General features: G+C 62.0%; 109 protein-coding genes (2 of these 109 only partly in view). 50 read left to right on the top strand and 59 right to left on the bottom strand.

The features are described from left to right. The 11 genes from mdcE to pilG form a co-directional block, all read right to left on the bottom strand. Positions 1-407, bottom strand: partial view of a biotin-independent malonate decarboxylase subunit gamma gene (gene mdcE / locus AC07NR_RS12350; RefSeq protein ID WP_495078649.1) — the 5' portion only. Its footprint begins 379 nt before the window's first position; the window shows 407 of its 786 coding nt (coding positions 1-407); it begins with the start codon at positions 405-407; its stop codon lies beyond the left edge, outside the window. Next, positions 404-1,255 (bottom strand): biotin-independent malonate decarboxylase subunit beta, encoded by an 852-nt coding sequence (locus AC07NR_RS12345; protein WP_248739947.1) that lies wholly within the window; start codon positions 1,253-1,255, stop codon positions 404-406. Before AC07NR_RS12345 ends, mdcE begins: the two co-directional genes overlap by 4 nt. After that, a complete protein-coding gene (locus AC07NR_RS12340; protein WP_003229075.1) occupies positions 1,248-1,547 on the bottom strand; it encodes a malonate decarboxylase subunit delta in 300 nt (99 codons plus the stop codon). The genes AC07NR_RS12345 and AC07NR_RS12340 overlap by 8 nt, the downstream gene beginning before the upstream one ends. Next, the gene (locus AC07NR_RS12335; RefSeq protein WP_495078648.1) at positions 1,547-2,419 is read right to left on the bottom strand and encodes a triphosphoribosyl-dephospho-CoA synthase; all 873 of its coding nucleotides are present in this window, start codon (positions 2,417-2,419) and stop codon (positions 1,547-1,549) included. Before AC07NR_RS12335 ends, AC07NR_RS12340 begins: the two co-directional genes overlap by 1 nt. Continuing rightward, complete coding sequence (gene mdcA / locus AC07NR_RS12330) at positions 2,419-4,089, bottom strand: malonate decarboxylase subunit alpha (RefSeq protein WP_495078647.1); 1,671 nt, start codon at positions 4,087-4,089, stop codon at positions 2,419-2,421. Before mdcA ends, AC07NR_RS12335 begins: the two co-directional genes overlap by 1 nt. A 99-nt stretch (positions 4,090-4,188) precedes the next feature. Further along, positions 4,189-4,656, bottom strand: coding sequence for a chemotaxis protein CheW (locus AC07NR_RS12325; RefSeq protein ID WP_096817632.1), 468 nt, complete (start codon positions 4,654-4,656; stop codon positions 4,189-4,191). Further along, positions 4,649-10,561 carry an Hpt domain-containing protein gene (locus tag AC07NR_RS12320; protein WP_495078646.1) on the bottom strand — a complete coding sequence of 1,971 codons (5,913 nt, stop codon included), beginning with the start codon at positions 10,559-10,561 and terminating at the stop codon, positions 4,649-4,651. Before AC07NR_RS12320 ends, AC07NR_RS12325 begins: the two co-directional genes overlap by 8 nt. A gap of 35 nt (positions 10,562-10,596) precedes the next feature. Continuing rightward, positions 10,597-12,657, bottom strand: a complete 2,061-nt coding sequence (locus AC07NR_RS12315; protein ID WP_495078645.1) for a methyl-accepting chemotaxis protein — start codon at positions 12,655-12,657, stop codon at positions 10,597-10,599. A 13-nt stretch (positions 12,658-12,670) separates the two neighbouring features. Further along, positions 12,671-13,210 (bottom strand): chemotaxis protein CheW, encoded by a 540-nt coding sequence (locus AC07NR_RS12310; RefSeq protein WP_085709084.1) that lies wholly within the window; start codon positions 13,208-13,210, stop codon positions 12,671-12,673. A gap of 10 nt (positions 13,211-13,220) precedes the next feature. Beyond that, positions 13,221-13,586: a twitching motility response regulator PilH gene (gene pilH, locus AC07NR_RS12305; protein ID WP_011336365.1), complete on the bottom strand. Its 366-nt coding sequence runs from the start codon at positions 13,584-13,586 to the stop codon at positions 13,221-13,223. Positions 13,587-13,647: 61 nt separating this feature from the next. Continuing rightward, complete coding sequence (pilG, locus tag AC07NR_RS12300) at positions 13,648-14,052, bottom strand: twitching motility response regulator PilG (RefSeq protein WP_085709083.1); 405 nt, start codon at positions 14,050-14,052, stop codon at positions 13,648-13,650. A gap of 225 nt (positions 14,053-14,277) precedes the next feature. On the opposite strand from pilG, the gene gshB reads away from it, so the two are divergent. The 8 genes from gshB (at position 14,278) to AC07NR_RS12260 (ending at position 21,502) form a co-directional block, all read left to right on the top strand. Then, complete coding sequence (gene gshB / locus AC07NR_RS12295) at positions 14,278-15,228, top strand: glutathione synthase (protein WP_495078644.1); 951 nt, start codon at positions 14,278-14,280, stop codon at positions 15,226-15,228. Between the two features lie 107 nt (positions 15,229-15,335). After that, positions 15,336-16,235: an energy transducer TonB gene (locus AC07NR_RS12290; protein WP_273539168.1), complete on the top strand. Its 900-nt coding sequence runs from the start codon at positions 15,336-15,338 to the stop codon at positions 16,233-16,235. Positions 16,236-16,294: 59 nt separating this feature from the next. After that, complete coding sequence (locus AC07NR_RS12285; protein ID WP_085709080.1) at positions 16,295-16,867, top strand: YqgE/AlgH family protein; 573 nt, start codon at positions 16,295-16,297, stop codon at positions 16,865-16,867. Continuing rightward, positions 16,867-17,304 carry a Holliday junction resolvase RuvX gene (ruvX, locus tag AC07NR_RS12280; RefSeq protein ID WP_085709079.1) on the top strand — a complete coding sequence of 146 codons (438 nt, stop codon included), beginning with the start codon at positions 16,867-16,869 and terminating at the stop codon, positions 17,302-17,304. The genes AC07NR_RS12285 and ruvX overlap by 1 nt, the downstream gene beginning before the upstream one ends. Positions 17,305-17,385: 81 nt before the next feature. Further along, on the top strand, positions 17,386-17,889 hold the full coding sequence (gene pyrR / locus AC07NR_RS12275) for a bifunctional pyr operon transcriptional regulator/uracil phosphoribosyltransferase PyrR (RefSeq protein ID WP_114886085.1): 504 nt from the start codon (positions 17,386-17,388) through the stop codon (positions 17,887-17,889). Between the two features lie 27 nt (positions 17,890-17,916). Further along, complete coding sequence (locus AC07NR_RS12270; RefSeq protein WP_025109148.1) at positions 17,917-18,921, top strand: aspartate carbamoyltransferase catalytic subunit; 1,005 nt, start codon at positions 17,917-17,919, stop codon at positions 18,919-18,921. Next, positions 18,918-20,189, top strand: coding sequence for a dihydroorotase (locus tag AC07NR_RS12265; protein ID WP_114886087.1), 1,272 nt, complete (start codon positions 18,918-18,920; stop codon positions 20,187-20,189). The genes AC07NR_RS12270 and AC07NR_RS12265 overlap by 4 nt, the downstream gene beginning before the upstream one ends. A gap of 326 nt (positions 20,190-20,515) precedes the next feature. Beyond that, positions 20,516-21,502: a lipid II-degrading bacteriocin gene (locus AC07NR_RS12260; protein ID WP_495078643.1), complete on the top strand. Its 987-nt coding sequence runs from the start codon at positions 20,516-20,518 to the stop codon at positions 21,500-21,502. A 522-nt stretch (positions 21,503-22,024) separates the two neighbouring features. On the opposite strand, the gene AC07NR_RS12255 is transcribed toward AC07NR_RS12260, so the two are convergent. Beyond that, positions 22,025-22,459 (bottom strand): NINE protein, encoded by a 435-nt coding sequence (locus tag AC07NR_RS12255; protein ID WP_085709075.1) that lies wholly within the window; start codon positions 22,457-22,459, stop codon positions 22,025-22,027. Between the two features lie 248 nt (positions 22,460-22,707). Here AC07NR_RS12255 and AC07NR_RS12250 point away from each other — a divergent pair, with 248 nt between their 5' ends. Next, positions 22,708-23,331 (top strand): C40 family peptidase, encoded by a 624-nt coding sequence (locus tag AC07NR_RS12250; RefSeq protein ID WP_085709074.1) that lies wholly within the window; start codon positions 22,708-22,710, stop codon positions 23,329-23,331. 51 nt (positions 23,332-23,382) lie between these two features. Here the strand turns inward: AC07NR_RS12250 and AC07NR_RS12245 are convergent, their stop codons facing one another. Next, a complete protein-coding gene (locus AC07NR_RS12245; protein ID WP_114886090.1) occupies positions 23,383-24,417 on the bottom strand; it encodes a type IV pilus twitching motility protein PilT in 1,035 nt (344 codons plus the stop codon). Between the two features lie 56 nt (positions 24,418-24,473). Here AC07NR_RS12245 and AC07NR_RS12240 point away from each other — a divergent pair, with 56 nt between their 5' ends. The 11 genes from AC07NR_RS12240 (at position 24,474) to AC07NR_RS12190 (ending at position 32,003) form a co-directional block, all read left to right on the top strand. Then, positions 24,474-25,160: a YggS family pyridoxal phosphate-dependent enzyme gene (locus tag AC07NR_RS12240; protein ID WP_495078642.1), complete on the top strand. Its 687-nt coding sequence runs from the start codon at positions 24,474-24,476 to the stop codon at positions 25,158-25,160. A gap of 23 nt (positions 25,161-25,183) precedes the next feature. Then, positions 25,184-26,002 carry a pyrroline-5-carboxylate reductase gene (proC, locus tag AC07NR_RS12235; protein WP_495078641.1) on the top strand — a complete coding sequence of 273 codons (819 nt, stop codon included), beginning with the start codon at positions 25,184-25,186 and terminating at the stop codon, positions 26,000-26,002. A gap of 10 nt (positions 26,003-26,012) precedes the next feature. Then, positions 26,013-26,603 carry a YggT family protein gene (locus AC07NR_RS12230; protein ID WP_085709070.1) on the top strand — a complete coding sequence of 197 codons (591 nt, stop codon included), beginning with the start codon at positions 26,013-26,015 and terminating at the stop codon, positions 26,601-26,603. Next, the gene (locus AC07NR_RS12225) at positions 26,600-26,890 is read left to right on the top strand and encodes a DUF167 domain-containing protein (RefSeq protein WP_495036054.1); all 291 of its coding nucleotides are present in this window, start codon (positions 26,600-26,602) and stop codon (positions 26,888-26,890) included. Before AC07NR_RS12230 ends, AC07NR_RS12225 begins: the two co-directional genes overlap by 4 nt. Before the next feature lie 178 nt (positions 26,891-27,068). After that, entirely contained in the window at positions 27,069-28,208 is a 1,140-nt protein-coding gene (gene metX / locus AC07NR_RS12220; protein ID WP_085731566.1) for a homoserine O-succinyltransferase MetX, read from the top strand. 7 nt (positions 28,209-28,215) lie between these two features. Further along, positions 28,216-28,836, top strand: a complete 621-nt coding sequence (metW, locus tag AC07NR_RS12215) for a methionine biosynthesis protein MetW (protein ID WP_085709067.1) — start codon at positions 28,216-28,218, stop codon at positions 28,834-28,836. 26 nt (positions 28,837-28,862) lie between these two features. Next, complete coding sequence (locus AC07NR_RS12210) at positions 28,863-29,297, top strand: DUF4426 domain-containing protein (RefSeq protein WP_085709066.1); 435 nt, start codon at positions 28,863-28,865, stop codon at positions 29,295-29,297. Next, positions 29,294-29,890, top strand: coding sequence for an RdgB/HAM1 family non-canonical purine NTP pyrophosphatase (gene rdgB, locus AC07NR_RS12205; RefSeq protein ID WP_085709065.1), 597 nt, complete (start codon positions 29,294-29,296; stop codon positions 29,888-29,890). The genes AC07NR_RS12210 and rdgB overlap by 4 nt, the downstream gene beginning before the upstream one ends. Beyond that, positions 29,887-31,092, top strand: a complete 1,206-nt coding sequence (hemW, locus tag AC07NR_RS12200) for a radical SAM family heme chaperone HemW (RefSeq protein ID WP_495078640.1) — start codon at positions 29,887-29,889, stop codon at positions 31,090-31,092. The genes rdgB and hemW overlap by 4 nt, the downstream gene beginning before the upstream one ends. Positions 31,093-31,112: 20 nt before the next feature. Next, the gene (locus AC07NR_RS12195; protein ID WP_085709063.1) at positions 31,113-31,436 is read left to right on the top strand and encodes a DUF3392 domain-containing protein; all 324 of its coding nucleotides are present in this window, start codon (positions 31,113-31,115) and stop codon (positions 31,434-31,436) included. Positions 31,437-31,454: 18 nt separating this feature from the next. Next, a complete protein-coding gene (locus AC07NR_RS12190) occupies positions 31,455-32,003 on the top strand; it encodes an RNA 2'-phosphotransferase (protein ID WP_423204487.1) in 549 nt (182 codons plus the stop codon). Positions 32,004-32,068: 65 nt separating this feature from the next. Here the strand turns inward: AC07NR_RS12190 and trmB are convergent, their stop codons facing one another. The 4 genes from trmB to AC07NR_RS12170 all read right to left on the bottom strand — a co-directional run bounded on the left by trmB (position 32,069) and on the right by AC07NR_RS12170 (position 34,312). Continuing rightward, positions 32,069-32,794, bottom strand: coding sequence for a tRNA (guanosine(46)-N7)-methyltransferase TrmB (gene trmB, locus AC07NR_RS12185; RefSeq protein ID WP_085646976.1), 726 nt, complete (start codon positions 32,792-32,794; stop codon positions 32,069-32,071). 9 nt (positions 32,795-32,803) lie between these two features. Then, complete coding sequence (locus AC07NR_RS12180; protein ID WP_007953385.1) at positions 32,804-33,598, bottom strand: thiazole synthase; 795 nt, start codon at positions 33,596-33,598, stop codon at positions 32,804-32,806. A 60-nt stretch (positions 33,599-33,658) separates the two neighbouring features. Continuing rightward, positions 33,659-33,859: a sulfur carrier protein ThiS gene (thiS, locus tag AC07NR_RS12175; protein WP_007953386.1), complete on the bottom strand. Its 201-nt coding sequence runs from the start codon at positions 33,857-33,859 to the stop codon at positions 33,659-33,661. Between the two features lie 72 nt (positions 33,860-33,931). Beyond that, positions 33,932-34,312: a DUF423 domain-containing protein gene (locus tag AC07NR_RS12170; RefSeq protein WP_119427533.1), complete on the bottom strand. Its 381-nt coding sequence runs from the start codon at positions 34,310-34,312 to the stop codon at positions 33,932-33,934. 74 nt (positions 34,313-34,386) lie between these two features. Between AC07NR_RS12170 and mtgA the strand changes: the two genes are divergently transcribed. Then, a complete protein-coding gene (gene mtgA, locus AC07NR_RS12165; protein WP_085709060.1) occupies positions 34,387-35,109 on the top strand; it encodes a monofunctional biosynthetic peptidoglycan transglycosylase in 723 nt (240 codons plus the stop codon). A 70-nt stretch (positions 35,110-35,179) separates the two neighbouring features. On the opposite strand, the gene rpoH is transcribed toward mtgA, so the two are convergent. The 4 genes from rpoH to ftsY all read right to left on the bottom strand — a co-directional run bounded on the left by rpoH (position 35,180) and on the right by ftsY (position 39,341). Next, positions 35,180-36,034: an RNA polymerase sigma factor RpoH gene (gene rpoH / locus AC07NR_RS12160; RefSeq protein WP_003229146.1), complete on the bottom strand. Its 855-nt coding sequence runs from the start codon at positions 36,032-36,034 to the stop codon at positions 35,180-35,182. A gap of 114 nt (positions 36,035-36,148) precedes the next feature. Next, complete coding sequence (ftsX, locus tag AC07NR_RS12155; RefSeq protein WP_248739927.1) at positions 36,149-37,174, bottom strand: permease-like cell division protein FtsX; 1,026 nt, start codon at positions 37,172-37,174, stop codon at positions 36,149-36,151. Further along, positions 37,171-37,842, bottom strand: coding sequence for a cell division ATP-binding protein FtsE (ftsE, locus tag AC07NR_RS12150; RefSeq protein WP_008065082.1), 672 nt, complete (start codon positions 37,840-37,842; stop codon positions 37,171-37,173). The genes ftsX and ftsE overlap by 4 nt, the downstream gene beginning before the upstream one ends. Further along, positions 37,839-39,341 carry a signal recognition particle-docking protein FtsY gene (gene ftsY, locus AC07NR_RS12145; RefSeq protein ID WP_495078639.1) on the bottom strand — a complete coding sequence of 501 codons (1,503 nt, stop codon included), beginning with the start codon at positions 39,339-39,341 and terminating at the stop codon, positions 37,839-37,841. The genes ftsE and ftsY overlap by 4 nt, the downstream gene beginning before the upstream one ends. A 345-nt stretch (positions 39,342-39,686) precedes the next feature. Here ftsY and AC07NR_RS12140 point away from each other — a divergent pair, with 345 nt between their 5' ends. The 5 genes from AC07NR_RS12140 (at position 39,687) to AC07NR_RS12120 (ending at position 45,027) form a co-directional block, all read left to right on the top strand. Further along, positions 39,687-41,042 (top strand): M16 family metallopeptidase, encoded by a 1,356-nt coding sequence (locus tag AC07NR_RS12140; RefSeq protein ID WP_114886107.1) that lies wholly within the window; start codon positions 39,687-39,689, stop codon positions 41,040-41,042. Continuing rightward, complete coding sequence (locus tag AC07NR_RS12135; RefSeq protein ID WP_495078638.1) at positions 41,035-42,522, top strand: M16 family metallopeptidase; 1,488 nt, start codon at positions 41,035-41,037, stop codon at positions 42,520-42,522. The genes AC07NR_RS12140 and AC07NR_RS12135 overlap by 8 nt, the downstream gene beginning before the upstream one ends. Next, complete coding sequence (gene rsmD / locus AC07NR_RS12130; RefSeq protein WP_114886109.1) at positions 42,522-43,130, top strand: 16S rRNA (guanine(966)-N(2))-methyltransferase RsmD; 609 nt, start codon at positions 42,522-42,524, stop codon at positions 43,128-43,130. Before AC07NR_RS12135 ends, rsmD begins: the two co-directional genes overlap by 1 nt. A gap of 63 nt (positions 43,131-43,193) precedes the next feature. Continuing rightward, entirely contained in the window at positions 43,194-44,192 is a 999-nt protein-coding gene (locus tag AC07NR_RS12125; RefSeq protein WP_495078637.1) for a hydrolase, read from the top strand. A gap of 4 nt (positions 44,193-44,196) precedes the next feature. Further along, on the top strand, positions 44,197-45,027 hold the full coding sequence (locus AC07NR_RS12120) for an AraC family transcriptional regulator (protein ID WP_248739921.1): 831 nt from the start codon (positions 44,197-44,199) through the stop codon (positions 45,025-45,027). A gap of 6 nt (positions 45,028-45,033) precedes the next feature. Here the strand turns inward: AC07NR_RS12120 and AC07NR_RS12115 are convergent, their stop codons facing one another. After that, a complete protein-coding gene (locus AC07NR_RS12115) occupies positions 45,034-45,888 on the bottom strand; it encodes a sulfurtransferase (protein ID WP_495078636.1) in 855 nt (284 codons plus the stop codon). A gap of 27 nt (positions 45,889-45,915) precedes the next feature. Further along, positions 45,916-46,587: a TetR/AcrR family transcriptional regulator gene (locus AC07NR_RS12110; RefSeq protein WP_248739919.1), complete on the bottom strand. Its 672-nt coding sequence runs from the start codon at positions 46,585-46,587 to the stop codon at positions 45,916-45,918. A gap of 146 nt (positions 46,588-46,733) precedes the next feature. Between AC07NR_RS12110 and AC07NR_RS12105 the strand changes: the two genes are divergently transcribed. The 5 genes from AC07NR_RS12105 (at position 46,734) to AC07NR_RS12085 (ending at position 51,320) form a co-directional block, all read left to right on the top strand. Then, positions 46,734-48,164 carry a coniferyl aldehyde dehydrogenase gene (locus AC07NR_RS12105; protein ID WP_248739918.1) on the top strand — a complete coding sequence of 477 codons (1,431 nt, stop codon included), beginning with the start codon at positions 46,734-46,736 and terminating at the stop codon, positions 48,162-48,164. A gap of 24 nt (positions 48,165-48,188) precedes the next feature. Further along, the gene (locus AC07NR_RS12100; protein ID WP_248739917.1) at positions 48,189-48,734 is read left to right on the top strand and encodes a twin-arginine translocation pathway signal protein; all 546 of its coding nucleotides are present in this window, start codon (positions 48,189-48,191) and stop codon (positions 48,732-48,734) included. A gap of 41 nt (positions 48,735-48,775) precedes the next feature. Then, positions 48,776-50,371, top strand: a complete 1,596-nt coding sequence (locus AC07NR_RS12095) for a GMC family oxidoreductase (RefSeq protein WP_495078635.1) — start codon at positions 48,776-48,778, stop codon at positions 50,369-50,371. Between the two features lie 115 nt (positions 50,372-50,486). Further along, on the top strand, positions 50,487-50,966 hold the full coding sequence (gene coaD / locus AC07NR_RS12090; RefSeq protein ID WP_003229157.1) for a pantetheine-phosphate adenylyltransferase: 480 nt from the start codon (positions 50,487-50,489) through the stop codon (positions 50,964-50,966). A 102-nt stretch (positions 50,967-51,068) separates the two neighbouring features. Next, the gene (locus AC07NR_RS12085; RefSeq protein ID WP_003195146.1) at positions 51,069-51,320 is read left to right on the top strand and encodes a YfhL family 4Fe-4S dicluster ferredoxin; all 252 of its coding nucleotides are present in this window, start codon (positions 51,069-51,071) and stop codon (positions 51,318-51,320) included. Positions 51,321-51,358: 38 nt separating this feature from the next. Here the strand turns inward: AC07NR_RS12085 and AC07NR_RS12080 are convergent, their stop codons facing one another. The 3 genes from AC07NR_RS12080 to AC07NR_RS12070 form a co-directional block, all read right to left on the bottom strand. After that, complete coding sequence (locus AC07NR_RS12080) at positions 51,359-51,682, bottom strand: multidrug transporter (RefSeq protein ID WP_085709047.1); 324 nt, start codon at positions 51,680-51,682, stop codon at positions 51,359-51,361. Between the two features lie 67 nt (positions 51,683-51,749). Further along, positions 51,750-52,562 carry a bifunctional DNA-formamidopyrimidine glycosylase/DNA-(apurinic or apyrimidinic site) lyase gene (gene mutM / locus AC07NR_RS12075; RefSeq protein WP_085709046.1) on the bottom strand — a complete coding sequence of 271 codons (813 nt, stop codon included), beginning with the start codon at positions 52,560-52,562 and terminating at the stop codon, positions 51,750-51,752. A gap of 27 nt (positions 52,563-52,589) precedes the next feature. Then, a complete protein-coding gene (locus AC07NR_RS12070; RefSeq protein WP_248740069.1) occupies positions 52,590-53,402 on the bottom strand; it encodes an HDOD domain-containing protein in 813 nt (270 codons plus the stop codon). A gap of 266 nt (positions 53,403-53,668) precedes the next feature. Here AC07NR_RS12070 and AC07NR_RS12065 point away from each other — a divergent pair, with 266 nt between their 5' ends. The 5 genes from AC07NR_RS12065 (at position 53,669) to ilvD (ending at position 60,659) form a co-directional block, all read left to right on the top strand. Continuing rightward, positions 53,669-54,865 (top strand): class I SAM-dependent rRNA methyltransferase, encoded by a 1,197-nt coding sequence (locus AC07NR_RS12065; RefSeq protein WP_085709044.1) that lies wholly within the window; start codon positions 53,669-53,671, stop codon positions 54,863-54,865. A 445-nt stretch (positions 54,866-55,310) separates the two neighbouring features. After that, on the top strand, positions 55,311-56,384 hold the full coding sequence (locus tag AC07NR_RS12060) for a SagB family peptide dehydrogenase (RefSeq protein WP_248739915.1): 1,074 nt from the start codon (positions 55,311-55,313) through the stop codon (positions 56,382-56,384). Next, a complete protein-coding gene (locus AC07NR_RS12055) occupies positions 56,381-57,337 on the top strand; it encodes a diiron oxygenase (RefSeq protein ID WP_495078634.1) in 957 nt (318 codons plus the stop codon). The genes AC07NR_RS12060 and AC07NR_RS12055 overlap by 4 nt, the downstream gene beginning before the upstream one ends. Then, positions 57,330-58,562 carry a multidrug effflux MFS transporter gene (locus AC07NR_RS12050; RefSeq protein WP_495078633.1) on the top strand — a complete coding sequence of 411 codons (1,233 nt, stop codon included), beginning with the start codon at positions 57,330-57,332 and terminating at the stop codon, positions 58,560-58,562. Before AC07NR_RS12055 ends, AC07NR_RS12050 begins: the two co-directional genes overlap by 8 nt. Positions 58,563-58,817: 255 nt before the next feature. Continuing rightward, a complete protein-coding gene (gene ilvD / locus AC07NR_RS12045; protein WP_064380052.1) occupies positions 58,818-60,659 on the top strand; it encodes a dihydroxy-acid dehydratase in 1,842 nt (613 codons plus the stop codon). Positions 60,660-60,720: 61 nt separating this feature from the next. Here ilvD and AC07NR_RS12040 read toward each other — a convergent pair whose 3' ends face one another. Next, positions 60,721-61,776 (bottom strand): HAD family hydrolase, encoded by a 1,056-nt coding sequence (locus AC07NR_RS12040; RefSeq protein ID WP_495078632.1) that lies wholly within the window; start codon positions 61,774-61,776, stop codon positions 60,721-60,723. Positions 61,777-62,017: 241 nt separating this feature from the next. Between AC07NR_RS12040 and AC07NR_RS12035 the strand changes: the two genes are divergently transcribed. Continuing rightward, positions 62,018-63,406 carry an L-cystine transporter gene (locus tag AC07NR_RS12035; protein ID WP_495078631.1) on the top strand — a complete coding sequence of 463 codons (1,389 nt, stop codon included), beginning with the start codon at positions 62,018-62,020 and terminating at the stop codon, positions 63,404-63,406. A 100-nt stretch (positions 63,407-63,506) separates the two neighbouring features. On the opposite strand, the gene AC07NR_RS12030 is transcribed toward AC07NR_RS12035, so the two are convergent. Further along, entirely contained in the window at positions 63,507-64,019 is a 513-nt protein-coding gene (locus AC07NR_RS12030; RefSeq protein ID WP_495078630.1) for a dihydrofolate reductase, read from the bottom strand. An 85-nt stretch (positions 64,020-64,104) separates the two neighbouring features. Here AC07NR_RS12030 and AC07NR_RS12025 point away from each other — a divergent pair, with 85 nt between their 5' ends. Together AC07NR_RS12025 and AC07NR_RS12020 are read left to right on the top strand one after the other, a co-directional pair. Then, positions 64,105-65,478, top strand: coding sequence for a DUF2868 domain-containing protein (locus AC07NR_RS12025; protein WP_495078629.1), 1,374 nt, complete (start codon positions 64,105-64,107; stop codon positions 65,476-65,478). Continuing rightward, complete coding sequence (locus AC07NR_RS12020; RefSeq protein ID WP_495078628.1) at positions 65,471-66,847, top strand: GTPase/DUF3482 domain-containing protein; 1,377 nt, start codon at positions 65,471-65,473, stop codon at positions 66,845-66,847. Before AC07NR_RS12025 ends, AC07NR_RS12020 begins: the two co-directional genes overlap by 8 nt. A gap of 9 nt (positions 66,848-66,856) precedes the next feature. Here the strand turns inward: AC07NR_RS12020 and AC07NR_RS12015 are convergent, their stop codons facing one another. The 7 genes from AC07NR_RS12015 to AC07NR_RS11985 all read right to left on the bottom strand — a co-directional run bounded on the left by AC07NR_RS12015 (position 66,857) and on the right by AC07NR_RS11985 (position 75,782). Beyond that, positions 66,857-67,414: a phosphonate degradation HD-domain oxygenase gene (locus AC07NR_RS12015; protein ID WP_495078627.1), complete on the bottom strand. Its 558-nt coding sequence runs from the start codon at positions 67,412-67,414 to the stop codon at positions 66,857-66,859. Next, positions 67,414-68,547 carry a TIGR03364 family FAD-dependent oxidoreductase gene (locus tag AC07NR_RS12010; protein ID WP_495078626.1) on the bottom strand — a complete coding sequence of 378 codons (1,134 nt, stop codon included), beginning with the start codon at positions 68,545-68,547 and terminating at the stop codon, positions 67,414-67,416. The genes AC07NR_RS12015 and AC07NR_RS12010 overlap by 1 nt, the downstream gene beginning before the upstream one ends. 128 nt (positions 68,548-68,675) lie before the next feature. Next, entirely contained in the window at positions 68,676-69,701 is a 1,026-nt protein-coding gene (locus AC07NR_RS12005; RefSeq protein ID WP_192552510.1) for a putative 2-aminoethylphosphonate ABC transporter substrate-binding protein, read from the bottom strand. 37 nt (positions 69,702-69,738) lie between these two features. Next, entirely contained in the window at positions 69,739-71,463 is a 1,725-nt protein-coding gene (locus tag AC07NR_RS12000; protein ID WP_495078625.1) for a putative 2-aminoethylphosphonate ABC transporter permease subunit, read from the bottom strand. Beyond that, complete coding sequence (locus tag AC07NR_RS11995; protein WP_085709030.1) at positions 71,463-72,539, bottom strand: putative 2-aminoethylphosphonate ABC transporter ATP-binding protein; 1,077 nt, start codon at positions 72,537-72,539, stop codon at positions 71,463-71,465. The genes AC07NR_RS12000 and AC07NR_RS11995 overlap by 1 nt, the downstream gene beginning before the upstream one ends. Before the next feature lie 107 nt (positions 72,540-72,646). Beyond that, positions 72,647-73,510: a LysR family transcriptional regulator gene (locus AC07NR_RS11990; protein WP_119427508.1), complete on the bottom strand. Its 864-nt coding sequence runs from the start codon at positions 73,508-73,510 to the stop codon at positions 72,647-72,649. 16 nt (positions 73,511-73,526) lie between these two features. Next, on the bottom strand, positions 73,527-75,782 hold the full coding sequence (locus AC07NR_RS11985) for a heavy metal translocating P-type ATPase (protein ID WP_495078624.1): 2,256 nt from the start codon (positions 75,780-75,782) through the stop codon (positions 73,527-73,529). An 84-nt stretch (positions 75,783-75,866) separates the two neighbouring features. Here AC07NR_RS11985 and cadR point away from each other — a divergent pair, with 84 nt between their 5' ends. After that, the gene (gene cadR / locus AC07NR_RS11980; RefSeq protein WP_064600182.1) at positions 75,867-76,316 is read left to right on the top strand and encodes a Cd(II)/Pb(II)-responsive transcriptional regulator; all 450 of its coding nucleotides are present in this window, start codon (positions 75,867-75,869) and stop codon (positions 76,314-76,316) included. Positions 76,317-76,375: 59 nt separating this feature from the next. On the opposite strand, the gene AC07NR_RS11975 is transcribed toward cadR, so the two are convergent. The 3 genes from AC07NR_RS11975 to AC07NR_RS11965 all read right to left on the bottom strand — a co-directional run bounded on the left by AC07NR_RS11975 (position 76,376) and on the right by AC07NR_RS11965 (position 79,092). Beyond that, positions 76,376-77,347 (bottom strand): thymidylate synthase, encoded by a 972-nt coding sequence (locus AC07NR_RS11975; RefSeq protein WP_011336420.1) that lies wholly within the window; start codon positions 77,345-77,347, stop codon positions 76,376-76,378. A gap of 50 nt (positions 77,348-77,397) precedes the next feature. After that, a complete protein-coding gene (gene lgt, locus AC07NR_RS11970) occupies positions 77,398-78,213 on the bottom strand; it encodes a prolipoprotein diacylglyceryl transferase (RefSeq protein WP_065258902.1) in 816 nt (271 codons plus the stop codon). A 96-nt stretch (positions 78,214-78,309) separates the two neighbouring features. Then, the gene (locus AC07NR_RS11965) at positions 78,310-79,092 is read right to left on the bottom strand and encodes a sulfite exporter TauE/SafE family protein (protein ID WP_134828427.1); all 783 of its coding nucleotides are present in this window, start codon (positions 79,090-79,092) and stop codon (positions 78,310-78,312) included. 130 nt (positions 79,093-79,222) lie between these two features. Between AC07NR_RS11965 and AC07NR_RS11960 the strand changes: the two genes are divergently transcribed. Next, a complete protein-coding gene (locus tag AC07NR_RS11960; protein ID WP_495078623.1) occupies positions 79,223-79,969 on the top strand; it encodes an NRDE family protein in 747 nt (248 codons plus the stop codon). Positions 79,970-80,000: 31 nt separating this feature from the next. Here AC07NR_RS11960 and ptsP read toward each other — a convergent pair whose 3' ends face one another. Beyond that, the gene (ptsP, locus tag AC07NR_RS11955; RefSeq protein WP_085709024.1) at positions 80,001-82,265 is read right to left on the bottom strand and encodes a phosphoenolpyruvate--protein phosphotransferase; all 2,265 of its coding nucleotides are present in this window, start codon (positions 82,263-82,265) and stop codon (positions 80,001-80,003) included. 22 nt (positions 82,266-82,287) lie between these two features. Further along, on the bottom strand, positions 82,288-82,767 hold the full coding sequence (locus AC07NR_RS11950) for an RNA pyrophosphohydrolase (protein WP_003229203.1): 480 nt from the start codon (positions 82,765-82,767) through the stop codon (positions 82,288-82,290). A gap of 143 nt (positions 82,768-82,910) precedes the next feature. Here AC07NR_RS11950 and AC07NR_RS11945 point away from each other — a divergent pair, with 143 nt between their 5' ends. Beyond that, positions 82,911-83,567: a histidinol-phosphatase gene (locus AC07NR_RS11945; RefSeq protein ID WP_085709023.1), complete on the top strand. Its 657-nt coding sequence runs from the start codon at positions 82,911-82,913 to the stop codon at positions 83,565-83,567. A gap of 22 nt (positions 83,568-83,589) precedes the next feature. Here AC07NR_RS11945 and AC07NR_RS11940 read toward each other — a convergent pair whose 3' ends face one another. Both AC07NR_RS11940 and ilvA read right to left on the bottom strand, forming a co-directional pair. Then, the gene (locus AC07NR_RS11940; RefSeq protein ID WP_119427503.1) at positions 83,590-84,015 is read right to left on the bottom strand and encodes a DUF2269 domain-containing protein; all 426 of its coding nucleotides are present in this window, start codon (positions 84,013-84,015) and stop codon (positions 83,590-83,592) included. Between the two features lie 39 nt (positions 84,016-84,054). After that, positions 84,055-85,569 (bottom strand): threonine ammonia-lyase, biosynthetic, encoded by a 1,515-nt coding sequence (gene ilvA / locus AC07NR_RS11935; protein ID WP_085709021.1) that lies wholly within the window; start codon positions 85,567-85,569, stop codon positions 84,055-84,057. A 146-nt stretch (positions 85,570-85,715) separates the two neighbouring features. On the opposite strand from ilvA, the gene rpiA reads away from it, so the two are divergent. After that, a complete protein-coding gene (gene rpiA, locus AC07NR_RS11930; protein WP_134828430.1) occupies positions 85,716-86,390 on the top strand; it encodes a ribose-5-phosphate isomerase RpiA in 675 nt (224 codons plus the stop codon). 54 nt (positions 86,391-86,444) lie between these two features. Here rpiA and AC07NR_RS11925 read toward each other — a convergent pair whose 3' ends face one another. From AC07NR_RS11925 to AC07NR_RS11910, 4 genes are all read right to left on the bottom strand, one after another. Continuing rightward, positions 86,445-87,362 carry an SdiA-regulated domain-containing protein gene (locus AC07NR_RS11925; protein ID WP_495078622.1) on the bottom strand — a complete coding sequence of 306 codons (918 nt, stop codon included), beginning with the start codon at positions 87,360-87,362 and terminating at the stop codon, positions 86,445-86,447. A 106-nt stretch (positions 87,363-87,468) separates the two neighbouring features. Beyond that, a complete protein-coding gene (locus AC07NR_RS11920) occupies positions 87,469-88,392 on the bottom strand; it encodes an SdiA-regulated domain-containing protein (protein WP_248739898.1) in 924 nt (307 codons plus the stop codon). Between the two features lie 264 nt (positions 88,393-88,656). Next, a complete protein-coding gene (locus AC07NR_RS11915) occupies positions 88,657-89,322 on the bottom strand; it encodes a fumarylacetoacetate hydrolase family protein (RefSeq protein ID WP_248742322.1) in 666 nt (221 codons plus the stop codon). A gap of 40 nt (positions 89,323-89,362) precedes the next feature. Next, the gene (locus AC07NR_RS11910; protein WP_248739897.1) at positions 89,363-90,757 is read right to left on the bottom strand and encodes an FAD-binding oxidoreductase; all 1,395 of its coding nucleotides are present in this window, start codon (positions 90,755-90,757) and stop codon (positions 89,363-89,365) included. A 206-nt stretch (positions 90,758-90,963) separates the two neighbouring features. Between AC07NR_RS11910 and serA the strand changes: the two genes are divergently transcribed. Further along, on the top strand, positions 90,964-92,193 hold the full coding sequence (serA, locus tag AC07NR_RS11905; RefSeq protein ID WP_085709015.1) for a phosphoglycerate dehydrogenase: 1,230 nt from the start codon (positions 90,964-90,966) through the stop codon (positions 92,191-92,193). Between the two features lie 63 nt (positions 92,194-92,256). On the opposite strand, the gene AC07NR_RS11900 is transcribed toward serA, so the two are convergent. Next, positions 92,257-92,682 carry a DUF4399 domain-containing protein gene (locus AC07NR_RS11900; RefSeq protein WP_085709014.1) on the bottom strand — a complete coding sequence of 142 codons (426 nt, stop codon included), beginning with the start codon at positions 92,680-92,682 and terminating at the stop codon, positions 92,257-92,259. Positions 92,683-92,816: 134 nt separating this feature from the next. Between AC07NR_RS11900 and AC07NR_RS11895 the strand changes: the two genes are divergently transcribed. Then, positions 92,817-93,401 (top strand): transporter substrate-binding domain-containing protein, encoded by a 585-nt coding sequence (locus tag AC07NR_RS11895; protein ID WP_495078621.1) that lies wholly within the window; start codon positions 92,817-92,819, stop codon positions 93,399-93,401. A gap of 6 nt (positions 93,402-93,407) precedes the next feature. Here the strand turns inward: AC07NR_RS11895 and AC07NR_RS11890 are convergent, their stop codons facing one another. Beyond that, a complete protein-coding gene (locus AC07NR_RS11890) occupies positions 93,408-93,893 on the bottom strand; it encodes a 2-thiouracil desulfurase family protein (protein ID WP_495078620.1) in 486 nt (161 codons plus the stop codon). Position 93,894: 1 nt separating this feature from the next. Continuing rightward, the gene (locus tag AC07NR_RS11885; protein ID WP_192552516.1) at positions 93,895-94,527 is read right to left on the bottom strand and encodes a 2OG-Fe(II) oxygenase; all 633 of its coding nucleotides are present in this window, start codon (positions 94,525-94,527) and stop codon (positions 93,895-93,897) included. 108 nt (positions 94,528-94,635) lie between these two features. Between AC07NR_RS11885 and AC07NR_RS11880 the strand changes: the two genes are divergently transcribed. Further along, complete coding sequence (locus tag AC07NR_RS11880; RefSeq protein ID WP_085731514.1) at positions 94,636-95,388, top strand: DUF2059 domain-containing protein; 753 nt, start codon at positions 94,636-94,638, stop codon at positions 95,386-95,388. Position 95,389: 1 nt separating this feature from the next. Here AC07NR_RS11880 and bipL read toward each other — a convergent pair whose 3' ends face one another. Beyond that, positions 95,390-96,340, bottom strand: coding sequence for a phospholipase BipL (bipL, locus tag AC07NR_RS11875; RefSeq protein WP_495078619.1), 951 nt, complete (start codon positions 96,338-96,340; stop codon positions 95,390-95,392). Between the two features lie 97 nt (positions 96,341-96,437). On the opposite strand from bipL, the gene AC07NR_RS11870 reads away from it, so the two are divergent. Together AC07NR_RS11870 and AC07NR_RS11865 are read left to right on the top strand one after the other, a co-directional pair. Next, positions 96,438-97,016, top strand: coding sequence for a DUF6436 domain-containing protein (locus AC07NR_RS11870; protein ID WP_114886176.1), 579 nt, complete (start codon positions 96,438-96,440; stop codon positions 97,014-97,016). A 102-nt stretch (positions 97,017-97,118) separates the two neighbouring features. After that, on the top strand, positions 97,119-99,530 hold the full coding sequence (locus tag AC07NR_RS11865) for a penicillin acylase family protein (RefSeq protein WP_423204503.1): 2,412 nt from the start codon (positions 97,119-97,121) through the stop codon (positions 99,528-99,530). Positions 99,531-99,537: 7 nt separating this feature from the next. Here the strand turns inward: AC07NR_RS11865 and AC07NR_RS11860 are convergent, their stop codons facing one another. Beyond that, the gene (locus AC07NR_RS11860; protein ID WP_305834387.1) at positions 99,538-100,503 is read right to left on the bottom strand and encodes a GlxA family transcriptional regulator; all 966 of its coding nucleotides are present in this window, start codon (positions 100,501-100,503) and stop codon (positions 99,538-99,540) included. Between the two features lie 191 nt (positions 100,504-100,694). On the opposite strand from AC07NR_RS11860, the gene AC07NR_RS11855 reads away from it, so the two are divergent. Then, the gene (locus AC07NR_RS11855; protein WP_495078618.1) at positions 100,695-101,336 is read left to right on the top strand and encodes an HD domain-containing protein; all 642 of its coding nucleotides are present in this window, start codon (positions 100,695-100,697) and stop codon (positions 101,334-101,336) included. Positions 101,337-101,394: 58 nt separating this feature from the next. Here the strand turns inward: AC07NR_RS11855 and AC07NR_RS11850 are convergent, their stop codons facing one another. The 8 genes from AC07NR_RS11850 to AC07NR_RS11815 all read right to left on the bottom strand — a co-directional run bounded on the left by AC07NR_RS11850 (position 101,395) and on the right by AC07NR_RS11815 (position 110,209). Continuing rightward, positions 101,395-102,285: an ABC transporter permease subunit gene (locus tag AC07NR_RS11850; protein WP_085709000.1), complete on the bottom strand. Its 891-nt coding sequence runs from the start codon at positions 102,283-102,285 to the stop codon at positions 101,395-101,397. Further along, positions 102,282-103,163: an ABC transporter permease subunit gene (locus AC07NR_RS11845; protein WP_170931574.1), complete on the bottom strand. Its 882-nt coding sequence runs from the start codon at positions 103,161-103,163 to the stop codon at positions 102,282-102,284. Before AC07NR_RS11845 ends, AC07NR_RS11850 begins: the two co-directional genes overlap by 4 nt. A gap of 35 nt (positions 103,164-103,198) precedes the next feature. Continuing rightward, positions 103,199-104,341 carry an ABC transporter ATP-binding protein gene (locus AC07NR_RS11840; protein WP_085708998.1) on the bottom strand — a complete coding sequence of 381 codons (1,143 nt, stop codon included), beginning with the start codon at positions 104,339-104,341 and terminating at the stop codon, positions 103,199-103,201. Positions 104,342-104,409: 68 nt separating this feature from the next. Then, the gene (locus tag AC07NR_RS11835; RefSeq protein ID WP_085708997.1) at positions 104,410-105,507 is read right to left on the bottom strand and encodes a polyamine ABC transporter substrate-binding protein; all 1,098 of its coding nucleotides are present in this window, start codon (positions 105,505-105,507) and stop codon (positions 104,410-104,412) included. Positions 105,508-105,694: 187 nt separating this feature from the next. Continuing rightward, positions 105,695-106,804 carry a polyamine ABC transporter substrate-binding protein gene (locus tag AC07NR_RS11830; RefSeq protein ID WP_085708996.1) on the bottom strand — a complete coding sequence of 370 codons (1,110 nt, stop codon included), beginning with the start codon at positions 106,802-106,804 and terminating at the stop codon, positions 105,695-105,697. Between the two features lie 171 nt (positions 106,805-106,975). Continuing rightward, positions 106,976-108,340 (bottom strand): aspartate aminotransferase family protein, encoded by a 1,365-nt coding sequence (locus tag AC07NR_RS11825; RefSeq protein WP_305834389.1) that lies wholly within the window; start codon positions 108,338-108,340, stop codon positions 106,976-106,978. A gap of 56 nt (positions 108,341-108,396) precedes the next feature. Next, positions 108,397-109,755, bottom strand: a complete 1,359-nt coding sequence (locus AC07NR_RS11820) for a glutamine synthetase family protein (RefSeq protein WP_305834390.1) — start codon at positions 109,753-109,755, stop codon at positions 108,397-108,399. 94 nt (positions 109,756-109,849) lie between these two features. Next, positions 109,850-110,209, bottom strand: a complete 360-nt coding sequence (locus tag AC07NR_RS11815; protein ID WP_495078617.1) for a gamma-glutamyl-gamma-aminobutyrate hydrolase family protein — start codon at positions 110,207-110,209, stop codon at positions 109,850-109,852. 278 nt (positions 110,210-110,487) lie between these two features. Here AC07NR_RS11815 and AC07NR_RS11810 point away from each other — a divergent pair, with 278 nt between their 5' ends. Next, positions 110,488-111,807 carry the 5' portion of a glutamine synthetase family protein gene (locus AC07NR_RS11810; RefSeq protein ID WP_085581012.1) on the top strand. It continues 57 nt past the right edge of the window, so the window shows 1,320 of its 1,377 coding nt (coding positions 1-1,320); its start codon is at positions 110,488-110,490; the stop codon falls past the right edge of the window.

The following is a 111,807-nucleotide window of genomic DNA, read 5'->3' as shown; positions in this document are numbered from 1 at the left end:
ATGGCCTTGCCCACCAGCAGCGCAATCACCGGATGCCCGGCCAGGCGAGCGCGGGCATAAGCGTCCGCCGCACCGGCCAGGGCCTGATGAATGCCGAGGGCTTCTTCGCGGCGACCATAGGCCTGGCTCGGCACATCGACGATGGCGATCAATGGGCGCTTTTGTGTTTTGTCACGGTCGGCGGTGATCGCATCATCCACAGCCTTGGCCAGGCCCCAGCCTTCGAGCAATCCGACTTCGCCGTTGCGAGCCCGAGGGAAACGGTTGTCCGGATCGGCGACCACGGCGATAAAACGCCCGAGTGCCCCGTCGGCGACCTTCAGCGAGGGCGGCAAACCTTCAACGGCATTCGCGCCAGCGCTCAGGGCGTTGAACCAGTTCAAACCGCGCACGGAATAACCGCTCATGAGCGCTCTCCTTGATACAGATCGCGAACCACCGAAGGCTCGATTTGCTTGTCAGTGTCCAGGCTCGTCAGCCGTTGCAGGAACCACTCGGCCCGCTGACTGCGCGGTTGCAGCGGCAAGCCCTGTTGCAACAACTCGCCGACCTGCTGGCGAATCTGCGCCACGTCATCGGCGACATAACGGTCCACCAGGCCACTGGCGAAACGTTGCTCGCCACCGGTCAGGCTCCAGATGAAAGGCCGGTCGCGGGAGTCGTATTCCTCGATCCCGGCTTCCTGCTCGATCACCTGCGGGCCGTTCAGGCCGAGGCGTGCTTCCTGGGTCACCAGCAAGTAGCTGCACAGGGCGGCGGCAATCGACATCCCGCCAAAGCAACCGACGCTGCCGGCCACCACACCAACCACCGGTTGGTACTGCTGCAAGTCGACAATTGCCGCGTGGATGTCAGCAATCGCAGCCAGCCCGAGGTTGGCTTCCTGCAAGCGCACACCGCCGGTTTCCAGCAGCAGGATGGCGCGGGTCGGAATGCCTTTGCGGTTGTCTTCGGCGGCCAGTTCCAGCGCGCCGGCGATTTTGGCGCCGCCGACTTCACCGAGACTGCCACCCTGAAACGCACCTTCAATCGCCGCGATCACCACCGGCAAACCGTCAAGGCTGCCCTTGGCGATCACCACGCCGTCATCGGCCTGCGGCACTACGCCCTGCCGTTCGAGCCACGGCGACATGACGCGTTGGAAGGGATCGAGCAGTTCGCGGAAGGTGCCGGCGTCGAGCAAGGCTTTTGCCCGCTGCCGTGCGCCGAGTTCGACGAACGAATGTTTGTGCAAAAGTGCCGAGGTGTCAGTCATGGCCGATCTCCTCGAAGCCTTGTTCCAGTCGCAGGCGCACCACGCCCGGCGTCGCGCCGAAATCATGGATATCGATGGCCATCGCCGGTGGCGTGGTGCCGTCGAACATCCGCGCAAACAGATGCTGCCAGCGCTGCTGCGCACCGTTGACCGAGGTCTGTACATTGATTGTCAGCTTGCCGGCCAGGCCTGGTTCGATCAGCACTTCCAGATCGCCCGAGCCGACACAGCCCACCAGCGCCCGACCGCGTGGCGGCTGCCCGGCGGGGAATTCAAAGGATAAGGTTTCCATCAAAACGCTCCCTGAAGGATGCCGTCGTGCTCGATCCGGTCGAGCAACAGCGTGGCGGCGAGCAAGTCGGCGGCGCCACCGGGCGAGGCATTCAATGCGATGAGTTGTTGATCCAGTTCGTGCAGGCGGCGGCGACCGGTGAGGCTGGCACTGCCCCCGGCATCGAGCACCGCCCGGGCGCCGTGTTGCATGGCGTGCAGGCCCGGTTCGCCGGCGCGGTACAGCACGCAGGTGTCGGCAAGGTCGGTCATGATTGCGAGCAAGGCATCGAGCCGGGCGTTCTGTTCGCCATGGCCGGCGGCGCGGCTGCGCTTGAGCTGCGGCAGTCCGCGCTGCACCACGGAGGGGAAGCCGAGCTGCGCTTCTTCCCGGGCACCGCGAGCGCCGTAGCGTTGCGCGACTTGCGCGCCGTGGCTCAGGGGGCGCGGCGCATAACGGTCATCGAGCAACGCCAGGCGTGCGGCGCGCAGAGCAACGGCGCCAGCGCTGGTGGTTTTCGTGTCCAGCGCAGCGGCCGTAACCAGCAGGCCCAACGCCCAGATCGCACCGCGATGGGTGTTCACGCCGTGGGTGGTGGCGAGCATCGCTTGCTCGCCTTCCCTTCCGATGCGGCCAATGGCTTCGCGCAGCGGCAAGCCGATCTCGCCAAACTCAAGCGCAGCCTCGGCCATTTCCTTGAACGCCGGCCACAACGCCAGCGCCGAGGCGTGCATCAATCCCAGGTGCAGGTCGGTGTGCGCACCGTTGCCACGGCGGTCGACCAGCGCCGGCTTCGGCGACAGGTCGGCTTCGTCGATCAGCGCATCTACGGCCAGATCCGCTAATCGGTCAGCCAAAGAAACAGGTTTCGCTTTCAGATTGAGTGCGTGCATTACCAGCTCCTGAACTTGGCGGGCGGGTTGTAGAGGCCGCCGGACCACTCGACCAGATCGGCCACGCTCTTCGCCGCGAGCAGTTCGCGGGTGGCGTCGGTGCGGCGGATGCCGAGGTCTTCGGGCAAGGCGATCAGGCCTTCGCGGCGCATGCGCTCGGTGTCTTTCGAGTTGTGGCGCAGGCCGATGGCGGTGACACCCGCAACGGCGGCGATCATCGCCTGACGCTCTTCCAGCGAACGCGCCTTGTACAGGTAGGCGATGCCCTCTTCGGTCAGCAGGTGGGTGACGTCGTCGCCGTAGATCATGATCGGCGCCAGCGGCATACCGCTTTTCTTCGCCACTTCCACCGCGTCGAGGGTTTCGACGAAGGTCGGTTTGCCGCCCTCCTGGAAGGTCTCGACCATTTGCACCACGAGCTTCTTGCCGCGTTCGAGCATCGGTTGCTGCGAATCGTCATGACGCATATCGAGCCATGCCGGGGTGCCGTGACGCCGGCCGCGCGGGTCGTGGCCCATGTTCGGCGCGCCGCCGAAACCGGCGAGGCGGCCACGGGTGACGGTGGAGGAATGGCCGTCGCCATCGACTTGCAGGGTCGCGCCGATGAACAGGTCCACCGCGTATTGCCCGGCCAGTTGGCAGAACATCCGGTTGGAACGCAGCGAGCCGTCACGGCCGGTGAAGAACACGTCAGGGCGGGCTGCGATGTAGTTCTCCATGCCCAGTTCGGTGCCGAAGCAATGCACGCTTTCGACCCAACCGCTTTCAATCGCCGGGATCAAAGTCGGGTGCGGGTTGAGCGTCCAGTTGCGGCAGATCTTGCCCTTGAGGCCGAGGGATTCGCCGTAGGTCGGCAGGATCAGTTCGATGGCCGCGGTGTTGAAACCGATGCCGTGGTTCAGCGACTGCACATTGTGTTTTTCGTAGATCCCGCGAATCGCCATCATCGCCATCAACACGTGCACAGGCTTGATGTGCCGAGGGTCACGGGTGAACAGCGGCTCGATGTAGAACGGCTTGTCCGCCACCACCACGAAATCCACCCACGATGCGGGAATGTCCACGCGGGGCAGTTCGCTGACGTCGTCCACCAGTTGATTGACCTGGACGATGACGATGCCATCGCTGAACGCCGCCGGTTCGATCAGCGCCGGGGTGTCTTCGGTACTCGGGCCGGTGTAGATGTTGCCGGCACGGTCGGCCATGAACCCGGCCGAGAGCACGACGTTGGGGATCAGGTCCACCACCAGCCGGGCGTAGAGTTCGATGTAGGTGTGGATTGCGCCGACTTCCAGCAGGCCGTCTTCGAGCAACTGGCTGATGCGCAGGCTCTGGGTGCCGGCAAAGGAGAAATCGAGCTTGCGGGCGATGCCGCGCTCGAACAGGTCCAGATGCTCGGAGCGGCCGACACTGGGCATGATCATGTGCAGGTCGTGGAGCTTCTCGGGATCAGCCTTGGCCAGCGCACGGGAAAGGAAATCCGCCTGCTTCTGGTTGTTGCCCTCCAGCACCACACGGTCGCCGGGCAGGATCAGCGCTTCGAGCGCCGCGACGATCCTGTCGGTGGGCAACACCACACCGTCGGCCAGCCCGCGCACCTTGTCGAGGCGCCGCTGCTTCTCGTCACGCCGCCGCGTCCAGCGCGAGTCGGGGGAAATTGTTGTTGTCATGCTCACTCCACGGGGTTCGCTGTCGTGGAGCTACCTTAGGAGTGTCGGGTGGGGGCATCAATCAAGCGCGGCGCGTAATCGTTACGCCTGGAGTAACGATTACGCCAAGCCTGCATCCACTAATAACTTCTCCAGCGCCAACAGATCCGGCACCTTCGCCACCTGTTCCCCCACCTGCACCGCCGCCTGCTCCAGCGCGCACAGCGGCACGTCGACATAACTCAACTGGCTGTCGAGCTTGTACGAGCGCGGAATCCCCTGCACCAGCAAGGCAATGAAACGCAGCGTCGGCAATCCGCCGAGGGCGTTGAGGATGACGATTCGGGCCCGTTCGCCGATGACGATCTTGTTGCCGCACGCCGACTCGAAACTCAGCAGCGGAATCTGCCGCTCGCGCCAGGTCACCCGGCCCAGATACCACGGCGGTGTATCGAGATCGAAGGCGCTGGACTGATAGTCGATCAGCTCGGCGACGGCGACGTTGGGCAGGATCAGGTTGCGATCGGCCAGCGGCAGCAACAGCCCGGTGAGCTGGCTGCTGCGCTGGTTATGACGCCGCTCATGCATGTTTTTTGCTCCACAGGGCAATGCTTTCGAGCAGCACCGATTCCTGGTACGGCTTGCCGAGGTAGTCGTTGACGCCGATGGCCATGGCGCGGTCGCGGTGTTTCTGGCCTGTGCGCGAAGTGATCATGATGATCGGCAGGTGTTGCAGGCGTTCATCGTGGCGCACCTGGGTCGCCACTTCGAAGCCGTCCATGCGCGGCATTTCGATGTCGAGCAGCATCAGGTCGGGCATGTGTTCTTCCAGCAGCAACATCGCATCGACCCCGTCCTTGGCGGTCAGTACGTTCATGCCGTGGCGTTCGAGCAGGCGGCTGGTGACCTTGCGCACGGTGACCGAGTCGTCGACCACCATCACCAGCAGCGGCTTCTGCGGCTCGCTCTCGATTTCGTGACCCGCCGGACGCTGCGGCAACCGCGCCTGCATCGCGCGGATCGGCGCCAGCAGATCGAGGATCAGCACCACCCGGCCATCGCCGAGGATCGTCGCCCCGGACACGCCCTGCACCGCCGCGAACTGCGGGCCAAGGCTCTTGACCACGATCTCGCGGGTGCCGGCCATGGCGTCGACCTGCACCGCGATGTGCCGGTCGTTGCACTGCACCAGCAGCACCGGCAGCGGCAGGCTCTGGCCGAGCAGTTTCGGCCGTGGCGCGGTTTTCAGCAGTTCGCCCAGATAACACAGCTCATAACGCTGGCCGCCGTACTCGTAGCGCGGCGGATCGTGACGGAAATGCCCGTCCAATTCATTCGGCAACACGCGGACGATGCCGTCGATGGTGTTTAGCGGAATCGCGTATTGATCCTCGCCGCACTGCACCATCAACGCGCGGTTGACCGACACGGTGAACGGCAGACGAATACGGAAATGCACGCCCTGCCCCGGCACCGAATCGATGCTCATGGTGCCGCCCAGTTGCCGCACTTCTTCGTGGACCACGTCCATGCCCACGCCGCGCCCGGAAATCTGGGTGATTTTCTCGGCGGTGGAGAAGCCCGGTTGCAGGATGAACTGCAACACTTCGCGGTCGCTGATTTCAGCGTTCGGTGCCAGCAAGCCGCGCTTGATCGCCTTGCGCCGCACGGCGTCCAGCGGCACCCCGGCGCCGTCGTCGCGGATGTCGAACACGATATCGCTGCCCTCACGGGACAGGTCGAGGCTGATCTGACCCTGAGCCGGTTTGCCGGCAGCGAGTCGCACATCGGCCGGCTCCAGACCATGGTCGACGGCGTTGCGCAACATGTGCTCCAGCGGCGCCGCCATGCGTTCGAGGACGTTGCGATCCATCTCGCCTTCAGCGTTGCCGACGGTGAACGCCACGTCCTTGTTCAGCTCTTCGGCCACCTGACGGACGATGCGTTTGAGTCGCGGCAACATGCGCTCGAACGGCACCATGCGCGTGCGCATCAGGCCTTCCTGCAATTCGGTGTTGATCCGGCCTTGCTGTTGCAGCAGGTTCTCGGCGTCGTGGGTGCGCCGGTCCAGGGTTTCCTTGAGGTCGAGCAGGTCGGAGGCGGATTCGAACAGGGCCCGGGACAACTGCTGCAACTGCGAATGGCGATCCATTTCCAGCGGATCGAATTCTTCGTAGCCCAGACGTTCGGCGTCCACTTGCTGACGGCTGAGAATCCGCCCCTGGGTTTCTGTGTCGAGCCGGCGCAACTGGTCGCGCATACGCTCGATGGTGGTTTCCATTTCGTTCAGCGCGGTCTGCGCATCGCTGACCTGTTGCTCGATACGCCCACGGAAAATCGAAGTTTCGCCCGCGAGGTTGACCAGCTCATCCAGCAGTTCGGCGGAGACCTTGACCATGTCCGCACCCGCCTCGGCAGCGGGTGCGGCGGGTTCGCTCTTCAAGGGCAACGGCAGTATCGGTGCAGGCGTTTCCACCGCCACCGGGTGGCTGAAATTCTGGATCGCGCCGATCAGTCGATCCGCCGGCGGGCATGGCTGGCCGGCGCGCACCGCATCGAGCATCTGCGCCAACCGGTCATGGCCGCGCTGCAACAGGGCAAACAGTTCGGCGCTGCTTTGCAGGGTGCCGGAGGACAGGCTTTCGTAGAGGTATTCGAGCTCATGGGCGAGGTCGCCGATGGGGCCGATTTCCACCATCCGCGCGCCGCCCTTGAGGGTGTGCAGATCGCGCAGCAGGGTTTCCACTTCCTGGCGGTTGCCGGGTTCGGCCTGCCAGCGTAGCAGCGCGGCACCGGAGTTTTCGATGATGTCGAAACCTTCTTCGAGGAAGATTTCCAGCAGCTCCGGGTCGTGTCCGGCGGCGTCATGGCTGGCGGCTTCGGGCGGCGTCTCGGAAGCGCCTGACTGGCCCTGACGGAACTGGCGGATCGCGTCGATCAGGTCCGGCGCCGGTTTCAGCGGCTGATGGTCATGCAGTTGATCGAGGTACAACGCCAGTCGTTCATGGCTTTGCAGCAACAGTCGGCCCAGTGCGTCGCTGTGGTTGTAGCGGCGATCCACCAGTCCTTCGTAGAGGTTTTCCAGCTCCTGGGCCAGGTCGCCGATCGCCTCGACCTCGGCCATCCGCGCACCGCCCTTGAGGGTGTGCAAGTCCCGTTGCAGCGACGACAGCGGCGCGCCGTTTTCCGGGTCGTTCAACCAGCGCTGCAAGGCTTGTCCGGCGCTGTCGAGAATGTCCACCGCCTCTTCGAGGAAGATCTCGACGATCTCGTCATCCGCGCCGATCCCGGTGCTTTTTTGCAGTTCGGCAGTGGCGCTGCCCAGCTCGGAAATGCTCAGAGTCCGACTGCCGTCGCTGCGGATCAGGCCCATGGCCGACGGGTCGAGGCCTTCGTCGAGCAGTTCGTGCAGCGCACGGATGCGCTGGGGTTGCGGGGTGATTTCCTGGCCGGCGGCCAGTTCGTCGAGCATGTTGATCAGCGCTTCGTGAGCCTGCTGCGCCTCATGGAAAAACCGCTCGCTGACTGCCAGGCTGCTTTCTTCCACCGCGCCATACAAGTCCAGCAAGGCTTCGCACAACACGTCCACCGGCAGCAGATCCGCCAGGTGCGCGGCCTCGCCAAGGGTCGTCAGTTCATCCAGCAGCGCACTGAGCTCCTGGCGCTCGCCGGGATGCTGCTGCCAGCGCTGCAAGAGGTTTTCGGCGTCGAGCAGGATGTCCATGCCCTGGGCCAGAAAGTTGTTGATCAGTTGCGGATCGCGCTTGACCCGCAGGGCACTGCTCGGTGCGTTGAGGATGGATTCCAGCCGCTCGCTCAGCAGGGTTTCGGTACGCTTGATCAGCGACTGCGCACCGACAATCGGCGCCAGCGGATCGTGCTTGAGCTGGCGCAGGCCGACGCGGAACAGGCCTTCGGCTTCCAGCAGCAATTCCACTTCGTCGAGGTCCAGCGCCAGTTGGTGGGCCTTGAACTCCCGGGCCAGTTTGTCCAGCGGCGCCGCCAGTTCGGCGATCGGCAATACGCCGGCCATCGACGCGCTGCCCTTGAGGGTGTGCAGCGCTCGCTGCAGTTCGTCGCTGGCCTGCAACGGCACGTGTTCGGCAGCCTGATCGAGGAAACGATTGAGGCTGGCGAGGTGGGTTTCGGCTTCGTTGCGGAAAATCTCCAGCAACAGCGGATCGAGCGCTGCGACGTCTTCCGCGTCTTCGGCCGGCAGCGGCGTGTCGCCCTTGGCCAATGCATGGGCCCGGGCCGCGAGGTGATCGACATCCTGGCGCTGACGCTGACCATTGATGGCGAATTCGGCGATCAGGTCCGGCAACAACAGCAGCGTATCGGCGAGCAATTGCTGCACCGCCGGCGCCGGTTCGACGCTGTGTTCCAGCACACGATTGAGCAGGTTTTCCACCGCCCAGGCCAGTTCGCCGAGCACCAGCGCACGGACCATGCGTCCGCTGCCTTTCAGGGTGTGAAAGGCCCGGCGCAGCTCACTGAGGGCTGCGCGGTCCTGCGGGTCGGCGGTCCAGCGCGGCAGGTAGTCGCGCAGCACATCGAGCACTTCCTCGGTCTCTTCGAGGAACACTTCACGCAACTCATCGTCCACCGGTTCTTCATCGGCGGGCGGCGGCAGCAAGCTGCCGGGCGTAGTCAGTGCCGGCGGGTTGACCGCCGACACAGGGCTGGCCAGCACATCGGCCAGCGACTGGGCGATTTGCGGATCATCGAGTTCCTGCAGGTCCTGCATGACCAGCGCTTCGCTGGGGCTGAGCACATCTTCGAGCACGGGCACATGCTGTCCACTGGGCGGCTCGTCAGGAAAGTAACCGAGACGGGCCAGACTTTTCTGCGCGACATCCAGCAATTGCTCGCTCGGTGCCTGCGGGTCATCGGTCAGGCGTTCGAGGTAATACTCGAGACTGGTGATGACGTCCGCGAGGTTATCCAGTTGCTGCCAGCCCGGCTCGTGGGGATCGAGCAGCAGATGCTCGCGAATAAAGCCGTTGCAGGCTTCCAGCAGGCTCGCCGCACGGGTCAACGGAATCATCGCCAGCGCGCCACGCACCTGGGTCAGCAGCGCCGGCAACGGTTGCAGTTGCTGGCGATCCCAGTCGGCGTCGATGTAGTCGACGATCATGTCCTTGGCCTGTTGCAGGCAGATGCGTGCTTCCTTGATCACGATCTGGTGGATCTGCGTCAGGTCGGTGGTGGGCAGGCGCGAGTCTTCCGGGCTCTCCGGTTCCACCGTGCCGACCATCCCGGCCAGCGTCGCTTCGACGTAGAGCAAGGCGCCGGCGACGTCCATCAGCGTGGCATCGTTCGGTTCGCGCTGGCCCTGAGCGAGGCTGAGCACCACCGCCAATTGATCGATGATGACCTTGCGCGGCTGGCCGAAACCGAGCACCGCGAGGGTGTCGGCGATCTGCCGCAGCGGCGCCAGCAGGCTGTCCAGATCCGAGGTGTGCTGGCGGTCGCTGCGCACGAACAGATCGAGGCGTTCCTTGACCCGCACCAGCTCTTCGCACAGCGCCGCGAGCACCGAGCGCATCGCATCGCGGTCGGGGCCGGCCAGGCGCGCGCGTTCTTCGTCGACCATCGCGCTGTCAGGCAACGCGTCGTCCAGGGAGTAGCGATCTTTCATGGTCAGCATCTGCCCGGTGGGATGTTCGGCTTTGGCAATATAGAACAGCAGGCTTTTGAACAGCTCGGGCGGCGGTGGCTGGTTGAGGCCGGCCATGCCTTGTTCGAGCAGGCGCTTGAGTTCCTTGTCGGCGTCCTTGAACAGGCTGCGCAGGGCCGGACTGTTGGCGATCCGCCCTTCGCGCATGCCCTCGACCAGCGCCGAGGCGACTTGCCACAACGGACTCAAGGGTGCATCGCCGCTCAAGGCTTCGAGACGGGTGAAGACTTTGCTCAGGTAACCGAGGTGCGTCTGATCGTCCTGTTCGCGGAGCAAGCCCACCAGCGCCATCTGCAACATTTGCCGCAACTTGCGCAGCACATTGGGTAAATCGGCCGGTTCCAGCAGGGCCAGCGCTTCCTGACTCAGCGGCGGCAACTCCGGCAATTGCGGGCTGAACAGGCTGGTCTCGGACAACAGACTTTCGCCCCGGGCGCTGCGCAGATCGTTGATCAGCGGCAGTACCACCAGCGGCAAGTCACGGCGAGCACTTTGCACGCGTTCGAGGTAGGTCGGCAGTTGGCCGAAGGCCTGCAACAGCAGGTGCAAGGCTTCGTCGCGGTGGCTGACGCGGTCGTTCTGCAGGGCTTCGACCAGATGTTCCATCTCTTCGGCGAGCAAGGCCGCGCCGTAGAACTCGACCATCTGCAGGCTGCCGTGGACCTGATGGATGCACGCCAGGCACTCGTCCAGCCCGGGCACCGACTGCGGATCGTCGAGCACGGCTTCGATGGCCTGATGCGCCTGCCTCAGCGTTTCGGCAATTTCGCCCTTGACCCATTCGAGGGCCACGTAGTCGTGCCGGTCGCCCATAACCACTCCGCTCGACATGATCTCGCCCGCAGGCCTCACGCCTTGCCCGTGGCGGGCGTTACCGCCGCCGGCAAGGTGAACCCGGACACCGAACGCCGCAACTGGCTGGCCATTTTCGTCAGGTTGCCGATGCTTTCGGCGGTGGCCGTGGAGCCGGACGAAGTCTGCGAGGTGATCTGCTGGATCACGTTCATCGTCAGGGAAATCTGCCCGGCCGAAGACGTCTGCTGCTGCGCCGCGTTGGAAATGCTCTGGATCAGCGCCGCGAGGGTCTTGGACACGCCTTCGATTTCTTCCAGGGCCACACCGGCATCCTGCGCCAGCCGCGCACCGCGCACCACTTCGGTGGTGGTCTGTTCCATGGAAATCACGGCTTCGTTGGTGTCGGTCTGGATCGCCCGCACCAGCGTCTCGATCTGCCGGGTCGCGGCGGACGAACGTTCGGCCAGCCGTTGCACTTCGTCGGCCACCACCGCAAAACCGCGCCCGGCGTCACCGGCCATCGACGCCTGAATCGCCGCGTTGAGCGCAAGGATGTTGGTCTGGTCGGCAATGTCGTCGATCAGGCTGACGATGTCGCCGATTTCCTGGGACGACTCGCCCAGGCGCTTGATGCGTTTGGCGGTGTCCTGGATCTGTTCGCGAATGTTGTCCATGCCGTGGATGGTGTTGTGCACCACCTCGTTGCCCTTGTTGGCGATTTCCACCGAACGCTCGGCCACCGCCGAGGATTCGGCAGCGTTGGCCGACACCTGGTCGATGGACTGGGCCATGTCGTTGATCGCCGTCGAGGCTTCGGAAATCTGCTGCGCCTGATGCTCCGACGCCTGGGCCAGGTGCATGGCGGTGGCCTGGGTTTCCTGCACCGCGGCGGCGACCTGGCCGGCGGTGAGGTTGATGGTCGCCACCAGGTCGCGCAACTGGTCGACGGAATAGTTGATCGAGTCGGCGATGGTCCCGGTGAAGTCTTCGGTCACCGAGGCGGTCACCGTCAGGTCGCCGTCGGCGAGGTCTTCGATTTCGTCCAGCAGACGCATGATCGCGTTCTGGTTGCGCTCGTTCTTCTCGGCGGTTTCCTGCAACTGCCGGTTGGTTTCCCGGACCATGACCATGCCGATCAGGATGATCGACGCCAGTGCCAGCAGGCCCAGCACGTAGCCGCCGATGGTATCGGTGCTGCGTCCGCCGGCGAGGTTCTCGAAACCGGTGGCCAGGTGCGAGGCTTCGTCGAGCAGGGTCTGCGACAGGCTGAAGATGTTGGTGGCGGACTCGCGGACCTTGAACAGCTCCGGCGAGGTTTCGAGGATTTCATCCACCGAACCGGAGACAAACTGGAACAACTCGGCAATTTCGCTCAGGCGCGCACGGGCATCACGGTCCTCGACCTGGCTGATCTTAAGGGTCGGGTTGCCTTGCAACATGCCGTTGAGCACCTGTCCGAAGCGCGTGGCGTCACGGCCGAAGGCATCGGCGGCCTGTTGCGAGTTTTCATCGCCGGAGAGCACGGTGTTGACCGCACCGAGAATCCGCTCGGCCAGCAGCGACTGACGCTGGGCCATCGCCACCTGCGCCGCCGGGGCGCCGCGTTGCAGGAGGATCTCGACGACTTTTTCGTATTCGATCTGCAACTGCGGCACGGTTTCGGCCAGGGTTGCGGCGACCTGATGCAGGGACAGCACGGTCTGTTCGCTGGACAGGATGGCGTCGGTGTTTTTCAGCAGGCGTTCCCAGTCCAACTGCACGGCGCGCATTTCCGGGCGCACGGTGGACGGTGCCGGCGGCAGGCCGGTGGCCGGGTCGCCCTTCTTCAGGTAACCCCAGCGCTGGGCGAAATCGTTGCGCGCATCGCTGAGCAACTTGAACGCGGCAGCCTTGCCGGCGGCGGCTTCGGTGGCGTTCTTGGCGATCCGCTGCGACAGCACTCGCAGCTCGCCGGCGTGACCGATGTACTGCTTGTCGTAGTTGGCCTGGGTGTTGAGGTAAGCGAAATTGGCGAACAGCAGCATGATGAACACGATCAGCGCGATGAACAGCACGATGATCTGCGAGCGGCTGCGCGAGCCTTCTGCGGGCTTGCTGGTTTTTGCTTTGATCATCGGTCCTCGCCTGTTAAACCGCGACGTGCATGAAACTCGGTGACTGCGCCAGCGCAAACAGGCTGAACACTCGCCAGTTCTGCTCGCGCCGGAAATAGCCTTTGACGAACTCGCCCTTGGAGCCTTGCCGTTTACGGATCGAGACGGGTTCGAAGCTGTCCTGCTCGAAGTGCTGCAAGCCGAAAACCTCATCGACCAGCACACCGGCAAACACGTCCTGATGCTCCACGACCAATACCCGCCGCTGCTTGCGCATCGGTGACAGCTCATGGCCGAAGAATCCGCACAGGTCCATGATCGGCAACAACCGCCCGCGCAGATTGGCCACGCCCTTGACCCAGGGCTTCACCCCCGGCATCTGGGTGAAACGCGGTTCGGGCAGCACTTCGCTGACCTCGCCCATCGGCGCGACGTACCAGTGCTCGCCGAGGCGAAAGCCGATGCCGCTCCAGCGATCCTGGCGCGCCGGTTGCGACGGCAGGTCCGCCGCCAGCAGGCGACAGCGCTGGTCGATCTGCCACAACAGTTCGAACGCGGTCAGCGACTCGCTCATGGCGGCGCGATCAACCGGCCAGCACGTTGTTCAGGGTCTTGATCAGCGTGTCTTCGTCGACCGGTTTGGTCAGGTAATCCCTGGCGCCCTGGCGGGTGCCCCAGACCTTGTCGGTTTCCTGATCCTTGGTGGTGATGATGATGACCGGGATGTGGCTGGTTTCAGCGTCCTTGGTCAGTTGGCGGGTCGCCTGGAAACCGTTGAGGCCGGGCATGACGATGTCCATCAGCACCGCGTCGGGTTTTTCCTGACGGGCCAGGGCCACGCCGTCGGCGCCGTTTTCGGCTTTCAACACTTCGTGGCCGTGCTTTTCCAGCATGCCGGTCAGTTTGTACATTTCGGTCGGCGAGTCATCGACGATCAGAATACGTGCCATGGTCTTCCCCATTTTTTCTTGTCGACACCGGGCCCGCTGGCCGAGCGTCACTGTGCGTGTCTTACTGCGGCAAATCAGCGGCAAAGCCCGGAACATGGGCCGCAATCGCGTCGAGCAGTTCTTCCTTGCTGAAAGGTTTGGTCAAAAATTGATCGGAACCGACAATCCGCCCCTTGGCCTTGTCGAACAGCCCGTCGCGGGACGACAGCATGATCACCGGCGTCGCCTTGAAGGCACTGTTGTTCTTGATTAAAGCGCAGGTCTGATAACCATCCAGACGCGGCATCATGATGTCGACAAAAATGATCCCGGGGTGGTTGTCGGCGATCTTCGCCAGGGCGTCGAAACCGTCGATCGCCGTGATGACTTCGCACCCTGCATTTTTCAACAGGGTCTCGGCAGTGCGACGAATCGTTTTCGAGTCGTCGATCACCATGACCTTCAAGGCGCTGGACTGCTGTTCCATAAGGGGGCTCTACCGTCGCCTTTGCGAATCAATTTGTCCGTTTTGCGATGCGTAATGGCCGGAAACCCTTGATGCTTAAGGGCCAGCACGATATGGCAGCCTTTTTAGCACAGTCTCCTGACGCAATCTATCGACGGGTTTTTCCTTGACCGAAAACCCGCCCGGAGCCACTCTGGCGGCACTTTTTTCATACCGATCCGGTAGCCAATTTTCGAGGAAAACCCAATGAGCGTTCGCGTCGGGATAGTCATGGACCCAATCGCCAGCATTTCCTATAAAAAGGATAGCTCGCTGGCCATGCTGCTGGCGGCGCAGAAGCGCGGCTGGGAACTGTTCTACATGGAACAGAAAGACCTTTATCAAGGTGAAGGTCAGGCACGGGCGCGGATGAAGCCGCTGAAAGTCTTCGCCAACCCGGAAAAATGGTTCGAACTGGGCGCCGAACAGGATTCCCTGCTCAGCGACCTGAACGTGATCCTGATGCGCAAGGATCCGCCATTCGACATGGAATTCGTCTACTCCACCTACCTGCTCGAACAGGCCGAATCCGCCGGCGTACTGGTGGTCAACAAGCCGCAGAGCCTGCGCGACTGCAACGAAAAGCTGTTTGCCACGCTGTTCCCGCAGTGCACGCCACCGACCGTGGTCAGCCGCCGCGCCGACGTGCTGCGTGAATTCGCCGCCAAGCATGGCGACGTGATCCTCAAGCCGCTGGACGGCATGGGCGGTACTTCGATCTTCCGTCACCGCATCGGCGACCCGAACCTGTCGGTGATTCTGGAAACCCTGACCGCCCTCGGCACCCAGCAGATCATGGGCCAGGCCTACCTGCCGGCTATCAAGGACGGCGACAAGCGCATCCTGATGATCGACGGCGAGCCGGTGGATTACTGCCTGGCGCGGATTCCGGCCCAAGGCGAAACCCGTGGCAACCTCGCGGCCGGCGGCCGTGGCGAAGCCCGTCCGCTGACCGACAAGGACCGCTGGATCGCCGCTCAGGTCGGCCCGACCTTGCGCGCGAAGGGCCTGCTGTTCGTCGGCCTCGACGTGATCGGTGAGCACCTGACCGAAATCAACGTCACCAGCCCGACCTGCATCCGCGAGATCGACAATGCCTTCGGCACCGACATCGGCGGAATGCTGATGGATGCCATCGAGAAAAAGCTGCAAGGTTGATGTGTGTCACATGCAGCCTGTCGCTTGATGCTTGAAGCCCAAGGCGTGAAACCAACATTGCGTTATCATGCGCGGCCTGTGAAAAACGCGATGTTGGTTTTCTTGTCATGACACTTCCGTCCGATCTGCCTGCTGAACTCGCCCATAAGGGCGTGCGCCCGGTCGATCGCCTCGGATTTACCCTGTTTCTTGCGGCGCTGATCCATCTGGCGCTGCTGCTCGGCGTGGGTTTCACCATGGTCGAGCCCAAGCAGATCAGCAAAACCCTGGAAATCACCCTCGCCACCTTCAAGAGCGAAACCAAGCCCAAGAAGGCCGATTTCCTCGCCCAGGAAAACCAGGAAGGCAGCGGCACCCTCGACAAGAAGGCGATCCCCAAGACCACCGAGGTCGCGCCGTTCCAGGACAATCAGGTCAAGAAAGTCACCCCGCCGCCGGCCGCCAAGCCGGAAGTGCAGGAAGCGGCGCCCAAGGCGGCCGTGACCACCGTCGCGCCGAAACCGAAAAAAGCGCCGACCAAGAAAGAAGAAGCCAAGACCGAGACCAAACCGACGGTCGATGCCCCGACTTTCGACAGCTCGCAGCTCTCCAGCGACATCGCCAGCCTCGAAGCCGAACTGGCCAACGAACAACAGCTGTACGCCAAGCGCCCGCGCATCCACCGCCTGAGCGCGGCCTCGACCATGCGCGACAAGGGCGCCTGGTACAAGGACGAATGGCGCAAGAAGGTCGAGCGCATCGGCAACCTCAATTACCCCGACGAAGCCCGTCGCCAACAGATCTACGGCAATCTGCGCCTGATGGTGTCGATCAACCGCGACGGCTCGCTGTATGAAGTGCTGGTGCTGGAATCCTCCGGCCAGCCGCTGCTGGATCAGGCGGCGCAGCGCATCGTGCGGCTGGCCGCGCCTTTCGCACCGTTTACCGGCGACCTGTCGGACATCGACCGACTGGAAATCATCCGCACCTGGAAATTCGCCCGGGGCGACCGGCTGTCCAGCAACTGAGCCGATCTTTTGACCGCTCCAGCTTGTCAGTTCGCCCCCCGAACGCCACACTACCGCACATGAAAAACGTCAGCCCCAGCTACCTCAAGCATCACTTCCTGATCGCCATGCCACACATGGCCGACCCGAACTTTGCCCACACCTTGACCTACATCGTCGAGCACACGGCCAATGGCGCAATGGGGCTGGTGGTCAACCGACCGCAAGAGCTGAATCTGGCCGACATCCTCGAGCAACTGCGCCCGGACATCGATCCGCCAGCGCTGTGCCAGCATGTGCCGATCTTCATCGGCGGCCCGGTACAGACCGATCGCGGTTTCGTGCTGCATCCGGCGGGCAAGACGTTCCAGGCCACTGTCGAGCTGGAGGGCGACCTTGCACTGTCCACCTCGCAAGACGTGCTGTTCGCCATCGCCGACGGCGTCGGCCCGGCGAAAAGCCTGATCACCCTCGGCTACGCCGGTTGGGAAGCCGGTCAACTGGAGGCTGAAATGGCCGACAACGCCTGGCTGACCTGCCCGTACGACGCCGACATCCTGTTCAACACCAGCAGCGAACTGCGCCTGGAAGCGGCGGCCAAGCACTTGGGGATCAACCTCAACCTGCTGACCAGCCAGGCAGGGCACGCCTGATGGCCCTGCGCCTGATCCTCGGCTTCGACTACGGCACCAAACAGATCGGCGTGGCGGTCGGCCAGGTGATTACCGGCCAGGCTCGCGAGCTGTGTACCCTGAAGGCGCAGAACGGCGTGCCGGACTGGAATCAGGTCGAAGCCCTGATAAAGGAATGGAAACCCGATGCCGTGGTGGTCGGCCTGCCGCTGAACATGGACGGCACGCCCAGCGAGATGTGCGCCCGCGCCGAGAAATTCGCCCGCCGCCTCAACGGCCGCTACAACCTGCCCTTCTATACCCACGACGAGCGCCTGACGACCTTCGAAGCCAAGGGCGAACGACTGGTGCGCGGCGGGCAGAAAGGCAGTTACCGCGACAACCCGGTGGACGCCATCGCCGCCGCCCTGCTGCTGCAGGGCTGGCTCGACGAAAACACCGCACTGTTTGAATCCTGACAAGCGCTACGGCGCTTTTCTTTTGGCTACAACCCGAGCCCCGGTTCGCGAGAACCGGCTCGACCCCGAGAAGGAGCAACCATGAGCCTGCCCAATCCCGCCGATCTGATCAGCCAGATGGCGACACGCCTCAAGGCGCACCTTGCCCAGCGTGGTATCAGCGAACCGCGTTACATCGGCATCCGCACCGGCGGTGTCTGGGTCGCCCAGGCCCTGCTCGAAGAGCTGGGCAGCGATGCGCCACTGGGCACGCTGGACGTTTCCTTCTACCGCGACGACTTCAGCCAGAACGGCCTGCACCCGCAAGTGCGCCCGTCCGCCCTGCCCTTCGAAATCGAAGGCCAGCATCTGGTGCTGATCGATGACGTACTGATGAGCGGCCGGACCATCCGCGCCGCCATGAACGAACTGTTCGACTACGGCCGCCCGGCCAGCGTGACGCTGGTCTGCCTGCTGGACCTGGACGCCGGCGAACTGCCGATCCGCCCGAACGTGGTCGGCGCGACGCTGTCGCTCGCCGCCCACGAGCGGGTCAAGCTGTCCGGTCCGGAGCTGGCCCTCGAACTGCAAGACCTTGCCCTTTAATCCGCCCTATTGAGAGTCCCCTTCGCGATGACGCCTCTAGATACCAAGCGCCCGCTGCAGCTCAATGATCAGGGCCAGCTGCGCCACTTCCTCTCGCTCGACGGCCTGCGCCGCGAGTTGCTGACGGAAATCCTCGACACCGCCGACTCGTTCCTCGAAGTCGGCGCACGAGCCGTGAAGAAGGTCCCGTTGCTGCGCGGCAAGACCGTGTGCAACGTGTTCTTCGAAAACTCCACCCGCACCCGCACCACCTTCGAACTGGCGGCCCAGCGACTGTCGGCGGACGTGATCACCCTGAACGTGTCGACCTCGTCGGCCAGCAAGGGCGAAACCCTGCTCGACACTCTGCGCAATCTCGAAGCCATGGCCGCCGACATGTTCGTCGTGCGCCACGGTGATTCGGGTGCCGCACACTTCATCGCCGAGCATGTCTGCCCGCAGGTGGCGATCATCAACGGCGGCGACGGCCGTCACGCCCACCCGACCCAGGGCATGCTCGACATGCTGACCATTCGTCGGCACAAGGGCAGCTTCGAGAATCTCTCGGTAGCCATTGTCGGCGACATCCTGCACTCGCGGGTGGCACGCTCGAACATGCTCGCCCTGAAGACCCTCGGTTGCCAGGACATCCGCGTGATCGCGCCGAAAACCCTGCTGCCGATCGGTATCGAGCAGTACGGCGTGAAGGTCTACACCGACATGACCGAAGGCCTGAAAGACGTCGACGTGGTGATCATGCTGCGCCTGCAACGCGAGCGCATGACCGGCGGCCTGCTGCCGAGCGAGGGCGAGTTCTACCGCCTGTTCGGCCTGACCACCGCGCGCCTGGCCGGCGCCAAGCCCGATTGCATCGTCATGCACCCGGGGCCGATCAACCGCGGCGTGGAGATCGAGTCGGCGGTGGCTGACGGCCCGCACTCGGTGATCCTCAATCAAGTTACCTACGGCATCGCGATCCGTATGGCCGTGCTGTCCATGGCCATGAGCGGACAAACAGCCCAGCGCCAATTCGAGCAGGAGAACGCCCAGTGAAGCTCAGCATTCTCGGCGCCCGCGTCATCGATCCAAGCAGCGGCCTGGATCAAATCACCGATATTCACGTTGAAGCCTGCAAGATCGTCGCCCTCGGCGCGGCACCGGCAGGTTTCACCGCCGTGGAAACCATCGACGCCCAAGGCCTTGTCGCCGCTCCGGGTCTCGTCGACCTGAACGTTGCCCTGCGCGAGCCGGGCTACAGCCGCAAAGGCACCATCGCCAGCGAAACCCGCGCTGCGGCGGCCGGTGGCGTGACCAGCCTGTGCTGCCCGCCGAAGACCAAACCGGTGCTCGACACCTCCGCCGTGGCCGAGCTGATCCTCGACCGCGCCCGCGAGGCCGGCAACACCAAAGTATTCCCGATCGGCGCCCTGAGCAAAGGCCTGGACGGCGAGCAACTGGCCGAGCTCGTTGCCTTACGCGACGCCGGTTGCGTGGCGTTCGGCAACGGTCTGGAGAGCTTTCGCAACACCCGCACCCTGTGCCGGGCGCTGGACTACGCGGCAACCTTCGACCTGACGGTGATTTTCAACTCGCAGGATCACGACCTCGCCGACGGCGGCCTGGCCCACGAAGGCGCCACCGCCAGCTTCCTCGGCCTGCCGGGTATCCCGGAAACCGCTGAAACCGTGGCCTTGGCCCGGGACCTGCTGCTGGTCGAGCAGACCGGCGTGCGCGCGCACTTCAGCCAGCTCACCAGCGCCCGTGGCGTAGCCCTGATTGCCCAGGCCCAGGCCCGTGGCTTGAAAGTCACGGCGGATGTCGCCCTGTATCAGCTGATCCTGACGGATGAAGCGCTGATCGACTTCAGCAGCCTGTATCACGTGCAACCACCGCTGCGCACCCGCGCGGATCGCGACGGTCTGCGTGAAGCAGTGAAGTCCGGGGTGGTTTCGGCGATTTCCAGCCATCACCAGCCCCATGAGCGCGATGCGAAACTGGCACCGTTCGGCGCAACCGAACCGGGCATCAGCAGCGTCGAACTGCTGCTGCCGCTGGCGATGACGCTGGTCGAGGACGGTCTGCTGGACCTGCCGACCCTGCTGGCACGCCTGAGCGCCGGCCCGGCCGAGGCCCTGCGCCTGCCGGCAGGCAAGCTGGCAGTGGGCGGCGCGGCGGATATCGTGCTGTTCGATCCGAAGGCTTCGACCGTGGCCGGCGAGAGCTGGCTGTCGAAGGGCGAGAACTGCCCGTTCCTCGGCCACAGCCTGCCGGGTGTGGTGCGTTACACGCTGGTGGATGGCCGGATCAGCCATCAGGCATGAAGACTGGAGGTAGCAGGCTGCAATGGCCTGCTACCTCTTTGACTTCATTGGATAGCGACAAACATCCGTATTGGAAAAGTTTCGCTCAAAGTCACTGTTCGCAACATCACATCTCCCTCACCCGACGCCTGCCGATAGATCTGCACCAAGTGGCGCAGGAAAGCGGCTACCCGCCATATAGAAATCTCCGACGCTTCACACCCGCCCTGTAAAAACAGCCTCGATACAATCAGAAACAGCCTACAAAGTTCTCATAGGTAACATCTACATAGAGTCATTAACATGAAACCGTCAGAAGGATAACTAATACCCACAAGGATGAGCACATGAAAAATGGACTTACGCTTCCCCCTATTATCACCAGAGGTACAACAGGAAACTCTGGCGGTTTTACAGTCGACTCCGGTTTCAGATGGGGAACCTATGCAACAGCAGATTGGCAGGGCGCAGGAGAGGCCATCATCACCCATGACGGTCAAACCTATTCACTGCCACTGAGCAATGGTCCCGCAATAACCTCAGCAGAAATGGATATGTTTCATGCCTGGCTTGAGATGAAATCCGGAATCAAAGCCTTCACCTATGAACTGCAAATGGTGAACAAGGCAATTAACAACGATGCTCTGGGTGGAGTCCGCGACCTTTGGAGGATCACGGAAAGCGATAACTTCTTATTGAACAGTTCCACCATTATCAGCCATGGATATTTCAAGAACAAAGTCATTAACTTCAGCTTGGCTGATTCATTTGCGGCACAGCAAAAACTAAGCCCCATAGAAGCACTGATCAAAGTCGCAGCGACGGCTCCGTACAACCTGAATTACGAAACGCTCACAACCGAGCTTTCCGGTGGTACCTTCAGCCCGATCAAAGCCTTCGCTCATTATCTATGGGGAAATGGTGAGAGGATGAGGGTCAACATCAACAACATTGGCCTGAACGTCAGAGCCAATGAACTGCCATTACTGGCAAGCTCTATTGCAAGCACTCGAGAAGCTGGTACTTATTACTTGTCCGACCCCAGGATTCCTTACGCTACCATCAATGACAGCAACGTCACCGGAGCTTATCTAGGAAGAATAACGATAAAGATGGAAGGAAACTTCACCAGAGACAACACAGGATCCTGGGTTTTTGATGGCGTTATCAGAGCTTATACTGACACTTACGACTTCGACGCAAGCAACAGATCAACTGCCCTTGAGTTGTTAACAATAGCAGGTAGAGTATTTTCCGGAACGCATTATGAGATCGACATTTTCGGCGACCATAAAATAAGGCTGAGCGGAACCGGGTTTAATCCTGCCCAGTAAGCTTCAGCATTCTTACAGACATCCGAACGATGGAGAGCGAATGGACAGGACCTGCAGATTATTGAGATATCTATACCCGATCGCTCTCGTACTTACATCTTGCGCAGGAGTGCTCGTACTAATAGAAAATCTCAAATCAGAAACTTATGACATAAGCCAGGATTCAATCGGCTTGCCCATTGGTGTGACGCTGATGATTTTCCTGACACTTGCAATAATGCACCTACTGCAGATTCTCCTATTAGGCTGGGCACACACCAATTCGCCCGGAGGTCTGTTACTGAAAATATCAGCCTACTTGACTGCAACACTATCGCTATTGATTCTGGTTGACAGGATTGTGTACTGGTCCACGCCCCATCACACCGTCATTGCAATATTTTATGGTGTCACTGCCCTTACGTTTGTCGCTTTCCAAATGCAAACCTTCGCACAATCGAAATAGCACAGATGCAAGACCGGAAGTCGAAGAGGCACCTGCCAGCGCACGAACTGCGCCGGCGGTTCTCCCCTCGCCATCACTTACTGAAAAGCGCCCCGCCCTTCGGCATTACGCACCGACACCTGATCATTCAGCGTCCAGAAGTCATACAGCACGCCCAGAAAGAACAACCCACCGGTCAGCAGGTACAGCAAACCTGTGATCCACTTGCCCTGATACATCCGGTGCACGCCGAACGCGCCGAGGAACGTCAGGAGAATCCACGCCACGTTGTATTCGATCGGCCCCGCCGCAAAGCGCAGGTCCGCTTCCCGGTCCATTGCCGGGATCAGGAACACGTCGATCAGCCAGCCAATTCCCAGCAGGCCGAAGGTGAAAAACCAGATCGTGCCGGTCACCGGCTTGCCGTAATAGAAGCGGTGCGACCCGGTAAAACCGAAGATCCACAACAGGTAACCGATCACCTTGCTATGGGTGTCCTTTTCCTTCACTTGGGGCAGTTGATAGCGGTTCATGAAGACCTCGATACACGCGATAGATAAATTTTCTTTAATTCTTTGTGACTTTTTTACATGTAGCCGACGTACGGCAAATGCTACCTTGTGGTCCATCAAAGCCTTATAGCACCTGACTTCTGTCCGACAATTGCGTCTATTTGCCGCTTGTTTGGTTCCGTTGCCCGCCTTTTGAATCGACCAACGGCCTCGGAAGGGACAAAAAAGCTGTTATAAAGTTGCGCGCTAACACATAAGAGCCCTGCCTAATGCGTCCATTTTTCAAGACATGGCTAACTATTTGCCTATTAATGCCACTGGCCGCCCACGCCACCAATCGTGAGCAACGTCTTCCCAACGTCAACGGTTTCACTCCCAAATCCCATGCCTCTGCTCCGTCGAACAAAGGCAAGCAAACGAAACACACCACGCTCGCCAGCAAAGGTCACGGCAAGCTGGTTCCACCGATGGCGAACAAGGAAAGCAGCAACGTCCTCAGTCGTGCGGTGAACGTCCTCGGTACACCTTACCGTTGGGGCGGCAGCAGCCCGAGTAAAGGCTTCGACTGCAGCGGTCTGGTGAAATACGCGTTCAACGACGCGACTTTCGACCTGCCGCGCACCTCGAATGCCATGGCCAGCGGCCACGGCGAGAAAGTCGAGCGCAAGGATCTCAAGCCTGGCGACTTGATTTTCTTCAACATCAAGAGCCGTCGGGTCAATCACGTTGCCATCTACCTGGGCAACGACCGCTTCATCCACGCACCGCGCCGTGGCAAAGCGGTGAGCATCGATACGCTGAACAAACCGTATTGGGAACAGCATTACGTGGTTGCCAAGCGTGTGCTGCCGAAAGAACCGGGCGGCAAGCAAATGCGCGTGGTTCAGCGCTGATCCTTGCGGATCACAAAAAACGCAGCCCTCGGGCTGCGTTTTTTTTCGAGACTAGAAATTGTCCGGCGTCCGCGCCTTCTCCCGCGCATGTTCGCGACTGATCAGGCCCTTGGTCACCAGATCCTTCAGGCACATGTCGAGTGTCTGCATCCCCAGCGACCCGCCGGTCTGGATCGCCGAATACATCTGCGCCACCTTGTCCTCGCGGATCAGGTTCCGGATCGCCGACGTGCCCAGCATGATCTCATGCGCTGCCACCCGTCCGCCGCCGATCTTCTTGATCAGCGTCTGCGACACCACGGCCAGCAACGACTCCGACAACATCGAGCGCACCATGGACTTCTCGTCCCCCGGGAACACGTCCACCACCCGGTCGATGGTCTTGGCCGCCGAGGTGGTGTGCAACGTGCCAAACACCAGGTGCCCGGTCTCGGCGGCGGTCAGTGCCAGGCGGATGGTTTCCAGGTCGCGCATCTCGCCCACCAGGATCACGTCCGGGTCTTCCCGCAGCGCTGAACGCAATGCCGTGGCAAAACTGCGGGTATCGCGATGGACTTCTCGCTGATTGATCAGGCATTTGCGCGATTCGTGGACGAATTCGATGGGGTCTTCGATGGTCAGGATGTGATGGTGGCGATGGGTGTTGAGGTAATCGATCATCGCCGCCAGGGTGGTGGACTTGCCGGAGCCAGTCGGCCCGGTCACCAGCACCAGCCCGCGCGGGGCGTCGGTGATCTTGCGAAAGACATCGCCCATGGCGAGGTCTTCCATGCTCAGCACTTTCGACGGGATGGTGCGGAACACGGCGCCGGCGCCACGGTTCTGGTTGAAGGCGTTGACCCGAAACCGCGCCACACCCGGCACTTCAAAGGAAAAGTCGGTTTCCAGATGTTTCTCGAACTCCACCCGCTGGGTGTCGTTCATGATGTCGTAGATCAGTTCGTGCACCTGTTTGTGATCCAGCGCCGGCAGATTGATCCGCCGCACATCGCCGTCCACACGGATCATCGGCGGCAGTCCGGCCGACAGGTGCAGGTCGGAAGCGCCCTGTTTGGCGCTGAAGGCCAGCAGTTCAGTGATATCCATAGCGTCCCTCAATTCCAGTAGAATGCCGCGAACCTTCAGACCGCTGGCGCCTCTTGATGTCCACGATAGCAGACAACATTCTCCAGGTTAGTTCGCGCATCCAGGCAGCGACCCAAGCTGCCAATCGCAGCGAAGACAGCGTCCAGCTGCTGGCCGTGAGCAAGACCAAACCCGCCCAAGCCCTGCGCGAAGCGTACGCCGCCGGCCTGCGCGACTTTGGCGAGAACTATCTGCAGGAAGCTTTGGGCAAACAGCTCGAACTGGCCGACCTGCCCTTGATCTGGCACTTCATCGGCCCCATTCAGTCGAACAAGACCCGCTCGATTGCCGAGCACTTCGCCTGGGTGCACTCCGTGGATCGCCTGAAAATCGCCCAACGCTTGTCCGAACAACGCCCGGCGGACCTGCCGCCACTGAACATCTGCATTCAGGTCAATGTCAGCGGTGAAGCCAGCAAGTCCGGCTGCACCCCGCAAGACCTGCCGGCCCTGGCCCAGGCCATCAGCGCCCTGCCCCGTTTGAAGTTGCGCGGGCTGATGGCGATTCCCGAGCCGTCCGAAGATCGCGCCGAGCAGGATGCCGCATTCGCCGCCGTCCAGAAATTGCAGGCCGGCCTCGATCTGCCGCTCGACACACTTTCCATGGGCATGAGCCACGACCTCGAGTCCGCCATTGCCCAGGGCGCCACCTGGGTCCGTATCGGTACGGCCCTGTTTGGCGCTCGCGACTACTCCCAATCTTGATGATTTCCAGATAAGGACCTGACATGAGCAACACGCGTATTGCCTTTATCGGTGCCGGCAACATGGCCGCCAGCCTGATCGGCGGCCTGCGGGCCAAGGGTCTGGAAGCTGCACACATCCGCGCCAGCGATCCGGGCGAAGAGACCCGCAACCGGGTCAGCGCCGAGCACGGCATCGAAACCTTCGCCGACAACGCCCAGGCCATCGACGGCGCCGACGTGGTGGTGCTGGCGGTCAAGCCGCAGGCCATGAAAGCCGTGTGCGAAGCGATTCGCCCGAGCCTGAAGCCGAATCAACTGGTGGTGTCCATCGCCGCCGGCATCACCTGCGCCAGCATGACGGCATGGCTTGGCGAGCAGCCGATCGTGCGCTGCATGCCCAACACCCCGGCGCTGCTGCGTCAGGGCGTGAGCGGTCTGTACGCCACCGGCGAAGTCAGCGCCGAACAGCGCCAGCAGGCTGAAGAGCTGCTGTCCGCCGTGGGCATCGCCCTGTGGCTGAACGAAGAGCAGCAACTGGACGCGGTCACCGCCGTCTCCGGTTCCGGCCCTGCGTACTTCTTCCTGCTGATCGAAGCCATGACCGCCGCCGGCGTCAAACTCGGCCTGCCGAAGGGAACCGCCGAACAACTGACCCTGCAAACCGCGCTGGGCGCCGCGCACATGGCGGTTTCCAGCGACGTCGACGCCGCCGAATTGCGCCGCCGTGTGACCTCGCCGGCCGGCACCACGGAAGCTGCAATCAAATCGTTCCAGGCCGGTGGCTTCGAAGCCCTGGTGGAAAAAGCACTCGGCGCCGCCGCGCACCGCTCGGCCGAGATGGCCGAACAACTGGGCAAATAAGGAGCCTTACATGATTGGATTGAACACCGCAGCGGTCTACGTGCTGCAAACCCTCGGCAGCCTGTACCTGCTGATCGTACTGCTGCGCTTCGTCCTGCAACTGGTACGGGCGAACTTCTACAACCCGCTGTGCCAGTTCGTGGTCAAGGCTACCCAGCCGCTGCTCAAGCCACTGCGCCGGATCATCCCGAGCCTGTTCGGCCTCGACATGTCCTCGCTGGTGCTGGCAATCCTCGTACAACTGGCACTGATGGCACTGACCCTGCTGCTGACCTACGGCACCACCGGCAACCCGTTGCAACTGTTCATCTGGTCGATCATCGGTGTGACCGCGCTGTTCCTGAAGATTTTCTTCTTCGCCCTGATCATCAGCGTGATCCTGTCGTGGGTCGCCCCGGGCAGCCACAATCCGGGTGCCGAACTGGTGAACCAGATCTGCGAACCGGCCCTGGCGCCGTTCCGTCGCTTCCTGCCGAGCATGGGCGGTCTGGACCTGTCGCCGATCTTCGCCTTCCTCGCGCTGAAGCTGATCGACATGCTGGTGATCAACAACCTCGCGGCGATGACGATGATGCCGGAAATCCTGCGCCTGTTGATGTGAGCTGGTTTCGTTGGGACGGTGACGACCTGATCCTCGAGTGTCACCTGCAACCGGCAGCCCGCAGCGATGACTTCGCCGGGCTGCACGGCGACCGCCTGAAGATCCGCCTGACCGCCCCGCCGGTGGAAGGCAAGGCCAATGCGTATCTGATGGGGTTTCTGGCCAAGGCTTTTGGGGTTTCCAAGAGTCAGGTCAGCCTGATCAGCGGTGAGTTGAATCGGCAGAAGCGTGTACGCATTCACGCCCCCAAAAAACTGCCGGATTTGCCGGGTTTGGTTTTACCTTGATCGTTCCCACGCTCTGCGTGGGAATGCATCCAGGGACGCTCCGCGTCCCCGCCGAAGCGGACGCGGAGTGTCCAATGAGGCGTTCCCACGCAGAGCGTGGGAACGAGCGCAGGTAGTTGCTTGCCGCTAACCCCACCGGTCTTTAGACTTACGCCTCATTTCAACGAGAGCAGGGTCGATGCCAGCTGCCTTTCCCCCCGATTCTGTTGGTCTGGTGACGCCGCAAACGGCGCACTTCAGCGAACCGCTGGCCCTGGCCTGCGGCCGTTCGCTGGCTGCTTATGACCTGATCTACGAAACCTACGGCACGCTGAACGCGCAAGCGAGCAACGCCGTGTTGATCTGCCACGCCTTGTCCGGCCACCACCACGCCGCCGGCTACCACAGCGTCGACGACCGCAAGCCCGGTTGGTGGGACAGCTGCATCGGCCCCGGCAAACCGATCGACACCAACAAGTTCTTCGTGGTCAGCCTGAACAACCTCGGCGGCTGTAACGGCTCCACCGGCCCGAGCAGCCTCAACCCGGACACCGGCAAGCCGTTCGGCGCCGATTTCCCGGTGCTGACCGTGGAAGACTGGGTGCACAGCCAGGCACGCCTCGCCGACCTGCTCGGCATCGGCCAGTGGGCCGCGGTGATCGGCGGCAGCCTCGGCGGCATGCAGGCGCTGCAATGGACCATCACCTATCCGGATCGCGTTCGCCACTGCCTGGCCATCGCCTCGGCCCCCAAGTTGTCGGCGCAGAACATCGCCTTCAACGAAGTGGCGCGCCAGGCGATTCTCACCGACCCGGAATTCCACGGCGGCTCGTTCCAGGAACAGGGCGTGATCCCCAAGCGCGGCCTCATGCTGGCGCGGATGGTCGGGCACATCACCTACCTGTCCGACGACTCCATGGGCGAGAAATTCGGCCGCGGCCTGAAGAGCGAAAAACTCAACTACGACTTCCACAGCGTCGAGTTCCAGGTCGAAAGCTACCTGCGCTATCAGGGCGAAGAGTTCTCCGGGCGCTTCGATGCCAACACTTATCTGTTGATGACCAAGGCGCTGGACTACTTCGATCCGGCGGCGAACTTCGACGATAACCTGGCGAAAACCTTCGAAGGTGCGAAAGCCAAGTTCTGCGTGATGTCGTTCACCACCGACTGGCGCTTCTCCCCGGCCCGCTCGCGGGAACTGGTGGACGCGCTGATGGCTGCACGCAAGGACGTCAGCTACCTGGAAATCGACGCGCCTCAGGGCCACGACGCCTTCCTGATTCCGATCCCGCGCTATTTGCAGGCGTTCGGCAATTACATGAACCGAATTACGGTGTGAACAAGCCATGAGAGCTGATCTGGAAATCATCCAGGAATGGATCCCCGCCGGCAGCCGCGTGCTCGACCTCGGTTGCGGTGACGGCGAGTTGCTGACCTGGCTGCGCGACCACAAGCAGGTCACCGGTTATGGCCTGGAAAACGACCCGGACAACATTGCCGAGTGCGTGGCCAAGGGCATCAACGTCATCGAGCAGGACCTGGACAAGGGTCTGGGCAACTTCGCCAGCAACAGCTTCGATGTGGTGGTGATGACCCAGGCCCTGCAGGCCGTGCACTACCCGGACAAGATCCTCGACGAAATGCTGCGGGTCGGTCGCCAGTGCATCATCACCTTCCCCAACTTCGGTCACTGGCGCTGCCGCTGGTATCTGGCAAGCAAGGGCCGGATGCCGGTGTCCGAGTTCCTGCCGTACACCTGGTACAACACGCCGAACATTCACTTCTGCACCTTCGAAGACTTTGAAGAACTTTGCCGCGAACGTGAGGCGAAGGTCATTGATCGGCTTGCCGTGGATCAACAGCACCGCCACGGGTGGGCCAGTAAGCTATGGCCTAATCTGTTAGGTGAGATCGGTATCTACCGCGTCAGCAGCCCGGGGCTGCAGGATCACAAAATCGCGGTCTGAACCACGACATTGCGAGGAGAACGAACATGGGACGCCTGATTACCACGCTGCTGGCCGCCTGCCTGAGCCTGTCGGCCATGGCAGCCGATGCCATCAAGAGCGAGCGCCAGGAAACCTTCGGCGACGTGACGGTGCACTACAACACCTTCAACTCGACCTACCTGCAACCGGACATCGCCAAGGCTGCCGAGCTGATCCGCAGCAAGAACCAGGGCGTGATCAATGTCTCGGTGATCAAGGACGGCAAGCCGTTGATCGCCAATGTCACTGGCACGGTGAAAGATCTGACCAGCCAGACCGTGACCCTGAATTTCCGTCAGGTCACCGAACAGGGCGCGATCTATTACATCGCCCAGTACCCGGTGGAACAGCAGGAAACCCGCACCTTCGAAATCAAGGTGCAGAACGGTGACAAGATCAACACCATCAATTTCAACCAAGAGCTTTTCCCCGGCGAATGATGAACCTCAAGCAACTCGTACTGGCCAGCCATAACGCCGGCAAACTCAAGGAACTCCAGGCCATGCTCGGCGAATCGGTGCAATTGCGCTCGATCGGCGAGTTCAGCAGCGTGGAGCCGGAAGAAACCGGTCTGTCGTTCGTCGAGAACGCGATCCTCAAGGCCCGCAACGCCGCGCGCATCTCCGGGCTGCCGGCGCTGGCCGACGATTCGGGGCTGGCGGTGGATTTCCTCGGCGGTGCGCCGGGTATCTATTCCGCGCGCTACGCCGACGGCAAGGGCGACGCGGCGAACAACGCCAAGCTGCTCGACGCCTTGAAGGATGTGCCTGAAGCCGAGCGCGGCGCACAGTTCGTCTGCGTGCTGGCGCTGGTGCGTCACGCCGACGATCCGCTGCCGATCCTCTGCGAAGGCCTGTGGCACGGGCGCATCCTGACCGCCGCCAGTGGCGAGCACGGTTTCGGCTACGACCCGCTGTTCTGGGTGCCGGAGCGTAACGTGTCCAGCGCCGAGCTGAGCCCGAGCGACAAGAACCAGATCAGCCACCGCGCCCGTGCAATGGATCTGCTGCGCCAGCGTCTGGGCTTGAAATGACCGATAGCTCCTCCGCGTCGTCGCTGATTATCGGCGGCGCCGCCTCTTCGCCTCGGGCGCCGTTGCCGACGCTGCCGCCCCTGGCGCTGTACATCCACATCCCGTGGTGTGTGCGCAAATGCCCTTATTGCGACTTCAACTCCCACACCGCCAGTCCCGTGCTGCCGGAGCAGGAATACGTCGATGCGCTGCTGGCCGACCTCGACCAGGATCTGCACGCGGTGTACGGCCGCGAGTTGAGTTCGATCTTCTTTGGCGGCGGTACGCCGAGCCTGTTCAGTGCCGAAGCTCTCGGTCGCTTGCTGGAAGGCGTGAAACAACGCATCCCGTTTACCGATGACATCGAAATCACCCTGGAAGCCAACCCCGGGACTTTCGAACAAGAGAAGTTCGTCGCCTACCGCAAACTGGGGATCAATCGCCTGTCGATCGGTATCCAGAGCTTCCAGCAGGAAAAGCTCAAGGCCCTCTGCCGCATCCACAACGGCGACGAAGCCATCCGCGCCGCCGGCATGGCGCGCCAGGCCGGATTCGATAACTTCAACCTCGACTTGATGCACGGCTTGCCGGACCAGTCGCTGGACGATGCCCTGAGCGATCTGCGCCAGGCCATCGAGCTGAAACCGACGCACATTTCCTGGTATCAGCTCACGCTGGAGCCGAACACCGTGTTCTGGAACCAGCCGCCGGTGCTGCCGGAAGACGACACGTTGTGGGACATTCAAGAGGCCGGACAGGCGCTGCTGGCCGAACACGGTTACGCGCAGTACGAAGTCTCGGCTTACGCCCAACCGGGTCGCCCGGCGCGGCATAACCTCAACTACTGGAGTTTCGGCGACTTCATCGGCATCGGTGCCGGCGCCCACGGCAAGCTCAGCCATCCGGACGGGCGCATCGTGCGCACCTGGAAGACGCGCTTGCCGAAGGACTACCTCAACCCGGCCAAAAGCTTCCAGGCCGGCGAGAAAGCCCTGACCAACGACGAGATGCCCTTCGAGTTCCTGATGAACGCCCTGCGCCTGACTGCCGGTGTCGAATCACGCCTGTATCCCGAGCGCACCGGCCTGCCGCTGGAAAGCCTCGATGAACACCGGCGCGAGGCCGAACAAAGCGGTCTGTTGCAGGTCGAACCGTCACGTCTGGCGGCCACCGAGCGCGGACAACTCTTTCTCAACGATTTGCTGCAGAAATTTCTGAGCTGAATGGCTCCCGGGGAAACCGCATGGATTTGATACTCGACCTGCTCGCCACTGTCTCCCGCTGGAGCCGCAGCAATCTCTCGGAAATCGCGCTGGCGCTGGTGGGCTGCCTGCTGGTGCTGTTCGGCGCCGACTTCAAAGGCTGGGTCGAGCAACGCCTGGGCAGCATCGCCGGCGCCCTGCGCGTCCCGCTGATGGCCCTGCTGTGCATGGTCGGCAGCGGCGCAGCGCTGATCTACGCCACACCGTGGGTGGTGAAGGGGCTGAGCCAGTTCAACAACTACAGTCTGGCGCCGGTGTTGTTGGTGGTGCTGGTTTTGATCGGCGTAGTCGCCGATCGCCGCTGAATACAGACAGGGAAGTTCATGAGCAAGAAACTGCTGGACGAAACAAGCAAATTTCTCAGCTTCGTGCTGCGTCATGAGCCACAGGCGATTGGCCTGACGCTGGACTCTGAAGGCTGGGCGAACATCGACGCCTTGATCGATGGCGCGGCACGGGACGGCAGAACGCTGGATCGCACGCTGATCGAAAACGTCGTGGCCAGCAGTGACAAGAAACGCTTTTCGATCTCTCCGGACGGTCAGTCGATTCGCGCCGTACAGGGCCACTCGACGAAAAGCGTGGAGCTGCAGTTCGAAGAAAAGCAGCCACCGGAAACGCTCTATCACGGCACCGCGACGCGCTTCATGGACTCGATCAACGAGCAGGGATTGATCCCGGGATCACGCCATCACGTGCATTTGTCCCAGGAAACCGCCACGGCTTCGGCGGTCGGGCAACGTTACGGAACGGTCGTGATTCTGCAGGTCGCCGCGCGGCAGATGCAGAAACAGGGTTTCAAGTTCTATCAAGCCGAGAATGGTGTCTGGCTGACAGAGCGGGTACCGGCCGAATTTCTTTCGACGATGTAATGACCGAGTACTGCTAAAACAACTGTGGGAGCCATTGGCTCCCACAGTTGTTTATTGCATAAGGCTTAAGCGAGTTTCTCGAACTTCAGATCCCAAACGCCATGCCCAAGTCGTTCGCCGCGGCGTTCGAACTTGGTGATCGGGCGCTCGGCCGGGCGCGGTACGCACTTGCCGTCTTCGGCGAGGTTGCGATAGCCCGGTGCGACGTTCATCACTTCCAGCATGTACTCCGCATACGGTTCCCAGTCGGTGGCCATGTGCAGAATGCCGCCAACCTTCAGCTTGCTGCGCACCAGTTCAGCGAAGGACGCCTGAACGATGCGGCGCTTGTGGTGACGGCTCTTGTGCCACGGGTCCGGGAAGAACAGCATCAGGCGATCGAGGCTGTTGTCGGCGATGCAGCGGTTGAGCACTTCGATCGCGTCGCAATCGTAGACCCGCAGGTTGGTCAGGCCCTGGGTCAGCACGCCATTGAGCAGCGCGCCGACACCCGGACGGTGAACCTCGACACCGATGAAATCCTGTTCCGGCGCAGCGGCTGCCATTTCCAGCAGCGAGTGGCCCATGCCGAAACCGATCTCCAGCGAACGCGGCGCGGAACGGCCGAACACCTGATCATAATCCACCGGCGCGTCGGCCAGCGGCAGGACGAACTTCGGCGCGCCCTGATCCAGGCCGCGCTGCTGGCCTTCGGTCATGCGCCCGGCGCGCATCACAAAACTCTTGATGCGGCGGTGTTGGCGCTCGTCGCCTTCTTCCGTCTGGATTGGCGTGTCGTTCGATTCAGTCATCAATAGCTCTTACTTGATCAGACCATCCAGCGGCGAAGAGGCGCTGGCATAGAGTTTTTTCGGCATGCGGCCGGCGAGGTAGGCCAGGCGGCCCGCGACGATCGCGTGTTTCATGGCTTCGGCCATCATGATCGGCTGCTGGGCGTGAGCGATGGCCGAGTTCATCAGCACGGCGTCACAGCCCAGTTCCATGGAGATGGTGGCGTCGGAAGCGGTGCCGACACCGGCATCCACCAGCACCGGGATCTTGGCTTCTTCGAGGATGATCTGCAGGTTGTACGGGTTGCAGATCCCCAGGCCCGAACCGATCAGGCCGGCCAGCGGCATCACCGCGATGCAGCCGATTTCCGCCAGTTGCCGGGCGATGATCGGGTCATCACTGGTGTAGACCATCACGTCGAAACCTTCCTTGACCAGCACTTCGGCGGCCTTGAGGGTTTCGATCACGTTGGGGAACAGGGTTTTCTGGTCGGCCAGCACTTCCAGCTTCACCAGGTTATGGCCATCGAGCAGTTCACGGGCCAGGCGGCAGGTGCGCACGGCTTCGACCGCGTCGTAGCAGCCGGCGGTGTTCGGCAGGAAGGTGTAGCGATCCGGCGACAGCACTTCGAGCAGGTTCGGCTCGCCTTCGATCTGGCCCAGGTTGGTGCGGCGCACCGCGAAGGTGACGATCTCGGCACCCGAGGCTTCGATGGCCAGGCGGGTTTCTTCCATGTCACGGTACTTGCCGGTACCGACCAGCAAACGCGACTGGTAAGTACGACCGGCCAGAACGAAAGGCTTGTCGCTACGAACGATGCTCATGGGAAATCCTCTGTTGGGGTGAGGGTCTTGCAGAATTCTCGGCCCATGCAGGCCTGGCGACTAGCCGCCGCCGATGGCGTGCACCACTTCGACGTTGTCACCATCGTTCAAAGTGGTGTCGGCATGCTGGCTGCGCGGGACGATATCCAGATTGAGTTCGACCGCGACGCGGCGTCCGGTCAGGTCCAGACGGGTCAGCAGGGCCGCAACGGTTTCACCGTCGGGCAGTTCAAAGGATTCACCGTTCAACTGAATGCGCATGCGCAACGCCGCCATCACTTTTTAGGGGGTGGCATTCTAGCCCGATCATGACCTAAAGGTCAGCACCAAGCGTCAAGCGGTTGGCTGCAGGCGCCAGGCGGCGAGTCCGAGGCACAGCCAACCGATCAGGAACGCCAGGCCGCCGAACGGAGTGATGATGCCGAGCTTGCCGATGCCGATGGTGGTCAGCAGGTACAGACTGCCGGAGAACAGCAGGATGCCGATGCTGAACGAGATGCCGGCCCAGGCGACCAGACGCCCCTGAAGCTGCGTGGCCAGCAGCGCCACGCCGAACAGCGCCAGCGCGTGCACCAGCTGATAGGTGACGCCGGTATGGAAGATCGCAAGGTACTCGGGGGTCAGGCGGTTTTTCAGGCCATGGGCGGCGAATGCGCCAAGGCCGACACCGGTAAAACCAAAGAAGGCAGCCAGCATCAGAAAGCTACGCAGCATGTAGAACTCCACTCAGACTCGATCGGCAGGGTCTGTATAATGGCCCGCTCAACCGGTTCGGCCAAGCCATCTCTATGCTGCGTTTATTTCTCCGTCGTTTCACGAAGGCCCTGCTCTGGTTCGCGGGCGGCAGCGTATTGCTGGTGTTGGTGTTTCGTTTCGTGCCGCCGCCGGGCACGGCGCTGATGGTCGAGCGCAAGATCGAATCCTGGGTCGACGGCGAGCCGATCGATCTGCAACGCACCTGGAAGCCGTGGGACGAGATCTCCGATGACCTGAAGGTGGCGGTGATTGCTGGCGAAGACCAGAAATTCCCCGAGCACTGGGGTTTTGACCTAAGTGCGATCAAGGCCGCACTGGCCCACAACGAACTCGGCGGCTCGATTCGCGGCGCCAGCACCTTGAGCCAGCAAGTGTCGAAGAACCTGTTTCTGTGGTCTGGCCGCAGTTATCTGCGTAAAGGTCTTGAGGCGTGGTTTACCGCACTGATCGAAGTGTTTTGGCCCAAGCAGCGGATACTTGAGGTGTACCTGAACAGTGTCGAATGGGATGACGGCGTGTTTGGTGCCGAAGCGGCGGCACGGCATCACTTTGGCGTAAGCGCCAAGTCTTTGTCCCGGCAGCAGGCGAGTTATCTGGCGGCTGTGCTGCCGAATCCCCGGGTCTGGAGTGCCAGTCACCCGACTTCCTATGTTTCGCGCCGCGCGGGATGGATTCGCCAGCAGATGAGCCAGCTGGGCGGCGACAGCTATCTGCTGACACTCGATGATTCACGCCGCGCGCCCTGGGCCCAATGACTTTTTGAAGCGCACACAAAAACGCCCCGATCATCACTGATCGGGGCGTTTTTTATTGCCGGATTACCGGTTACGCGGCAATCGACAACTTGAGCTTGTTCATCGCGCTCTTCTCGAGCTGACGGATCCGCTCGGCCGACACGTTGTACTTCTGCGCCAGGTCGTGCAGCGTGGCTTTCTCTTCTGCCAGCCAGCGCTGGTAGAGGATGTCGCGGCTGCGCTCGTCCAGCACTTCCAGCGCTTCGTGCAGGTTGTGATTGGAGTTGTCGCTCCAGTCGGCATCTTCCAGCTGACGCGCCGGGTCGTACCGGTGGTCTTCCAAATAGTTGGCCGGCGACTGGAAAGCACTGTCGTCGTCGGCTTCGGCAGCCGGGTCGAAGGCCATGTCATGGCCGGTCAGGCGACTTTCCATCTCACGCACTTCACGGGGCTCGACGCCGAGGCTTTCCGCCACACGGTGGACTTCCTCGTTGTTCAGCCAGGCCAAGCGTTTCTTCTGGCTGCGCAGGTTGAAGAACAGCTTGCGCTGGGCCTTGGTGGTCGCGACTTTCACGATCCGCCAGTTGCGCAGGATGAACTCGTGAATCTCGGCCTTGATCCAGTGCACCGCGAAGGACACCAGACGCACGCCCATTTCCGGGTTGAAACGCTTCACGGCCTTCATCAGGCCGACGTTGCCTTCCTGGATCAGGTCAGCCTGAGCCAGACCGTAGCCGGAATAGCTACGGGCAATGTGTACGACAAATCGCAGGTGGGCGAGCACCATCTGCCGAGCCGCCCCAAGATCCTGCTCATAGTAGAGACTCTCGGCCAGTTCACGCTCCTGCTCCGGCGTCAGCAATGGAATGCTGTTGACGGTGTGCACATAGGCTTCCAGGTTTGCGCCCGGAACCAATGCATACGCAGGTTGCAAAGAATTGGTCATACGAAAAAACCTCCGACTTACATACTCGCGCCTTTCGGCACTGCGAAAAATTGACCGGGAACTCAGGTACAAGTTCCCAAAAAACCGCAAGGTCAATCACGCGCAAAAAAGATTCTACTTCGGCGCCAGCTCCCTGAGATGACGTGCGACTGCAATCCATGCACCGATATAACCCAACAGCACCGCGCCAAGCAAGAGCGACAGACCGTCGGCAACTGGCACTCCAGCCAGTGCGAAATCACTGCCGTACAAGCCGGCCAGCCCGACCACCGCGTCGTTCAGCCAGTTCAGGCCGAACGCCAGCACACCCCAGGACAGCAGCCCCGCACCGAAGCCATACAACGCGCCCATATAAAGGAAGGGACGACGCACATAACTGTCGGTGCCGCCGACGAGTTTAATCACTTCTATCTCTGTGCGGCGGTTTTCAATATGAAGACGAATGGTATTGCCTATCACCAAAAGTAATGCGGAAACCAGCAACACCGTCAAACCGAAGACAAAACGGTCGCCGAGCTTGAGGATGGCAGCCAGACGCTCGACCCAGACTAGATCAAGTTGCGCCTGTTGTACCTTGGGCAGTTCGGAAAGTTTTTGTCTTAATGCTTCCAGGGTCGGCTTGTCGACCTCGTTCGGCGTCACCAGCACAACGCCCGGCAGCGGGTTTTCCGGCAGCTCGCGCAGTGCTTCGCCCAGTCCGGACTGCTGCTGGAATTCTTCCAGCGCCTGATCGCGACCGACATATTCAGCATCAGCGACGCCGGGCATGCCTTTGATCTGATCCCGCAGCTTCTCGCCCTGAGCCGAACTGGCGTCAAGCTCCAGATACAGCGAGATCTGCGCCGCACGCTGCCACGAACCGCCCAGACGCTCGACGTTGTTCAGCAACAACGACAGGCCCATCGGCAGGCTCAGTGCAACCGCCATCACCATGCAGGTGAAGAAGCTGCCGATCGGCTGCTTGCCGAGGCGACGCAGGCTGTCCAGCAGGCTGGCACGGTGGCTTTCGATCCAGGCGTGAAACAGTGTGGCGAAATCCGGACCATCGTCCTCGTCGTGTTTTTTCTTCTTCGGCGGCTGCGGATCGGCGGCTTTCGGGGCCACGCGCTCGGAAACCTTCGGACTACGTGTTGCACTCATTCGCCAGCCTCCCCGTCGCCGATCAATCGGCCGCGTTGCAGGGTCAGCATGCGATGGCGCATGCGCGCAATCAGGGCCAGGTCGTGACTGGCGATCAGCACGCTGGTGCCCAGACGGTTGATGTCTTCGAACACGCCCATGATCTCGGCCGCCAGACGCGGGTCGAGGTTACCGGTCGGTTCGTCCGCCAGCAGCAGGGCCGGACGGTGAACGATGGCGCGGGCGATACCGACGCGCTGTTGCTGACCGGTGGACAGGTCGCCGGGGTACAGATCGGTCTTGTCCGACAGCGCCACGCGCTCCAGCGCCGAATCGACGCGCTTGGCGATTTCCGCCTTGGACAGACCGAGGATCTGCAACGGCAGCGCGACGTTGTTGAACACCGTGCGATCGAACAGCAACTGGTGATTCTGGAACACCACACCGATCTGCCGACGCAGGAACGGAATCTGCGCATTGCTGATGGTGCTCAGGTCTTGCCCGGCCAGCAGCAGTTTGCCGCTGGTCGGACGCTCCATCGCCAGCAACAGGCGCAACAACGTGGATTTACCGGCACCGGAGTGGCCGGTGACAAATAGGAACTCGCCGCGACGGACTCGAAAGCTCAGCTCATGCAAGCCGACGTGACCGTTCGGGTAGCGCTTACCGACCTGTTCGAAACGAATCATGAACGCTCCCGCTCGGCAAACAGTGCCTGGACAAAGGGTTCGGCTTCAAAGGTACGCAGATCGTCGATGCCTTCACCGACGCCGATGTAGCGGATCGGCAGGCCGAATTGCTTGGCCAGGGCGAAAATCACCCCGCCCTTGGCGGTGCCGTCGAGCTTGGTCAGCGCCAGGCCGGTCAGTTCGACGGTCTGGTTGAATTGTTTGGCCTGGTTGATGGCGTTCTGACCGGTGCCGGCGTCGAGCACCAGCAGCACTTCGTGCGGCGCATCGGCGTCGAGCTTGCCGATGACCCGGCGAACCTTCTTCAGTTCTTCCATCAGGTTGTCTTTGGTGTGCAGGCGACCGGCGGTGTCGGCGATCAGCACATCGATGCCACGGGCCTTGGCGGCCTGCACGGCGTCGAAGATCACCGAAGCCGAGTCCGCGCCAGTGTGCTGGGCGATCACCGGAATCTTGTTGCGCTCGCCCCAGACCTGCAACTGCTCGACCGCCGCAGCGCGGAAGGTGTCACCGGCGGCGAGCATGACTTTCTTGCCTTCCAGTTGCAGCTTCTTCGCCAGCTTGCCGATGGTGGTGGTCTTGCCGGCGCCGTTGACGCCAACCACGAGGATCACGAACGGCTTGTTCTGCGAAGCAATCCTCAGCGGCTGCTCGACCGGTTTGAGCATCGCGGCCAGTTCGGCCTGCAGGGATTTGTACAGTGCGTCGGAATCGGCCAGCTCTTTGCGGGCGACCTTCTGGGTCAGACGCTGAATGATCACCGAAGTCGCCTCGACGCCGACGTCGGCGGTCAGCAGACGGGTTTCGAGGTCGTCGAGCAGATCGTCATCGATGGCTTTCTTGCCGAGGAACAGGCTGGCCATGCCCTCGCCGATGCTGGCGCTGGTCTTCGACAGGCCTTGCTTGAGGCGGGCGAAGAAGCCGGCCTTGGTTTCTTCGGTGCGCGGAGCCTCCACCGGAGTTTCGACGACCGCGACAGGCGCTGCGACGACCGGTGCAGGTGCAGGTGCAGGTGCAGGTGCAGGTGCAGGTGCAGGCTCGGGCGCAGTGACAATCGGTGCAACCGGCGCGGCGACCACAGGCTCGGGGATGACAGGAGCAGGTTCGACCACCGGCGCTTGAACAGGCTCGGGAGTGAATGCAACCGGTGCCGGAATCGGCGGTGTGACGTGCGGCGCAGCCTCTTCCACCAGCGCCACCGGCTCTTCCGCCACGGGCAAGGTCAGCCATGGCTGGGCAGCCGGGGTCAGTGGCAGCTCAGCGGCAGCCGGCGTTTCAGGCTCGACTTCGGCCACCGGTTGCAACACTGGCTCGGCAATCGGCAGCACAACCGGGGCCGGCGCTTCTTCTATTACCGGAGCGGGCGCCGGGGCTGGCTCAGGAATGGCAGTCGGCTGTTCGACGACGGGTTCCTGCGGCTTTTTGCGCAGCCATCCGAACAGGCTTTTCTTCTCGCCAGCCGCAGCTGGGGTCTTCTTGTCGTCGTTGGAACCAAACATGGAGGACGGCTATCTCACGGTAGCGACGCGCCACAGGGGCGCCCCGGCAAATAAATATTCGATGCAGAACAGACTGTGTTTCACCCAGCTTGTTCACGCGCAACATTTTGTCGAGGCGCCAAAAGCACCTCAAAGGTCTTTAAATACGAAGGACTGGAACGGCATCGTCGGCGAAAACGCAGAGTTTAGCTGACAAACTCAAAGCTTCTGCCGGTAACCCGTACAACCTATAGACCGATCAGTGGCCTGATAGGCGTGGCCGCCAGTAAAACGGATCAGTATCCTAGCACCTCCTCGCCCGCCTAGGCTAAGACCAAGCGGGCAGCCGAACAGGTTTAAAAACGAATGAATGCTCTAGCCCGCCGCGCCGCAGGCCTGCTGCTCAGCACAGTCTGCCTGCCCCTTTCGGCCCTGGCGGCCGACCCGCAACCGACCCACGAATTCACCCTCGACAACGGTCTGAAAGTCGTCGTACGCGAAGACCATCGCGCGCCAGTGGTGGTGTCGCAGGTCTGGTACAAGGTCGGTTCCAGCTACGAAACCCCGGGCCAGACCGGTCTGTCCCACGCCCTCGAGCACATGATGTTCAAGGGCAGCGAGAAAGTCGGCCCCGGCGAAGCCTCGCTGATCCTGCGCGACCTCGGCGCCGAAGAGAACGCCTTCACCAGCGATGACTTCACCGCCTACTACCAGGTGCTGGCCCGCGACCGACTGGGCGTGGCCTTCGAACTGGAAGCCGACCGCATGGCCAATCTGCGCCTGCCGGCCGACGAGTTCGCCAAGGAAATCGAAGTCATCAAGGAAGAGCGCCGCCTGCGCACCGATGACAAACCGATGTCCAAGGCCTACGAACGCTACAAGGCCATGGCCTACCCGGCCAGCGGCTACCACACGCCGACCATCGGCTGGATGGCCGACCTCGACCGGATGAAAGTCGAAGAGCTGCGCCACTGGTACCAATCCTGGTATGTGCCGAACAACGCCACGCTGGTGGTGGTCGGTGACGTGACCCCGGACGAGGTGAAAACCCTTGCCCAGCGCTACTTCGGGCCGATCCCGAAACGCGATGTGCCACCGGCGAAGCAGCCGCTGGAACTGGCCGAACCCGGCGAACGCCAGATCACCCTGCATGTGCAGACCCAACTGCCCAGCCTGATGCTGGGTTTCAACGTGCCGAGCCTGGCCACCGCCGAAGACAAACGCTCGATCAACGCCTTGCGCCTGATCTCGGCGCTGCTGGATGGCGGCTACAGCGGGCGCATCCCGACCCAACTGGAGCGCGGCGAAGAGCTGGTGTCCGGCGGTTCGTCGAGCTACGACGCCTACACTCGCGGCGACAGCCTGTTCACCCTGTCGGCCACGCCGAACACCCAGAAGAAAAAGACCATGGCCCAGGCTGAAGCCGGCCTGTGGAAACTGCTGGAACAGCTGAAAACCACCGCACCTTCCGCTGAAGAACTTGAGCGCGTGCGGGCGCAAGTCATCGCCGGCCTGGTTTTCGAACGCGATTCGATCACCAGCCAGGCCACCGCCATCGGCCAACTGGAGACCGTCGGCCTGTCGTGGAAATTGATGGACACAGAATTGGCCGATCTGGAAAGCGTCACCCCGCAAGACATCCAGAACGCCGCCAAGCTGTATTTCACCCGCGAACGTCTCAGCGTCGCCCACGTCCTGCCACTGGAGACGACTCATGAGTGAGCGCAAAACCCCACGCCTGTTGCTCGGTCTGATCGCCGTGGCAGTCATTGGCTCCGCCGCGCTGTATCTGGCGCCGAGCGACAACAGCAAGGCCAGCGAAGCGCTGGATAACGCCAAGTCCAGCCAGAAGCTGCAATCGCTGGCCGAGCTCGACGGCAAGGCCCCGGCCAGCCGCAAGCTCGACGTGCAGACCTGGAACACCGCCGAAGGCGCCAAAGTGCTGTTCGTCGAGGCTCGCGAATTGCCAATGTTCGACATGCGCCTGATCTTTTCCGCCGGCAGCAGCCAGGACGGCAACGCGCCGGGCCTGGCCTTGCTGACCAACGCCATGCTCAACGAAGGCGTGGCGGGCAAGGATGTCGGCGCCATTGCCCAAGGCTTCGAAGGCCTCGGCGCGGATTTCGGCAACGGCGCCTACAAGGACATGGCCATCGTTTCGTTGCGCAGCCTGAGTGCCGCCGACAAACGTGAGCCGGCACTGAAACTGTTCTCGGAAGTGATCGGCAAGCCGACCTTCCCCGCCGATTCCTTCGCACGCATCAAGAACCAGATGCTCGCCGGTTTCGAGTACCAGAAACAGAACCCCGGCAAGCTCGCCAGCCTGGAATTAATGAAGCGTCTGTACGGCGATCACCCGTACGCGCACTCCAGCGATGGCAGCGCGCAAAGCGTGCCGAAGATTACCCTGGCGCAACTGCGTGAGTTCCATGCCAAGGCCTATGCCGCCGGCAACGTGGTGATTGCACTGGTGGGCGACCTGTCCCGCAGCGAAGCCGAGGCGATTGCCAATCAGGTTTCCACGGCCCTGCCGAAAGGCCCGGCGCTGGCGAAGATTGCCCAGCCGCAGGAGCCGAAGGCCAGCGTCGGCCACATCGAATTCCCGTCAAAGCAGACCAACCTGATGCTCGCGCAACTGGGCATCGACCGTGACGACCCGGACTACGCTGCACTGTCGATGGGCAACCAGATCCTCGGCGGCGGTGGCTTCGGTACCCGTTTGATGAGTGAAGTCCGCGAGAAACGTGGCCTGGCCTACGGCGTGTATTCGGCGTTCAGCCCGATGCAGGCACGCGGCCCGTTCATGATCAATCTGCAGACCCGCGCGGAAATGAGCGAAGGCACCCTGAAACTGGTGCAGGACGTGCTCGCCGACTACCTGAAGACTGGCCCGACCCAGAAAGAACTCGACGACGCCAAGCGCGAACTGGCCGGCAGCTTCCCGCTGTCCACCGCGAGCAACGCCGACATCGTCGGCCAGCTCGGCGCCATGGGTTTCTACGACCTGCCGCTGAGCTATCTGGACGACTTCATGCGTCAGTCCCAGAGCCTGACCGTCGAGCAGGTTCGCGACGCCCTGAACAAACACTTGAGCACGGATAAACTGGTCATCGTCAGCGCTGGCCCGACCGTGCCGCAAAAGCCGTTACCGGCCCCATCTGATAAACCTGCCGAGCAGCCGCTCGGGGTTCCGGAGCATTAATGGCCAGTCCAAAGAAACCTGTACAAAAACTGCACAACGGTGTGAACCAGTTGCGCATCATCGGCGGCGAGTGGCGTAGCCGCAAATTGAGCTTTCCGGACGCGCCGGGCCTGCGCCCGACGCCGGACCGGGTGCGCGAAACCCTGTTCAACTGGCTCGCGCCGTACGTTGCCGGGGCCAAGGTGCTCGATCCGTTCGCCGGCAGCGGCGCGCTGTTTCTTGAAGCGCTATCCCGTGGTGCGTCCATGGGCCAGGCGCTGGATGCCAGCCACGTCGCGGTCTCCAGCCTGAAAGAACACCTCGGCACGTTGCGCTGCACCAACGGCCAGGTGCAGACCGCCGATGCCTTGCGCTACCTGGAAACCCAGACCGCGACCGCGTTCGATCTGGTGTTCCTCGACCCGCCGTTCAACCAGAACCTGCTGCCCGCCGTGTGCACGCTGCTGGAAGAACGCCAATGGCTGGCCGATGATTCGTGGATCTACACTGAAAGCGAAACCGCGCCATCGACCCTCGGCCTGCCAGGCAACTGGCGCCTGCACCGCGAGCAGAAATCCGGGCGGGTGTACTACGCGTTGTGGCAACGTATGGCAGTGATCGCCGGTTAACCGACCGGCCTGAAAAAGCGGCGAGCTTCAGCCGAGGCTCGCTGCGCTGCATCGAGAGCAATCGTGTCCCCTTCGTCAAAACCGTTCATCCCCGCCTTCGGCCTCGGCAATCCGCACCTGCAAACCTTGTGGGGGCCGCTGTGGCGCAAGACCGTGCACCTTGATCGCCAGCGCGAACGACTGTGGCTGGACGACGGCGATTTCCTCGACCTCGACTGGCACGGCCCCCACAGCGCCGAAGCGCCTCTGGTGCTGGTGCTGCACGGGCTGACTGGCTCTTCCAATTCGCCTTACGTCGCCGGAATCCAGGCAGCGCTCGCCGCCCAAGGCTGGGCCAGTGTTGCGCTGAACTGGCGTGGTTGCTCGGGCGAGCCGAACCTGTTGCCGCGCAGCTACCATTCCGGCGCCAGCGAAGACCTCGCCGAAACCATCAAGCACCTGAAAGCCAAGCGGCCACTGGCGCCGCTGTATGCGGTCGGTTATTCCCTTGGCGGCAACGTGCTGCTCAAGCATCTGGGGGAAACCGGTAGCGCCAGCGGTGTACTTGGCGCGGTAGCGGTGTCGGTGCCGTTTCGACTGGATCAATGCGCCGACCGTATCGGCCAGGGGTTTTCGAAGGTCTATCAGGCGCATTTCATGCGCGAGATGGTGGCCTACATCAAGAACAAGCAGCGCCAGTTCCAGCACGACGGCCGTGAGGATGGTCTTGCCGCACTGGCCGCCCTCGGCTCGCTGGAAAACATGCGCACCTTCTGGGATTTCGATGGCCGGGTGACCGCGCCGCTGCACGGGTTTGCCGATGCCGAGGATTATTATCGGCGGGCATCGAGCCGCTACTTTCTGGGCGAGATCCGCACGCCGACCCTGATCATTCAGGCGGCGGACGACCCGTTCGTATTTCCCCACAGCCTGCCGCAGGCCAGTGAACTGTCGAGCTCGACCGCATTCGAATTGCAGGCCCGGGGTGGGCATGTCGGTTTCGTCGACGGCTCATTCCGCCAACCAGGTTATTACCTGGAGCGGCGCATCCCCCAATGGCTGGCAGAATCGGGGCGCGGGTGACGGCATGAGCGATCAGGGCGAGTCGATCCGTTTCTGGCAAACCGCGCCGCTGGCCGGCGTCGAATTGCTGTCGGCACGGTACATCGAGCACCGCTTCGCCCCGCACGTCCATGACGGCTACGTGATCGGCATGATCATGGCCGGCGCCCAGCGCTATCGTTATCGCGGTGCCGAACACCTGGCCGGCAGCGGCACGCTGGTGCTGATCAACCCGGATGAATTGCACACCGGCCACAAAGGCACCGAGGACGGCTGGCTGTACCGGGCGTTCTACCCGGATACCGACAAGATTGTTTCGCTGCTTGAAGAATTGGAGCTGCCGACCGCGCCGATGCCGGCCTTTGGCGCGACACTGTATCGCGACCCGGATCTGGTCAACGGCTTCAGCCAGTTGCACCGATTGCTGGAAAGCCCCGCCACCGCGCTGCAACAGCAGACGGTGTGGCGCGAAATGATGATGCTGCTGTTGCAACGTCACGCGGCGGTGCAGATCAACGGCAAACCCGGAAAAGAACACCGTGCGGTGGTGATGGCCAAGGAATTGCTGCACGCACAACTGGCGGCGCCACCCTCGCTGGAAGAGCTGGCAGCGGCGGTGAACCTGTCACCCTTCCACTTCGCCCGGGTATTCCGCCGCGCCACCGGCATGCCGCCGCACACCTGGCTGATGCAACAGCGGATCGCCTGCGCGCGGGGCTTGTTGCAGAGCGGCTGCCTGCCGGTGGAAGTCGCCACGCAACTGGGCTTTGCCGACCAGAGCCATCTGAGCCGGCAGTTCAAACAGGTTTATGGCGTGGGGCCAGCGGCCTATCGCAGTGCGCGGCTGGAGCGCTGAACGCGCTTACTCGCCCGTGGCGATACCGCGCGACGGCTCGTTGATCCACTCGCTCCACGATCCGGCATACAGCGTACCCAACGGATAACCCGCCAGACACAGGGCAAACAGGTTGTGACACGCCGTCACCCCGGAACCGCAATACGCCACCAGATCGTTCGGCGAACGCTCGCCGAGTTTCGCGGCAAAGCGCTGCTTGAGTTGATCCGCCGGCAGGAAACGTCCGTCGCTGCCCAGGTTGTCGGTAAACGCCGCGCATTGCGCGCCGGGAATGTGCCCGGCGATCGGGTCGATCGGCTCCACTTCACCCTTGAACCTTGGCAGGGCGCGGGCATCGAGCAGGGTCAGGGCCGATTGGCCGAGGCGCTGCTGCAATTGCTCGGCGCTGAGCAGCAGATGTTTGTCCGGCTGCCCGCTGAACGTCCCGCGCGCCACCGAAGGCGCATCCAGGCTCAGCGGCAGGCCGGCCGCATGCCAGGCCTTGAGCCCGCCATCGAGAATGAACACGCCGTCGCGCTTGCCCAGCCATGCCAGCAACCACCAGGCCCGGGCCGCGTAGGCACCGGGGCCGTCGTCATACAGAACCACGTCGCTGTCGTTGCTGATACCGAAGGCTTGCAGGCGCTCGATCAACGCCGCCGGCTCCGGCAGCGGATGACGTCCGGTCACGCCCTTGGTCACCGGCCCGCTCAGGTCACGTTCAAGATCGGCGAAACTCGCCCCGGCAATGTGCCCTTCGGCATAGCTGCGCTGGCCGTAATCCGGGTCTTCGAGGGCAAAACGGCAATCGAGAATCACCAGCCCCGGTTGCTCCTTGCGGGCATCCAGCGTGGTCGGGCTGATCAGTTGCGCAATCGGCATAGCGAACGACTCCTGTGAGCGGATGGGTCAGGACCTTTCTTCAAGGGCCTGGGCCAACGGTACGTAGAATTCTTCGAACAGTGCATTGACCTCATCACGGGCCTGATCGGTGACAAACCCCGCTTCCAGCACCAGCACCTGATACACGCCACGTTTAATGGCCTGCTCGCTGAGGTGATTGGAATTTTCCCGGGTCGTGCACAAAAAGCGTACCCAGGAGGTGAGGATGATCCACGCGTTGAGGGTCAGGGATTCGATCTGCACCCGGTCCATCTTCAGGATGCCGGCAGCGACGAAACCTTCATAGATCGCCGCGCCCTGAATCACGCAGCGCTGGGAAAAGCGCCGGTAACGCCCGGCCAGGTCCGGATCGCTGTCGAGCAGGTGCTCCAGATCCCGGTGCAGAAAGCGGTAGCGCCACATCGCCGACAGCAGTTCCTTGAGGTAGAAACGCTTGTCTTCGACCGTCGCCGCACGCCCCTGAGGCGGGCGCAGGAAGCTGTCCACAAGGCTTTCGTACTCACTGAACAACACGGCGATGATCGCCTGCTTGTTGGGGAAGTGGTAGTACAGGTTGCCCGGAGAAATCTCCATGTGGGCCGCGATGTGATTGGTGCTGATGCTGCGCTCGCCCTGCTGATTGAACAGCTCGAGGCTGTTCTGCACGATGCGCTCGCTGGTTTTGATCCGTGGGGCCATGGCTTGAGCTTTAATTCAGAGTGCGTTGGGGGGCATCTTACGACCTAACCGGAACGGGATAAAACCATGATGCCCAAGGAAGTCATTTGACTTTCTAGAGCATAGACTCTAGAAAGTTCCTCACGACAACAAATCCGGAGCCGACAATGACCGCCGATATTGCCTACCTGCAATCGTTGCAACAGCCGCTGGAAGAGCTCAACCGGTTGTTCGACGCGCAGCGCGCCGCCTACGCCGCCAACCCGATGCCGCCTGCCGCCCAGCGTCAGCAGTGGCTCAAGGCCTTGCGCGATCTGCTGAGCAGCGAACGGCAGGCATTGATCGAGGCGATCAGTTCGGATTTCAGCCACCGCAGCGCCGATGAAACCCTGCTCGCCGAGCTGATGCCGAGTCTGCACGGCATTCATTACGCCAGCCGGCATATCAGCCAGTGGATGAAACCTTCACGGCGCAAGGTCGGCGTCGCCTTCCAGCCGGCATCGGCGAAAGTGGTGTATCAGCCGCTGGGCGTCGTCGGCGTCATCGTGCCGTGGAACTACCCGTTGTTCCTGGCCATGGGCCCTTTGACCGGCGCGCTCGCGGCAGGCAACCGGGTGATGCTCAAGCTCAGCGAATCGACCCCGGCCACCGGCATGCTGCTCAAGGAATTGCTGGCGCGGATTTTCCCCGAAGACCTGGTCTGCGTGGTGCTGGGCGAGGCCGATGTCGGCGTGGCGTTCTCGAAACTGCGCTTCGATCACCTGCTGTTCACCGGCGCCACCAGCATCGGCAAGCACGTGATGCGCGCGGCGGCGGAAAACCTCACGCCGGTGACCCTGGAACTGGGCGGCAAATCCCCGGCCATCGTCTCCCACGACGTGCCGCTCAAGGACGCCGCCGAACGCATCGCCTTCGGCAAGACCCTCAACGCCGGCCAGACCTGCGTGGCGCCGGACTACGTCTTGGTGCCGGAAGAACGGGTCGGCGGCTTCGTCGAAGCCTATCGCCAGGCCGTGCGCGGGTTTTATCCGACACTCGCCGACAACCCGGACTACACCGCGATCATCAACGAGCGCCAATTGGCTCGACTGAACAGCTACCTCAGCGACGCCACCAGCAAGGGCGCACTGCTGATTCCGCTGTTCGAGCAGGGCCAGGGCCGGCGCATGCCGCACAGCCTGCTGCTGAACGTCAGCGACGAGATGACGGTGATGCAGGACGAAATCTTCGGCCCGCTGCTGCCGATCGTGCCGTACCGGGATCTGGATCAGGCATTTGCTTACATCAATCAGCGCCCACGTCCTCTGGCTCTTTACTACTTCGGCTACGACAAACGCGAACAGAATCGCGTGCTCCACGAAACCCACTCCGGCGGCGTCTGCCTCAACGACACGCTGCTGCATGTAGCCCAGGACGACATGCCCTTCGGCGGCATCGGGCCGTCGGGGATGGGGCATTACCACGGGCACGAAGGTTTTCTGACCTTCAGCAAGGCCAAGGGTGTGCTGGTTAAACAGCGCTTCAACGCGGCGAAGCTGATTTACCCGCCGTACGGCAAATCCATTCAGAAACTGATCCAGAAACTGTTCATTCGCTAACGTCACCGCCGGGTAATAACAACAATGCACCCAAGCCTGACCGAAACACCTGCCCTCTCGCGCCGTGGCCTGCTGAAATTCAGCCTCGGCGCCACGGCTTTCCTCGCCACTGCCGGCCTTGGTGCCAGCCTCAGCGGCTGCTCATCGAGCGTGTCGGCCAACGGATTCGCCACGTTGCGCAGCGGTGACCTGCTGTTTCTGCGTGCGCTGATTCCGGTGATGCTGGAGGGCGCCGTCGCGGTGGAAAAGATGCCCGCCGCTGTCGACGGAACCCTGAAGTCCCTGGACTACAGCCTCGATCACCTGTCACCGGAAATGCTCAAGCTCACCCGGCAACTGTTCGATGTGCTGGGCATGGCCGTGACCCGGGGACCGCTGACCGGCATCTGGGGCAGTTGGGAAAACGCCAGCCCCGAGGCGATCCGGCACTTTCTCGAGCGCTGGGAAAACAGTTCGTTGAGCCTGCTGCGCATGGGCCACAGCTCCCTGCAGCAAATGGTGATGATGGCCTGGTACACCCGCGCCGAGTCCTGGGCGCACTGCGGTTACCCCGGCCCGCCCACGGTTTAAGACCTGCGACGCCTCCGAACAATAATAAGAGAGCCTGATTGATGCCCGTACCCGACCCGTTTCGCGAAGGCCTTGCCCGTGGCTGGAAAACCTACAACGGCGCGCAACTGACCGACGACCTGACCCTGGAAGCCGACGTTGCCATCATCGGCAGCGGTGCCGGCGGCGGCACCACGGCGGAAATCCTCAGCGCCGCCGGCTATAAAGTGCTGCTGATCGAAGAAGGCCCGCTCAAGACCAGCAGCGACTTCAAGATGCTGGAAGACAAGGCTTACAGCAGCCTCTATCAGGAAGGCATCGGCCGCATGAGCAAGGACGGCGCGATCACCATCCTTCAGGGTCGTGCGGTCGGCGGCACAACTCTGATCAACTGGACTTCGAGTTTTCGCACGCCCGAGCCGACCCTCGAACACTGGGCCAAAGAACACAACGTCAATGGCCACAGCCCCGCCGACATGGCGCCGTGGTTCGAAAAAATGGAGCAACGCCTCGGCGTCGCCCCGTGGATGGTGCCGCCCAACGCCAACAACGACGTAATCCGCAAAGGCTGCGAACAACTCGGCTACAGCTGGCACGTGATCCCGCGCAACGTGCGCGGCTGCTGGAACCTCGGCTACTGCGGCATGGGCTGCCCGACCAACGCCAAGCAGTCGATGATGGTCACGACCATTCCGGCGACCCTGGAAAAGGGTGGCGAACTGCTCTATCTGGCCCGCGCCGAAAAACTGCTGATAAACGGTGACAAGGTCACCGGGCTGCAGTGCGTGGCGATGGACGAACGCTGCGTCGAGCCGACCGGGCGCAAGATCACGGTCAAGGCCCGCCATTACGTGCTGGCCGGCGGCGGTATCAACAGCCCTGCCCTGCTGCTGCGCTCGGACGCGCCGGATCCGCATCAACGCCTCGGCAAACGCACCTTTCTGCACCCGGTGAACATGTCCGCCGGGCGCTTCGACGAGGTCATCAACCCGTTTTACGGAGCGCCGCAGTCGATCTACTCCGACCATTTCCAGTGGAAGGACGGCACTACCGGGCCGATGGCCTTCAAACTCGAAGTACCGCCGTTGCACCCGGCGCTGGCCGCCACCCTGCTCGGCGGCTTCGGCCAGGAAAACGCACAGCACATGGCGGATCTTCCGCACACCCACGCCATGCTGGCGTTGTTGCGTGACGGCTTTCATCAGGACAGCCAGGGCGGCAGTGTCGAATTGCGCGGGGATGGTTCGCCGGTGCTCGACTATCAGGTTTCGTCCTACGCCTGGGACGGTTTGCGCCGGGCCTTCCACGTCATGGCCGAGATCCAGTTCGCCGGCGGCGCCAAAGCGGTGATGCCGATGCACGCCGATGCGCGTTATGTGAACAGCCTGGCCGAGGCACGCAAAATGATCGACGGTTTGAGCCTGGAGCTGTACCGCACCCGCCTGGGCAGCGCCCACGTCATGGGCGGTTGCGCGATGGGCGAAGACCCGAAAACCGCCGTCACCGATAGCCTTGGCCGCCATCATCAACTGCGCAATCTGTCGATTCATGACGGCTCGCTGTTCCCCACCAGCATCGGCGCCAACCCGCAGTTGTCGGTGTATGGTCTGACGGCGCAACTGGCGACATCCCTCGGCGAACGGCTGAAAAACCCGTGAAAAAGCCGAAGATTCGTACAGTCCATAGTGCTTTCTTACCCAAAAGGCGACTTGGCCGACCGGGACGGCTGCGATACCATCCGACTCCCCAACGGATTCCCGCCAGGACGACGCGATGAACCGAGTGTTGTACCCAGGTACCTTCGACCCTATTACCAAGGGCCATGGCGATCTGGTCGAACGCGCCTCGCGCCTGTTCGACCATGTGATCATCGCCGTCGCCGCCAGCCCCAAGAAGAATCCGCTGTTCCCGCTGGAACAACGGGTCGAGCTGGCCCGCGAGGTCACCAAACACCTGCCCAACGTGGAAGTGGTCGGCTTCTCGACGCTGCTGGCGCATTTCGCCAAGGAGCAGAACGCCAATGTGTTCCTGCGTGGTTTGCGCGCGGTGTCGGACTTCGAATACGAATTCCAGCTGGCCAACATGAACCGCCAGTTGGCGCCGGATGTGGAGAGCCTGTTTCTCACCCCGTCCGAGCGTTATTCGTTCATTTCCTCGACCCTGGTGCGGGAAATTGCAGCCCTGGGCGGCGATATCAGCAAGTTCGTCCACCCGGCAGTGGCTGATGCCCTGACCCTGCGCTTCAAGAAGTAACGACCGTTCAAACGGCGCCCGCGTGCACTGCGGGCGCCAATGCGGCACAATTGCGCGCATTGATTCATAGCGCCCGGGCTCCCCGCCCCGGCTGGAGTTAGCATGTCCCTGATCATCACCGACGATTGCATCAACTGCGACGTCTGCGAACCTGAGTGCCCGAACGCCGCCATTTCCCAGGGCGAAGAGATCTACGTGATCGACCCGAACCTGTGCACCCAGTGCGTCGGCCATTACGACGAACCGCAGTGCCAGCAGGTCTGCCCGGTGGATTGCATTCCACTGGACGAAGCCCATCCGGAGACTGAAGAACAGTTGATGGAGAAATACCGCAAGATTACCGGCAAGGCCTGAGTCTCTGACCGTGATCGCAGCGCCAGGCTGCGATCACGTCATTCACGCTGCTCGAATCCTTCCCCGGTACAGCCCAGGCAACGCACGAACGCCGCTTTCGCCGGTGCCACCACCAGCGCCTCCCCCGCATCGCCGACACCGCCACCCAGCGCGGTAAACGGCAACGACACCACAAACACGCCTGCACCGATCACTGTCGCCGCCACCAGCAAGGGACGGGCAATCAGCAGATCGCCGATCATGGCGTAGGCCGGTGGATTCTGGATGGCGTATCGCGGATCACCGCTGCCGCCTTCCGTGGCCTGAACGATCAGGCTGGAACACAGCAGCAGTGCGAGGAGCAGGGCTTGCGAGGACTTCATGGCACGATCCTTCGGGCTGAACAGTGAGACAACTCACTATAGACCGTAGGACTTTTTCAGCTTTTCGTCAGGTCTGGCAGCGCGGGCAGAAAACGCTGGCCCGCTGGCCCAGCTTCACTTCCCGCAGGCCCGTGCCGCAGACCTTGCAGTGTTCGCCACCGCGGCCGTAGACAAACAGCTCCTGCTGGAAATACCCCGGCTGTCCGTCGCCACCGATGAAGTCGCGCAACGTGGTGCCGCCGCGCTCGATGGCGGCGGCGAGGATGCGTTTGATCTCGATCGCCAGCTTCAGATAACGCGCCCGGGAAATGCCCTTGGCTTCGCGGCGCGGATCGATGCCGGCGGCGAACAGCGCTTCGGTCGCGTAGATATTGCCGACCCCCACCACCACCGCGTTGTCCATGATGAACGGCTTGACCGCCATCGACCGGCCACGTGACAGCTGATACAACCGCTCGCCGTCGAAGAGATCGGTCAACGGCTCCGGCCCCAGGCGAATCAGCAATTCGTGATTGAGCGGGTCGTTGCTCCAGAGCATCGCGCCGAAACGCCGCGGATCGGTGTAACGCAGGGCCAGACCGGACTCCAGTTCGATGTCGACATGCTCATGCTTGGCTGCCGGCATCCCGACCTCTACCAATCGCAAATTGCCCGACATGCCCAGATGGCTGATCAGCGTGCCGACTTCGGCATTGATCAGCAGGTACTTGGCGCGCCGTTCGACCAGCACGATGCGCTGGCCGGACAGGCGCACATCGAGGTCTTCGGGAATCGGCCAGCGCAGCCGCCGGTCACGCACGATCACCCGGCTGACGCGCTGGCCTTCCAGGTGCGGGGCGATGCCGCGGCGGGTGGTTTCGACTTCCGGCAATTCAGGCATGAGCGTCTCGAATCTTGAGTGTCTTGATCAGTGTGCGCCGAGTTCGCGGATTGTCTGCTTCAGGGTTTCGAAGTCGTAATCCGAAAGACCGATGTATTCAAGCACCAGCGGCCCGACAGCCTGCCACTCGAAGTCTTCGCTCTGGTTGCCCAGCACCCGGTACGACGCGCAGATATGCTCGGCCATTTTCAGGATCGCCAGCAGGTTTTTCATCTGGCTGTTGCGCGAAGTCTCATCGCTGAAGATCGCCATGGCGTTGTGGTGATTGGCGATGGCCGCACTGACATGCTCCGGCAGGCGCCAGGACTTGGCGGTGTAGTAACCGACCACCGAGTGATTGGTGTTATAGACATCGTTCTCGGTGTCCACGACCCGGCGTTCGGCACTCGCGTTGGCATAGGCCTTTTCCAGCGTCGTCATGTAATCCGGGAAACGCTGAAGCATCAGCGGCACGCCGCAGTCATGGAACAGGCCCAAGGCGTAAGCCTCGTCGCTCGCCTCGGTACCGACGCGCTTGGCCAGGGTCAGACAGGTCATGGCCACGTCCTGGGCGGTGTCCCAGAAACGGTTAAGCGTGACGATGGTGTCATCGTTCATCTCGCCCTTGATCGACATCGCGTTGATCAGATTGATGATCGAACGACTGCCCAGCAGGTTCACCGCGCGCTTGATCGAGGTGATCTTGTTGCTCAGACCGTAATACGGCGAATTGACGATTTTCAGCAGAGAGCCGGACAGGCCGGGATCCTGGGAGATCAGCTTGGCGATCGTCTCCAGGTCCGGGTCGGGCATGTACTGCTCCATTTGCAGATCCACCATGATCTGCGGTTGCGCCGGCACGCTGATGCCTTGCAGGGACTGTTGAATCTGTTCGGTGGTCAGCTCTTGGGACATAAGTACATACTCTTGGACAGGCGGCGATTCTAACCCCTAAAAACCGACGAACGACACATCGGGGGCAGATCGGCGGAAACTTTCATTCAAGACCATGGACAGAATTCTGCCTTCGTCCGTTTGCGCGCCGCGCCTGTGCGCCACATGTCCAGCACCGAACCCGCCTGCGTCGCAACACGGTATACTCCCGCTCTTTTTTCCGGAGCGACGTCATGTCCCTGCCTAGCTTGCGCCTCAAAGCCAACGCCGACCGTCGCCTGCGCGCCGGCCACCTGTGGGTCTACAGCAACGAAATCGACGTGGCCGCCACCCCGTTGCACGGCTTCAAGGCCGGCGACCAGGCCATCCTCGAAGCCGCCGGCGGCAAGCCGCTGGGCATCGTGGCCATGAGCCCGAACAACCTGATCTGCGCCCGCCTGCTGTCGCGCGACATCAAGCTGCCGCTGGACAAGTCGCTGCTGGTGCACCGCCTGAACGTGGCCCTTTCCCTGCGCCAGCGCCTATTCGACAAACCGTTCTATCGCCTGGTCTACGGCGACTCCGACCTGCTGCCGGGTCTGGTGGTCGACCGTTTCGGCGACATCCTCGTGGTGCAGATCGCTTCCGCCACCATGGAAGCCCATAAAGATGACGTGATCGCAGCACTGACCCAGGTGCTCAAGCCGAGCGGCATCCTGTTCAAGAACGACTCCGCCGCCCGTGACGCCGAAGGTCTGGAGCGTTACACCGAAACCGTGTTCGGCCTGGTGCCGGAGTGGGTTGCTCTGGAAGAGAACGGCGTGAAATTCGAAGCCCCGGTAATCCAGGGCCAGAAGACCGGCTGGTTCTACGACCACCGCATGAACCGCGCACGCCTGGCGCCTTACGCCAAAGGCAAACGCGTGCTGGACCTCTACAGCTACATCGGTGGCTGGGGTGTGCAGGCTGCCGCGTTCGGCGCCAGCGAAGTGTTCTGCGTCGATGCCTCGGGCTTCGCCCTCGACGGCGTCGAGCGCAATGCCGCGCTGAACGGATTCGCCGACAAGATGACCTGCATCGAAGGCGACGTCTTCGAAGCCCTGAAGGAGCTCAAGGCCAGCGAAGAGCGCTTCGACGTGATCGTGGCCGATCCGCCTGCGTTCATCAAACGCAAGAAGGACATGAAAAACGGTGAAGGCGCCTACCGTCGCCTGAACGAGCAAGCCATGCGCCTGCTCAACAAGGACGGCATCCTGGTCAGCGCTTCGTGCTCGATGCACCTGCCGGAAGACGATCTGCAAAACATCCTGCTGACCAGCGCCCGCCACCTGGACCGCAACATCCAGTTGTTGGAGCGCGGCGGTCAGGGCCCGGATCACCCGGTGCACCCGGCCATTGCGGAAACCCGCTACATCAAGAGCATCACCTGCCGTCTGCTGCCGAACAGCTGACAGACGCACCGCATTGATGCTGTCGAAAGGGGAGCCCATGGGCTCCCCTTCTTTTTGTCTTGCACTTTGCTTTCCTACATTTATCGTCCTGCCGTCGTGCAGGACATTTCCTTAACTATTCTATTTAGTGGCATTCAACTTACACACTTACTTCCAGCCAAAGATCACTCCGACAAAATTACTGGATTATTCCTACTTAATATTTGCTTGCGATTAATCCATTACAAACTATTATTAAGTCGTCACCACGAAGGTGGCACCAACTAACCACGAAGCAACAACGAACAAGGAGTTCAATCATGAAAGCAATTACTCTGGAATCCCGCACCCTCGCAAACCTGGCTTTTCTGGTCGCACCTAAAGCCCGTTAAGTAAGGTTGGCGCTGGGTATGCCGGCTACCCAGCGCCTCTGGCAAAACACTCATCCAGAGCAGCGTGCCCCAACATGCATATAAATCCTTATTTATTCATACTGCCACGAACGCCCGGCCAGATAGTCTGGAACTACAAAGACCATACCCAGCACGAACTTGACCTCGAATACTCTTTTCGACTGGCACAACTTATTCACGAGCCAGCCTTATATGACAGCGACAACACAATAGACGCGCAACTTCTAAATGCCGGAATACTGACTTCTACAAAAATCGCAGCGCCGGACTGGGGCTGGGATGAACTGTCCAGGATCTACCATATCGGCACGCGGAACATTCCCTGCGAACACACGCCCCGAAATATTCAGGAATGGTCCAGGCAATACCTCGAACACTGCACCACAGTGCTTGCCACTTCGCCTCCGTCGGACGTCCCTGCAGACACCGGCCCGAACGCACTCATCGCCCTGCCCGCATCTCTGGCATTGAAGGACGACAGCCTGTCGGGTTCACTGATCCGGCGAAAGACTTGCCGATCCTTCACCGGCGCCCCCCTGTCGCTGGACGATGTCGGCACCTTGCTGTACCTGTCCCTCGGTTACCTGCGAGAACGCGAAGCCGACCGCGACGACAGCATCGCCGAAGGGCTTGGCGCGCGGCGCAGCAGCCCTTCCGGGGGCGGCCTCAATGCCTGCGCCGGTTTTGTGCTGGTGCAGAACGTCGACGGACTGCCACCGGGCGTATACGCCTACCACCCGGCCGAACACGCCCTGAGCTTGGTCAACCCCTTGCCCGACACAGCGCCGGGCAATCTGCTGGGAGGTCAGCACTTCATCAATAATCTGCCACTGGGCCTGTTCATCACCGCCCGCTTCGACAGGCTCTGGTGGAAATACCCGCACTCGCGCGCCTACCGAATGGCATTCGTCGAATCCGGGCACCTCTCACAGACGTTTCAACTGGTGGCCACTGCCCTGGGCATGAACACCTGGCTGACCGGTGCGTTTTCCGACGACCTGGTCGAGACGTTGCTGAAACTCGAGAACAGTGCGGAACAACCTTTGTTCTTCGTCGGTTGCGGAGAAAGCGACGGTCAGGCGATGTGCCAGGAAATGCGCGATCTGCTGCGTGAGACGCCAGCATGAGCCTTCTCTCCCAGGCCCTGGCCTTCGAGTTTTCACTGGGTGACTGGAGCACTCGCGCATCCGTGCGTGCCAGTGCCCACGATTACCGCTTGCCGGATGACGTAGTGCAACAACTGGAAACCCGTCACTGGTTCCCGCCGGCATTTCTGCCCTACCTCGCCCACCCGGCCATCGAAGCCGCGGGCCGCTCGATAGTGCACCGGCTCACGGCCAATCACCTGGTGCACTTTCTCGACTACACCACCCTGCTCGAACACCGCATCGTCAATCGCGCCGTGGAAGTCATCGTCCACGGCGAACTGCCGGTCGATGCTCCGCCGTCCATGAAAACCGCCGCGCTGCAGCTCTATACCGATGAGGGCTACCACGCCCTGTTCTCAAATCAGGTCGCGGAACAGATCGCCGGGTTCTACGGCATCACCGGGCGCCCGGCGATGCCCAGGCGGATCACCCGCATGATCAGGCTGATTGACGAAACCCTTCCGCAGCAGCGACCGCTGACATGGTTTCTGCTCGGCTTCGTCTCGGAAACCATCATTGCCCGGGAACTGCTCGACGTCTGCCGGGACAGCCTGGTGTCCGGGGTCAACGACATGCTGCGCGATCACCTCACCGACGAGGCGCGCCACAGTCGCTACTTCACCGAAGTGTTCCATTACCTCTGGTTGCATCTGGGGCTGCAGCAACGAACGTTCGCCGCCACCACCCTGCTCGAGATCTTCGGGATTTTCTTCGAAACCGATGAACAGTGGCTGCGGCAAAGCCTGTGCGATGCCGGGATTGCCGACGGTGCCGTGCTGGAAATACTCGACAGCCTGACAACACTGCAAGCCTCCCGACGACGCGCCCGCACAGGCGGCATCGCCACATTGAATGCACTGAAGAAAGCCGGATTTTTCGAAGAACCTTACAACCAGATACTTTTCGCCAGGGCGGGATTGATCGATGGATAAAGGAAAATCCGGGGTGACGGCCCGACAGCGTCGCGGGGCCGTCAGCCTGTTGCTGGCGATGGTGTTGCTGGGTGTTTTTCCGCTGGATGTCCTGCTGCCTTCGTTTCCGGCTCTGGCTGAACACTTTCGCAGCACCCCGGCGGACATCGCGCTGTCCATCAGCCTGTTCGCCGTCGGCATCGCTTTCGCTCAGTTGCTGATCGGGCCGCTGTCGGATGTGATCGGGCGAAAGGGTTTGCTGCTCGCGGGCATGAGCGTTTCAATGCTTGGCGCCCTCGGCTGCGTGATGACCACCGACTATTCGCTGTTCCTGGTGTTCCGGGTCGTGCAGGCGCTGGGCTGCGGTTGCTTCGTGCTGTCCCAGGCGCTGGTCCAGGACCTGTTCGAAGGCGAGGAACGCGATCGCCTGCGAATCCTGATGGTTACCGCCGGCGGGATTTTCATCTCGGTATCGCCTCTTGTCGGTACTTTCCTGCAGGCAACCCTGGGTTGGCGTGGCAGCTTCTGGGTGTTCATCGCATTATCGGCAGTGGTACTGCTCAAGGCCTGGCTGTTTCTGGAAAACAGCCGACCGACCACCCGTGGCACACGCACGAACTTCCTCACGGCTTACCGACGGGTGCTGGGAGATTTCGACTTCGTCGGCTACTGGCTGATTTCGGCATTTGCGTTCGCCTGCCACTTTTCATTCATAGTGATCTCGCCGCTGATCTTCATGGACCGGCTGCAATTGTCCGCCTACGAGTTCTCGTTGATCCTGCTGATCTACGGTGCGGCTTACGTCACCGGAGGCATCCTCGCCAGCGTGCTGAGCAGGCGCATCAGCAGCGGCCAGCAGATGGTTGTCGGTCTGAGCCTGATCCTGTTCGCCGGCGTGACCATGCTGTACCTGTCGTCGAGTTTTGCACTGGCACCGGCAACCGTGCTGATCCCGATGCTGATCTGCACCGCCGGCACCACCATCGCCCGGCCGGCTGCCACCTCCCGGGCCATGAGCCTGTTTCCGGACAACGCCGGCACTTCGGCTTCGGCCGGCAGCACGATCATCTTCATCTGCGGCGGGTTGATCAGTGCCTTGATCAGCCTTAGCCCGGCCAATCTGCAATCCACCCTGGGTTACGCCTTTGTCTTGCTCAGTGGTGTGGCGCTCGCGCTGAACAACCGGATCAGCCGTCGCGCCAAAGTCCTGCAAGCCGATGCCATCGCACAGCCGGGTGGCGATTAAACCTGCCGGTCGTCATTCCACACGCGGCGTCAGCACTGGAACAACGTTTTGCGCCATTCCCTCCTGACGCCAGCGGTGTAGAATCGCGAGATTCATCGCCATTCATCCCCGGCGGGTTTATGAGCTCAGGCTGAGACCAGCGGCGATCCCGCAACGTCATCGGCAACTTCAGGACACACGGCCATTTCTGAGTGTTCCAGACGTCAATAGAAGCTCACTCCCTTTTGATACCTGATTAGCCGCCCGGAGTGCTCCATGCCAGATTACCGCTCGAAAACATCCACCCACGGCCGCAACATGGCCGGCGCCCGCGCACTGTGGCGCGCCACCGGGATGAAAGATGACGACTTCAAGAAGCCGATCATCGCCATTGCCAACTCCTTCACCCAGTTCGTACCGGGCCACGTGCACCTGAAGGACCTGGGCCAGCTGGTTGCCCGTGAAATCGAACGCGCCGGTGGCGTGGCGAAAGAATTCAACACCATCGCCGTGGATGACGGCATCGCCATGGGCCACGACGGCATGCTGTATTCGCTGCCGAGCCGCGAGATCATCGCCGACTCCGTCGAGTACATGGTCAACGCCCACTGCGCCGACGCCATCGTCTGCATCTCCAACTGCGACAAGATCACCCCGGGCATGCTGATGGCCGCCCTGCGCCTGAACATCCCGGTGATCTTCGTCTCCGGCGGCCCGATGGAAGCCGGCAAGACCAAACTGGCCAGCCACGGTCTCGACCTCGTCGACGCCATGGTCATCGCCGCCGACTCCAGCGCTTCTGACGAGAAGGTTGCCGAGTACGAGCGCAGCGCCTGTCCGACCTGCGGTTCGTGCTCCGGCATGTTCACCGCCAACTCGATGAACTGCCTGACCGAAGCCCTGGGCCTCGCATTGCCGGGCAACGGTTCGACCCTGGCCACCCACAGCGACCGCGAACAGCTGTTCCTGCAGGCCGGCCGCACCATCGTCGAACTGTGCAAACGCTACTACGGCGAGAACGACGAGTCGGTACTGCCGCGCAACATCGCCAACTTCAAGGCGTTCGAGAACGCGATGATGCTCGACATCGCCATGGGCGGTTCGACCAACACCATCCTGCACTTGCTGGCCGCCGCCCAGGAAGCCGAGATCGACTTCGACCTGCGTGACATCGATCGTCTGTCGCGCAAGGTGCCGCAGCTGTGCAAGGTCGCGCCGAACATTCAGAAGTACCACATGGAAGACGTGCACCGCGCCGGCGGCATCTTCAGCATCCTCGGTTCGCTGGCCCGTGGCGGCCTGCTGCACACCGACCTGCCGACCGTGCACAGCCGCAGCATGGAAGAAGCCATCGCCAAGTGGGACATCACCCAGACCGACGATGAGGCCGTGCACCATTTCTTCAAGGCAGGCCCGGCCGGCATTCCGACGCAAACCGCGTTCAGCCAGTCGACCCGTTGGGAAACCCTGGACGACGACCGTGAAAACGGTTGCATCCGCAGCTTCGAACACGCTTATTCGAAAGAAGGCGGCCTGGCCGTGCTGTACGGCAACATCGCCCTGGACGGCTGCGTGGTGAAAACCGCCGGCGTCGACGAGTCGATCCACGTCTTCGAAGGCAACGCCAAGATTTTCGAAAGCCAGGACAGCGCCGTGCGCGGCATCCTCGCCGACGAAGTGAAGGAAGGCGACATCGTCATCATTCGCTACGAAGGCCCGAAAGGCGGCCCGGGCATGCAGGAAATGCTCTACCCGACGTCGTACCTGAAATCCAAGGGCCTGGGCAAAGCCTGCGCCCTGCTGACCGACGGCCGTTTCTCCGGCGGCACTTCCGGTCTGTCCATCGGCCACGCTTCGCCTGAGGCTGCAGCTGGCGGCGCGATCGGTCTGGTGCAGGACGGTGACAAGGTGCTGATCGACATTCCGAACCGCTCGATCAACCTATTGATCAGTGACGAAGAACTGGCGGCACGCCGGGTCGAGCAGGACAAGAAAGGCTGGAAACCGGTCGAGAAGCGTCCACGCAAAGTGACCACCGCCCTCAAGGCCTACGCCCTGCTGGCGACCAGCGCCGACAAGGGTGCGGTACGTAACAAGGCGATGCTCGACGGCCTGTAAGGGTCAAATCGCAGAAACAAAAATGCCCCGCCAAGTGCGGGGCATTTTTTTGCCTTGAGGCTTACTGAATCTCTTCCGGCTTCACGATCACCCAGTTCTTGTCCGCCGTCACCGGCAAACCTTCTTTCGCCTGGGCCGCAGCGTGCTTGGCCATCATGCCGTTGAGCTGGGTCATGTACTTGTCCTTGCGGTTGACCCACAGGTGAATGCCGCCCTTGGCCACGTCGACGCTGTGGAACAGCATGTAACCGTCGCTGCTCGGCGTGTCGCCACCCACCAGCACCGGTTTTTTCCATTCGTCGATGTAGGTCAGGATCGCCGCGTGCTTGCCGGCCATCCAGGTCGCCGGGGTCCACAGGTACGGGGTCAGTTCGAGGCCGAGGTTGGCCTTCTCGTCATACTTGCCGGCGGTGATCTGCTTGCGCGCAGTGGTCAGCTCGCCGGTCTCGCGGTTCTTCAGCAAGGTGGTCACGCCAATGACGTTCTGCGGTTTGACGTTGTAGCCGTACTTCGGATCGGCCGCGACCATGCGCACCAGTTCTTCGGAGGCGGCGGTCATCACGTAGACCTCGATGCCGTTCTCCATCAGTTTGTTGTACAGCTCGGCCTGACCGGTGAAGACTTTCGGCGGCTGCACGTCGATGTTCTTGACCACATCGCCTTCGTAATAGGTCGCCGGTACCGGTTTGCCCGAGGCCATCAGTTCGTCGACGTAGCCTTTGAGCTCCTTGAGGGTGAAGCCGGAGAACACCTGCGCCACCCATGGGTAGCAGACCATGTCGTCGACTTCGCAGAGGCGGTAGTAGTAGCTGAACAGGCTTTCCTTATGGTCGGCGGTGTCCTTGAACGGGATCAGTTTCAGCGACGGGTCGAGCTTGTCACGAGTGATCAGGCCCTTGTTTTCCATGAACGGCAGCAACGACTCTTCGAGGTCATAGCGGTAACTGGTGTTGTCCATGTCGAACACCGCGTAGTTACCCTTGTTGGCGTTGGCCGCGATCATCGCGTCCAGTGCCTTGGCCTGGTCCGCCGGCCAGTGCTTGAGGTCAGTGGCGAACGCTTGGCCAACAAGGCCGAAGCAGAGTGCGGCAGCCAGCAATTCAGGTGCGAACTTCATTCTGCGTTTCTCCCCGATTGAAAGAGATCGACGCTAACAAATCAGTGTGACAGTTACCGTCTGTCAGCGACTGTCCACGTCCCTTTTGCGCCAACTGCATCCCCGAGAGCGACACCCGCTTATTCCAAAAACGACGGACGACCTTTGATTTCGGTATTAAATCATTGGAAATCAAACTGTTAGGCTTGCCGGTTCGCAACAGCCCCGGAAGGTTGTTGGCACAGTCTTTTCTGGAGTCCTCATGAATCTGCCCCTGATTCTCAACTTGCTGGTGTTCCTCGCCCTGCTCTTCGGCCTGGCGCAAACCCGTCACACCTCGTGGAGCCTGGCGAAAAAGGTCCTGCTCGCCCTGGTGCTGGGCGTGGCGTTCGGCATCGCGCTGCACACGATCTACGGTGCCGGCAACCCGGTGCTGAAAGCCTCGATCGGCTGGTTCGATCTGGTGGGCAACGGTTACGTGCAGCTGCTGCAGATGATCGTGATCCCGCTGGTGTTCGCCTCGATCCTCAGCGCCGTAGCCCGTCTGCACAACGCTTCTTCGCTGGGCAAGATCAGCTTCCTGACCATCGGCACGCTGCTGTTCACCACGGCGATTGCGGCGCTGATCGGCATCGGCCTGACCAACCTGTTCGGCCTGACCGCCGAAGGCCTGGTCGCCGGCACGCAGGAAATGGCCCGTCTGCAAACCATTCAGACCGACTACGCCGGTAAGGTCGCCGACCTGAACGTGCCGCAACTGCTGCTGTCGTTCATCCCGCAGAACCCGTTCGCCGACCTGGCGCGGGCCAAGCCGACCTCGATCATCAGCGTGGTGATCTTCGCCGCGTTCATGGGGGTTGCCGCGCTGCAACTGCTCAAGGATGACGCCGAGAAAGGTCAGAAAGTGATCAACGCCATCGACACCCTGCAAGCCTGGGTGATGCGTCTGGTGCGTCTGGTGATGAAGCTGACCCCGTACGGCGTGCTGGCGCTGATGACCAAAGTGGTGGCCGGTTCCAACCTGCAGGACATCATCAAGCTCGGCAGTTTCGTGGTGGTGTCGTACCTCGGTCTGGGCCTGATGTTCGTCGTGCATGGCCTGCTGGTGTCGGCGGCCGGGATCAACCCGCTGCGTTTCTTCCGCAAGATCTGGCCGGTGTTGACGTTCGCATTCACCAGCCGCTCCAGCGCCGCAAGCATTCCGCTGAGCATCGAAGCGCAGACCCGTCGTCTGGGCATTCCGCAATCGGTGGCAAGCTTCGCCGCCTCGTTCGGTGCGACCATCGGCCAGAACGGCTGCGCCGGCCTGTACCCGGCGATGTTGGCGGTGATGGTTGCACCAACGGTCGGCATCAACCCGCTGGATCCGCTGTGGATCGCGACGCTGGTGGCGATTGTGACATTGAGTTCGGCCGGTGTGGCGGGCGTGGGCGGCGGCGCGACCTTCGCGGCACTGATCGTGCTGCCGGCCATGGGCTTGCCGGTTTCGCTGGTGGCGTTGCTGATTTCGGTCGAGCCGCTGATCGACATGGGTCGTACGGCGCTGAACGTGAGTGGTTCGATCACCGCTGGCGCGATTACCAGCCAGGTAATGCAGCAGACCGACAAGGCCCTGCTGGATGCCGATGAGCATGCGGCGCTAGCGAGCTAGCCAGCTGCAAGCTGCAAGCTGCAAGCTGCAAGCTGCAAGCTGCAAGAAGAGCATTCCCGCTTTCACTTGTGGCTTGCAGCTCGAAGCTCGAAGCTCGAAGCTATTTTTTCTCCCAGACTTCGAAGTGGTAAGCCGGTTTGTCGCCTTCAGCCGGATTCGGCACGTTCGATACCAGTTTCCAGTGGTTCAGATCGAACTCCGGAAACCACGCATCCCCTTCCGGGCTCAACGCCACACGGGTCAGATACAGACGATCCGCCTGTGCCAGCCCTTGCGCATACAACTGCGCCCCGCCAATCAGCATCAATTCGTCGACGCCCTGCTCTTTCGCCCATTCTTCGGCGCGAATCACGGCGGCTTCCAGCGACGGATAGACTTCCGCCCCTTCCAGCACCAGATCGGCCTGACGGCTGACTACGATGTTCAAACGGCCCGGCAACGGACGACCCAGCGAATCCCAGGTCTTGCGACCCATGATGATCGGCTTGCCGAGCGTCGTGGCCTTGAAGTATTTGAAATCCCCCGGCAGGTGCCAGGGCATGCTGTTGTCGACGCCGATCACGCGGTTTTCACCGAGGGCTGCGATCAGGCTGAGGGGGAGTGATTTAGTCATGCCGGCGAGGATACCAGAGCCGTGCTTACCCCGATAAGCGCCACAGCAGTTATGCTCACGGCTCAATCAAGCATCGGGATGCCGCGTGACTGAACTGACTCCATTGCAAAACCTCTGGCTCACCGAAACCGTGCGCCTGCGCGAAGAACACGCAGGCCCGCTGGACGATCAGGAAGCCAATCGCCTGGCCCGAGCGGCCGGCGGCGATCTGCCGGGACGCATTCAACGCCGTGCCCTGTGGCTGGCCGAGCGCGATGGTCTGACCTCGGCGCTCAAACACTGGCTGCAAGGCGCGCGTCTGGCGTTGGTGCTGCTGGCGATCCTCGCGGTATTGAGCGGCGCGGGTCTGGCCTTCACCGCGCTGGGCCAGACGCCGGTCAATGTGTTCTGGGCCCTGGGCAGTCTGCTAGGGCTGAATCTGATTCTGCTGTTGAGCTGGGTGCTGGGGCTGGTCTTTGCCGGCGAACACGGCGCCACCCTTGGCCGCTTGTGGCTATGGCTCAGTGAAAAACTTGCCCGCGATGCCAAGGCGGCGCAACTGGCGCCGGCCCTGCTGTTGATGCTGCAACGAAAGAAACTCAATCGCTGGGCGCTCGGCACGCTGGTCAATGTCCTGTGGCTGCTGGCGATGGTCAGCGCGCTGGTTTTGCTGCTGACGCTGATGGCGACCCGGCGCTACGGCTTCGTCTGGGAAACCACGATTCTCAGCGCCGACACCTTCATCAACATGACCCAGGCCCTCGGCGCATTGCCGGCGCTGCTGGGTTTCAACGTACCGACCGTGGACATGATCCGCGCCAGCGGCGACACCGCGCTGAACATCGAAAGCGCCCGTCAAGCCTGGGCAACCTGGCTGGTCGGCGTGCTGGTGGTGTACGGCGTGCTGCCGCGTCTGCTGCTGGCGCTGTTTTGCTTCTGGCGCTGGAACAGCGGCAAGGCTGCGTTGCGTCTGGACCTGAACCTGCCCGGCTACGCCCAACTGCGCGAACGCCTGATGCCGACCAGCGAACGCCTCGGCATCACCGACCCCGAGCCTGCGCAATTGCACCGCGTCGAAAGCGCCGTCGGCGAACTCGCCAGCGATGGAGCGTTGCTGGTGGCAATCGAACTCGACGATCAACACTCATGGCCACCGACGCTGCCGAAAAACGTCAGCAACGCCGGCATCCTCGACAGCCGCGAATCGCGCAACAAACTGCTCGAACAGCTCAGCCGTTTCCCCCCGGCGCGACTGGCGATTGCCTGTGACCCTCGGCGCTCACCGGATCGCGGCAGCCTGGCGCTCATCGCCGAACTGGCGCGCAATGCCGCCGCGACCCGAGTCTGGCTGTTGCAGGCGCCACAAGGACAAGCGCTGGACGCCGAACGTCTCGGCGACTGGCACGTGGCCTTGCAGCAACTCGAACTGCCGTTTGCCGATTGCGCCCCGTTGAACTGGCTGGAGCACGGACATGACTGATGCCTGGAAAGCGCCGCTGAAACTGGCGGTGGTCGGCCACACCAACGTCGGCAAGACTTCGCTGCTGCGCACCCTGACCCGCGACGTCGGCTTCGGCGAAGTCTCCCATCGGCCGAGCACCACGCGGCATGTCGAAGGTGCGCGGCTATCGGTGGATGGCGAACCGCTGCTCGACCTCTACGACACGCCGGGCCTGGAAGACGCCATCGCCCTGCTGGATTTTCTCGAGCGTCTGGAACGCCCCGGCGAACGCCTCGACGGCCCGGCGCGATTGGCGCGGTTTCTCGACGGCAGCGAAGCACGCCAGCGCTTCGAACAGGAAGCCAAGGTGCTGCGGCAACTGCTCGATTCCGATGCCGGCCTGTACGTGATCGATGCCCGCGAACCGGTGCTGGCCAAGTACCGCGACGAACTGGAGGTGCTGGCCAGTTGCGGAAAACCGTTACTGCCGGTGCTGAATTTCGTCAGCAGCGCAAACCACCGCGAGCCGGACTGGCGTGAAGCACTGGCGCGCCTGGGGCTGCATGCATTGGTGCGCTTCGACAGCGTCGCCCCGCCCGAGGATGGCGAGCGGCGGCTGTATGAAAGCCTCGCGTTACTGTTGGAAAACGCCCGTCCGCAACTTGAACGGCTGATCGCCGATCAACAGGCCCAACGTCTCGCCCGCGAGCAAAGCGCCGCGCGTCTGATCGCCGAATTGCTGATCGACTGCGCCGCGTGCCGACGTAGTGTGGCGAGCAACGCCGAACAGGAACAACAGGCCATCAGCGAACTGCGCAAAGCCGTGCGCCAACGCGAGCAGAAATGTGTCGAAGCGTTGCTCAAGCTCTACGCCTTCCGCCCGCAAGACGCCGCCGCCAGCGATCTGCCGTTGCTCGACGGCCGCTGGGGCGATGACCTGTTCAACCCGGAAACCCTCAAACAACTGGGCGTGCGGGTCGGCGGCGGGATTGCGGCCGGTGCAGCCGCCGGTGCAGGCGTGGATTTGCTGGTCGGCGGCATCACCCTCGGCGCCGCCGCACTGGCCGGCGCGATTGCTGGCGGAGCCCTGCAAACCGCCCGCAGCTACGGCAATCGCCTGCTGGGCAAGATCAAAGGGCAGCGGGAACTGACGGTCGATGACAACGTGCTGCGCCTGCTGGCATTGCGTCAGCGGCAACTGTTGCAAGCGCTGAATGCCCGAGGCCATGCGGCGATGGATGCCGTTCAAGTGGCAACGCCGCAGGACAAGACCTGGCGCGAAGGCAAGCTGCCCGAGGCTTTGGGCAAGGCCCGGGCGCACCCGCAGTGGTCGTCACTCAACCCCCATCCGAAGCTGAATCAGGCGGAACGGCAGGAGCAGATCGAGTCATTGGCTGTAGATTTGTAGCGGCTGACCTCAGGCCGCCAGAACCCGCGCCGCTTTGTCTTTCAGCACGCCCAGATCCATCACCGGCACCGCCATCTCCTTCGCCAGTTCATCCCACTGGCGCATCCTCAGACTGACGGCACACAGCGGATCCCGCTCGAACGCATCGGCTTCAGCCTCGGTCATCACCCCGCCCTGATACTCCAGGGTGCGGCGGCTGGCCTCGCTCAAGCGTTCGTAATAGCCCGACTCCCTGAGCGTCAGATAGCGCTTGGCCTGGACGTGATACTCCACCAGCCGCGCCAGGCGCTCGCTGAATCCGGCTTCACGCAAATAGTCCGCACCGAGCCGTTCGTGGCTGACCACACCGTAACCGCCCATGTTCTCCGCGCCTTCGGCACACAAGTGACCGATGTCGTGGAAGAACGCGGCGAGCACCACTTCATCGTCAAAGCCTTCGGCGATGGCCAGTTGCGCCGCCTGGGACATGTGCTCGATCTGCGACACCGGTTCGCCGATGTAGTCGCTGGCGCCGAACCGCTCATAGAGCCCGAACACCCGGTCAATGACTTGCTCGTGATTCAACATCAACGCTCTCCAAAAAGCTGTGCGACATTGCGCTCGGCCATGGCCGGGCCGACGCTCATGCCGACGCCGCTGTGCATCAGCGCCACGCTCAGCCCCGGCGCCGGACGCAGGAACGAAAACGGCCCCGGCCCCCGGGAACCATAGACACCCTGCCAGCGCTCGACCACCTGCACCTTGCAGCCAAGGGTCTGTTCGGCCAGTTCGAGCATCCAGTTGTCGACCTGCTCGGCGTTGAACGGTGACGGATCGCTGCCGTAATGGTGCGAGTCGCCGATGATCAGTTCGCCGTAAGGCGTCGGGCTGATCAGCAGGTGAATGCCGTTTTCCTGCAGGTGCGGTTGCTCGCGCAGGATCTGCGCCTGCACCGCCGCCGCTTCCGGCAAATCGGCGAAGGCGCCGTAATGCACGCAGCTGAGGCCGGTGAGCAGAGCGTGTTGCAGGTTCAGGTCGATCTGCGGCCGGGCGCGAAGCATTTGCAGGCGGCAGATTTGCGGGTCGAGGGCGGCAATCGGTTCGGCCAGCAAGGTCTGATAATCGTGGCCGGAACAGACGATGATCTGCTCGGCGGTGAAAAGCCCGGCGGTGCTGTGCAGGCGCCCCGGTTCGACGTCGCGCACCAGCGTCGAGAAGTGAAACTCGACGCCGAGTTCGCGACGCAGGTAGTCGATCAACGCCGGAATCGCTTCCCGGGAATACAGCTGTTGATCGTCCATGCCGTGCAGCGCGGCGCGGTGATGGCTGAACTGGCCGCCATACAGATCACGCAACGCGGCACCGCGCAGCAGTTCGACGCGGTAGTCGTGCTCAACGGCGCGCCCGGCACAGAAGGCTTCGAGCAAGTGCTCTTCGGCCTCGGTGCGAGCGAACAGGTACGAGCCGTTGCGCTTGAGTTGCAGGCCGGCGAGCTGCGCCCACTGGCCCCAGATTTCGCGACTGGCCTTGGCCAGTTCGAGCATCGGGCCCGGTGGCTGGCCGGTGACCAGTGCCTGGCCGAAGTTGCGTACCGATGCGCCGATTGGCGTTGCAGTGCGCTCGAAAACGCTGACCTTAAGGCCGCGTTTGGCGGCGGCGTAGGCATGGGACAGGCCGAGGATGCCGGCGCCGACGATGAGCAGGTCGTTGTGTTGTGTCATGGAGATTTGCCCTGAATGGGAGCCCGCCTTCGCGAGCAAGCCCGCTCCCACAGGGAATTGCGTTGTGAATGCGATCCAGTGTGGGAGCGGGCTTGCTCGCGAAGAGGCCCTGTCAGTCGATGAAGATCTTACTTGGCAGCGACTTTCTCGGACTTGCCGTCATAGCGCTTGCGCCATTCGGTCAGGATCTCGTCGCGGTTCTTCGAGGCCCAGGCAAAGTCGTTCTTGATCAGGCGCTGTTCGTAGTCGGCCGGCAGTTCGGTCTGCGGCTTGGCGATGCCCGGCTGGGCGAGGACAGCGAAGTTTTCCTTGTACAGATCCATCGCCGGGGCGCTGGCGGAGAAGTCGGCCAGTTTCTTCGCAGCTTCTTCATGCGGTGTGCCTTTGATCACGGCAGTCGCTTCGATCTCCCAGCCCAGGCCTTCCTTCGGCAGGATGATGTCCAGTGGCGCGCCCTGACGCTTCAGCTGAACGGCCGGGTATTCGAAGGAAATGCCGATCGGGAACTCACCGGCAGCAGCCAGTTTGCAAGGCTTGGAACCGGAGTGAACGTATTGGCCGATGTTCTGGTGCAGGCCGTCCATGTAGGCCCAGCCCTGTTTCTCGCCGAAGGTTTGCAACCAGGCGCTGACGTCGAGGAAGCCGGTGCCGGACGAGGCCGGGTTCGGCATCACGATCTTGCCTTTGTACTCAGGCTTGGTCAGGTCCTGCCAGCTCACCGGTTTGGTCAGGCCCTGCTTCTCGGCCTCGACGGTATTGAAGCAGATGGTCGCGGCCCAGACGTCCATACCGACCCAGGCTGGCGGGTTGGCGGCGTCGCGGTAGTTTGCGCCGATCTTGCCCAGGTCCTTCGGCGCATAGCTTTGCAGCATGCCTTGCTGGTCGAGGATCGCCAGGCTCGACGCCGCCAGGCCCCACACCGCGTCAGCCTGTGGACGCTCTTTTTCGGCCAGCAGTTTGGCGGTGATGATCCCGGTGGAGTCGCGTACCCACTTGATCTCGACGTCCGGGTTGGCTTTTTCGAACGCAGCCTTGTAGGCGGTCAGCTGTTCGGCTTCGAGGGCGGTGTACACCGTCAACTCGGTTTTTGCCGCGAAGGCATTCAGGCTGAAAGTAGCGAGCACAGCAGCGGCCAGGGCCATAGGCTTGAACATGATCGTTTTCCTGTAGGTGAGTTGAACGGGGTTGGAATCAGTGACCGGGCGCCGTTTGCCGCCAGGCCTGGGAACGGCGCAGCAAGCCGCGCGAAGCCCACGCCAGCAGCAAGGACACGCCCGCCGAGGTGAACAGAATCAGGGTCGACATCGCCGCCGCGCCGCCGACGTTGCCGGCGTCATCCATGTTCAGCACCGCCACCGCCGCGAGGATGGTGTCGGGGCTGTAGAGGAAGATTGCGGCGGAAACGGTGGTCATCGCCGAGACGAACAGGTAGCGCACGATGTCCAGCAGCGCCGGCAGGCAGATCGGCACGGTGACCCGCAGGTAATGCCGGTAGAGAGGCGCCTTGAGCGACAGCGCGGCGGCTTCGAATTCGGCATCGAGTTGACGCAACGCGGTGGTGGCGGTCATCTGCGCAGTGGTCAGATAGTGAGCAATGGTGCAGACGATCAGCAGGGTCATGGTCCCGTACAACACGTGCAGCGGGTTGCCGGTGAGGTTGAAGAAGAAGACGTAACCCAGACCCAGCACCAGCCCCGGCACCGCCATCGGTACGAAACTGAGCATGCGCAGTGTCAGATTGAGTCCGCGCTGGCTGCGGGTCTTTTCCATCAGGTAGGCACCGGTGAAGATCAGCACACTGCCGATCAACGCCGTACCCAGCGCCATTTTCAGACTGTTGCCGTAGGCCAGCCAGCCACCGCCGGCGGTCTCGTTGAACTGGTAGTGGTTGAGCGACAGCGACAGGTTGTACGGCCAGAACTTCACCAGCGACGAGAACACCGCCATGCCGAAAACCAGCAGCAACGCCGCGCTGATCAGCAGGACGATGGCCAGATAACAGGCGTCGCGCTTCTTCGACGGCGCCGGTTTGAACACTTGGGCGCGGCCGCTCATGGAGTCGCCGTGACGTCGTCGCAGCCAGGCATCGACACCGAAGCTGAACAGCGCCGGCAGCAGCAGAACCATGCCGATCAACGCGCCGCGACCGAATTGCTGCTGGCCGACCACCGCTTTGTAGGCTTCCAGCGCCAGAACTTGATAGTCGCCACCGACCACCACCGGCACACCGAAATCGGTGATGGTCAGGGTGAACACCAGGCAGAACGCGGCGAACACCGCCTGGCGGGTCGCCGGCCAGGTGATACTGCGAAAGGCCTTCGCCGGACTGGCGCCCATGCTCGACGCGGCGTCGAACAGTCGCGCATCCGCCAGCGACAGGGCTGACAGCAAAATCATCAAGGCGTGTGGGAAGGTGTAGATCACCTCACCCAGAACAATCCCCCAGAAGCCGTAGATGTTGTCCGACAGCAGCCCGCGCAACATGCCTTGGTTGCCGAACAGATAGACCAACGCAATCCCCGGCAGCATCGATGGCGCCATCAGTGGCAGCAGCGAAATCCCGCGCCAGATGCCTTTTGCCGGAATCAATGTGCGCTGCAAGGCGTAGGCAAACAGGTAAGCCAGCGGTACGACGATGGCCGCGACGCTGAGGGAAACTTTCAGGCTGTTACCGAGCAGCCAATGGAAATTGTCGCTGGTCACCAGCTCCTTCGCGGCGAGCCAGCCACCGCCCTGCCCGGCTTCGCTGCTGAAGCCGCGCCAGAAGATCGCCAGCAATGGCAACAGCACCGCCACACCGAGCAATACCAGCAGCAGAAGTTTGCCGCCGAGGACGAAGATCCGGTCGCCGACCTCGGCCCCGGACATCTGCCGCGCCTGCTTTTGCGGTAGCGGCAGTGCGAGGTTGCTGTTCATCAGGCAAACACCTGCAGGCTGCGCGGTGGCAAGGCAACCATGATCTGCTGGGCGCCGAGGCGCGGCATGGCTTCCGGCGCCAGTTCGGCGAGCAAGGCGTGGCCGGGCAGTTGATCGAGCTCGAAGCTCATGCGGCAGCGGTTGCCGAGGAAAGTGATCTCGCGGACCTTGGCCGGGAACAGGTTTTCTTCGTGCACCAGCGGATTGACGTTGATTGCTTCCGGGCGGCAGAACAAGCGGCCCGACGGGCTGTGGACGCTGCCGTCGGCCAGGCGCAGGTTCATCCCGCCGACCTTGGCGTGGCTGTCGCTGCTGCGCTGGAACGGCAGCCAGTTGCCCTGGCCGACGAACTCGGCCACGAACGGCGTAGCCGGGCGGTTGTAGATTTCCTGCGGGGTGGCGTACTGCTCGACCTTGCCGTTGTTCATCACGGCGATGCGGTCGGCCATCAGCATGGCTTCGTCCTGATTGTGGGTGACCATCAGGGTGGTGATGCCGAGGTTGCGCTGCAGTTGGCGCAGCTCTGTGCACAGGTGCTCGCGGACCCGGGCATCGAGGGCCGACATCGGCTCATCGAGCAACAGAAGTGACGGCGCCGGCGCCAAGGCACGGGCCAGTGCCACCCGTTGCTGCTGGCCGCCGGACAACTGGCCCGGGTATTTTTTCTCACTGCCGCTGAGGCCGACCAGCTCCAGCATCTGACCGACACGACGGCGCACTTCATCGCGACCACTGCCGGCGAGGCCGTAGGCAATGTTCGCTTCGACAGTCAGATTGGGGAACAGCGCGTAGGACTGGAACAGGATCCCGTAGTCCCGGGCCTGCGGCGCGAGGTGGGAAACATCGCGATCGCCGAGGTACAACTCGCCGCTGTCCTGCTTCTCCAGACCGGCAATGCAACGCAGCAGCGTGGTCTTGCCGCAACCCGACGGGCCGAGCAGGCACACCAGCTCACCGGCCGCGACATCAAGGGAGACATTATCCAGCGCCGTGAAGGCGCCGAAGCGCTTCTGCACGCCGCGCACTTTCATCGGGGCGCCGGGGTTGGTCAGGGCAGTTGCGATTGCAGGGTTCATGGACAGGCCTCATCAAGCAGATGAGACGAATCCTAGAGTTGTAATGCGTCGGTCATATGGCAACAAGGCAAAAACGACCGATAGTGGTATTCAGGGATTTTGGTTGATCAGGCCGGAGACATTTCCTGCGCCAGCCCAAGAAACGCTGCCGGCAACCGGGCGTTCTTTCGTTCCTTGAGGCAGTAGAGATATTCGGGAATCTGCGGTGCATTCTCCAGGGTCAGCACCCGCAACTGCGGATCATGCGGCACTTCCTGGCGGGCGATGATGCTGATGCCGATGTTGCGCAGCACCGCCTCGCGGATCGATTCACGGCTGCCGATCTCCAGCAACGGGCCGAAACTGACTCCCGCGCCGGCCAGCAATTCTTCAGTCAGGCGACGGGTGGTCGAGCCCGGCTCGCGCATCAACAGGGTATGTCCGGCCAGCGCATTCAGCGTCACGTGGTCGTGCGCCGCCAGCGGGTGATTGCGATGCACCGCCAGCACCAGCGGATCGCTGCCGAGCACCCGGCGGATCAGCCGCGCATCGTCGAGCAACTGCGATGACGCCGCGACATCCACCCGGTAGTCCTCCAACGCTTCCAGCACTTGCTGTGAATTGCCGATTTCCACCGAGACTTCAACCTGCGGCAGGCGCTCGCGGAAGGTCTTCACCAGATCGAGGATGTAATACGGCGCCGTGGCGGCGATGCGCAGCGTGCCCTGCACCTGACCGCTGTTACGCAGGAAGAATTCGATATCGGCCTCCTGCTGCAACAGCGCCTTGACCATCGGCAACAGCCGCGCGCCTTCGTCGCTGACACTCAGGCGCCGGCCCCCACGGTAGAACAGTTCCACCGAATACTGGCTTTCCAGATTGCGGATCTGGGTGGTCACGGTCGGTTGGCTGAGTCCAAGCTTTTTCGCCGCCAGCGTGATGCTGCCCAGGCGGGCCACCATGTAAAACGCTTTCAGCTCGGCACTCAGCACAACCGTCCCTCTTCCTCTATTTACGCAGCAGGCGCAAACCGTTGAACACCACCAGCAGGCTCACGCCCATGTCGGCAAACACCGCCATCCACATGGTGGCGAGCCCGGCGAAGGTTACCCCAAGAAAGATAGCCTTGATCACCAATGCCAACGCAATGTTCTGTTTCAGGATGCTGGCCGTGTTGCGGGACAGGCTGATGAAGGCCGGAATCTTGCGCAGATCGTCGTCCATCAGGGCGACATCGGCGGTTTCAATCGCTGTATCGGTGCCGGCCGCCGCCATCGCAAAACCGATCTCGGCCCGCGCCAGTGCCGGCGCATCGTTGATGCCATCGCCGACCATGCCGACCCGACGGCCCTGCGCATACAGGTCCTCGATGGCTTGCAGTTTGTCGGTCGGCAGCAAATCGCCCTTGGCCTGATCAATGCCGACCTGCGCCGCAATCGCCTGCGCGGTGTGGACGTTGTCGCCGGTCAGCATCAGGGTTTTCACGCCCAGGTCGTGCAACTGCCGGATCGCCTCGCGGCTGGTTTCCTTGACGGTGTCGGCCACGGCGAACAGCGCCAGCGGGCCGGAACGGTCGAGCAGCAACACCACGGACTTGCCCTGTTTCTCCAGCGCGAAAAGCTTTTCTTCCAGTTGCGGCGAGCACAGGCCCAGCTCTTCCACCAGTCGGTGATTGCCCAAATGGTAGGCCTGACCGTTGACCTCACCCTTCACTCCGCGCCCGGCCAGTGCTTCGAAGTTATCCACAACCAGCGGCGCGAACCCTTTATCCACAGCGGCATTGGCGATGGCCAGCGACACCGGGTGATCGGAGCGCCCGGCCAGCGCCGCGGCAATGGCCGGGGCTGTGGCGTCGGCGGTCGGGTCGAGGGACAGGTAGTCGGTCTGTACCGGTTTGCCATGGGTGATGGTGCCGGTCTTGTCGAGGGCCAGATAGTCGAGCTTGAAGCCGCCCTCCAGGTACACGCCGCCCTTGACCAGAATGCCTTTGCGCGCCGCTGCGGCGAGGCCGCTGACGATGGTCACCGGGGTGGAAATCACCAGTGCGCACGGGCACGCGACCACCAGCAACACCAGCGCGCGGTAGATCCAGTCGAACCATACGGCGCCCATGAACAGCGGCGGGATGATCGCCACGGCCAGGGCCAGAACGAAGACTACCGGGGTGTAGATCTTCGAGAACTGATCGACGAAGCGCTGGGTCGGCGCCCGCGCGCCTTGCGCCTGTTCCACGGCGTGGATGATCCGCGCCAGGGTGGAATTGTTCGCCGCTGCGGTCACTGTGTATTCCAGCGAACCGGCCTGGTTGATGGTGCCGGCGAAGACTTTGTCACCGACGGTTTTTTCCACCGGCAGGCTTTCGCCGGTGATCGGCGCCTGATCGATGGTCGTGCTGCCGCTGACGACTTCACCGTCCAGCGCGATGCGCTCACCGGGTTTCACTCGCACACGAGCGCCGAGATCGATGCTTTTCACATCCAGTTCGACCCAGTTGCCGTCAGCCTGCAACACCGTCGCCTGCTCCGGCGTCATCTGCATCAGACCGCTGATGGCGTTGCGTGCGCGATCCAGCGAGCGCGCTTCGATCAGCTCGGCCACGGTGAACAGGAACATCACCATCGCCGCTTCCGGCCACTGGCCGATCAACACGGCGCCCGTCACGGCGATGCTCATCAGAGCGTTGATGTTGAGGTTGCGGTTCTTCAGGGCGATCCAGCCCTTCTTGTAGGTGGTGAGGCCGCCGCTGAGGATCGAGATCAGCGCGATGATCGCCACCACCCAGGTCGGGGCAGCGCTGGTGAAGTGGATCACTTCGGCAGCGAGCGCACCGACGCCGGACAGCGCCAGTGGCCACCAGTGCTTTTTCACCGGGGCGGCGGCCGGGGCATCAACGCCCGCCTCCAGCGGCTCGGCCTGCATGCCGAGGGATTTGATCGCGTCGATGATCGGCGCGGTGTCCGGCAGATTGTGAGTCACGCCGAGCACGCGATTGATCAGGTTGAATTCCAGTTGCTGGATCCCGGCCAGTTTGCCGAGCTTGTTCTGGATCAGCGTCTGCTCGGTCGGGCAATCCATCGCTTCGATACGGAAACTGCTCAACCGGGCGTCGGCGCTTTTCGCCTCGCTCAGTTGAATCAGCGACGGGGCCGCGGCTTTTGATGCACAGCAGGAATCAGCGCCGTGGTCGTGTTTATGCACAGGCTGCAATTTGTGGCTGTGGTCGTGTCCCGCGTGGGATTTGTGGGTGTGCTGGGAATCGCTCATTGGTCGCGTCCATGAAGGTGCCTGTTGCCAAGTAAAGACCCTGTAGCCACTATAGGGTCAAGCACCCTTTTGGAGATTGCCGTCATGAAGATCGGAGAACTGGCGAAACAGACCGATTGCGCCGTGGAAACCATCCGCTACTACGAGCGCGAAAATCTGCTGCCGGAACCGGCCCGTAGCGACGGCAACTACCGCGTCTACACCCAGGCCCACGCCGAGCGCCTGACCTTCATCCGCAACTGCCGCACCCTCGACATGACCCTCGAAGAAATCCGCAGCCTGCTCGCCTTGCGCGACAGCCCGCAGGATCAGTGCGAAAGCGTGAATGCGCTGATCGACGAGCACATCCAGCACGTCAAGGCGCGGATCGACGGGTTGTTGGCGTTGCAGACGCAACTGCTCGACCTGCGCCAGCGTTGTGGCGAAGGGCCGGAGGCGGATCAGTGCGGGATCCTGCAGCGGCTGGAGGTGAGTGGCGGGGTTGTGGCGACGGAGGTCGAGCATTCGCATGTGGGCCGCAGCCACGGCCATTAAGAACCACGGAAACGACTGAGGGAGCCATTTGGCTCCCTCAGTTGTTTGTCACCTGTGCTTCAGACCGCCATCGGCGCAGTCATCGGCGCATGGTGCTCGTAGCCTTCCAGCGAGAAGTCGCTCGGCTCCACCAGCTCCAGCCATTCCGGCTGGTACACACCGGTCTTGGCGAACTCCGGCACGCGATCCGAAATCTTCAGCTTCGGCATGGCGAACGGCTCGCGCTTGAGCTGTTCGTTGAGCATGTCGAGGTGGTTTTCGTAGACGTGGGCGTCACCGATGAAATAGGTGAACCAGCGCGGCGTGTAGCCGGTCAGGCGACCGATCAAGCTCAGCAGCGCGGCGCCTTCGGTGAGGTTGAACGGCGTGCCCAGGCCCAGGTCGTTGGAGCGGATGTAGAGGGTCAGAGAGATCTCTTTGGTCTCGACATTCGGGTGGAACTGGTACAGCAGATGGCACGGCGGCAGGGCCATTTCATCGAGCTGGGCGCAGTTCCAGCCGTGGAACAGGATGCGGCGGCTGCCCGGGTCCTTGATGATCGTGTCGACGCACTGGCGCACCTGATCGATGGCTTTGTACAGGACCACGTAGGCCTGGCCGTCTTCTTCGCCCTGGGCAATCTGCTTGTAACCGTTGCTCAGGGTTTGTTCGATGGCGGCGGTGTTGCTCAGCGGGATCTGCTTGTATGCCGGCCATTTGCGCCATTGCACGCCGTAGATTTCGCCGAGGTCGTCTTCGCCCTGACGGAACGGGTTGGCCAGCCACTGGGCGTTTTCGTTGGCGTTCTGATCCCAGACCTTGCAGCCCAGCGCACGGAATTCGGCGGCGTTGTTCACGCCACGCAGAAAGCCGCACATCTCGCCGATGGCCGATTTGAAGGCCATCTTGCGGGTGGTGATCGCCGGGAAACCTTCCTGCAGATCGAAGCGCAGCATCGCGCCCGGAAAGCTGATGGTGTTCACGCCGGTACGGTTGGCCTGTTTGGTGCCGTTGTTGATGACGTGCGACACCAGATCGAGATATTGCTTCATGAGTTACCTGTGTCCTTGAGCCCCGGCCAACTGCGCCGGGGTTCGAATATTTAAGCTGTCGGTGCAACCGGCGCCGACGGGGCACGGCGGTAGGCCAGCCAGATCAGGAACAGCCCGCCGATGATCATCGGTACGCAGAGGATCTGACCCATGGTCAGCCAGTTCCAGGCCAGGTAGCCCAATTGCGCGTCCGGCACGCGGACGAATTCGACGATGAAACGGAAGATGCCATAGAACAGAGCGAACATGCCCGAGACCGCCATGGTTGGGCGCGGCTTGCGCGAGAACAGCCAGAGGATCAGGAACAGTGCCACGCCTTCGAGCGCGAACTGATACAGCTGCGACGGGTGACGCGGCAGTTGCGCCGGGTCGCTGAACGGCGGGAACACCATGGCCCACGGCACGTCGGTGGCCTTGCCCCACAGCTCGGCGTTGATGAAGTTGCCGATACGCCCGGCGCCCAGACCGATCGGCACCATCGGCGCCACGAAGTCCATCAGCTGAAAGAACGACTTGCCGTTACGCTTGCCGAACCACAACGCCGCCAGCATCACGCCGATGAAGCCGCCGTGGAACGACATGCCGCCCTTCCACACTTCGAAAATCAGCGTCGGGTTGGCGATGTAGGCGCTCAGATCGTAGAACAGCACATAGCCCAGTCGCCCGCCGACAATCACCCCCATCGACAGCCAGAACACCAGGTCGGAGAGTTTCTCCTTGGTCCAGGTCGGGTCGAAACGGTTGAGCCGGCGCGACGCCAGCAGCCACGCACCGCCGATGCCGACCAGATACATCAGGCCGTACCAATGGATTTTCAGCGGACCGATGGCCAGGGCCACCGGGTCGATCTGCGGGTAAGGCAGCATTGCGACTCCTCGTTAGAGTTCAAATCTTCAAAATTCCCGGGCGACGCTGCCACCTCAGGATTAAGCCAGGATTGTGGCCTGCTCGGAACAGACGCCTCAGAACAGAAAGCTCAGCCCCACGCAGAACAGCAAAGCGGCGAACAGCCGTTTCAGCAACTTCGGCGACAACTTGTGCGCCAGCCGTGCGCCGATCCGGGCGAACACCATGCTGGTCAGCGCAATGCCCAGCAGCGCCGGCAGATACACAAACCCGAGACTATGGGCCGGCAGCAACGGATCATGCCAGCCCAGAATCATGAAACTTATTGCACTTGCCAAGGCGATCGGCAGGCCACAGGCCGACGAAGTCGCCACGGCCTGCTGCATCGGCACGCTGCGCCAGGTCAGGAACGGCACGGTCAGCGAGCCGCCGCCAATGCCGAAAATCGCCGACGCCCAGCCGATCACACTGCCGGCCACGGTCAGACCGAATTTGCCCGGCACCGTTCGACTGGCCTTGGGTTTGACGTCCAGTGCCAGCTGCGCCGCGATCACCAGGGCGAACACACCGATGATCTTCTGCAGGTTGGGCCCGGAGATCGCTTCAGCGGTCAGCGCACCGAAACCGGCACCGAGCAGGATCCCGACGGTCATCCAGGCGAAAATCGGCCAGCGCACCGCACCGCGCCGATGATGCTCACGCACGGCATTGACCGAGGTGAAGATGATCGTCGCCAGCGACGTGCCGACAGCCAGGTGGGTCAGGATCGACGGATCGAAACCCTGCAAGGTGAAACTGAACACCAGCACCGGGACGATGATGATCCCGCCGCCAACCCCGAACAGCCCCGCCAGTACGCCTGCACAGGCACCCAGCGCCAGATAGAGCAGAAATTCCATGACTGCCTCCAGAGGCGCATCCCAAAACCGGAGCGGCATGGTAACGGATGGATACCCTTCGGCTCCACTGGCGATGGATGCACGGACGATGTCTGCGTAGAGTGGGCAAAAAACACACAAGGACCACCTTATGTGCCTGATCGTTTTCGCCTGGCGGCCGGGACATGCCCAGCCGCTGATCGTCGCGGCCAACCGTGACGAGTTCTACGCCCGGCCCAGCCTGCCGCTGGCCCAGTGGCCCGAGTCGCCGCAGGTTCATGCCGGACGGGATCTGGAGGCCGGCGGCACCTGGCTCGGCCTCGGCGCCAACGGCCGCTTTGCCGCGCTGACCAACATCCGCGATCCGCATCAGCCTCCGGCCCGGCGCTCCCGGGGTGAACTGGTGGCGGGGTTTCTGACCGGAAACCTGTCGATCGATGACTATTTGTCCGACGTTGTCGCCCGCTCGCCGGAATATGCCGGGTTCAATCTGCTGCTGGGCAATGCCCACGAGCTGTGGCATTTCAACGCGCGGTCTTCGGAACCGGTGATGTTGCAGCCGGGCATTTATGGACTTTCAAACGCGGGGCTGGATACACCGTGGCCGAAACTGCTCAAGGCCAAGGCGGCATTGAGTGCGGTGCTGGATGATCCGCAACCCGAGCAGTTGCTCGCGCTGCTGGGTGATGCGCAGACGGCACCGTTCGCCGAGCTGCCGGATACCGGCGTGGGGCTGGCGACCGAGTCGTTGCTGTCGAGTGTGTTCATTGCCAGCCAGAGCTACGGAACGCGGGCGAGTACGGCGCTGATCGTGCAGGCAGACGGGACACGGAGGATGGTGGAACGCAGTTTCGGGCCGTACGGCGGGCATCTGGGGGAAGTGGAGATCAACCTTTGAAGATCGCAGCCCGAAGGCTGCGATCTTCTGTTCAGAGCGGTTTGACCATCCGCGATAACCCGAGACTCTTCAGCGCCAGTTGCAGCGAGCTGTGGATAACTTGCGGGTTGTCGATGGTCATCAGTTCCGCCAGCAGATCCTTGGCCTTGCTCAGGTTGATCTGACGCAGCATCCACTTCACCTTCGGCAGGTTGGTGGCGTTCATCGACAAACTGTCGAAACCCATCGCCATCAACAGCACCGCGGCCGCCGGGTCACCGGCCATCTCGCCGCAGATACTCACCGGCTTGCCCTCGGCATGGGCGTCACGCACGACGATCTGCAAGGCTTGCAGCACCGCCGGGTGCAGGTAGTCGTAGAGGTCGGCCACACGCGGGTTGTTGCGGTCCACGGCCAGCAGATACTGGGTGAGGTCGTTGGAACCCACCGACAGGAAGTCGACCATCCGCGCCAGTTCTCTGGTCTGGTAGACCGCCGCCGGAATCTCGATCATCACGCCCACCGGCGGCATCGGCACATCGGTGCCTTCGTCGCGCACTTCGCCCCAGGCCCGGTGGATCAGGTGCAACGCTTCTTCGAGCTCATGGATGCCGGAGATCATCGGCAACAGGATCCGCAGGTTGTTCAGGCCTTCGCTGGCCTTGAGCATCGCACGGGTCTGCACCAGGAAGATTTCCGGGTGGTCGAGGGTGACGCGGATCCCGCGCCAGCCAAGGAACGGGTTGTCTTCCTTGATCGGGAAGTACGACAACGCCTTGTCACCGCCGATGTCCAGCGTACGCATGGTCACCGGTTGCGGGTGGAACGCGGCGAGCTGCTCGCGATAGATCGCCAGTTGTTCCTTCTCGCTCGGGAAGCGCTGGTTGATCATGAACGGCACTTCGGTGCGGTACAGACCGACACCTTCGGCACCACGCTTCTGCGCCCGCGCCACGTCCGCCAGCAGGCCGGTGTTGACCCACAGCGGCATGCGGTGACCGTCGAGGGTCACACACGGCAAGTCGCGCAGGGTATCGAGGCCCAGCGCCAGTTGCTTCTCTTCTTCCACCACGTCGGCGAATTGCTTGATCAGCACTTCACTCGGGTTGGTGTAGATTTCGCCCTTGATCCCGTCGACGATCATCGGGATGCCATCGACCTTGGCGTACGGCAAGTCGACTACACCCATCACCGTCGGAATACCCATGGCCCGGGCCAGGATCGCGACGTGGGAGTTACCCGAACCCAGTACCGAGACCAGCCCCACCAGCTTGCCTTCCGGCACTTCACCGAGCTGGGTGGCGGTCAGCTCTTCACTGACCAGGATGGTGTTGTCGGGGAAAACCATGTTGGTCGTGCGGTCTTCCTGCAGGTAGGCCAGCAGACGGCGACCGAGGTCACGCACATCCGACGCCCGCTCACGCAGGTATTCATCGTCCATCAATTCGAAACGATTGACGTGGTCGGTCACCACCTGACGCAGCGCGCCCTGGGCCCACTGACCCGTCTTGATCACGGTTTTGACTTCGTTCCCGAGGGACGCGTCGTCGAGCATCATCTGGTACACGTCGAACAACGCGCGTTCTTCGGGACGCAACTGGGTGGCCAGTTTGGTCGACAGGTTGCGCATGTCGGCGCGCACGCCTTCAAGCGCCTTCTTGAACAGTTTTATTTCGGCATCGATGTCGTCGACAGACTTGTCCGGCACGACATCGAGGTCGGCTGGCGGCAGCATGACCACCGCCGTACCGACCGCCGCACCCGGCGAGCCCGGAACACCGACGAACTTGGCTTCCTGGATGCCCTTGCCCTGACGGCCCAGGCCACGGATCGAACCGGTGGCCTCGGCATGGGCGATTACACCGGCGAGCTGCGCGCTCATGGTCACGAGGAAGGCTTCTTCACCTTCATCGAACTGGCGGCGTTCTTTCTGCTGGATGACCAACACGCCGACGACGCGGCGGTGGTGAATGATCGGCGCCCCGAGGAACGAGGCGTAGCGCTCCTCGCCGGTCTCGGCGAAGTAGCGGTAGCGCGGGTGATCCGCGGCATTTTCGAGGTTCAGGGGTTCTTCACGCGTGCCGACCAGGCCGACCAGACCTTCGTTGGGTGCCATGCTGACCTTGCCGATCGAGCGCTTGTTCAAGCCCTCGGTGGCCATCAGGACGAAGCGGTTGGTCTCGGGATCAAGCAGATAGACCGAGCAGACCTGGCTGCCCATGGCCTCTTTGACGCGCAACACAATAATCCCCAACGCCGCCTTGAGATCCTTGGCGGAGTTAACTTCCTGGACGATCTTGCGCAGCGTATTGAGCATGGCTCGGGGTCGAACTCCGTCGTCAGTCGCGCGCTAAAAGGCGCGGGGCAAGCTCTTTGAGAGCGCGGCGATACACCTCGCGCTTGAATGTCACCACCTGGCCCAGCGGATACCAATAGCTGACCCAGCGCCAGCCATCGAACTCCGGTTTACCGGTCAAATCCATCCGCACCCGCTGCTCGTTGGAGATCAGGCGCAGGAGAAACCACTTCTGTTTCTGGCCGATGCACAGCGGTTGGCTGTGGGTTCGCACCAGACGTTGCGGCAAACGATAGCGCAACCAGCCCCGGGTACAGGCGAGAATTTCAACATCTTCGCGTTCCAGGCCCACTTCTTCGTTCAACTCGCGGTACAAGGCGTCTTCCGGCGTCTCCTCGGGATTGATTCCTCCCTGTGGAAACTGCCAGGCATCTTGATTGATACGGCGAGCCCATAGCACCTGTCCGGCGTCATTCGTCAGAATGATCCCGACATTAGGACGGAAACCATCGGGGTCGATCACGGCAACAACCTCGCAAACGCATGTCGCCGCATTGTTCCACAAAGCTTGTGAAGGCGGCAACGAAGGTTCCGAGCTTATGTGCACTCTTGTGAAAAGACCGTATTCTTGTGGCCTTTTTACTGACTTTTCAGCGGGTAACTGCAATGCGCCTGGCTTTATTCGATTTGGACAACACCCTTCTGGGCGGCGACAGCGATCACGCCTGGGGCGACTATCTGTGTGAACGCGGCTTCCTCGACCCGATCGCCTACAAGGCGCGCAACGACGAGTTCTACCAGGATTACCTGGCGGGCAAACTGGATAACGCCGCGTACCTGAACTTCTGCCTGGAAATCCTCGGCCGCACCGACATGGCCGTGCTCGAGCAATGGCACAGCGATTTCATGCGCGACTGCATCGAGCCACTGATGCTGCCAAAAGCGGTCGAGCTGCTGAAAAAGCACCGCGACGCCGGCGACAAACTGGTGATCATCACCGCCACCAACCGTTTCGTCACCGCACCGATCGCCGTGCGCCTGGGCGTTGAAACCCTGATCGCCACCGAGTGCGAGATGCAGGACGGCCGCTACACCGGGCGCAGCACCGACGTGCCGTGCTTCCGCGAAGGCAAGGTGACGCGCCTGAACCGCTGGCTGGAAGAGACCGGGCATTCGCTGGAAGACAGCTACTTCTACAGCGACTCGATGAACGACTTGCCGCTGCTGGAGCAGGTGGTGAATCCGGTCGCTGTTGATCCGGATCCGAATCTGCGGGCCGAAGCCGAGAAGCGTGGCTGGTCGGTCATCTCGCTGCGCGATTGATCTCGAGATCGGGCGCCGGGCTTTAAACCGGCTTGGCGCCCATCAACCCGGCAATCGCGACAAAGCAGACAAAACTGAACAGCGCCAGGGCAAAGCTGAACCTGCCCACACCGCCCGGCGTCTTGCGCAAGCGGTTCAAGCGCACCAGCAGCCAGAACCACGCCAGCGCCGCCACGGTGTACAGCACGCTGGAGGCCAGAATCCACGTCTGCCCCAACGGCCAGCCCACCAGATGCACCATCCACCAGCCGGTGAACGGCATGCTCAGCAGCGCCAGGCCCATCAGCAGCCAGACGAACACCCGTGGTCGCTGCAAGGTGCGGCTGCCCGCCGTCGCATCACCCTTGCGCCGGGCCAGTAAAACCCAGACGCCCAGTCCCAGCGCACTCGCCAGCAAAACCACGGTGGCGACCATGTGCGCCGTTTTCAGGGCAGTTAACGTTTCCATTGTCGAATTTCCTTATGGCCTGCCCATCAGCGTAGCCGCTCAGCCAAGAAACAGCTGATAGGCCGGGTTGTCGCTTTCGTCCCAGTACGGGTAGCCGATTTCCGCCAGCGCAGCGGGAACCAGATGTCGCTCGTCGTGAGGCACTTGCAGGCCGGCGACCACACGACCGTCCGCCGCGCCGTGGTTGCGGTAGTGGAACATCGAGATGTTCCAGCGGCCGCCGAGCTTGTTGAGGAAGTTGAACAGCGCGCCCGGACGCTCCGGGAACTCGAAGCGCAGCACCACTTCATCGACCACCTGCGCCGCGCGTCCGCCGACCATGTGGCGGATGTGCAGCTTGGCCAGTTCGTTGTCGGTGAGGTCGAGTACCGGGAAACCCTGCTCGGTCAGGCTCGCCAACAGCGCGCTGCGCGGGTCGTTTTCCGGGTGGGTCTGCACGCCGACGAAGATGTGCGCTTCGCTGCCGGTGTTGTAGCGGTAGTTGAATTCAGTGATCTGGCGCTTGCCGATGGCTTCGCAGAACGCCTTGAAGCTGCCGGCCTGCTCCGGGATGGTCACGGCGATGATCGCTTCGCGGCCCTCGCCCAGCTCCGCGCGTTCGGCGACGTGGCGCAGGCGGTCGAAGTTGACGTTGGCGCCGGAGTCGATGGCCACGAATGTCTGGCCGCTGACGCCGCGCTGTTCGACATACTTCTTGATCCCGGCCACGCCCAGGGCGCCGGCCGGTTCGGTGATCGAACGGGTGTCGTCGTAGATGTCCTTGATCGCCGCGCAGATCTCGTCGGTGCTGACGGTGATCACTTCATCGACGTAATCCTTGCAGATATCGAAGGTGTGCTGGCCGATCTGCGCCACCGCCACGCCGTCGGCGAAGATGCCCACGGTCGGCAGCACCACGCGCTCGCCCGCTGCCATCGCCGCCTGCAGGCAGTTGGAGTCGTCGGGCTCGACGCCGATGACCTTGATGTCCGGCCGCAGGTACTTCACGTAGGCCGCGATGCCGGCGATCAGGCCGCCGCCGCCCACCGGCACGAAGATCGCGTCCAGCGGCTGCGGGTGCTGGCGCAGGATTTCCATCGCCACGGTGCCCTGCCCGGCAATGGTGTGCGGATCGTCATACGGGTGGATGTAGACGTAGCCTTTTTCATCGACCAGTTTCAGCGAGTAGGCCAGGGCTTCCGGGAACGAATCCCCGTGCAACACCACCTTGCCGCCACGGGAACGCACGCCTTCGACCTTGATCTCCGGGGTGGTCTTGGGCATCACGATGGTCGCTTTTACGCCCAGTACTTTCGCCGCCAGGGCCAGGCCTTGCGCATGGTTGCCCGCCGACGCGGTGACCACGCCACGGGCGCGTTCTTCGTCGCTCAACTGGGTCAGCTTGTTGTAGGCGCCGCGAATCTTGAACGAGAACACCGGCTGCAAGTCTTCGCGCTTGAGCCAGATGTCGTTGCCCAGCCGCTCGGAGAGCTGGCGAGCGTTCTGCAGCGGGGTTTCTACGGCAACGTCATAAACGCGCGAGGTGAGGATTTTCTTGACGTACTGTTCGAGCATCGGAAAGCATCACTGGCGATTGGGCGGGACCAACGAGTCTAACCCGGCTTTCGGCCGGACGACCACACGATTGCAGAGGTTTTAGCCCGGCTTGCGGCTATAATGCCGGCCTTTCCGTTCTTACCTTGCCCGCTTCCGGAGCCCGCATGACCCAGGATCAACTCAAACAGGCCGTAGCCCAGGCCGCCGTCGACTTCATCCTTCCGAAACTCGACGACAAGAGCATCATCGGCGTCGGCACCGGCTCCACCGCCAACTGCTTCATCGACGCCCTGGCCCGGCACAAGGGCGCGTTCGATGGCGCGGTCGCCAGTTCCGAAGCCACCGCTGCGCGCCTCAAGGGCCACGGGATTCCGGTGTACGAGCTGAACACCGTCAGCGACCTGGAGTTCTACATCGACGGCGCCGACGAAAGCGACGAGCACCTGAACCTGATCAAGGGCGGCGGTGCAGCCCTGACCCGCGAGAAGATCGTCGCGGCCGTGGCCAAGACCTTCATCTGCATCGCCGACGGCAGCAAACTGGTGCCGGTACTCGGCGCGTTCCCGCTGCCGGTGGAAGTCATTCCGATGGCTCGCAGCCACGTCGCCCGCCAACTGGTGAAACTGGGCGGCGATCCGGTCTACCGCGAAGGTGTGCTGACCGACAACGGCAACATCATCCTCGACGTGCACAACCTGCAGATCACCAACCCGGTGGAACTGGAAGCGCAGATCAACGCGATCGTCGGCGTGGTCACCAACGGCCTGTTCGCGGCGCGTCCTGCGGATCTGCTGTTGCTGGGTACCAGCGAAGGCGTGAAAACCCTGAAGGCCGAGTAAGCCTGAAGATCCTGTGGGAGCCTGCCCGCTCCCACAGGGGATCAAAGAAGAATGTCAGTTCTGGTCTGGCTTTCTGAAGACATAAAACAGATTCGGCTCGCTCACCAGATACAACGTCCCGTCATCATCCATTGCGATGCCTTCCGCCTGCGGCACGGTTTTCTTCAGCCCTTGCCGGCCACCGCTCAACGACATCGTGCTCATCGGGCGCCCGTCCACATCCAGTTCCAGAATCAGCCGCGACTCGTCCGACAGCGCCAGCAGATGGCCGCTGCGCTCGTCGTATTGCAGGCTCGACAGGTCACGCACGAACATCCCGGCATCGCGCTTGGGGTTGTTGATCACATGCACCGCGTAGGATTTTTCCGGGTTGAAGTGCGGAAAGCCGTGCACTTCGTAGATCAGCATCGGGTCGCGCTCCTTGGCCACGAACAGGCGCTTGCCCACCGAGTCGTAGGCCAGGCCTTCGAACCCCTTGTTGCCGCTCATGTGCACGCCGAGCGTCATCTGCTCGGCGTCCGCCGCATCAAGGAACGTCGTGCCCTGCTCCAGATGAATCTTGATCAGACGCTGTTGACGCTCGTCGCTGATGACGTAGGTATCGGCGCTGATGAATTCCACCGCTTCCGCATCGCCGAAGCCGATCAACGCGACACGACGCAGGATCCGGCCCTCCAGCGACAGCTCGATCAGCTCGGCATTCTTGTTGGTGACGGTGAACAGGCTCTTGCGCACCGGATCGTAGGTCAGCGCGGAGACGTCATCGTTAAGCCCCTCGATGACCCGGGCCTCGATGTCCACGCGGTACTGATCCAGATTGATCGCTTCAATGCTGTGGGGCTGCCAGTGACTTTGCAGGTTGAACCAGGCGCGCTCGAACAGACGCAGGTATTGGCCGATCGCAATCAATGCGATCAGGGCAATCACCGAAAGGATGATCAGAAGTGGCTTGGGACGGGCAAATCGACGCATGCGGACAGGGCTCGGGATCAAAACAGGCGGATGAAATATCACGCCTGTCTGAATCGAAGCTTAAAGGCCACTTGCCCGGAACGACAACCTTGCGGCGGCGGGCTGGTTATTTCTGCTTTTCGAAGCGGTAGAACAGGTTCGGCTCGCTGACCATGTACAGCGTGCCCTGCTCGTCCATGGTCACGCCTTCGGCGCGGGGAATGGTGTTCTTGAGGCCGTTGAAACCGCCGAGCAGGGTCATGAAGCTGACTTGCTCGCCCTTCTCGTCCAGCTCCAGCAGCAGGTGCGAGTCGGCGGACAGCACCAGGGTATGGCCGGTGCGCGGGTCAATCGCCAGTGCCGAAAGGTTGCGGATGTCCAGATCGTCGTTCGGCAGCTTCTGCTTGTCGCCGGTGAGGGTCTGGCTGCCGTCGCTTTTCCAGGTGAACAACGCCGGTGGCCGCTCTTCGCCCAGCAACAGTCGTTGATTGCGGGCATCCCAGGTGATGGCTTCGAAGGCCTTGTTCTGGTTTTTCGAGGGGCCGAGGTCGTATTTCGGGAAATCGTCGCGCTTCAGCTCGCGGGTATCGGCATCGACCTTGACGATCGACAGCATGTGCTCACGCTCGTCGACGATGGCCAGCAAGCCATTGCCCATGACCGTCACGCCTTCCGGGTTGATCCAGCCCACCAGCGGCATCTTGCGCAGCACGTCGCCCTGCAAGGTCAGCTCGACCAGAAACGGGTTCTTGCCCATCACCGAAAACAGGGTCTTGGTCTGCGGGTCATAGGACAGGTCCGAGGCCTCGTCCTTTTCCATGCCCGGCAGCAGTTTGCCGTCGATCACCACCCGATAGTCCGGCAGCCAGACGCTTTCCTTGCGCTCGGTCGGGCTTTCAAAGCGCTCGCGCACCCAGAGCAGGCCGCGGTCGTCCCAATGCATGGCATGCGCCAGACCGTAAGCGGCAGCGACCACCAGCAACAGCCAGTAATACCAGCGCAGGGCGAAACGTGAGCGACGGGCAGGGTTGAGCTGAGTTTGAGATGACATCAGAGGACGCGTTCCGAAAATTCAGGCTATGGGTAATAGCACAAAGAGGCCGGCTCAGACGCCAGGATGACCGGAATTATCCGGACAGGATGTGAAAAAAACGGCAAATGGCCGGATCGCCTTATGCCTTTGCGGGCTGCACCACAAAAACAGATGTGGGAGCCAGCCTGCTGGCGATAGCGGTGTATCAGTCGAATGAAACATCAACTGACAGTCCGTCATCGCCAGCAGGCTGGCTCCCACAAAGGTATTTCAGTGTTGCGGTCAGCGCACGCTGCTGGTGAAGCGACTGGCGCCCGGCAGTTCCAGCACGATGTCATCACCTACGTTCAGCGGCCCCACGCCCACCGGCGTACCGGTCAGGATCACGTCACCGGCCTGCAGCGAGAAGCAGCCAGCCATATGCTGGATCATCGGCACGATCGGGTTGAGCATCGCGCTGCTGTTACCGTCCTGGCGCACTTCACCATTGATGGTCAGGCGGATGCCGATGTCGGTCAGATCAGGGAATGTGCTGCTGACCACGAACGGGGCAATTACCGCCGCGCCGTCGAACGACTTGGCGATTTCCCACGGCAGGCCCTTGGACTTGAGTTCGGCCTGCTTGTCGCGCAGGGTCAGGTCCAGCGCCGGAGCAAAACCGGAGATCGCGTCCAGCACTTCTTCACGACTCGGTTTGGTCGACAGCGGTTTGCCGATCAACACGGCGATTTCCGCTTCGTAATGCACGGAGCCGCGCTCGGTCGGAATGCTGAAACCGCCTTCCAGCGGCACCACGCAACTGCCCGGCTTGATGAACAGCAGCGGCTCGGTAGGGACCGGGTTGTCCAGTTCCTTGGCGTGTTCGGCGTAGTTGCGGCCGATGCACACCACTTTCCCCAGCGGAAAATGAATCCGCGTACCGTCGACATACTGGTGCTGATAGCTCATTACCGACTCCTGCCTTCATTGATTCATCAGGGACTGCCAATCAAACCGCGAAGATCTTGCCCGGGTTCATGATGCCGTTCGGGTCGAACACCGCCTTGACCGCTTTCATGTATTCGATTTCCACCGGCGAGCGGCTGTAGGTCAAGTAATCGCGCTTGGTCATGCCCACACCGTGTTCGGCGGAGATCGAACCGTTGTACTTCTCGACGGTTTCGAACACCCACTTGTTGACGGTGGCGCACTTGGCGAAAAACTCGTCCTTGCTCAGGTTGTCCGGCTTGAGGATGTTCAGGTGCAGGTTGCCGTCGCCGATGTGGCCGAACCAGACGATTTCGAAATCCGGATAGTGTTTGCCGACGATCGCGTCGATTTCCCGCAGGAACGCCGGGACTTTCGAGACAGTGACCGAGATGTCGTTCTTGTACGGCGTCCAGTGGGAGATGGTTTCGGAGATGTACTCGCGCAACTTCCACAGGTTCTGCAACTGGGTTTCGCTCTGGCTCATCACGCCGTCCAGCACCCAGCCCTGTTCGACGCAATGCTCGAAGGTTTCCAGGGCACTGTTGGCCACTTCTTCGGTGGTCGCCTCGAATTCCAGCAGAGCGTAGAACGGGCAATCGGTCTCGAACGGCGCCGGGACATCGCCACGGCCCATGACCTTGGCCAAGGCCTTGTCGGAGAAGAATTCGAACGCGGTCAGGTCGAGCTTGCCCTGGAAGGCATGCAGTACCGGCATGATCGAGTCGAAATCGGCGGTGCCGAGAACCATCGCGGTCAGGTTTTTCGGCGCACGATCCAGACGCATGGTGGCTTCGACCACGAAACCGAGGGTGCCTTCGGCGCCGATGAACAGCTGGCGCAGGTCATAACCGGTGGCGTTCTTGATCAGGTCCTTGTTCAGTTCCAGCACGTCGCCCTTGCCGGTGACGACTTTCATGCCCGCCACCCAGTTGCGGGTCATGCCGTAGCGAATGACCTTGATTCCGCCGGCATTGGTGCCGATGTTGCCGCCAATCTGGCTGGAACCGGCCGAAGCGAAGTCCACCGGGTAGTACAGGTGATGTTCCTCGGCCGCGTTCTGCAATTGCTCGGTGACCACGCCCGGCTGGCACACGGCGGTGCGGTCGGTGAGGTTGATGTCGAGAATCTGGTTCATGTAGTCGAACGACACCACCACTTCGCCATTGGCGGCAACGGCAGCGGCGGAAAGACCGGTGCGCCCGCCCGATGGCACCAGCGCCACTTTATGTTCGTTGGCCCAGCGGACAATGGCCTGCACCTGCTCGATGCTCTTGGGAAACACGATGGCGCTTGGCGCCGGGGCGAAGTGCTTGGTCCAATCCTTGCCGTACGCGTTCAGGGAGTCGGCATCGGTCAGGACCTTGCCAGGCTCGACCAGGGTCTTCAGTTCATCAATCAGGGCAGGATTGGTCATCGACAGAACTCTCGAACAATTCATGGTCATCCTGAGAACGCTTCACGTCGCAGGAATGAGTGATTAGCGGGGCGGCTATGCTAGCATACCGACCCCGCAGGCCAGTGCCCAAGGCCTGTTCTGCGGCGACGGCATTCTTGCCGTGCGGGTCAGCTCCAGGCTGCTCCCCTCCCTGCCATTTTTCTCCGGGATACAGGTTTACGCAGATGAGCAAGACTTCTCTCGATAAGAGCAAGATCAAGTTCCTTCTTCTCGAAGGCGTCCACCAATCGGCTGTCGACGTCCTCAAGGCGGCGGGCTACACCAGCATCGAATACCTGACTGGCTCCCTGCCGGAAGACCAGCTCAAGGAAAAGATCGCTGACGCTCACTTCATCGGCATTCGTTCGCGCACCCAACTGACCGAAGAGATCTTCGATCACGCGAAGAAGCTGGTGGCAGTCGGCTGTTTCTGCATCGGCACCAACCAGGTCGACCTGGAAGCGGCCCGCGAGCGCGGCATCGCCGTGTTCAACGCACCGTACTCCAACACCCGCTCCGTGGCCGAGCTGGTGCTGGCCGAAGCGATCCTGCTGCTGCGCGGCATCCCTGAGAAAAACGCTTCCTGCCACCGTGGCGGCTGGATCAAGTCCGCAGCCAACTCCTTCGAGATCCGTGGCAAGAAACTGGGCATCGTCGGCTACGGCTCGATCGGTACTCAGCTGTCGGTCCTGGCTGAAGGTCTGGGCATGCAGGTGTTCTTCTACGACACCGTGACCAAGCTGCCGCTGGGCAACGCGACCCAGGTCGGCAACCTGCACGAGCTGCTGGGCATGTCCGACATCGTCACCCTGCACGTTCCGGAAACCGCTGCGACCCAGTGGATGATCGGCGAGAAGGAAATCCGCGCCATCAAGAAGGGCGGCATCCTGATCAACGCGGCACGCGGCACCGTGGTCGAGCTGGACCACCTGGCCGCTGCGATCAAGGACAAGCATCTGATCGGCGCCGCCATCGACGTGTTCCCGGTCGAGCCGCGCTCCAACGACGAAGAGTTCGAAAGCCCGCTGCGTGGCCTGGACAACGTGATCCTGACCCCGCACATCGGCGGCTCCACCGCTGAAGCGCAGGCCAACATCGGTCTGGAAGTGGCAGAGAAGCTGGTCAAGTACAGCGACAACGGCACCTCGGTATCGTCCGTGAACTTCCCGGAAGTGGCCCTGCCGGCTCACCCTGGCAAGCACCGTCTGCTGCACATCCACGAGAACATCCCGGGTGTGATGAGCGAGATCAACAAGGTCTTCGCCGAAAACGGCATCAACATCTCCGGTCAGTTCCTGCAGACCAACGAGAAGGTCGGCTACGTGGTGATCGACGTCGACGCCGAGTACTCGGAGCTGGCGCAAGAGAAGCTGCAACACGTCAACGGCACCATCCGTAGCCGCGTGTTGTTCTGATCCGGCGCTGAGCCACAAAAAAGGGAGCCCCTCGGGGCTCCCTTTTTCATGCCGGTGGAAAAATCATTCCACGGTGATGGTGATTTTCTTCGAGACCACGGGCGGGTCGAAAGCCATGTGGTTCTTGTCGCCCAGCTCCAGCTGCAGGGTGTGCTTGCCTGGGGCCAGTTTGATTTCCGCGAACGTCTGGGCCTTGCCGAAATGCATGTGGTTGGCGTCGGTCGGCACCACTGCGCCGGCCGGAACGATTTCCTTGGCGTCGATCAGCAGATGGTGGTGACCGGTATTCGGCGTGGCATCACCGGCCGGTGCCAGCGCGACATCCTTGGTACCGAACTTGACGGTGAAGGTCTGCGAAACCTTTGCTCCGTCTTCGGGAGAAACGATGAACACTTCGGCCCCCTTCGGCGCCGGCGTGGCCGCACTGGCCAGCACCGAAACGCCCATCAGCAAACCAGCCAAAGCAGCACGTGACATGAATGTTTTCATTCTCTTCTCCAGTTTTTCCGTAAAATCCGCGCGGTCATGACAACTTCATGACCATTCGTTGTCGAAGGCACTCGACAACCATAGCAAAGCGAGCCTGACCAACAGGCCGCGACAATGATTTCAAAGGAGTGACCATGCGTTTTCTGCCTGGCCTGATCTGCCTGCTACCCCTTCTGAGCCCGCTGGCTCACGCCGAACTGATTGATGACGTCAACGACCGTGGCGAGTTGCGCATAGCCCTAGAGGCTAATACACCGCCCTTCAATTTCAAGGACGGCGACACACTCACGGGGTTCGAGGTCGAGCTTGGGCAACAGCTGGCCAACGAGCTGGATGTACGCGCCGACTTCATCGTCACCGACGAAGCCGATCTGCTCCAGGGCGTCGAAAGCGGCAAGTACGACGTCGCGCTCAACCACATAGCACTGACCCCGGAACTCAAGGATCGTTTCGACGTGAGCCAACCTTACACGCAGGTCAATGCGCAGCTGCTGGCGAAAAAGGATGAACAGCCCCGCCCGCTGGTGCTGGTCCAGGCGCTGACGGAAGAGAAACCGAAGGTCGGGCCGCCGGTGGATCTGGCGATTCCGTTTCAGAAGGGCAACCCGGCGTTTCACGCGAGTCTTGAGAATGCGTTGCAGCGGATCAGGGCGGACGGGCGGCTGGAGGCGTTGTCGCAGAAGTGGTTGAGCGTGCAGGCCTCTGAAGACGTGAAGTGACGGTGTCTACTCGAGTGCCTTGAGCGCTTGTGCAGCCTGCGGCAGTTCGAGTTCGCTGAAGACCTGCACCCCATGGCGCTTCAGCAACGCAGCAGTCACCCCCTCGCCACTCACCTTCACCCCACTGAACGTCCCGTCATAAGTCAGCAGATTCCCGCACGACGGACTGTTGGCCTTGAGCACCGCCACGCGAATTCCGTGTTTCTGCACCAGCTCCAGCGCCTGGCGGGCGCCGTCGAGAAACTGCGCACTGACGTCCTCGCCTTCGGTGGTGATCACCGCTGCAAGGCCATCGAGCACTTCACTGCCCTGCCCGCCCGGAATCTCCGCCGCCGCCCGAGGCGTCGGCAAGCCGCCGGCCACCTCCGGGCACAACGGTACGACGCGTCCCTCACTGATCCACTGTTCCAGCAGATCGAACGGCCCGCTGGCCCCACCGTCGTAACGCACGCGATGGCCGAGCAGGCAGCGACTGACGAGGATCTTCTGCATCTCAGAACGGCTCGTTGCCGCGACGGCGAAACCAGCCGGTCAACGACAAGCGCTCGCGTTGCGCCGGCAACACTTCGTGGGGCACTTCACCGGAGAGGAACACCACCAGACAACCGCCGGTGGGTTGCACGTCATGGACCCGATCACCATCCAGATACATGCGCAGTTGTCCGCCATCCTCCGGCAGCCAGCCATCGTTGAGGTAGATCACCGCCGAGACCATGCGCCGGTCATCGTCGCGGAAACGGTCGACATGCTTGCGGTAGAACGCACCGGGCGGGTACAGGGCGAAATGGCATTCGAAGTCTTCCAGACCGAGGAACAGTCCCCGATTGAGCGCCTCGCGCAGGCTGTCCATCAGGTTCAGATAACGGTCGCTGGCCTCGGCCTGACCGGGATCGATCCATTGGATATGGTCGCCGCGAATGCCCTCGCGGACCTCCGAAAACGGCCCGCGTCCGACGCCCGCCGGTGCCAGTTCACCTTCGGCCTCACGTTTACGGCACTCGGCGGCCAGCGCGCGGGTCAGATCCGCAGGCAGGAATATGTTCTGCTGCGACCAGCCACGCTCGGCCAGGTCGTCGACGATACGTAACAGCAGCGGGTGTTCAGAGGATATTTGCATGGCGCGCATAGTATGCCTGCGGCAAGAATTCCGACAGAGCCACGCGGCGGCTTGATACGAATTCTCGACAAGTACTGGCACCGCACGGAGAATAGTCCGCTGCCGACAGGAGTCCCTATGCGCCGTTTGCTTTTTTCACTGTTGATGTTCTGCGTTTTGCCCGCCTGGGCAGACGGCCACGACCAGTTGTACAAGGTCGCCGGCTGGCCGGACCAACGTGCGCATTTCAATGACGCCCTGAGCGCCGCGCAACAGCGTTACCAGAGCAGCCTGCCGCCGGCGGTGTTTCAGGCGCTGGTGAACAACAGCAATCAGCGCTTTGCTCCGCAGGCCGTGGATCAACGCGCCGAAGCGCAACTGCGCAAGAACCTCGCGGATCCGAAACCGGCCCTGTCGTTCTTTCAGTCACCGCTGGGCAAGAAGATCGTTGCCGCCGAACTGTTGGCGACCCGTCGCGATCAATTGGCGAAAAATGCCAAGGGCCTGCCGAAGATGCCGGCCAGCGACAGCCGCCTGCTGATCATCGGCCACCTCGCCCAGGCCCTGCCCGCCCGCGAAGCCGGCGCCGAAGTCAGCCTGGCGATTGCCGGCGTGGCGGCGGACAGCCTGAGTTCGATGATTCCCGGCCTGCTCGGTGGCGGTCAGGCCCAGGGCATGTTGAACGGTCAACGTCAGCGCCTGATGGATCAGATCGGCGCCGACCTGAACAACACACTGCTGTACGTTTATCGCGATCTGTCGGATGAAGAGCTGGAAGAGTTCGCGACCTTTGCCGAGTCCACCGAGGGCAAGGCCTACTATCAGGCCGCGCTGGCGGCGATTCGTGCCGGGCTGGCCGTCGGCCAGAGCACCTCGAACCTCAGTCAGTGATCTAGGGATTGCGGCCCTTGATCCGCTTGTTCAAGAACTCGAAATACTCCTCGCGCATCTCTGCCGTTTCATTGGCCAGGTGATGCCGCGCCTCGGCCAGCAGCAGAATCTGCGGCCGGTCGAACTTCCATTTCATCACTTGCAGGTTGTGCTGCCAGTCCACGGTCATGTCTGCCTGACCCTGGACGATCAGCGGCCGGCGCGGACTTTTCTTCGCGTATTCCACCCGTTTGATCCAGCGTGACAGCGCCCCGACCCACGCCGTTGGCAGGCGCTTGGGCTGCAACGGATCGGCCTGCAGGAACGGCAGGAAGTTTGGGTCGTTGGAGTTCTCGCTGAAACGCCGGGCGATGCCCCGGACGAAGGGCCGCAACAGGTAATAACTGAACTGCGACCAGCCCCAGGCCCGTGGGCGCACCAGCGGCGCCAGCAAAATCAACTGGCCCTGGGCCGGGCTGTTCTCACCGTGATTGAGCACGTGATCGACAATGATCGCCCCGCCGGTGCTTTGCCCGCACAGGTGCCACGGCTGCGGCAACGCAATCGAGCGCGCCTCGGCGAACAACCCCTGCAGCGCATCCTGATACTCGGAGAAATCGCGGATGCTCGCCCGTGGCCCGCTCGACAGGCCATGCCCGGGCAAGTCACAGGCAATCACCGCAAACCCCAGATCCAGTGCCCACTCGATCACATGCCGGTAGAGGCCGGTGTGGTCATAAAAACCGTGCACCAGAAACAGCGTGGCCTTGGCCGTTTCCGCCGGCCACCAGCAATGGCTGACGAGTTCATAACCATCGACGTCGAAGCGACCCATGCCGCGCCAGACATCGCGCTCCGGGAAGTCGGTCTGGTAGAACCGCTGATACGCCTTCGCCTCCTCGGACAACGGCTGCCACTCGGCCAACGGCTTGAGGCTTGCGCGCAGATGATCGGGATCGAAAGCAACAGACATGGGCAATTCCAGAACGGTAAACAGACTTTATCGACCTGCGATATTCATCTGTAGAAGCAAGCATGGCAAGCTAGCGCGCTCTCGAGGACCGAAAACCATGCGCCCGCCCTACCGCACCGCACTGTTTGCCAGCCTGCTCGCCATCGTGTGTGCCGGTGTGCTGTGGGCCGCGTACGACTGGTTTCAGGGCCGCTATCTGCGGGCGTTCAGCGAACACACCGCGGTGTTTTCCGGCGACCCGCTGCGCCTGCCCGACGACCTCGCCGGCCCCGGCAATATCCGCCTGGTGCATTTCTGGGACCCGGCCTGCCCGTGCAATGTCGGCAATCAACAGCACCTGACCGAAATGGTCGAACAGTTCGGCCCCAAGGGCGTTGAGTTCTTCGCCGTGCAGAAGGCCGGCAGCCACGGCCAGTTGCCCGCCACCCTCAGCAACCTGAAAACCATCGCGGTGCTGCCCGGCTCCGAACAGATCCCCGCCAGCCCGGCCGTGGCGATCTGGGACCGCAGCGGCAAACTGGCGTACTTCGGGCCTTACAGCGAAGGGCTGACCTGTAACTCCAGCAACAGTTTTATCGAACCGATCCTGCAGGCGTTGAGCGATGATCGTCCGGTGAATGCCACCCACACGCTCGCGGTCGGTTGCTACTGCCCGTGGCCGGTGGAGACGAAGTAAGGCATTCCGGACATTTCAAGGACAGCGATGCACGGCACACGAGGCGTGTGCTAATTGTTTGCAGCCCGACGGGCGGCAATCCCGAATGCACAAGGAGTCACCATGAAACGCGTCTTCACCGTTCTTGCCTTGCTCATCGTTGTCCTGCTCGCCGCCGGCGGCTGGTACGTGTACAGCAAGCAACCGACGCGTCAGGGCCAGGTGGAGTTGCGCAACCTGCAAGGCTCGGTGACCGTGCGTTACGACGAGCGCGGCGTGCCGCACATCCGTGCCGAAAACGAAACCGACCTCTATCGCGCCCTCGGCTACGTGCACGCTCAGGACCGACTGTTCCAGATGGAAGCCATGCGCCGTCTGGCTCGGGGCGAACTGGCGGAAGTGCTCGGGCCGAAACTGCTCGACACCGACAAGTTGTTCCGCAGCCTGCGCATTCGTGAACGCGCCGCCAGTTACGTGGCCGGCCTCGACAAGCAGTCACCGGCGTGGAAGGCCCTGCAAGCTTATCTGGACGGTATCAACCAATATCAGGACTCGCACGCCGCCCCCGTCGAGTTCGACGTGCTGGGCATCCCCAAGCGGCCGTTCACTGCCGAAGACACCATCAGCGTCGCCGGCTACATGGCCTACAGCTTCGCCGCCGCGTTTCGCACCGAACCGTTGCTGACCTACGTGCGCGATCAGCTCGGCGCCGACTACCTCAACGTCTTCGACCTCGACTGGCAGCCCAAGGGCGTGCTCGCCAAGGGCCGCGCCGGAACCGCGCCGGCCCTCGCTGCCGATGACTGGAAAGACTTGAACGCCCTCGCCCGCCTCAGCGAACAGGCGCTGATCGACAACGGCTTGCCGCAGTTCGAGGGCAGCAACGCCTGGGTGATTGCCGGCAGTCGCAGCAAGGGCGGCAAGGCATTGTTGGCCGGCGATCCGCACATCCGCTTCTCGGTGCCGTCGGTGTGGTACGAAGCGCAGCTGTCGGCTCCGGGTTTTGAACTTTACGGCCATCATCAGGCGCTGGTGCCGTTTGCGTTTCTGGGGCACAACCTGGATTTCGGCTGGAGCCTGACCATGTTCCAGAACGATGACCTGGACCTGATCGCCGAGAAGGTCAATCCGGACAACCCGAACCAGGTCTGGTACCACGGCCAGTGGACGGACATGGTCAGCACCGAGCAGCAGATCGCGGTGAAAGGCCAGGCGCCGGTGACTATCACCCTGCGCCAGTCGCCCCACGGGCCGATCGTCAACGACGCCCTCGGCAGCGCCGCCGGGAAAACCCCGATTGCGATGTGGTGGGCGTTCCTCGAAACGCCGAACCCGATCCTCGAAGGTTTCTACCAGCTCAACCGCGCCGACACCCTGGCCAAGGCCCGCGCCGCAGCGGCCAAGGTGCAGGCACCGGGGCTGAACATCGTCTACGCCAACGCCAAGGGCGATATCGCCTGGTGGGCCTCGGCGCTGCTGCCCAAGCGGCCGGCCGGGGTCAAACCCGAATTCATCCTCGACGGCAGCAGCAATCAGGCGGACAAGGACGGCTACTTCCCGTTCAGCGCCAACCCGCAGGAAGAGAACCCGGCGCGGGGCTATATCGTCTCGGCGAACTTCCAGCCCGTGTCGCCGACCGGCATGGAGATTCCCGGTTACTACAACCTCGCCGACCGCGGCCAGCAGCTCAACCGCCAGCTCGCCGAAAAGAACGTGAAGTGGGACAACGAAGCCAACCAGAAGCTGCAACTGGGCACCACCACCGGCTATGGCCCGCGCGTGCTGGCGCCGCTGTTGCCGGTATTGCGTGAAGTGGTGACCGACCCGGCACAGCTGAAACTGGTCGAACAACTGGCGCAGTGGCAAGGCGACTACCCGCTGGATTCGGTCAGCGCCACGGTGTTCAACCAGTTCCTCTACGACCTGGCCGACGCGGCGATGCGCGATGAGCTGGGCAACGAAATGTTCGAGACCTTGCTGTCGACCCGGGTGCTCGACGCAGCGCTGCCGCGACTGGCGGCGAACGCCGACTCACCGTGGTGGGACAATCGCAATACCCCGGGCAAGGAAACCCGCGCCGACACCGTGCGCAACGCGTGGCAGGCCAGCATCACGCACCTGAAACAGACCCTCGGCGACGATGCCTCCGGCTGGCAATGGGGCAAGGCACACACGCTGACCCATGGTCATCCGCTGGGGCAGCAGAAACCGCTGGACCGGATTTTCAATGTCGGCCCATTCGCCGCACCCGGCTCCCATGAAGTACCGAATAACCTCTCGGCGAAGATCGGCCCGGCGCCGTGGCCGGTGACCTATGGGCCGTCGACACGGCGGCTGGTGGACTTCGCTGATCCTGCCCACAGCCTGACCATCAACCCGGTCGGCCAGAGCGGCGTGCCGTTCGACAGCCACTATGACGATCAGGCGGAGGCGTATGTGGACGGGATGTATGTGCAGGCGCATTTCAGTGATGAAGAGGTGACGGCGAATACGCGCAGCACCTTGAAGCTGTTGCCGGCGCGAGCGGCGCAATAAGCGCCGCTCAAACCATCGCCGCAAAATTCAACCGAAACTGCTGCGGCGTCACCCCCAGCCTCCGGTTGAACACGCTGCGCATATGTTGCGCATCACGAAACCCGCATTGATACGCCACGGTCTTCAGCGGCGCAGTGGTGCTTTCGAGCATCACCCGCGCCGCATCCACCCGCGCCCGTTCGACGAACTCCGCCGGGGTGACTTTCGCCTCCCGGGCAAACACCCGGGAGAAATTCCGCGCACTCATGTTCGCGGCATTCGCCAGGTCGGCGATGGTCAGGTCGCCGGTGAGGTTGGCCAGCACATACAACTGCACCATCGCCACCGCCGACGTCGGTTCGGCGTGGGGCGTGAGGAACGGGCTGAATTGCGACTGCCCACCCGAGCGCTGAGTAAACACCACCAGCCGCTTGGCCACGCTCAGCGCCACTTCGGCTCCGTAATCACGCGCCAGCAGGTACAGCGACAGATCGATCCCCGCCGTCACACCCGCCGAGGTGTAGAGCTGGTCATCCTCGACGTACAGCCGGTCAGCTTCGACCCGACTGGACGGGCACAACTGCGCCAGCGCCTCGGCGTCATTCCAGTGAGTGGTGACCGTGCGCCCGTCCAGCAACCCGGCACGAGCGAGCATGAACGCGCCGTTGCAGATCGAACCGAATCGCCGCGCCCGCCCGCAGGCCTCGCGCAACCACGCATCGAACGCCTCGCCGAAATCCAGGAACGGCAACTGCGGCCCGCCGGCCACCAGCAGCAAGTCATAAGCTTCCCGCACGTCGCTGAAATGTCGATGCGCACTCAGGGTCAGCCCGTTGGAACACGCCATCGGCCCGCGCTCGACACCAATCACCTCGAGCCGGTAATGATCCTCCGGCGCCAGGAAACGATTGGCCTCGGCGAACACATCCATGGGCCCGCTGACGTCCAGCGCCTGCACGCCGGGGAACACCACGATGGCGACGGTTCTGTTCATGGTGATGTCGGCTCCCTGGTAATGGTGGATCAGCGCCAACCCTAGCCAATCCGCGCCGCAGAAGCGAGCTGGCACGATTTGCAGGTGAAATGGCAAGGATCGCAGCCATGGATCGATTGTCCGGTTTTACCCCCGGGAACAGACTTTCTCCATCAGCGCCGTGACGGCGTTTTTCGACGAGGAAGCTCAACATGACCACGACCATCGCCGGTATCAAGATCCCCAACAGCGCCCTCGCCCGGGCCACCACCGAATACATCCGCGACATCGAATCCGACCTGCTTTACCACCACTCGCGCCGGGTGTTTCTGTTCGGCGCCTTGAGCGGCGAACGCCGGCAACTGGCCTACGATCCGGAGCTGCTGTACGTCGGCGCGATGTTTCACGATCTGGGTCTGGTCGAAGGTCACCGCAGCGATGACGAGCGCTTCGAAGTCGATGGCGCCAACGCGGCAGTGGCGTTTCTCAAGCCCTACGGGTTGAGCGACGACGACATCGAACAGGTCTGGCTGTCGATCGCCCTGCACACCACGCCGGGCGTACCGAAGCATCTGCGTCCGACCGTGGCGCTGGTGACGGCGGGTGTCGAGATGGATGTACTGGGCATGGACTACGCGGCGTTCACCACGGTGCAGCGCGAGGCGGTGGTGCATGCGCATCCACGGGGCGAGGGTTTCAAGGAGTGCATCATCTGCGCGTTTGCCGACGGCTTGCGTCATCGTCCGCAGACCACGTTCGGCAATGTGAAGACCGACGTGCTGAAGGATCAGGCGCCGGGGTTCAAGCCGATGAATTTCGTCGAGGTCATTCGCCAGTCGCCCTGGGTTTCCTGACGGGCATAAAAAAACCTCGCGGCCGTTACCGGTCGCGAGGTTTTTTGTGTTTGCAGACTTAAGCCGCTTCCGGCGTCTGCGCCCGGCGCACGTCCGGTTGTTTCCACGAATCGGCAGCGCCTTCTTCGATGGCTTGCTGGATCGCCTTGCGGCGCGACTCTTCGGCACGGCGGCTGAAGAACCAGACCATGAAGGTCACCAGCGACACCGCCAGCAGAATCAGGCTGGCCACGGCGTTGATCTCAGGCTTCACGCCCAGACGCACCGCCGAGAACACCTCCATCGGCAGGGTCGTCGAACCCGGGCCGGACACGAAGCTCGCCAGCACCAGGTCGTCCAGCGACAGGGCGAACGACATCATGCCGCCCGCTGCCAGCGACGGCGCGATCATCGGGATGGTGATCAGGAAGAACACCTTCCACGGCCGCGCGCCCAGGTCCATCGCCGCCTCTTCGATCGACAGGTCCAGTTCACGCAGACGCGCCGACACCACCACCGCCACATACGCCGCACAGAACGTGGTGTGGGCGATCCAGATGGTGACGATGCCACGCTCCTGGGGCCAGCCGATCATCTGTGCCATGGCTACGAACAGCAGCAACAGCGACAGACCGGTAATCACCTCGGGCATTACCAGCGGCGCGGTGACCAGGCCACCGAACAGCGTACGGCCCTTGAAACGGGTGATGCGGGTCAGCACGAATGCCGCCAGCGTACCCAGCGCCACTGCCGCGACGGCGGTGTAGCAGGCGATTTCCAGCGAGCGCACCACCGAGCCCATCAACTGGGTGTTGTCGAGCAGGCCGACGTACCACTTGATCGACCAGCCGCCCCATACTGTCACCAGCTTCGAGGCGTTGAACGAGTAGATCACCAGGATCAGCATCGGCAGGTAGATGAACAACAGGCCGAGCACCAGCATCAGGCTGGAGAAACGGAAGCGCTTCATTCTTTACCCTCCATTTCCTTGGCCTGACTGCGGTTGAACAGGATGATCGGCACGATCAGGATCGCCAGCATCACCACCGCCAGGGCGGACGCCACCGGCCAGTCACGGTTGTTGAAGAACTCTTGCCAGAGCACTTTACCGATCATCAGGGTTTCCGGACCGCCGAGCAGTTCCGGGATCACGAACTCGCCCACCACCGGGATGAACACCAGCATACAGCCGGCGATGATCCCGTTCTTGGACAGCGGAACAGTGATTTTCCAGAAGCTGTTGAAGGTGCTCGAACCCAGGTCGGACGCGGCTTCCAGCAGGCTGGTGTCGTGCTTCACCAGGTTGGCGTACAGCGGCAGGATCATGAACGGCAGGTACGAATAGACGACGCCGATGTACACCGCGAGGTTGGTGTTGAGGATCTGCAGCGGCTCGTCAATCAAGCCCATGCTCATCAGGAAACCGTTGAGCAGGCCGTTGTTGCTGAGGATGCCCATCCACGCATAGACGCGGATCAGGATCGCGGTCCAGGTCGGCATCATGATCAGCAGCACCAGCACCGTCTGCACTTCCTTGCGGGCGCTGGCGATGGCGTAGGCCATCGGGTAGCCGATCAGCAGGCACAGCAGCGTGCTGAAGAACGCCATCTTCAGCGAACCGAGGTACGCCGAGATGTACAGTTCGTCGTCTCCGAGCATCGCGTAGTTGCCCAGGTTCAGCAGCAACTGCAGCTTCTGCTCGGCGTAGGTGTAGATCTCGGTGTACGGCGGGATGGCCACGTCCGCTTCGGCGAAGCTGATCTTCAGAACGATGAAGAACGGCAGCATGAAGAACAGGAACAGCCAGATGAACGGCACCCCGATGACCAGTTGGCGGCCACCGGGAATTATTCGATTGAGCCGGCGTTTGAATTTGCGCATGTTCATGAGCGAAGTACCACGCCGCTGTCATCTTCCCAGTACACGTACACCTGATCGCCCCAGGTCGGACGTGCGCCACGGCGCTCGGCGTTGGCCACGAACGACTGCACCAGCTTGCCGCTCGGCAATTCGACGTAGAACACCGAGTGCCCGCCGAGGTAGGCGATGTCGTGCACCTTGCCGCTGGACCAGTTGTATTCGCAGGTCGGCATTTCGGCGGTGACCAGCAGCTTCTCCGGACGGATCGCGTAGGTCACGGACTTGTCCTGCACCGAGGTGCTGATGCCGTGGCCGACGTAGATCTGCCGGTCGAGGTCCTTGCAGGTGATGGTCGCGTGACCTTCGGCGTCGTCGATCACTTCGCCTTCGAAGATGTTCACGTTGCCGATGAATTCGCAGACCAGACGGCTGGTCGGGGTTTCGTAGATGTCGATCGGGCTTCCGATCTGGGCGATCCAGCCCAGGTGCATGATCGCGATGCGCTCGGCCATGGTCATGGCCTCTTCCTGATCGTGGGTCACCATCACGCAGGTCACACCGACGCGCTCGATGATCTCAACCAGTTCCAGCTGCATCTGCGAACGCAGTTTCTTGTCCAGTGCGCCCATCGGCTCGTCGAGCAGCAACAGCTTCGGCCTCTTGGCCAGCGAGCGTGCCAGCGCCACACGCTGACGCTGGCCGCCGGACAACTGGTGCGGCTTGCGCTTGGCGTACTGGCTCATCTGCACCAGCTTGAGCATCTCGGCCACACGGGCGTCGATCTCGGCTGCCGGGATCTTGTCCTGCTTCAAACCGAAGGCGATGTTCTGCGCCACGGTCATGTGCGGGAACAGGGCGTAGGACTGGAACATCATGTTGATCGGTCGCTCGTACGGCGGCATGTCGGTGATGTCGACGCCGTCGAGGAAAATGCGCCCCTCCGTGGGCCGTTCGAACCCTGCCAGCATCCGCAGCAGAGTGGATTTGCCCGATCCCGAACCGCCGAGCAGGGCGAAGATCTCGCCCTTCTTGATTTCCAGGGACACATCGTCCACGGCAACCGTCTCGTCGAACTTCTTCGTGACCCGGTCGATTTTAACCAGCACCTGTTTCGGTGTCTGGTCGCCCTCGAGGGCTTTCTTATAGGCGCCGGAGGCAACTGCCATTTACGAAACTCCCAGAAAAAAAAGAGTGCAGTTCGCCCACGCAAGACGAACCCAGGATGGTTTGCGCGTTATTTACCCGACTTGACCTTGGTCCAGCTGCGGGTCATCAAACGCTGAATATTCGGTGGCAACTCGATCGACACATAGGTCTTGTCGAGGACGGCCTGCGGTGGATAAACCGCTTCGTCGGTGCGGATGGACTGCTCCATCAGCTTGTCCGAACCCGGGTTGGGGTTGGCGTAACCGACGTAATCACTGACCTGGGCAATCACCTCAGGTTTCAGCAAATAGTTGATGAAGGCGTGGGCCTCTTTGACGTTGGCCGAATCCTTCGGAATCGCCAGCATGTCGAACCAGAGGGCGCCGCCCTCTTTCGGGATGGCGTAGGCGATGTTGACGCCCTTCTTGGCTTCTTCGGCACGGTGCTTGGCCTGGAAGATGTCGCCGGAGAAACCGATGGCCACGCAGATGTCGCCGTTGGCCAGGTCGCCGATGTATTTCGAGGAGTGGAAGTAGGTCACGTAAGGGCGCACCGCCAGCAATTTGGCCGTGGCTTTCTCGTAATCCTTGGGATCGGTGCTGTTGGCGTTCAGGCCCATGTAGTTGAGCACGGTCGGCATCATTTCATCGGCCGAATCGAGGAACGCCACGCCGCAGCTGTGCAGCTTCTTGATGTTCTCGGGTTCGAACAGCACGCTCCAGGAATCGATCTTGTCGACGCCGAGCACGGCTTTGACTTTGTCGACGTTGTAGCCGATGCCGTTGGTGCCCCACAGGTACGGCACGGCGTACTGGTTGCCCGGGTCGTTCTGTTCCAGGCGCTTGAGCAGCACCGGGTCGAGATTGGCGTAGTTCGTCAGTTGCGCCTTGTCGAGCTTCTGGAACGCGCCCGCCTTGATCTGCTTGCCAAGGAAGTGGTTCGACGGCACGACCACGTCGTAGCCGGTACGCCCGGCGAGCAGTTTGCCTTCCAGGGTTTCGTTGGAATCGAACACGTCGTAGACCGGCTTGATCCCGGTTTCTTTCTGGAAATCGGCCAGGGTGGTCTCACCGATGTAATCCGACCAGTTATAAATATGCACAGTACCGGCGGCTTGGGCACCGACAGCGAACGTCAGGCCGGCAGCGGCCAGCAGGGCATTGCGCAAAGAAGAAAAAATAGGCAAGTGGAGGTCCTCTAATTTAGTTGGGCCCAAGTTGCCCCGCGCTGCATGACAGTCACGGTTGCCCGGCAACAAAACCGGCGCGCAACTTACCCTCGAAAAACCGTTCCAGCAAAACTTTCTGTCATTTAATTGCACCGCTGGCCGCCCGGGTGAAGGCGACGGCCAGCGGTTGCGGCTTCAAACCGGCTTATTTGCCGGATTTGATCTTGGTCCAGCTGCGCGTCATTTCACGCTGGGTTGCCGCCGGCAGATCGGCGATGGCATACAGCTTGGCCTGCACGTCGGCTGGCGGGTAGATGCCTGGATCGCTGGTGATGTCTTTCTCTACCAGTGGTGTTGCAGCAGCGTTACCGTTCGGGAAACGTACGGCGTTGGTGATGCCGGCCATGACTTCAGGCTTCTGCAGGAAGGTCATGAACTTGTAGGCGCCTTCCACGTTTTCGGCATCCTTCGGAATGGCGACCATGTCGAAGAAGCTGCCAGCGCCTTCCTTCGGAATGGCGTAGCTGACTTTCACCTTGTCACCGGCCTCGGCGGCACGGGACTTGGCCTGCTGCACGTCACCCGAGTAGCCGACCGCTACGCAGATGTTGCCGTTGGCCAGGTCCGAGATGTACTTGGAGGAGTGGAAGTAGGTGATCGAAGGACGAATCTTGAGGAACAGGTCCTCGGCTTTCTTGATGTCTTCTTTCTTCTGGGAGTCGGTTGGCAGGCCCAGGTAGTGCAGCGCGACCGGCAGCATCTCGGTCGGCGAATCGAGGAAGCTCACGCCGCAGCCCTTGAGCTTGGCGATGTTTTCCGGCTTCAGCAGCACGTCCCAGGAATCGATCTTGTCGACGCCCAGCGCAGCCTTGACCTTCTCCGGGTTATAGCCGATGCCGATCGAACCCCACATGTACGGGAAGGCGTGCTTGTTGTCCGGGTCGCTGACCGACACGGCCTTGAGCAGGTCCTGGTTCAGGTTCTTCCAGTTAGGCAGCTTGGAGCGATCCAGTTCCTGGTACACGCCGGCCTTGATCTGCTTGGCCAGGAAGTTGTTGGACGGCACGACCACGTCGTAGCCGGACTTGCCCGCCAGCAGCTTGGCTTCCAGGGTTTCGTTGGAATCGAATACGTCGTAGACGACCTTGATCCCCGACTCTTTCTCGAAGTTCGCGATAGTGTCCGGAGCGATGTAGTCGGACCAGTTGTAGACGTGCAGCACTTTGTCGTCCGCGTGAACCGCGCCCGCCATCATGCCCGCGACGGACAGGGCCAGAAGAGTCTTGCCAGCAAGCTTTTTACCTAATGCCTTCATGCGTCATGCTCCAAATTTTTCTTTTTTGAACCACTTTGTTCAGCGGCCGAACCCGGACAACTGGAACCGCGGCTAGTCTGGCAAGATACGAGGCGGTCTTTCAAGAAAAGACCAGCCTTTCCAACTGCTCCGAGCGACAGCGCAACAGCTCCATCGCTCAGAGCCTAGCACTTAGCCCTGCAATGCACTGAGGGTCAGGTCCAGGCACTTGCGTGCCTTGGTCACCAGCTCATCGATCTCCGCCTTGCTGATCACCAGCGGCGGCGCAATGATCATGGTGTCGCCCACGGCGCGCATGATCAGTCCGTTGTCGAAGCAGAACTGGCGGCAGATCATGCCCACACCCTTGCCTTCGTAACGCTTGCGAGTGGCCTTGTCCTGCACCAGCTCGATGGCCCCCAGCAGACCGACTCCGCGCACTTCCCCCACCAACGGGTGATCGTTCAGTTCGCGCAGACGTTTCTGCAAATACGGTGCCGTTTCTTCATGGGCGCGCTCGATGATTTTCTCGTCGCGCAGAATCCGGATGTTTTCCAGACCCACCGCCGCCGCCACCGGGTGACCGGAGTAGGTGAAGCCGTGGTTGAAATCGCCGCCCTCGTTGAGCACCGCCACCACTTCGTCGCGCACGATCAGGCCGCCCATCGGGATGTAGCCGGATGTCAGGCCTTTGGCGATGGTCATCATGTGTGGCTTGAGGTCGTAGAAATCGCTGCCGAACCATTCGCCGGTACGGCCGAAACCGCAAATCACTTCGTCCGCCACGAACAGGATGTCGTACTTGGCAAGGATTTCCTTGATGCGCGGCCAGTAGGTGTCTGGCGGAATGATCACGCCACCGGCGCCCTGGATCGGCTCGGCAATGAAGGCACCGACGTTGTCGACGCCGACTTCCAGAATCTTCTCTTCCAGCTGATTGGCCGCCCAGATCCCGAATTCTTCCGGGGTCATGTCGCCGCCTTCGGCGAACCAGTACGGCTGGGCGATGTGGACGATGCCCGGAATCGGCAGGTCGCCCTGCTCGTGCATGTAGGTCATGCCGCCCAGGCTGGCGCCGGCCACGGTGGAACCGTGGTAGCCGTTCTTGCGGCTGATGATGACTTTCTTGTTCGGCTGGCCCTTGATAGCCCAGTAGTGGCGAACCATGCGCAGCATGGTGTCGTTGCCTTCGGAGCCGGAGCCGGTGAAGAACACGTGGTTCATGCCCTCAGGCGCCACGTCGGCGATGGCCTTGGCCAGTTCCAGTGCCGGCGGGTGCGCGGTCTGGAAGAACAGGTTGTAGTAAGGCAGTTCGCGCATCTGCTTCGCGGCAGCATCCGCCAGCTCATCGCGGCCATAACCGATCGCCACACACCACAGACCCGCCATGCCATCGAGGATCTTGTTGCCCTCGCTGTCCCACAGGTACACGCCCTTGGCGTTGGTGATGATCCGCGGACCCTTTTCCTTCAGTTGCTTGAAGTCGCTGAACGGGGCCAGGTGGTGCTCGCTGCTGAGGGCTTGCCACTCACGGGTTTGCGGGTTGTTGCTGGTCATGCCAATTCTCCTTGTTATCGGTGAAGGCGCGGCGGCTGGCCACCGCGCCCGGCGTATCAGACGGCGAAGAGCAGGTACTCACGCTCCCAGGAACTGATCACGCGCTTGAAGTTTTCATGCTCGGCCCGCTTGACCGCGACGTAGCCGGTGATGAAGGTCTTGCCCAGGTATTTCTCGATGGTTGCGCTGTTTTCCATACGCTCCAGCGCGTCTTCGATGGTCAGCGGCAGGCGCAGGTTGCGACGCTCGTAACCACGGCCCACGACCGGCGCGCTCGGGTTGAGCCCCTCGACCATGCCGATGTAGCCGCAGAGCAGGCTCGCGGCGATTGCCAGGTACGGGTTGGCGTCGGCGCCCGGCAGGCGGTTTTCCACCCGGCGGTTCTGCGGGCCGGCATCCGGGACGCGCAGGCCCACGGTGCGGTTTTCTTCGCCCCACTCCACGTTCACCGGCGCCGAGGTGTCCGGCAGGAAGCGACGGAACGAGTTGACGTTCGGTGCGAACAGCGGCAGCAGTTCCGGGATCAGCTTCTGCAGGCCACCGATGTGGTGCAGGAACAGCTGGCTCATGGTGCCGTCGTCATTGGAGAACACGTTCTTGCCGGTCTCGATGTCGATGATGCTCTGGTGCAGGTGCATCGCACTGCCCGGCTCGCCGGTCATCGGCTTGGCCATGAAGGTCGCGGCCACGTTGTGCTTGAGGGCGGCCTCACGCATGGTGCGCTTGAATACCAGAATCTGGTCGGCCAGGGACAGGGCGTCGCCGTGACGGAAGTTGATTTCCATCTGCGCGGTGCCGTCCTCGTGGATCAGCGTGTCGAGGTCCAGCTCCTGCAGTTCGCACCAGTCGTAGACGTCTTCGAACAGCGGATCGAATTCGTTGGCCGCTTCGATGGAGAACGACTGACGACCGATTTCCGGACGCCCGGAACGGCCGACCGGCGGCTGCAACGGATAGTCGGGGTCGTCGCTGCGTTTGGTCAGGTAGAACTCCATTTCCGGCGCCACGATCGGCTGCCAGCCCTTGTCGGCATAGAGTTTCAGGACTTTCTTGAGCACGTTGCGCGGCGACAGCTCGATCGGGTTGCCTTGCTTGTCGTAGGTGTCGTGGATCACCTGGGCGGTCGGCTCGATGGCCCATGGCACCAGGTACACGGCGTTCTGGTCGGGGCGGCAGATCATGTCGATGTCGGCCGGGTCGAGCAGTTCGTAATAGATGTCGTCTTCGACGTAGTCGCCGGTCACGGTCTGCAACAGAACACTCTCTGGCAGGCGCATGCCTTTTTCGGCGATGAACTTGTTGGTCGGCGAGATCTTGCCCCGGGTAATGCCGGTCAAGTCGCCGATCATGCATTCGACTTCTGTGATCTTGTGGTCTTTCAACCAATCGGTGAGCTGGTCGAGGTTGTTGCTCATAAATGCCTCTGGGCTGAGTCTCCTGACACGTGTCAGGCAGGTTTGACGCACGGGGCGTCGCGTTAAAGGGGGCTTGTTTGCGCGCAGTACCGGCTTACGCCTGGCACCGCGCATCGACAATGAAGGAGGAGCTTACCTGCCCTTTACGCTGGCGTTGCATTTCCTGTGCACATCCAGGGTGTGCAGAATCACGGGCACGGCGACGGGCGCGGCGCAGGCCGGGAGCAGGAAAGAGATCTATATTGAAAGGAGAACCGCTGAAGAGGATGCCCTTCCCCGCGTCCAGAATATCGGACGCCGGCGCCTGATCCGCCATGGACAAAGAGATCGCTGGCAGAATGCGAGCCTGGCTGTCGGCTGCGCTGCGGACGGACGTGTCGCCACTGATGTGATAAGCATGCAGACCGTACTGCACGGAGCAGTCGGTGACGCCGATTAACGGCAGGCGAGACATGAAGCACCCCGGTATTATTGCTGTTATGGGTTTGACCCGAGCTTAGCCTTGTTCATTTTTTTACACAACACCCCCGTAAAAAATACAACACGGCCTGCTCAAGCCTGCGGGTGGCGCGTCTTTCACGGATAAAAAAATGCCCCAAAGTGCCCCATAAATGCCCTCGCGGCGCTTTTTCGGGGCAAAAAAGGCCTCGCTTGACTTCGGCATGCCGTTCGGGTTGACTGAAACCAGAAAAGATCAATGATTGATATTTTTAACAACAAAGGTGTTGCATCATGTCGGTACCCCCGCGTGCCGTTCAGCTTAACGAAGCGAACGCGTTCCTTAAGGAACATCCTGAGGTTCTGTACGTTGACCTTCTGATTGCGGATATGAATGGTGTGGTGCGCGGCAAGCGCATCGAACGCACCAGCCTCCACAAGGTTTACGAGAAAGGCATCAACCTGCCGGCCTCTCTATTTGCTCTGGATATCAATGGTTCGACGGTTGAAAGCACCGGCCTGGGCCTGGACATCGGCGACGCCGACCGTATCTGCTATCCAATCCCCGATACCCTGTGCAACGAGCCATGGCAAAAGCGTCCTACCGCGCAACTGCTGATGACCATGCACGAACTCGAAGGCGACCCTTTCTTCGCCGACCCGCGCGAAGTGCTCCGTCAAGTTGTTGCAAAGTTTGACGAGCTGGGCTTGACCATCTGCGCCGCATTCGAACTCGAGTTCTACCTGATCGACCAGGAAAACGTGAACGGCCGCCCTCAGCCGCCACGCTCGCCGATCTCCGGCAAACGCCCGCATTCGACCCAGGTCTACCTGATCGACGACCTCGACGAATACGTCGACTGCCTCCAGGACATTCTGGAAGGCGCGAAAGAGCAAGGCATCCCGGCCGACGCCATCGTCAAGGAAAGTGCCCCGGCGCAGTTCGAAGTGAACCTGCACCACGTCGCCGACCCGATCAAGGCCTGCGACTACGCGGTCCTGCTCAAGCGTCTGATCAAGAACATCGCCTACGACCATGAAATGGACACCACCTTCATGGCCAAGCCGTACCCTGGCCAGGCAGGCAACGGTCTGCATGTGCACATTTCGGTTCTCGACAAAGATGGCAAAAACATTTTTGCCAGCGAGGATCCCGAGCAGAACGCCGCGCTGCGTCACGCGATCGGCGGTGTGCTCGAGACCCTGCCCGCGCAGATGGCTTTCCTCTGCCCCAACGTCAACTCCTACCGTCGTTTCGGCGCACAGTTCTATGTGCCGAACTCGCCGAGCTGGGGCCTGGACAACCGCACCGTGGCCCTGCGCGTACCGACCGGCTCCGCCGACGCGGTCCGCCTGGAACACCGCGTTGCCGGCGCCGACGCCAACCCGTACCTGCTGATGGCTTCGGTACTGGCGGGCGTGCATCACGGCCTGACCAACAAGATCGAGCCACCGGCCCCGACCGAAGGCAACAGCTACGAGCAGAACGAGCAGAGCCTGCCGAACAACTTGCGCGATGCCCTGCGCGAGCTGGACGACAGCGAGGTGATGGCCAAGTACATCGATCCGAAATACATCGATATCTTCGTCGCCTGCAAGGAAAGCGAGCTGGAG

The sequence above is a fragment of the Pseudomonas sp. GW821-FHT09C09 genome (assembly GCF_059418105.1).
The sequence above is the reverse complement of the archived record's forward strand: the minus strand, read 5'-3'. Positions and strand labels throughout refer to the sequence as shown.

Coding starts and splice junctions, on each gene's coding strand:
- AC07NR_RS12345 (WP_248739947.1), bottom strand. CDS start 1,255: ATGACTGACACCTCGGCACTTTTGCACAAACATTCGTTCGTCGAACTC.
- AC07NR_RS12340 (WP_003229075.1), bottom strand. CDS start 1,547: ATGGAAACCTTATCCTTTGAATTCCCCGCCGGGCAGCCGCCACGCGGT.
- AC07NR_RS12335 (WP_495078648.1), bottom strand. CDS start 2,419: ATGCACGCACTCAATCTGAAAGCGAAACCTGTTTCTTTGGCTGACCGA.
- mdcA (WP_495078647.1), bottom strand. CDS start 4,089: ATGACAACAACAATTTCCCCCGACTCGCGCTGGACGCGGCGGCGTGAC.
- AC07NR_RS12325 (WP_096817632.1), bottom strand. CDS start 4,656: ATGCATGAGCGGCGTCATAACCAGCGCAGCAGCCAGCTCACCGGGCTG.
- AC07NR_RS12320 (WP_495078646.1), bottom strand. CDS start 10,561: ATGGGCGACCGGCACGACTACGTGGCCCTCGAATGGGTCAAGGGCGAA.
- AC07NR_RS12315 (WP_495078645.1), bottom strand. CDS start 12,657: ATGATCAAAGCAAAAACCAGCAAGCCCGCAGAAGGCTCGCGCAGCCGC.
- AC07NR_RS12310 (WP_085709084.1), bottom strand. CDS start 13,210: ATGAGCGAGTCGCTGACCGCGTTCGAACTGTTGTGGCAGATCGACCAG.
- pilH (WP_011336365.1), bottom strand. CDS start 13,586: ATGGCACGTATTCTGATCGTCGATGACTCGCCGACCGAAATGTACAAA.
- pilG (WP_085709083.1), bottom strand. CDS start 14,052: ATGGAACAGCAGTCCAGCGCCTTGAAGGTCATGGTGATCGACGACTCG.
- gshB (WP_495078644.1), top strand. CDS start 14,278: ATGAGCGTTCGCGTCGGGATAGTCATGGACCCAATCGCCAGCATTTCC.
- AC07NR_RS12290 (WP_273539168.1), top strand. CDS start 15,336: ATGACACTTCCGTCCGATCTGCCTGCTGAACTCGCCCATAAGGGCGTG.
- AC07NR_RS12285 (WP_085709080.1), top strand. CDS start 16,295: ATGAAAAACGTCAGCCCCAGCTACCTCAAGCATCACTTCCTGATCGCC.
- ruvX (WP_085709079.1), top strand. CDS start 16,867: ATGGCCCTGCGCCTGATCCTCGGCTTCGACTACGGCACCAAACAGATC.
- pyrR (WP_114886085.1), top strand. CDS start 17,386: ATGAGCCTGCCCAATCCCGCCGATCTGATCAGCCAGATGGCGACACGC.
- AC07NR_RS12270 (WP_025109148.1), top strand. CDS start 17,917: ATGACGCCTCTAGATACCAAGCGCCCGCTGCAGCTCAATGATCAGGGC.
- AC07NR_RS12260 (WP_495078643.1), top strand. CDS start 20,516: ATGAAAAATGGACTTACGCTTCCCCCTATTATCACCAGAGGTACAACA.
- AC07NR_RS12255 (WP_085709075.1), bottom strand. CDS start 22,459: ATGAACCGCTATCAACTGCCCCAAGTGAAGGAAAAGGACACCCATAGC.
- AC07NR_RS12250 (WP_085709074.1), top strand. CDS start 22,708: ATGCGTCCATTTTTCAAGACATGGCTAACTATTTGCCTATTAATGCCA.
- AC07NR_RS12245 (WP_114886090.1), bottom strand. CDS start 24,417: ATGGATATCACTGAACTGCTGGCCTTCAGCGCCAAACAGGGCGCTTCC.
- AC07NR_RS12240 (WP_495078642.1), top strand. CDS start 24,474: ATGTCCACGATAGCAGACAACATTCTCCAGGTTAGTTCGCGCATCCAG.
- proC (WP_495078641.1), top strand. CDS start 25,184: ATGAGCAACACGCGTATTGCCTTTATCGGTGCCGGCAACATGGCCGCC.
- AC07NR_RS12230 (WP_085709070.1), top strand. CDS start 26,013: ATGATTGGATTGAACACCGCAGCGGTCTACGTGCTGCAAACCCTCGGC.
- metX (WP_085731566.1), top strand. CDS start 27,069: ATGCCAGCTGCCTTTCCCCCCGATTCTGTTGGTCTGGTGACGCCGCAA.
- metW (WP_085709067.1), top strand. CDS start 28,216: ATGAGAGCTGATCTGGAAATCATCCAGGAATGGATCCCCGCCGGCAGC.
- AC07NR_RS12210 (WP_085709066.1), top strand. CDS start 28,863: ATGGGACGCCTGATTACCACGCTGCTGGCCGCCTGCCTGAGCCTGTCG.
- rdgB (WP_085709065.1), top strand. CDS start 29,294: ATGATGAACCTCAAGCAACTCGTACTGGCCAGCCATAACGCCGGCAAA.
- hemW (WP_495078640.1), top strand. CDS start 29,887: ATGACCGATAGCTCCTCCGCGTCGTCGCTGATTATCGGCGGCGCCGCC.
- AC07NR_RS12195 (WP_085709063.1), top strand. CDS start 31,113: ATGGATTTGATACTCGACCTGCTCGCCACTGTCTCCCGCTGGAGCCGC.
- AC07NR_RS12190 (WP_423204487.1), top strand. CDS start 31,455: ATGAGCAAGAAACTGCTGGACGAAACAAGCAAATTTCTCAGCTTCGTG.
- trmB (WP_085646976.1), bottom strand. CDS start 32,794: ATGACTGAATCGAACGACACGCCAATCCAGACGGAAGAAGGCGACGAG.
- AC07NR_RS12180 (WP_007953385.1), bottom strand. CDS start 33,598: ATGAGCATCGTTCGTAGCGACAAGCCTTTCGTTCTGGCCGGTCGTACT.
- thiS (WP_007953386.1), bottom strand. CDS start 33,859: ATGCGCATTCAGTTGAACGGTGAATCCTTTGAACTGCCCGACGGTGAA.
- AC07NR_RS12170 (WP_119427533.1), bottom strand. CDS start 34,312: ATGCTGCGTAGCTTTCTGATGCTGGCTGCCTTCTTTGGTTTTACCGGT.
- mtgA (WP_085709060.1), top strand. CDS start 34,387: ATGCTGCGTTTATTTCTCCGTCGTTTCACGAAGGCCCTGCTCTGGTTC.
- rpoH (WP_003229146.1), bottom strand. CDS start 36,034: ATGACCAATTCTTTGCAACCTGCGTATGCATTGGTTCCGGGCGCAAAC.
- ftsX (WP_248739927.1), bottom strand. CDS start 37,174: ATGAGTGCAACACGTAGTCCGAAGGTTTCCGAGCGCGTGGCCCCGAAA.
- ftsE (WP_008065082.1), bottom strand. CDS start 37,842: ATGATTCGTTTCGAACAGGTCGGTAAGCGCTACCCGAACGGTCACGTC.
- ftsY (WP_495078639.1), bottom strand. CDS start 39,341: ATGTTTGGTTCCAACGACGACAAGAAGACCCCAGCTGCGGCTGGCGAG.
- AC07NR_RS12140 (WP_114886107.1), top strand. CDS start 39,687: ATGAATGCTCTAGCCCGCCGCGCCGCAGGCCTGCTGCTCAGCACAGTC.
- AC07NR_RS12135 (WP_495078638.1), top strand. CDS start 41,035: ATGAGTGAGCGCAAAACCCCACGCCTGTTGCTCGGTCTGATCGCCGTG.
- rsmD (WP_114886109.1), top strand. CDS start 42,522: ATGGCCAGTCCAAAGAAACCTGTACAAAAACTGCACAACGGTGTGAAC.
- AC07NR_RS12120 (WP_248739921.1), top strand. CDS start 44,197: ATGAGCGATCAGGGCGAGTCGATCCGTTTCTGGCAAACCGCGCCGCTG.
- AC07NR_RS12115 (WP_495078636.1), bottom strand. CDS start 45,888: ATGCCGATTGCGCAACTGATCAGCCCGACCACGCTGGATGCCCGCAAG.
- AC07NR_RS12110 (WP_248739919.1), bottom strand. CDS start 46,587: ATGGCCCCACGGATCAAAACCAGCGAGCGCATCGTGCAGAACAGCCTC.
- AC07NR_RS12105 (WP_248739918.1), top strand. CDS start 46,734: ATGACCGCCGATATTGCCTACCTGCAATCGTTGCAACAGCCGCTGGAA.
- AC07NR_RS12100 (WP_248739917.1), top strand. CDS start 48,189: ATGCACCCAAGCCTGACCGAAACACCTGCCCTCTCGCGCCGTGGCCTG.
- AC07NR_RS12095 (WP_495078635.1), top strand. CDS start 48,776: ATGCCCGTACCCGACCCGTTTCGCGAAGGCCTTGCCCGTGGCTGGAAA.
- coaD (WP_003229157.1), top strand. CDS start 50,487: ATGAACCGAGTGTTGTACCCAGGTACCTTCGACCCTATTACCAAGGGC.
- AC07NR_RS12085 (WP_003195146.1), top strand. CDS start 51,069: ATGTCCCTGATCATCACCGACGATTGCATCAACTGCGACGTCTGCGAA.
- AC07NR_RS12080 (WP_085709047.1), bottom strand. CDS start 51,682: ATGAAGTCCTCGCAAGCCCTGCTCCTCGCACTGCTGCTGTGTTCCAGC.
- mutM (WP_085709046.1), bottom strand. CDS start 52,562: ATGCCTGAATTGCCGGAAGTCGAAACCACCCGCCGCGGCATCGCCCCG.
- AC07NR_RS12065 (WP_085709044.1), top strand. CDS start 53,669: ATGTCCCTGCCTAGCTTGCGCCTCAAAGCCAACGCCGACCGTCGCCTG.
- AC07NR_RS12060 (WP_248739915.1), top strand. CDS start 55,311: ATGCATATAAATCCTTATTTATTCATACTGCCACGAACGCCCGGCCAG.
- AC07NR_RS12055 (WP_495078634.1), top strand. CDS start 56,381: ATGAGCCTTCTCTCCCAGGCCCTGGCCTTCGAGTTTTCACTGGGTGAC.
- AC07NR_RS12050 (WP_495078633.1), top strand. CDS start 57,330: ATGGATAAAGGAAAATCCGGGGTGACGGCCCGACAGCGTCGCGGGGCC.
- ilvD (WP_064380052.1), top strand. CDS start 58,818: ATGCCAGATTACCGCTCGAAAACATCCACCCACGGCCGCAACATGGCC.
- AC07NR_RS12040 (WP_495078632.1), bottom strand. CDS start 61,776: ATGAAGTTCGCACCTGAATTGCTGGCTGCCGCACTCTGCTTCGGCCTT.
- AC07NR_RS12035 (WP_495078631.1), top strand. CDS start 62,018: ATGAATCTGCCCCTGATTCTCAACTTGCTGGTGTTCCTCGCCCTGCTC.
- AC07NR_RS12030 (WP_495078630.1), bottom strand. CDS start 64,019: ATGACTAAATCACTCCCCCTCAGCCTGATCGCAGCCCTCGGTGAAAAC.
- AC07NR_RS12020 (WP_495078628.1), top strand. CDS start 65,471: ATGACTGATGCCTGGAAAGCGCCGCTGAAACTGGCGGTGGTCGGCCAC.
- AC07NR_RS12015 (WP_495078627.1), bottom strand. CDS start 67,414: ATGTTGAATCACGAGCAAGTCATTGACCGGGTGTTCGGGCTCTATGAG.
- AC07NR_RS12010 (WP_495078626.1), bottom strand. CDS start 68,547: ATGACACAACACAACGACCTGCTCATCGTCGGCGCCGGCATCCTCGGC.
- AC07NR_RS12005 (WP_192552510.1), bottom strand. CDS start 69,701: ATGTTCAAGCCTATGGCCCTGGCCGCTGCTGTGCTCGCTACTTTCAGC.
- AC07NR_RS12000 (WP_495078625.1), bottom strand. CDS start 71,463: ATGAACAGCAACCTCGCACTGCCGCTACCGCAAAAGCAGGCGCGGCAG.
- AC07NR_RS11995 (WP_085709030.1), bottom strand. CDS start 72,539: ATGAACCCTGCAATCGCAACTGCCCTGACCAACCCCGGCGCCCCGATG.
- AC07NR_RS11985 (WP_495078624.1), bottom strand. CDS start 75,782: ATGAGCGATTCCCAGCACACCCACAAATCCCACGCGGGACACGACCAC.
- cadR (WP_064600182.1), top strand. CDS start 75,867: ATGAAGATCGGAGAACTGGCGAAACAGACCGATTGCGCCGTGGAAACC.
- AC07NR_RS11975 (WP_011336420.1), bottom strand. CDS start 77,347: ATGAAGCAATATCTCGATCTGGTGTCGCACGTCATCAACAACGGCACC.
- lgt (WP_065258902.1), bottom strand. CDS start 78,213: ATGCTGCCTTACCCGCAGATCGACCCGGTGGCCCTGGCCATCGGTCCG.
- AC07NR_RS11965 (WP_134828427.1), bottom strand. CDS start 79,092: ATGGAATTTCTGCTCTATCTGGCGCTGGGTGCCTGTGCAGGCGTACTG.
- AC07NR_RS11960 (WP_495078623.1), top strand. CDS start 79,223: ATGTGCCTGATCGTTTTCGCCTGGCGGCCGGGACATGCCCAGCCGCTG.
- ptsP (WP_085709024.1), bottom strand. CDS start 82,265: ATGCTCAATACGCTGCGCAAGATCGTCCAGGAAGTTAACTCCGCCAAG.
- AC07NR_RS11945 (WP_085709023.1), top strand. CDS start 82,911: ATGCGCCTGGCTTTATTCGATTTGGACAACACCCTTCTGGGCGGCGAC.
- AC07NR_RS11940 (WP_119427503.1), bottom strand. CDS start 84,015: ATGGAAACGTTAACTGCCCTGAAAACGGCGCACATGGTCGCCACCGTG.
- ilvA (WP_085709021.1), bottom strand. CDS start 85,569: ATGCTCGAACAGTACGTCAAGAAAATCCTCACCTCGCGCGTTTATGAC.
- rpiA (WP_134828430.1), top strand. CDS start 85,716: ATGACCCAGGATCAACTCAAACAGGCCGTAGCCCAGGCCGCCGTCGAC.
- AC07NR_RS11925 (WP_495078622.1), bottom strand. CDS start 87,362: ATGCGTCGATTTGCCCGTCCCAAGCCACTTCTGATCATCCTTTCGGTG.
- AC07NR_RS11920 (WP_248739898.1), bottom strand. CDS start 88,392: ATGTCATCTCAAACTCAGCTCAACCCTGCCCGTCGCTCACGTTTCGCC.
- AC07NR_RS11915 (WP_248742322.1), bottom strand. CDS start 89,322: ATGAGCTATCAGCACCAGTATGTCGACGGTACGCGGATTCATTTTCCG.
- AC07NR_RS11910 (WP_248739897.1), bottom strand. CDS start 90,757: ATGACCAATCCTGCCCTGATTGATGAACTGAAGACCCTGGTCGAGCCT.
- serA (WP_085709015.1), top strand. CDS start 90,964: ATGAGCAAGACTTCTCTCGATAAGAGCAAGATCAAGTTCCTTCTTCTC.
- AC07NR_RS11900 (WP_085709014.1), bottom strand. CDS start 92,682: ATGAAAACATTCATGTCACGTGCTGCTTTGGCTGGTTTGCTGATGGGC.
- AC07NR_RS11895 (WP_495078621.1), top strand. CDS start 92,817: ATGCGTTTTCTGCCTGGCCTGATCTGCCTGCTACCCCTTCTGAGCCCG.
- AC07NR_RS11890 (WP_495078620.1), bottom strand. CDS start 93,893: ATGCAGAAGATCCTCGTCAGTCGCTGCCTGCTCGGCCATCGCGTGCGT.
- AC07NR_RS11885 (WP_192552516.1), bottom strand. CDS start 94,527: ATGCGCGCCATGCAAATATCCTCTGAACACCCGCTGCTGTTACGTATC.
- AC07NR_RS11880 (WP_085731514.1), top strand. CDS start 94,636: ATGCGCCGTTTGCTTTTTTCACTGTTGATGTTCTGCGTTTTGCCCGCC.
- bipL (WP_495078619.1), bottom strand. CDS start 96,340: ATGTCTGTTGCTTTCGATCCCGATCATCTGCGCGCAAGCCTCAAGCCG.
- AC07NR_RS11870 (WP_114886176.1), top strand. CDS start 96,438: ATGCGCCCGCCCTACCGCACCGCACTGTTTGCCAGCCTGCTCGCCATC.
- AC07NR_RS11865 (WP_423204503.1), top strand. CDS start 97,119: ATGAAACGCGTCTTCACCGTTCTTGCCTTGCTCATCGTTGTCCTGCTC.
- AC07NR_RS11860 (WP_305834387.1), bottom strand. CDS start 100,503: ATGAACAGAACCGTCGCCATCGTGGTGTTCCCCGGCGTGCAGGCGCTG.
- AC07NR_RS11855 (WP_495078618.1), top strand. CDS start 100,695: ATGACCACGACCATCGCCGGTATCAAGATCCCCAACAGCGCCCTCGCC.
- AC07NR_RS11850 (WP_085709000.1), bottom strand. CDS start 102,285: ATGAAGCGCTTCCGTTTCTCCAGCCTGATGCTGGTGCTCGGCCTGTTG.
- AC07NR_RS11840 (WP_085708998.1), bottom strand. CDS start 104,341: ATGGCAGTTGCCTCCGGCGCCTATAAGAAAGCCCTCGAGGGCGACCAG.
- AC07NR_RS11830 (WP_085708996.1), bottom strand. CDS start 106,804: ATGAAGGCATTAGGTAAAAAGCTTGCTGGCAAGACTCTTCTGGCCCTG.
- AC07NR_RS11825 (WP_305834389.1), bottom strand. CDS start 108,340: ATGACCAGCAACAACCCGCAAACCCGTGAGTGGCAAGCCCTCAGCAGC.
- AC07NR_RS11820 (WP_305834390.1), bottom strand. CDS start 109,755: ATGAGCAACAACCTCGACCAGCTCACCGATTGGTTGAAAGACCACAAG.
- AC07NR_RS11815 (WP_495078617.1), bottom strand. CDS start 110,209: ATGTCTCGCCTGCCGTTAATCGGCGTCACCGACTGCTCCGTGCAGTAC.